Raw genomic sequence first — 90,127 nt, 5'->3', positions numbered from 1 at the left:
TGATTTCCTGTGCGGCGCCGCGGGCGGGGGGCGACGTGGTCGCCCGCGGCCTTCGCCACCGACTGGCTGGGAGTGTCCACAGCCATCAGCCGGCCTGCCTTCCTTCTTACTTCCAGTCCTTCAGGAGCTTGCGGTAGGCGTCGGCGACCGCCTTGGCGCCGGCGTCCGGGGACGTCTGGCCGGTGAGCACCTTGGTGTACTCGACCTTGACGGGCTCGAAGAGGCTGCCGCCCTCGGGGATCCACGGGCGCTCGACGGCCTTGTCGACGACCGGCTTGAAGAAGGTGATCATCTCGTTGGTCGCGACGTCCGGCTTGATGTAGACGGACTGCCGGGTCGGGAGGAGGCTGAGCTCCTTCGCGACACGGGTCTGGGACTCGACGGAGGTCATGTACTCGGCGAACGCGTAGGAGGCGTCCAGGTTCTTGGAGCCCGCGTAGACGGCGAGGTTGTGGCCGCCCTGCGGGGCGCCCTGACCGGCCGAGCCGGCCGGGACCGGGGCGATGCCCAGGTTGGCCTTGTCGGCGAACTCCTTGCCGGTGAAGGTGTCGGCGACGGCCCACGGGCCGTTGATCATCATCGCGACCTTGCCGTCCTTGAAGGCGGCCTGCATGTTGTCCCAGCCGTTGGTCGCGTCGGTGATCGCGGCCTTCGAGTCGACCAGGTCCTTGACGGTCTTGAACGCCTTCACGCCGGACGCGTCGCCGATGGTGATCTTCTTCTGCTCGGCGTCGACGAGGTCGCCGCCCTCGCCGTACAGGAAGGAGAGGAACCAGTACGGGTCGTCGCCGCGCAGGTACAGGCCGGTCTTGCCGGTCTTCTGCTTGATCTTGGCGGAGACGGACTTGAGCTCGTCGATGGTCTTGGGGACCTCGACGCCGGCGTCCTTGAAGATCTTCTTGTTGTAGAAGATGCCCATGGAGTCGATGACCTGCGGCACGGCGTAGGTCTTGCCGTTGTACTGCGTGGAGGCGGCGGCCTGCGCGAGGAAGTCGTCCTGCCCCTTCAGCGCCGGGGTGCCGTCGAGCGGGGCGAGGTAGCCGAGGTCGGCGAACTCGGGGGTCCAGGCGACCTCGGAGCGGATGACGTCGGGGGCGCCGGAGCCGGACTGCGCGGCGTTCTTGAACTTGTTCTGCGCCTCGCCGAAGGGCACGTTCACGTACTTGACCGTGACCTTCGGGTGCTTCTTGGTGAAGTCCTCGGCCAGCTTCTTGAAGACCTTGTCCTCGGAGCCGACCGTGGAGGTGTCCCACCAGGTCACGGTGCCGGAGAGCTCGCCCGAGCTCTTCGAGCCGCCGCCGTTGGAACCGCTGTCGCTTCCGCCGCACGCCGCCAGGGTCACGCCCAGGGCGGCGACCAGCGCGGTGGCCGCTATGCCACGCCGCATGTGAACTCCTTCAGTGATCCCGGTGGGACGAGGGGCTGACACCTTCCTCATGCGACCGCTCCCTCGCGGCGCTCCGGGTTGCCAGGAACGTAACAGGGATGAAAACGAGCCGAAAGACCTTGCGAGAAATTTCTGCAAGGCCCGGCGATCGTTACATCCGCGTGTCCCGAAGGTTGCCGAAGGATCGCTTGACAGCGGCCGGAAGGCCTCCCTTCCAGGGGATGCGTCGCTCTCCTGTCCGAAAAGCATCGTCTCGTGCGGGCCCCGCACGCACGGAAGAGCTGCAAGACCTTGCGGGGGTCCTTGCGGAAGGCCGAGGGCGCCGGGCCGGTGGGCAATACGCCCCGTGACCGGTACAGTCCACTGTCATGACCGCGCGGCTTGCCGACATCGCAACCCAGGCGGGGGTCAGTGAAGCCACAGTCAGCCGCGTGCTCAACGGCAAGCCCGGCGTGGCCCAGGCCACCCGCGAATCCGTCCTTGCCGCGCTCGACGTCCTCGGCTACGAACGGCCCGTGCGGCTGCGGCAGCGCAGCGCCGGCCTCGTCGGACTCATCACCCCCGAGCTGGACAACCCGATCTTCCCCGCGCTCGCGCAGGTCATCGGGCAGGCCCTGACCCGTCAGGGATACACCCCGGTGCTCGCCACCCAGACCCCCGGCGGGTCCACCGAGGACGAGCTCACCGACATGCTCGTCGAGCGCGGTGTCGCCGGCATCATCTTCGTCTCCGGTCTGCACGCCGACACCACGGCCGACATGACCCGGTACGACCAGCTCCGCGGCAAGGGCGTCCCCTACGTCCTGCTCAACGGCTTCTCCCCCAAGGTCCAGGCGCCCTTCGTCTCGCCCGACGACCGGGCGGCGATGCAGCTGGCCGTGACGCACCTGGCCGCGCTCGGCCACACCCGGATCGGCCTCGCCGTCGGCCCGAAGCGGTTCGTGCCGGTGCTGCGCAAGATCGAGGGCTTCCGCAAGGGCATGCAGGAGCGGCTCGGCCTCTCCCCGGAGGAGTCCGAGGAGCTGATCCAGCACTCCCTCTACACCCTGGAGGGCGGCCAGGCCGCGGCCGGGGCGCTGATCTCCCGGGGCTGCACGGCCGTCGTCTGCGCCAGCGACATGATGGCGCTCGGCGCGATCCGGGCGGCCCGGCAGCAGGGGCTCAGCGTGCCGAGGGACGTCTCCGTCGTCGGCTTCGACGACTCCCCGCTCATAGCCTTCACCGATCCGCCGCTGACCACCATCCGGCAGCCGGTGCAGGCGATGGGGCAGGCCGCGGTCCGCGCGCTGCTCGAGGAGGTGGGCGGCACCCCCGCCCCGCACTCCGAGTTCGTCTTCATGCCCGAGCTGGTCGTTCGCGGTTCCACGGCCTCGGCGCCGGCTCGTCCCTGAGTCATGGCCGGGCTCGTCCCTGAGGTCCGCGCCGGCTCGTCCCTGAGGTCGTGCCCGGGCTCGTCCCTGAGGGGGAGCGGGTGCGCCCCGAACCCGTCGGAGGGATGATCGGTCGGGGGAGGCGAATCTGGCACACTCTCTGCCTATGGGTGAAACGACCGTGAAGAGTTTGGACGACCGGACGACCCCGTCGTCACCCATCGTGGCCGACGGCCGGTGGGCGTGGCTGCGTGCGCGCACGCCCCGGCGCCCCCGCATCTGGTTCGAGCTGCTGCTGATCGCGGTGAGCTACTGGACGTACTCGCTCATCCGCAACGCCGTGCCGGAGCAGAAGGCGCAGGCGCTCAGGAACGCCGACTGGATCTGGCGGACCGAGGAGTCCCTCGGCCTCGCCTTCGAGCACGCCGTCAACCACGCCGTGAACTCGGTGACCTGGCTCATCGTGTCGATGAACTACTACTACGCGACGCTGCACTTCATCGTCACCATCGGTGTGCTCGTGTGGCTGTACCGGTGGCATCCGGGCCGTTACGCCGCGTTCCGCACGGTCCTCTTCGCCACCACCGGTGTGGCACTGGTCGGTTACTACCTGTACCCGCTCGCGCCGCCGCGGCTGATGGAGAGCCAGGACTTCATCGACACGGTCCTCGTCCACCACACCTGGGGCTCGATGGCCTCGGGCGACCTCAAGCACATGTCGAACCAGTACGCGGCGATGCCGTCGATGCACATCGGCTGGTCGCTGTGGTGCGGGCTGACCCTCTTCTTCCTGGCGCGGGCGCCGTGGGCGAGGATTCTGGGCCTGCTGTACCCGGCGGCGACGCTCGTGGTGATCGTCGCGACCGCCAACCACTTCTGGCTGGACGCGGTGGGCGGCATGATCTGCCTGGCCTTCGGCTTCCTCGTCTCCTGCCTCTGGTACGGATCGTGGCCGCACCGCCTCTCGAAGCAGGTGGCGTCGCCGGTCGCCCCGAAGGCCTCGGAGCCGCGGGCGCGGACCGGGCCCGCGGAGGCGGACGGGGAACCCGCGGCGGGGGCCGGTGCCACGGCGGGGGCCGAGGATCCGGAGCGCATCGGCTCCGGCAGGTAACGTGCCCGTACCGCGGAGCGGCCGGGGCCCGATCGAAGGATCGGGCCCCGGCCGCTCCGCATGGCCCCCCGGCACCACGGCGCCAGGAGGCACCTCCTACGCCGCCCCGTAGAACAGCTCCTCGACGATCGCGCGGGCCCTGCGGGTGATCCGCCGGTAGTCCTCGACGGCCTCCCCCACGTGGCCCGGGGCGTAGCCCAGGTACCGGCCGACCGCCGCAAGCTCGCGCGGGTCGGAGGGGAAGGTGTCGCCGGGGCGGCCGCGGACCAGCATCACCGCGTTGCGCACCCGGGTGGCGAGGACCCAGGCCTCGTCGAGGATCTGCGCCTCCTCCGCCCCCACGAGCCCGGCCGCGTGGGCGGCGGCCAGCGCCGCGCGGGTGCGGGTCGTGCGCAGGCGCGGCTCGGCCCAGCCGTGCCGCATCTGCAGCAGCTGGACGGTCCACTCGACGTCGCTGAGGCCGCCGCGCCCCAGCTTGGTGTGGAGCGTCGGGTCGGCGCCGCGCGGCAGCCGCTCGGACTCCATCCGGGCCTTGAGGCGGCGGATCTCGCGTACGGCGTCCTCGCCGAGGCCCTCGGCGGGGTAGCGGAGCGGGTCGACGAGCTCGATGAACCGCCGGCCGAGGTCCGGATCGCCGGCGATGGGCTCGGCGCGCAGCAGGGCCTGGCTCTCCCACACCAGCGACCAGCGGCGGTAGTAGGCGTCGTACGAGCCGAGCGTGCGGACCAGCGGGCCGCTCCTGCCCTCGGGCCTGAGGTCCGCGTCGATGAGGAGCGGCGGGTCGGTGGTGGGCAGCTGGAGCAGCCGGCGCATCTCGGAGACGACCCGGTTCGCGGCCCGGGCGGCCTCCTGCTCGGCCACGCCCTCGCGCGGCTCGTGGACGAAGAGGACGTCGGCGTCTGAGCCGTAGCCCAGCTCGTGGCCGCCGAAGCGGCCCATGCCGATGACGGCGAACCGGGTGGGCAGCTCCTCGCCCCACTCCGCCCGCACGGCGGCCCGCAGGGCGCCCGCGATCGTCGCCGCGTTGAGGTCGGTGACGGCCGCCCCGACCTGGTCGACGAGCGCGCCGGGGTCGGACTCGCGGGGGTTGTCCTCGGTGCCGTACGAGCCGATGAGGTCGGCGGCGGCGGTACGGAACAGCTCGCGGCGGCGCACCCCGCGCGCGGCGGCGACGGCCTGCTCGGGGCCGTCCGCCCGGCCCACGGCGGCGAGGACCTCCTGCTCCAGGTGGTCCCGGCCGCGCGGCTTCAGGCCCTCCGGGTCGCCGAGGAGCGCGACCGCCTCGGGGGCGCGGAGCAGCAGGTCGGGGGCGAGCTTGCCGGCGGAGAGCACACGGGCCAGGTTCTCGGCGGCGGCGCCCTCGTCGCGCAGGAGCCGCAGGTACCAGGGGGTCTTGCCGAGGGCGTCCGAGACGCGGCGGAAGCCGAGGAGGCCGGCGTCCGGGTCGGCGGAGTCCGCGAACCAGCCGAGCAGCACGGGCAGCAGGGTGCGCTGGATGGCGGCCTTGCGGGTCACGCCGGAGGCGAGCGCCTCCAGGTGCCGCAGGGCGGCGGCCGGGTCGGCGTACCCGAGGGCTTCGAGGCGCTGGCCCGCGGCCTTCGGGCTGAGCCGGATCTCGCCGGGGGCGAGCTGGGCGACGGCGTCGAGCAGCGGCCGGTAGAAGAGCTTCTCGTGCAGGCGGCGGACCACGGCCGCGTGGCGCTTCCACTCCTTGGTGAGCGCGGCGACCGGGTCGGTGCGCAGGCCCAGGGAGCGGCCGAGGCGGCGCAGGTCGGCCTCGTCCTCGGGGACGAGGTGGGTGCGGCGCAGCCGGTACAGCTGGATGCGGTGCTCCATGGCCCGCAGGAAGCGGTAGGCCTCGTCGAGCTGGGCGGCGTCGGCCCGGCCGACGTAACCGCCGGCGGCGAGGGCGGCGAGCGCGTCGAGGGTGGTGCCGCTGTGCAGGGTGGCGTCGCTGCGGCCGTGCACCAGCTGGAGGAGCTGGACGGCGAACTCGACGTCCCGCAGCCCACCGGGGCCGAGCTTGAGCTCGCGCTCCACCTGGGCGGCGGGGATGGTGGCGACGACCCGGCGGCGCATGGCCTGGACGTCGGTGACGAAGTTCTCGCGCTCGGCGGCCTGCCAGACCATCGGGGAGACGGCGTCGATGTACTGGGCGCCGAGTTCGGCGTCGCCCGCCACCGCGCGGGCCTTCAGCAGCGCCTGGAACTCCCAGGTCTTCGCCCAGCGCTGGTAGTAGGCGAGGTGGGAGGAGAGGGTGCGGACGAGCGGCCCGTTGCGGCCCTCGGGGCGGAGGTTGGCGTCGACCGGCCAGATGGTGCCCTCGACGGTGGTCTCGGAGCAGATCCGCATGAGGTGGGAGGCGAGGCGGGTCGCGGCCTGGACGGCCTTGGACTCGTCGGCGCCCTCGGCCGGCTCCCCCACGAAGATCACGTCCACGTCGGAGACGTAGTTGAGCTCGTTGCCGCCGCACTTGCCCATCGCGATCACGGCGAGCCTGCACTGGGCCGCGTCGGCGGGCGCGGCGGCCCGGGCGATGGCGAGGGCGGCGCGGAGGGTCGCGGTCGCCAGGTCGGCCAGCTCGGCCGCCGTCTGGGCCACGTCGGTGGTGCCGCACACGTCACGGGCGGCGATGGCGAGGAGGCAGCGGCGGTAGGCGACCCGCAGCGAGACGGCGTCGGTGGCCGCGGCGAGCCCGCGCTCGAACTCGGCGACCCCCGGGTGCAGGTCGGCCGCCTCGTACGTGACGAGGGACTCCCAGTCGCGGGGGTGCCGGGCGAGGTGGTCGGCGAGCGCCTCGGAGGCGCCGAGGACGCCGAGGAGCCGGTCCCGGAAGGGCTTGGCGGAGAGCAGCGTGGTGGTGAGGGTCTGCCGCTCGGTCTCGGGCTGCGCCTCGACGAGGCGGACGAGGCCGCGCAGGGCGAGGTCGGGGTCGGCGGTGGCGCCGAGGGCTTCGAGGAGGACGGCGTCGCCGCGGAGGGCGGCGAGCTCGGGCAGGTCGAGGAGGCGCTCGGCGTCGGAGGGGTGGGTGAACCCGTGCCGCAGCAGCCGTGAGAACGTGCTGCTCCTGCGCCCCGGCACCGTCATTCCGCAGCTCCCTCCAGGCGGGTCGGGCCGGTGGTGCGGCCCCGGCGTCGAGCCTATCCGCAGGTGGGCGGCCGGGCGTCCACGCCTTCGTATCGAAGCGGATCACACGTGAGATCTCGCACAATGATCGCTTTTTCGGGTCGATGAACCGTATTTCTTGTAAGTCAGTCTTGTTTGACTGTCTGCGTCTTGTCCGACCGCCTGCCCCTCCCACCTCGTCCGTCCGTCCCGCACCGTCCCGCACCGTTCCGAAAGCGCGCCACACCGATGCCCGTCCGCCTCCGCCGTCCCGCTCTCCCCTCCCGTCGCAGGGTCGTCCAGGCGACGACGGCGACCGTCCTGGTGGGCGGCACGTTCGCCGGGCTGCTGTCGGTGACGACCGCGCCCGCGCGGAAGGTGACGGTGCCGACGCCCCGGGCCTCGCACGCGCCGTCGTCGGCGTCGGCTTCGTCGCCGACGGGTCCGGAGCGGTCGCCGGCGGGTCCGGAGCACGGGGCGTCGGCGGGTCCGGAGCACGGGGCGTCGGCGCGGCCGGCCGGCCCGGCCACCGCCTCCGTCGTGCAGATCGTGGCCCACCCGGACGACGACCTGTTCTTCATGAACCCGGACATAGGCCAGTCCCTGCGCTCCGCGCACCCCCTGACCTCGGTCTACCTCACGGCGGGCGAGTCCGACGGCGTCAACGCGCGCCCCGCCGACGCGCCCGCCACCGAGCCCGACAAGGCGCGCTACGCGGAGGCCCGCCAGAACGGCATACGCGCCGCCTACGCCGAGATGGTCACCGGGGACCGGACCAGCGCCTGGGAGCGCACCTCCCTTCCCACGGCCGGCGGCGGCGCGGCCGAACTGGACACGCTCCGGGCGAAGCCGCAGGTCAAGCTGGTCTGGCTGCAGCTCCGCGAGGCCGGTTCCATCAGCGACGACCGTCCGCACAGCCTCAACGGCCTCTGGCACGGCCGGATCGACGCGCTGGAGTCCCAGCGCTCCTCCGGCACCCCGGTCGGCGCCGACTTCACGTACACGAAGGAGCAGGTCGTCGCCACGATCGCCGGGCTGCTCGACCACTTCCGGCCGACGTTCGTGCGGATGCAGGACCCGACGCCCGGCACGTACGAGAAGGACGGGCGGCTCCGGGACCACCAGGACCACCTGTACGGGGCGCGGTTCGTCCAGGCGGCGCTCGCACGGTACGCGGACGCCCCCGGGCACCCCCGCGTCGGCGTGCAGAACTACCTCGGCTACCCGACGAGCACCCTGCCGCACACCCTGGACCCGGACACCGCCGACGCCAAGCTGCGCACCCTGAAGACGTACTCCTGGCTGGACGGCGTCAACGACTGCGCCGACCTCGCGGGCTGCGGCGACCTCAAGGTGGCGGCGCGGCCCGGCGGCCGGGGCTGGACGCAGACCGTGCGGTACGCCCGGGGCACGTCCACCTCCTGGGTGCAGCGGGGCCCCGACGGCTCGCTGTACGCCTTCGCCGTCCTCGACGGGCGGCTCGCGACCTGGCGGAAGCCGGTCGGCGGCGGCGCCTGGCGCGGTCCCGCACTGCTGCCCGGCGACGGCCTGGACACCGGCGTCACCTCCGTACGGCTCCCGGACGGCCGGATCGCGGTCTTCGGGACCCGTACGACCCTGGGCGGCAGCGCCTCGGCGTACGGGCGTGAGGTGGTGACGACGGCGCAGACGGCGCCCGGCGGCGCCTTCGGCCCGTGGCGCTCGCTCGGCACGCCCGAGCCGGACGACGCGCGGGGCACCTCGGACATCAGCGCGCCCGCCGTGGCGGTGGGCCCGGACGGGCGGGCCACGGTCGTGCTGCGGGACAGCGCGCACCGGCTGACCGCCCGCGAGGAGCGCGCCGACGGCGGCTGGGAGCCGTGGCGGACGCTGGGCGGGGCGGACGTGTACGGCGACCCGGTGGCGGCGACGGACGCGCGCGGGCGCGGCTACGTCTTCGCCAGCACCCCGACCACGGTCCTCGCCTGGTCGCGGGAGCGGGTCGGCGGGCCGCTGGCGGGCCCGCTGCGGACCGGGCTCCCGGCCACGACCCTGGCCCTGAGCGCGGTCCCGGCGCCGGACGGGGACGGGGTGCGGCTCTGGTTCCGCAAGCCGGCCTCCGGTGACCTGCGGACCGCGGACTTCTCCGGGACCGGTCTCGTCTCCCCCGTCACCGAGCTGGCGGGCGGCGTCGCGGGCTTCGGCCCGGTGAGCGGCGTCCCCGCGGCCGGGGGGCTGCTCGCGGTGCGGTCCCGCACCGGTTTCCTGGCGACGGCGCCGCTGGGCAGGGCCGGGACGCGGCCCGTCTGGACGCAGGAACGGTTCCTCTTGGCGGGGGCGCCGGACGCGGGCGCGGAGGGCGTGGCGGCGATCGGACTCGACGGCCGCCTGCACTGGACGCCCGCGGTCCGCTGACCCGGTCGGGCTCGGGCGACTGCGGACCCAGCCGGTCCGGCGGTGCGGTCGGGCGGTTCGGCGTGCGCGAGGGGGGCCTCATGGGGGACGGTGGTACGGCCCCGGCGACGCGCCCGTCCGGACCGGCCGGACCCCTCGGCGCCGCCGACCGACACCGCAGGAGACGAACCTCATGAACTGGACGCTGGAAGTCGTCCCCGTCCCCGTCACCGACATGGACCGGGCCAAGGAGTTCTACGGCGACACGTGCGGCTTCAAGATCGACCTGGACGACGAGGTCGCGCCCGGCATGCGCATCATCCAGGCGACCCCGCCGGGCTCGCGCTGTTCCATCGCGATGCTCAGCGGCATGCCGACGATGCCGGGCGCGAAGGAGATGCCCCCGGGGACGCTCCACGGCCTCCAGCTCTGCGTGACGGACATCGAGGCGGCCCGCAGGGAACTCGTCGACCGCGGCGTCGAGGTCTCCCCCGTCATGCACGTCGGCGCGACGGGCTGGGAGGACGGCAAGGGCGAGACCTGGAACTCCTTCATGACCTTCGAGGACCCGGACGGCAACGGCTGGGTCGTCCAGGAGGCCCCGTCGGAACTCTCGGAACGCTGACCTCTCACGGCCGTCGGCGGGCCCCGCGCAGCCGCTCCCCGAGGGCCGCACGGGCCGCGGCCGTGCGCGCGCCCCGGTAGGCGAGCCGCGTCCGCCGGTGGTAGCGCCAGGGCACCGCGTCCACCCAGCCGTCCACCGCGTGGAAGTACCGCAGGGCCTCCCGGTGCCGCCCCTGCTGGTGCAGGCAGTGGGCCACCATGTGCTGGACGCGGGGCAGCGCCGGGTGCCCGTCGGCCCGCTCCGCGTCCCGCATCGCCGCGTCGAGCGCGTCCCGCATCTGCGGCGAGGTGAGCAGGGGGTACGTGTACGAGTCGTCGAGGGACGACTCGTACCAGGCGAACAGCGGCAGCGCGGCCAGCAGCGAGCCGGGGGGCGCGTCGGCGGCGGCCCGCTCCGCGAAGTCACGCGCCAGCTTGTGCGTCCCCCGCCACTTCGCGCTCCAGTACTGCAGGGCGGTGTAGTGGGCCTCGAAGTGGTGCGGATCGCGGGCGGCCAGCTCGTCCCAGAGCCTTCGCATGTCGTCCCGGGGGTACCCGAGGCCGAAGGCGATCCAGATCTCGACGACGTACGGGTTCGGGTCGTCGGGCGCGAGATGGGCCGCCCGCCGCACGTCGCCCCGCGCGGTGAAGAGCGCGCGGTGGAACCAGGTGAACCGGAAGGCGGGCGTCATGTCCGCCGTGAGGGCCCCGCGCAGCCGCCAGGCGTGACGCACCTGCGCCTGCGCGCGGACCAGCGCGGCGTCCGGGTCGCCCGGGCGGGCCCGCTCCCAGGCGCGTATCCACAGCGGCCACCACCATCCGCCCGCCCGCCCAAGCCGATGGCTGTAGTGGGCGCGCCGGGCGGCGTCGCCCTCCGCCTCGGCCATGAGCCGGGCCGCAGGCCGCCAGACACCGATCCCGGCCCACAGGACGGCCCGCAGCAGGGCGGGATCGGGGCCGATGAGCAGCTTGCTCTGCGGGCGCAGGGGGAACATCCCGAACCACAGCAGGGGGCCTGCCACGAGCAGGGCGAGGAGGGTCTGGCCGAAGGTCACGCTGGAGTATGCCGGAGGCAAGATCGTGCCAACAAGGGCGGGTCAGTCTCCTGCGCGCGCGGTCGCGCTCGCATCCCCGTGGTCGAACTCCAGGCGGAAGCGGCGGACCGCCTCGTCGTCCGACACGTGGCGCATGCCGGCGGCCAGCATCACCCGGTGCGAGGCGGTGTTGTCGAGGTCGGCGTCGCCCTTCACCCCGGCGGCCCCGGCCCGGCGGGCCAGGTCGACCAGGGCGCGCAGGGCCTCCGTCGCGTAACCGTTACCCCGGGCGCCGGGGGCGAGGCCGTAGCCGACGGTCGCGAAGCCGTCCTCGGCGGGCGGCCCGTGGAAGCCGATCCCGCCGACGGTGCGCCCGCCGTCCCGGAGCAGCACGGCGTACGGCCCGAACACCCCCGGGTCCCCGGTCTCCTCGGACACCTTCAGGAACCGCCGCATCGCGCCGAGGTCCCCCACGGAGGGATACCCCTCCTCCCACCGGTCGCCCGGCGCGGGCTCCCCCGCGAGGACGCGGTCGGCGTCGGCGACGGTCAGGGGGCGCAGCAGCAGTCGCTCGGTGGCGACGTCTCGTATGTCCACCGCGGCAGTCTGAGCGCCCGCGCCCCCGCCCGCCAGCGATTAACGCCCGCCGCCGCACCGGACAGTGGGGGCGCCACCGACGGTGGCGCCCCCACGGGGTCCGGCTCGGGAACCGCGGAACTACCGCTTCTTCACGGCGTCCTTGACGTTGCCCTTGACCTGCTGCGCTTCTCCCTTGAGCTCCTGCTGCTCGCCCTCGGCCCGCAGCCGCTCGTTGCCCGCGGCCTTGCCGACGCCCTGCTTGACGTTGCCGACCGTCTCGTTCGCGAGGCCCTCGGCCTTGTCCTTCTTGCCGGACATAACTTTCCTCCAGTTCGAAAGGGACACATCTCCGGCCAGGACGCCCGGGGCGCCCCTGGCCGCCTTCTCAGGTAGCCCGTTGGAGGACCGGCTACCCCGAAGGAAACGCCTCACTCCGCCCCGTTCGCCCCGCCGCACACCCAAGAAGGGCACCGCCTCGGGGAGACGGTGCCCTTCTTGCCGTGCCCGAGCCGACCCGCGGCTACAGCACCGGCAGGTTCTTCCGCAGCTCGAAGGCCGTGACCTCGGAGCGGTACTCCTCCCACTCCTGCTTCTTGTTGCGCAGGAAGAAGTCGAAGACGTGCTCGCCCAGCGTCTCGGCGACCAGTTCGCTCTTCTCCATCAGGGCGATCGCCTCGCCGAGGTTCTGCGGGAGGGGCTCGATGCCCATCGCGCGGCGCTCCGCGTCGGAGAGGGCCCACACGTCGTCGTCGGCGCCGGCCGGGAGTTCGTAGCCCTCCTCGATGCCCTTGAGGCCCGCGGCGAGGAGGACCGCGTAGGTGAGGTAGGGGTTGGCGCCCGAGTCGATGGAGCGGACCTCGACGCGGGAGGAGCCCGTCTTGCCCGGCTTGTACATGGGGACGCGGATCAGCGCGGAGCGGTTGTTGTGGCCCCAGCAGATGTACGAGGGGGCCTCGCCGCCCGAGCCGGCCGTGCGGGAGGAGCCGCCCCAGATGCGCTTGTAGGAGTTGACCCACTGGTTGGTGACGGCGGAGGTCTCGCCGGCGTGGCGCAGGAGGCCCGCGATGAAGGAGCGGCCGACCTTGGAGAGCTGGTACTCGGCGCCGGACTCGTAGAAGGCGTTCCGGTCGCCCTCGAAGAGCGAGAGGTGGGTGTGCATGCCGGAGCCGGGGTAGTCCGAGAACGGCTTCGGCATGAAGGTCGCCTGCACGCCCTGCTCCAGCGCCACCTGCTTCATGACGAGACGGAAGGTCATGATGTTGTCGGCCGTGGACAGCGCGTCCGCGTAGCGGAGGTCGATCTCCTGCTGACCCGGGGCGCCCTCGTGGTGCGAGAACTCGACCGAGATGCCCATCGATTCGAGCATGGTGATGGCCTGGCGGCGGAAGTCCATGCCCACGTTCTGCGGGGTGTGGTCGAAGTAGCCCGAGTTGTCGGCGGGGGTCGGCCGGGTGCCGTCGAGGGGCTTGTCCTTCAGCAGGAAGAACTCGATCTCGGGGTGGGTGTAGAAGGTGAAGCCGAGGTCGGACGCCTTGGCGAGGGCCCGCTTCAGGACGTACCGCGGGTCGGCGAAGGACGGGGAGCCGTCGGGCATGAGGATGTCGCAGAACATCCGGGCCGTGCCGGGGGCCTCCGCGCGCCAGGGCAGGATCTGGAAGGTGCCCGGGTCCGGCTTGGCGATCATGTCGGACTCGTAGACGCGGGCGAAGCCCTCGATCGCGGAGCCGTCGAAGCCGATGCCCTCGTCGAAGGCCTGCTCCAGCTCGGCCGGAGCCACGGCCACCGACTTCAGGAAGCCCAGGACGTCGGTGAACCACAGGCGCACGAAGCGGATGTCACGCTCTTCGAGCGTCCGGAGCACGAATTCCTGCTGCTTGTCCATTTCCACACCCATCCTCGCTGGTCAGGCCGCCTGCTCCCACCGCCTCGGGCATGTCGGGGGGCACCTGAGCATCCCACCACATGGTTTCGTGCACGTTGCAGACCCATCTTGCCCGTTCGACCGGGACACGGGTAACGGGGGAACGGCCGGATCCGACCGTGTGTGCGCGGTTCCGGTGTCCACCGGTCTCCGTCGAGTGGTACCCCGTTCGGCCCACGGAAGCCCTTCTCCCACTACGATCTCCGCCCATGGGGGCCCCACGGCTCGAACGCCCGTCCCGGCACGCGCGTCCCATGGCACTGGCGAGTGCCGTGGCGACGCTCCTCGCCGCGCTCTTCGTCTGTCTGGGTACGGGCGCGGTGACGGGACCGGGCGGCGCGCACGCCGGGCACGGCGGGACCGCAGCCGCCGTCGGTCAGGCAGAGGCGCAGGTCGCGCCGACCGTGGCCGGCGCCGGTTCCGGGGCCGCGTACGTCTGCCCGTACGACCGCGGAGACTGCTCCCTCTTCCCCTCCCTCGGCCCCGCGGTGCTGAGCGCTCCCCCGCTCGACCCGCCGCTGCACGTCGAGGACCGGCTCCCGCGCGTCGACGCGCTGACGGGCGACGGCCCCGCCCGCCGCTCGGGCGTCCTCCCGCGCGCACCCGACCTGCACGTCCTTCAGGTTCTCCGGACCTAGAGCTCCTCTCCGGACCTCCGGGCCCCGGACGCACCCCCTCGAACCGACACTCTCACCCCCCAAGAAGGACGACACACCATGGCCGCCAACCGCTCCTCCACCGCCGACCGTCGCGCCCGAATAGAGGAGATGCGCCGCGCCGAGCAGTCCCGCGAGCGCCGCAACCGCTTCCTCACCATCGGCATCTCCTCCGTCGTGGTGCTCGGCCTCGTCGGCTTCGGCTCGATCGTGCTGATGAAGAAGGCCGACGAGGAGGAGAAGAAGGAAGCCGCCGCGAAGGCCCCGATCGCGGCGGAGAAGAGCTGGGACCCGGCGAAGCTCGGCCGCAACCACGTCGAGACCGCCGTGAAGTACGAGATGAAGCCGCCGGTCGGCGGCGACCACCACCCCGTGTGGACGAACTGCGACGGCGACGTCTACGACAAGCCGATCTCCGAGGTGAACGCCGTGCACTCGCTGGAGCACGGTGCCGTCTGGGTGACGTACAACAAGAAGGCCGCCGAGGCCGACGTGAAGAAGCTGGCGGAGAAGGTCGGCAAGACGTCGTACTCGCTGATGAGCCCGGTCGACGACCAGGCCGGGGCGATCATGCTGTCCGCCTGGGGCAAGCAGGTGACCGTCGACGGCGCCGACGACCCGCGCGTGGACGCCTTCTTCACCAAGTACGTGAACGGCCCGCAGACCCCCGAGCCCGGCGCCGCCTGCACGGGCGGCGTGGGCGCCGACGGCCGGACCGGCACCGGGATGGGGCAGTGAGCCCGAAGCGGACGCGGTACGCGGCGGTCACCGCCGTCGCGCTCGCGGCGCTCTTCGCCGCGGGCGCGGTGACGGTCGCCTCCGCGGACCGCGACGGGGCTCCCCGTACACCGGACACGGCTTCGGCGGACGCCGGGTTCGCCCGGGACATGTCCGTCCACCACCAGCAGGCCGTCGAGATGTCGTTCATCGTCCGGGACCGCACCCAGGACGAGGCCGTGCGTCGGCTGGCGTACGACATCGCCAACACCCAGGCCAACCAGCGGGGCATGATGCTCGGCTGGCTGGACCTGTGGGGGCTGCCCAAGATCCGGGCGGGCGTCGAGCCGATGGCCTGGATGGGCATGGGCGGCACGGGCGACACGACCGGACACGGCGGTGCGCACGGCGGCACGGACGGGCACGGTGGCACGGCCGGGCACGGCGGCGGCGGGCCGCAGGACGGGGCCGTGATGCCGGGCATGGCGACGAAGACGCAGCTGGCGGAGTTGCGGAAGGCGTCGGGCCGGGACGCCGAGATCCTCTACCTGCGGCTGATGACCGCCCACCACAAGGGCGGGGTGCACATGGCCCAGGGCTGCGTCGACAGGTGCTCGGTGGACGTCGAGCGGAAGCTCGCGCAGGGCATGGTCGACGCCCAGGAGTCGGAGATCCTGCTCATGGCGGACATGCTGAGGCAGCGCGGCGCCTCCTGACGCCGCCGGCCCGGCGTGTCCACGGCACGGCCCCCGCGACCCGCTGCGGTCGCGGGGGCCGTGCCGTACGCCGAGAATGAGGGGGCTCGGGGACGTTCGTACGACGAGGTTCGACGAAAGGTACGCAGCCCATGACCACGGCGAAGGACATCATGCACCCCGGGGCCCGGTGGATCCCCGCCCACGAGACGCTCGACCGCGCCGCGCAGATGATGCGCGACCTGAACGTGGGCGCGCTGCCCATCGCCGACCAGGACGAACGGCTCTGCGGCATCCTCACGGACCGCGACATCGTCGTCGGCTGTGTGGCGATGGGCCACGACCCGGCCAAGGTCACCTGTGGCGAGATGGCCAAGGGCACCCCGCGCTGGATCGACGCGGGCGCGGACGTGGAGGAGGTCCTCGACGAGATGCAGGGCCACCAGATCCGGCGGCTGCCCGTCATCGAGGACAAGCGGCTGGTCGGCATGATCAGCGAGGCCGATCTGGCCCGGCAGCTCTCGGACGACCAGCTGAAGGCGTTCTGCGCGAGCGTCTACGCCGCTTCCTGACGCCGGCGCCCCGGCGTCTCCAGGACGACTCCGGCCACCGTGCCGGGGGCGTCCCGCATCACCAGATGGCCCGACGGTCCGGCCGCCTCGTAGCGGGCGCCGAGCCGCCGGGCCAGCGCGCGTTGGCGCCGCTCCCAGCGGGTGGAGCCGTCGGGGGCGGCGAGCACGGTCACGGGCAGGTCCGGCGGGAGCGGGTGCCGGGCGCGCAGGTCGAGGAGCTCGGCGGCGACCGCGCCGTACCAGGCGTTCTCCAGGAGGGCGCCGCGCAGGACCCGCGAGGTGCCGTAGACGCGGCGGAGGAGGGCGGGCGGCGTCGGGTCGTGCCGTACGGCCGCGCGGCGCAGCGCCGGGCCGAGCGCGGTGGGCAGTCCGGCGGCGGCCAGTGCGGCGCCGAGGAGGCGGGAGGCGCGGCCGGAGGCGGGGCGGGGCCGGTCCTCGACGGAGGAGTCGAGGAGGACGAGTCCGGCGGTACGGGTGGGGTGGAGCCGGGCGAAGGCCTCGACGTGGAACCCGGCGATCGAGTGCCCGACGATCGTCGCGGGGCCGTGGTGGCCGAGGGCGTCGAGGACGGCGGCGATCCGGTCGGCCTCGCCGGCGGCGGTGGGCGGCGCGGCGGCGGCCTCGGAGAGGCCGTGGCCGGGGCGGTCGAAGCGGACGACGGTACGGTGCGGGGCGAGGAGCGGGACGACGGGGTCCCAGTCGAACCAGCTCAGCGCGAGCCCGGCGCTCAGGACGCAGACCGGTCCCGAGCCCTCGACGAGGACGTGGTGGGCGGTGCCCCCGATCCGTACGAACCGACCCGTCCGGGCGGGCTCCAGGGGTCGGGCGGGCTCCCCGGGCCCTCCCGGTCGTGCGGGGGTCATCGCGCTTCCCGGGCGAGCGAGCGGGCGAGCGAGCGGGCGAGGACGGCGAGCCAGACCGCCACGAGGAGGACCTGGAGCCGCTGGCCCGCTCCCAGGGACCAGGTGCCCTTCCCGGCCTCGAAGGCGGCGACGGCGGCCAGGGTCCAGGCGGTGGCGGCGAGTTCCAGGGCGACGAGGACGGGGCCGGTACGGGCGAGGGGGTGCCAGAGGCGGTGGCGGCGGGCGGCGAGGGTGAGGAGGACCATCGCGGCCAGGGCGCCGGTCATGGCGAGCCCGGAGCTGACGGCGTGGGCCGTGTGGGTGGCGGGCACGAGCCCGGCGGTCTCGCGGGCCGCGCACTCGGGGTCGGCGGTGGGCGCGCAGCTGAGCGGGAGGCGCGAGTCGACGGCGGTGGCGGCACCGAAGAGCGCGAGGGCGAGCCAGCCGGCGGTGAGCAGCCGACCGCCGGTGGGGGGTTGTTCCGCCCCGGAGGTGCGGGGGCGGCGGCGGGTCGCGAGGAGGCCGGCCGTGGCGCCCGCGAGGACGAGGAGTCCGGCGACGAGGTCCGTGGCGCGGAAGAGGCCGCCGAGGGGCTGGTCGACGGCGGCGAGTTCGGAGACGTACGTCCGGACGGGGTCGAGGCCGGTCCGCACGACGACCTCCAGGACCCAGGCGGTGTACGCGAGGGCGCCGAGTGCCAGCAGGACGGCGGCGGCGCGCGTGACGTTCCCGGGCATGGTGGGTCAGACGTCGGAGCGCGCCGGAAGGTTCCCGGTGGCCGCCGGGACGGGGACGGCCGGGCTCGGCGTACGGGAGGGGAGCGCCGGGGGGAGGCGTCGTGCGGTGCCGTCGTCCGGCGGGCCCGCGACGGCGCTCCCCGCGGGCCGTGGCCGCTCCGCCGGACCGTCCGTGGTCGTCATGGGTTCATGATCACGGGGGCGCGGGTTCCCCGCACGTCGAGCCCGTGGCGAGCCGCACCTCCGTCCGCGGGCCCGGCCACCCGTCCGGCCGCGGGGCGTGCGGCGGCCGGCCGCGCGGGGCCTCCGCGGAGCTTCGGGCCACGTTTCGCAGGACATAGCGTCGGTTTGACGATTACACTGGGGCGCGTGCCTCAACTACGCCTCGCCCTCAATCAGATCGACTCGACCGTCGGAGACGTCGCCGGAAACGCCGAGGCGATCGTGCACTGGACCCGGCACGCCGCCGGGCAGGGCGCGCACCTCGTCGCGTTCCCCGAGATGGCGCTGACCGGCTATCCCGTCGAGGACCTCGCGCTGCGCGCCTCCTTCGTCGAGGCCTCCCGGGCCGCCCTGGAGGGGCTGGCCCGGCGCCTCGCCGACGAGGGGTTCGGCGAGCTGCCGGTCGTCGTCGGCTACCTCGACCGCTCCGAGCGGGCCGAGCCCCGGCTCGGGCGGCCCGCCGGGTCGCCGGAGAACGCCGCGGCCGTGCTGCACCGGGGCGAGGTGGTGCTGCGCTTCGCCAAGCACCACCTGCCCAACTACGGCGTCTTCGACGAGTACCGCTACTTCGTGCAGGGCGACACCCTGCCGGTCGTCCGGGTCCACGGGATCGACGTGGCCCTCGCGATCTGCGAGGACCTGTGGCAGGAGGGCGGCCGGGTGCCGGCGGCGCGGGCCGCGCGCGCCGGGCTGCTGCTGTCCGTCAACGCCTCGCCGTACGAGCGGAACAAGGACGACACCCGGCTCGAACTGGTCCGCAAGCGGGCCCAGGAGGCGGGCTGCACGACCGCCTACCTGGCGACGACGGGCGGCCAGGACGAGCTGGTCTTCGACGGCGACTCGATCGTCGTGGACGCGGCGGGCGAGGTCGTCGCCCGGGCCCCGCAGTTCGTCGAGGGCAGCGTGATCCTCGACCTGGAGCTGCCGGCGGCGGACCCCGGCGCCCCGGCGCCGGGGACGGTCGTGGACGACGGGCTGCGGATCGACCGGGCGGTGCTCGCCGGGCCCGCCGGCGAGGTGCTGCCCGCGTACGAACCGGAGCTGACGGGTGGTTACGCGCACCGGCTGGACGACGACGAGGAGGTGTACTCGGCGCTCGTGATCGGCCTGCGGGCGTACGTCGCGAAGAACGGTTTCCGCTCGGTGCTCGTCGGGCTGTCCGGCGGCATCGACTCGGCGCTGGTGGCGGCGATCGCCTGCGACGCGGTCGGGGCGGGGAACGTGTACGGGGTCTCGATGCCGTCGAAGTACTCCTCCGACCACTCGCGCGCCGACGCCGCCGAGCTGGCCCGCCGCACCGGCCTGAACTTCCGCACCGTGTCGATCGAGCCGATGTTCGACGCGTACATGGGGGCGCTCGGCCTCACCGGACTCGCGGAGGAGAACCTCCAGTCGCGGCTGCGCGGGACGACCCTGATGGCGATCTCCAACCAGGAGGGCCACCTCGTCCTCGCGCCGGGCAACAAGTCCGAGCTGGCGGTGGGGTACTCGACGCTGTACGGCGACTCCGTCGGCGCCTACGGGCCGATCAAGGACGTCTACAAGTCGGACGTCTTCCGGCTGGCGCGCTGGCGCAACCGGGCGGCCGAGGAGCGCGAGCAGACCCCGCCGATCCCGGAGAACTCGATCGCGAAGCCGCCCAGCGCCGAGCTGCGGCCCGGGCAGGTCGACACGGACTCGCTGCCGGACTACGACGTCCTCGACCGGATCCTCGCCCTGTACGTGGACCGGGACCAGGGCAGGGACGCGATCGTGGCGGCCGGTTTCGACGAGGAGCTGGTGGCGAGGACGCTGCGGATGGTGGACACCGCGGAGTACAAGCGGCGCCAGTACCCGCCGGGCACCAAGATCTCGGCGAAGGGCTTCGGCAAGGACCGGCGGCTGCCGATCACGAACCGGTGGCGCGAGACGACACCGTCCTGATCCGCGAGTCGGCGGAGACGGCGTCGGCTCGGGCATCCCCGTCGGAGTCGGCACCGGCACCGGGCTCGGCGGCGAGGGGGCTTCCCGCGACCAGGCGGGAGGCCCCCTCGCCCGTACGGTCGAGCAGACCCGCGACGGCGGCGACGGCCAGGCCGACCACGGCGAGGCCCGCGCCGACGAGCGCCGGGGAGGTCCAGCCCCAGCCCGCGGCGACGGCGGCGCCGCCCGCCCACGCGCCGCCCGCGTTGGCCAGGTTGAAGGCCGAGTGGTTGGAGGCGGAGGCGAGGGTCGGCGCGTCCTTGGCCTTGTTCATGACCAGCATCTGGAGCGGGGTGGTGGTCAGGAAGCCGACCGCGCCGAGCACGACGACCGTGACGAGGGCCAGCCACGGCACGTGGACGGTGAACCGGAAGGCGACCAGGGTCAGGGCGAGCGCGGCGAGCGAACCGTACAGGGTCGGGCGCAGCGCCCGGTCGGTGAGCGGCCCCGCGGCGAGCGCGCCGCCCGTCATGCCGAGGCCGAAGAGGGCGAGGACGACCGTGACGGTGGACTCGCCGAAGCCCATCACCTCGGTGGTCATCGAGGCGAGGTACGCGTAGACGGCGAAGACCCCGGCGAAGCCGAAGACCGCGGTGAGCAGGCCGAGCAGCACCTGCGGGCGGCCGAGGGCGCGCAGCTCGCGGCCGAGGCCCTGCCGCGCGTCGACGGGGACGTGCGGGACGAGACGGGCGAGCGCTGCCATGGCGACCAGGCCGATGACGGAGACCACGAGGAAGGTGGCCCGCCAGCCGAGGTGCTGGCCGAGGAGGGTCGCGGCCGGTACGCCGAGGATGTTGGCGACGGTCAGGCCGAGGAACATCGTGGCCACCGCCCGCGCCTGCCGGTCCTCGCTCACGAGGCGGGCGGCGACGACGGCGCCGACGCCGAAGAACGCGCCGTGCGGGAGCCCGGCGAGGACCCGGCCCGCGAGGAGCCAGCCGTAGCCGGGCGCGAGGGCGGAGGCGAGGTTGCCGACGGTGAAGAGGGCCATCAGGAGCAGCAGCATCCGCTTGCGCGGGACGCGGGAGCCGAGGGCGGTGAGCAGCGGGGCCCCGAGGACGACTCCGACGGCGTACGCGGAGACGAGGTGCCCGGCGGTGGGGACGGAGGTGCCGAGGTCGTCGGCGACGTTGGGCAGCAGGCCCATCATCACGAACTCGGTGGTGCCGATGCCGAAGGCGGAGACGGCGAGGGCGAGCAACGCCAGGGGCATGAGGGGGAGGCCTTTCCGGAAGTTAGTTCTTCGACTGAACAAATCATCTCAGCCGATTTCTTCCGGAGGGTGGACGGGGACGTGAAGGGGAGGTTTCAGAGCTGCACGCGGGCGGCGACCGGCAGGTGGTCGCTGTCCGTCGCCGGGAGCGCCCAGGACGACACGGGCTCGACGCCGCGCACCATGATCTGGTCGATCCGGGCCATCGGGAAGCCGGCCGGCCAGCTGAAGCCGAAGCCGTCGCCCGCGGCGCCCTGGGTGGAGCGCAGCTGCGAGGTGACGGCGTTGAGGGCGCGGTCGTTCATCGTGCCGTTGAGGTCGCCGAGGAGGACGATCCGCTCGGTCGGGTCGGCGGCGATGGCCTCGCCGAGGGCGTCGGCGCTGGTGTCGCGCTGGTTGGCGGTGAAGCCGGCGTCGAGCCGCACCCGCACGGACGGCAGGTGGGCGACGTACACCCGCATGTCGCCCTTCGGGGTCACGACGGTGGCCCGCATGGCGCGGGTCCAGCCCATGTGGATGTCGACGGGCTGCGCGGAGCGGAGCGGCAGTTTGCTCCAGAGGCCGACCGTGCCCTGGACGGAGTGGTACGGGTAGGTCGCGGCGAGGCCCTGTTCGTAGACCGGGACCATGTCGCCCTTCAGCTCCTCCAGGGCCAGCACGTCGGCGCCGGAGGCGGCCAGCTCGGCCGCCGTGCCCTCGGGGTCCGGGTTGTCGGCGTTCACGTTGTGCGTGGCGACGGTGAGGTCGCCGCCCGCGGAGGACTTGTCGGCGACCAGGCCACCGAAGAGGTTGAGCCAGACGACGGCGGGCAGCAGCAGCGCGATCAGGGCGGTGGCGGAGCGGCGCAGCAGCGCGAGGACGAGGAGGAGGGGGAGGAGGAGGCCCAGCCAGGGGAGGAAGGTCTCGGTGAGGCTGCCGAGGTTGCCGACCCGGTTGGGGATCTCCGCGTGGAACACCATGAGGAGCGTGAGCACCACGCAGAACAGGGCGAGGAGGACGCCGCGGCGCCAGATGCCGGGGTCTCGGCGGAGCCGGTCGGCCGCGGCCCTGAACCGGGAGCCGGAGCCGGGGGCGGGGGCCGAGCCGGAGCCGGGGGCGGTCGGGGGTGCGGAGTGGGGGGCGGGGGCCGGTCCTGGCCGGGAGCCGGGGTGCTCGTTTCCCGCGCCGCCGTCGGTTCCCGTCATGTCCACCCGCGCCATCGCCCGTCCTCACTGCCTTGCTGCCTTGCGGCCCTGCTGCGTGACCCGGCATCGACCCTAGGCGATGACGGGACCGTCGTACTCCCCCAGGGACGACTCGCGTGTACGGCGGGGTTCCTGCTGGTGGCGCGGGCGGCCCGGCTGTGACAGAACGCGCACATTCGTGCGCCCGTCACCCGTCCGTACGCCCCACCCTCGCGTGCGTACGTGTCGGGCGTGTGAACAGCGCCACTCCGGCCCACTTCCCCGTCCCGCCGCCGAAGTGCCACCATGGATGTGGTCCGGGGACGCCGTCAGGGCGCCTCGAGATGACTCTAGGAGCCGTTCACCATGACGCTTCAGGCTGCCCAGAAACCGCCCGCCGACAGCGGCAAGGCGCTGTACGGCGGCAAGGGCACGCGCCGCCTCACCGTCCACGACATCGCCGCCGCCAAGACCCGCGGCGAGAAGTGGCCCATGCTCACCGCCTACGACGCGATGACCGCCTCCGTCTTCGACGAGGCCGGCATCCCGGTGATCCTCGTCGGCGACTCCATGGGCAACTGTCACCTCGGCTACGACACCACCGTGCCCGTCACGATGGACGAGATGACCCTGCTCTCCGCCGCCGTCGTACGGGGCACGAAGCGCGCCCTCGTCGTCGGCGACCTGCCCTTCGGCTCGTACCAGGAGGGGGCCGTCCAGGCCCTGCGCAACGCCACCCGGCTGGTCAAGGACGCCGGCGTGGGCGCGATCAAGCTGGAGGGCGGCGAGCGCTCCCTGCCGCAGACCGAACTGCTCGTCCAGGCGGGCATCCCGGTCATGTCCCACCTGGGCCTGACCCCGCAGTCCGTGAACACCATGGGCTACCGGGTCCAGGGCCGTTCCGACGAGGCCGCGCACAAGCTGCTGCGCGACGCCAAGGCGGCGCAGGACGCGGGCGCCTTCGCGGTCGTCCTGGAGCTCGTGCCGGCCGAACTGGCCGCCGAGGTCACCCGTTCGCTGCACATCCCGACCATCGGCATCGGCGCGGGTCCCGACACGGACGCGCAGGTCCTCGTCTGGACCGACATGGCCGGGCTGACCGGCGGCAAGGTCCCGCGCTTCACCAAGCAGTACGCCAACCTCCGCGAGACGCTCGGCGACGCCGCCCGCGCCTTCGCCGAGGACGTGGCCGGCGGGGCGTTCCCCGCCGAGGAGCACACCTTCCACTAGCCGTCGCGGCACCACGGGAAAAGGGCCGACAGCCCGCCGACGTCCCCCGTCGGCGGGCTGTCGGCCGTCTGTCGGGGGATTGTCGGTGGCGGCTGGTCCACTGGGGACCATGACGCGATCACACACCAACGCCGTCGAGGTCAGGGGCCTCGTGAAGCACTTCGGCGCGACGAAGGCCCTGGACGGGGTCGACCTGGACGTCCGGGAGGGCACCGTCCTCGGTGTCCTCGGGCCGAACGGCGCCGGCAAGACCACCCTCGTCCGCTGTCTTTCCACCCTCCTCGTCCCCGACGCCGGGACCGCCACCGTCGCCGGGTACGACGTGGTGAAGCACCCCCGCCAGCTGCGCCGCACGATCGGCCTCACCGGCCAGTACGCCTCGGTCGACGAGAAGCTGTCCGGCTGGGAGAACCTGTACATGATCGGGCGGCTGCTCGACCTCTCCCGCCCGGACGCCCGCCGCCGCGCGGACGAGATGCTGGAGCGGTTCTCCCTGACGGAGGCCGCGAAGCGCCCCGCGATGACGTACTCCGGCGGCATGCGGCGCCGCCTCGACCTCGCCGCCTCGATGATCGGGCAGCCGGCCGTCCTCTACCTGGACGAGCCGACCACCGGCCTCGACCCGCGCACCCGCAACGAGGTGTGGGACGAGGTGCAGCGCATGGTCGCCGAGGGCGTGACCGTGCTGCTCACCACCCAGTACATGGAGGAGGCGGAGCAGCTCGCCAGCGAGCTGACCGTCGTCGACCGCGGGAAGGTCATCGCCAAGGGCGGTGTCGACGAGCTGAAGGCCAAGGTCGGCGGGCGCACCCTCAAGGTCCGCCCGGTGGACCCGGGGCAGCTCTCCGCGATGGCGGCCGCGCTTCACGAGACCGGCCTCGACGGCGTCGCGGGCGCCACCGTCGTACCGGACGAGGGTGCGCTGTACGTGCCGATCCTGACCGACCAGCAGCTGACCGCGGTCGTCGCCCTGCTGGGCGCGCGCGGCTTCGGCATCGCCCACATCGGCACCCACCTGCCGAGCCTGGACGAGGTGTTCCTGGCCATCACCGGCCAGAAGACCACGCCGTCCGACCTGTCCGACGCGATCAGCGAGGAGGTCGCCGCATGAGCACGACCACCACCGTCACCAAGTCCCCCGTCGACTCGCCGGGCCCGGCCGCGGCACGCCCCGCGCCCCGCGCGGAGGGCCGGATCGGCCTGCGGGCGAACCTCCGGCACATCACGGCCCTGGCCCGCCGCAACGCCCTCCAGATCAAGCAGGACCCGGAGTCGATGTTCGACGCCGTCCTGATGCCGATCATCTTCATCCTGCTGTTCGTGTACGTCTTCGGCGGCGCCATCGCCGGCAAGGGCAACAACGACGTGTACGTGAACTACGTGACCCCCGGCCTGATGGCGATGATGGGCATGAACATCGCCATGGCCGTCGGGGTCGGCATCAACGACGACTTCAAGAAGGGGGTCATGGACCGGTTCCGGACGATGCCGATCGCCCGGTCCTCCGTCCTGATCGCGAAGATCGTCGTCGAGGTCGGCCGGATGCTGATCGCCACCGCGATCCTGCTCGGCATGGGCTTCCTGCTCGGCCTGGAGATCCACACGTCCTTCCTGCACCTGCTGGCGGCGATCGGCCTGTCGATGGTCTTCGGCGCCTCGCTGATGTGGATCTTCATCCTGCTCGGGCTGAGCCTGAAGACCGCGCAGGCGGTCCAGGGCATGGCGATGCTGGTCCTGATGCCGCTCCAGTTCGGCTCCTCGATCTTCGCCCCGACGACCTCGATGCCGGGCTGGCTGGAGACCTTCACCGACTACAACCCGCTGTCGAACCTCGCCGACGCCGCCCGCAACCTGATCAACGGCGGTCCGGTCGCCCACTCGGTGTGGATGACGCTCGGCTGGGCGCTGGCGATCACCGTCGTCACGGCGCCGCTCGCGGTGACCAAGTTCCGCAAGAAGACCTGAGTCCGGCGGGGGGTCAGGACTCGGCGCGCTCTCTGATCGCGTCGGCGGCGCGACCGAGCAGGGCGGCGGCCTCCTCCAGGGAGAGGCCGCCGCCCTCGGCGTACGCCGCCGCGAACTCCGCCTCCCCGAGGACCTTCCGGCTCAGTTCCGTGGCCCGCGCCAGGTTCTCCCGCTCCATGCCCGGCGACCGGTGCCCCTCGGGGACGAAGCCCTCGCGTGCGCCGAGCAGCACCGCCGCGAGGCGCGCCTCACCGCCGGGAGCGGCGGGGGTCGTGGCGTCCGTCGTGGCGCCGCTCGTGGCGTCGGCCCCGGCGTCCGCGCCCAGGCCGGCGAGTGCCCAGGCGGCGATGACCACGATCACCGACGGCATGTGCGGGGCGATCATCAGCGACAGCGCGCCGAGCGAGCGGTCGTACGCCTCCCTGGCGCGGACGAGGGCGGAGGCGTAGAGCCCCTCGACGTCGTCGAGCCACGCCAGGCTGCCGAGCGTGAAGCCCTCGAAGAGGGACAGGGTCTCGGAGCCGAACTCCTCCAGGAGGCGTTCGAGGTGGTGCCGGGCCTCGGCGGTCCGCCCGCTGCGGCCGAGCGCCGTGGCGAGGAACAGCCGGGCGCCGAGCATCGGCTCGTGCCCGCGGGCGGTCCCGCCGTCCAGGATCTGCCGCAGGATCGCCTCGCCCTCCTCCGGGCGCCCCGTCTCGATGAGGATGTCGGCGTACCGGGCGCGCAGCAGCGCCGTCTGCGACTGGGCGCCGATCTTCTCCGCGTAACCGATCGCCGCCTCGAAGTCCTCGGCCGCGGCCTCGAATTCGAGCCGTCGCTCGCGGGCCTCCGCCCGGGCGGAGAGCGCCTCCGCCGCGCCCCAGGCGTCACCGAGCCGGACGAAGATCTCCAGGCTCTCGTCGGCGTCGGTGATCGCGCTCAGGGCGAGGTCGGACCGGTTGGCGAGCATGTTGGCGCGCATCTGGAGGAGGTTGGCCAGCTCCCAGCGGTAGCCGTGGCGGCGGCAGGTCTCGACGGTCGTGTCGAGGACCTCGCGGAGCCTGTCCGCCTCGCCGATGAGGAGGATCGCGAAGACGCCGAAGGAGCCGGGCAGCCGGCACGTCTGGGGCAGCCCCGGCCGGTAGACGGCGGTGATCTCGCGGAGCCGGTCCACGCCCTCGGGGCTGGTCCAGCGGCCGGTCTCGTGGTCCATGTTGAGCAGTTCCACGAGCCGCACCCCGCGCCGGGCCTCCCAGCGCTGTTCCTCGGCGAGGGGCGGCGGCGCGGCCGTGCACGGCTCGTGCAGGGGTACGACGGGGGCGGCGGGCGGCGCGAACGGATCGGGCCCGAGCGCGGCGGCCGCCCGGGACCAGTACAGGGCGTCGGACCGCAGGTCGCGCATCTGCCAGTACCAGAGCAGGGAGTGCACGAGGACCAGCGCCTCGTCCTCGTCCCGGGCGTCGACGGCCCGGCGCAGGGCGGTGCGCAGGTTGCCGTACTCGACCTCGAAGCGGGCCATGGCGGCGACCTGTCCGGGTCCGCGCAGGAGCGGGTCGCCGGTGCGGGCGAGTTCGCGGTAGTACGTCAGGTGGCGCCGCTCGACCTCCGCCCGCTCCCCCACCTCGTCCAGCCGCTCCCCCGCGTACTCCGCCACCGTCTCAAGGAGCCGGTACCGCATGCCGCCCTCACCGGGCGCGGCCACCACCAGCGACTTGTCGACCAGCGCCGCCACCACGTCGAACACGCCCGCCGCCCCCGGCCCCGCCGGCAGCGGCCCGCAGACCGCCTCCGCCGCCTCCAGGTCGCACCCGCCCGTACACACCGACAACCGCCGCAGCACCGCCCGCTCCGGCCCGTCCAGCAACTCCCACGACCAGTCCACGACCGCCCGCAACGTCTGCTGACGCGGCAGCACCGTCCGCGCCCCCGACGTCAGCAGCCGGAACCGGTCGTCCAGCCGCTCCGCCACCTGCCGCACCGTCAGCATCCGCAACCGCGCCGCCGCCAGCTCGATCGCCAGCGGCAGCCCGTCGAGCCGCCGGCACACCTCCTCCACCGCCCCCGGATCCTCCTCCACCCGGAACCCCGGGCGCGCCGCCGCACCCCGCTCCCCCAGCAACCGCACCGCCGCCTCCACCGGCAACGGCCCCAACGGCCGCACCACCTCACCCGGCACCCCCAACGGCTCCCGGCTCGTCGCCAGAACCCGCACCTCCGGGCAACGGGCCAGCAGCGTCTCGGCGAGCACCGCCGCCGCACCGACCACGTGCTCACAGTTGTCGAGGAGGAGCAGCATCCGCCGCCCCGCGCAGTGCTCCACAAGCCGGTCGACGGGGTCGCCGCCGCCGCGCAGCTCCTCGGCGCCCGCACCGCGCAGCACGGTCTCCCGCGCCCCGACGGCGGCGAGTACGGTCTCGGCGACGGCCTCCGGGTCGCGTACGGGGGCGAGTTCGGCCACCCACGCCCCGTCGGGCCAGTCCTCGGCGCCGCGCTCGGCCGCCTCCTGCGACAGGCGCGTCTTCCCCGCCCCGCCGGGGCCGAGGAGGGTCACGAGCCGGGCGCCGCGCAGGTCCTCGCGGACGGCGGCGATCTCCTCGTCCCGCCCGACGAAGCTGGTCAGACGGGCCCGCAGATTGCCGGGGGTGCGGGGTGGGGGCGCGGGCGCGGTCGTCTTCGGGGCGGGGGCGGGGGCCGGGGCCGGGGCCGGGGCGGGGGCCGGGGCCGGGGCGGGGGCCGGGGCCGGGGCGGGGGCGAGCAGCTCCGCGTGGAGGGCGCGCAGGGCCGGTGACGGGTCCGTGCCGAGGCGGGTGGAGAGGGCGCGGCGCACCGTCTCGTAGGCGGCGAGGGCCTCGGCGGGGCGGCCGGTGGCGCGCAGGGCCCGGATGCGGAGGGCCTGGAGCGGCTCGTCCAGGGGGTGGGCGGCGCACAGGGCGGTGAGTTCGGGGAGGGCGTCGGCCGCGGCGCCGAGCGCCAGGGTGGCGCCGAGCCGGGCGCGGCGGGCGTCGAGTCGGCGGGCCTCCCGGCGGGCGGCCTCGGCGTCCCGGTCGGGGAGGTCGGCGAGGGCGGGCCCCCGCCAGAGGCCGAGGGCCTCGTCGAGGAGCCGGGCCGCCGTCTCCGGGTCCCCGGCGTCGAGGGCGGCGGTCCCGTCGGCGGTGAGGCGTTCGAAGCGGTGGAGGTCCACGTCCTCGGGTGCGGCGTCGAGCCGGTAGCCGCCCTCGGCGGAGACGATCCGGTCGCGGCCGAGCGCCCTGCGGAGCCGGCCGACGAGGGCCTGGAGCGCGGCGACCGCGTCGGCGGGCGGTTCGTCGCCGTGCCAGACCTCGTCGACGAGGACGCCGACGGGCACGGTCCGCCCCGGGCGCAGGGCGAGCACGGTGAGGAGCGCACGGACCCGGGGCCCTCCGACGGCCCGGTCCGTGCCGTCGGTCGCGTGGGCCCGCGTGGGGCCGAGGAGGGAGTAGCGCACGGCCCCATTCTCCGCGAGCCCCCGCACGGGGGCCCGTAGGGGGCGCCGGCCGCTGCCCGTACGGGGGCGGGGCCCGGTACCCGGAGAGGTCCCGGATGAGTACCGATGCGGGCTCCGGGCAGGAACTCGGGGCGGCGGGCGGTACGTTTCCCGCACACCGGCCGTCCTTGCGGCCACCGACCGCGCAGTGCCCCTTCCCCGTCCCCTGGAGTTCCGCGATGACCACGGCCACCACCCGGCGCCACGAACGGCGGATCAGCCCCGTCTTCCTGGCGATCCTCGCCGTCATGGCCGTCACCGGCTGGGCGGTGTGGACGGACTTCGCCGCCTCCCCCGGGCTCGCGGTGTTCCTCTTCGTCACCTCGGCGTGGGTGGTGTCGCTCTGTCTCCACGAGTACGCGCACGCCCGCACCGCGCTGCACGGCGGGGACATCACCGTGGGCGCCAAGGGCTACCTGACGCTGAACCCGCTCGCGTACACCCACGCCGTGCTCAGCGTCGTGCTGCCGGTCCTGTTCGTGATCATGGGCGGGATCGGTCTGCCGGGCGGCGCCGTCTTCATCGAGCAGGGCCGGATCAGGGGCCGCTGGAAGCACAGCCTCGTCTCGGCGGCCGGCCCGCTCGCCAACGTCCTCTTCGCGCTCGTCTGCACGGCGCCGTTCTGGCTGGACGCGCTCGACGGCGTGCCGCCCGCCTTCCGGTACGCGCTCGCCTTCCTGGCGTTCCTCCAGGTGACGGCGGCGCTCCTGAACCTGCTGCCGGTGCCGGGCCTGGACGGCTACGGAATCCTGGAGCCCTGGCTGTCGTACAAGGTGAAGCGACAGGTCGAGCCGTACGCGCCGTACGGCTTCTTCGTCGTGATAGCCCTGCTGTTCGTGCCGGCGGTCAACGACGCCTTCTTCGACGCGATCGACGCGCTGATGCGCTCGCTCGGCGTGCCGGAGCTCAGCCGGTACTGCGGCTCGCAGCTGTTCCGCTTCTGGCAGGAGACCCCGGAGTTCTGCGCGGTCTAGACCCGGCGGTGAGGGGCCCGCGGGGTCATCCCTGCGGCTGGGCGGCGGCCTTCTCGGCCTTGGCGCGGCGGAGGTAGTACCAGGCCATGTTGGAGGAGAGACCGGCGAGGAGGATCCACACGATGCCGAGGAAGCTGCCCTGGACGAAGGAGACGACGGCCGCGGCGACGGCCAGGGCGCAGACCACGAGGGCGTAGAGGGCGAGGCGGGGCATGGGGGTCGGCTCCTGTCCGGGTACGGCTGACGGTGCCCGTCCAGTGTCCCCCATGCCCCGAAGCGTCCCGTCTCCGGCTCCGCCCCCGGCCGCTCCGGGGCCGGCGGCAGCCGACGGGTCGCCCGGGGCGACGGGCGGCCGGGGGCTCAGACGTCGGTGATCCGCAGGCCCGCGTGGGCCTTGTAGCGGCGGTTGACCGAGATCAGGTTGGCGACGAGCGACTCGACCTGGTGGGCGTTGCGGAGGCGGCCCGCGAAGACGCCGCGCATGCCGGGGATGCGGCCGGCCAGGGCCTGGACGGTCTCGACGTCGGCGCGCTCCTCGCCGAGCACCATGACGTCCGTGTCGATCTCGTCGATCGAGGCGTCCTGGAGGAGGACGGCGGAGAGGTGGTGGAAGGCGGCCGTGACCCGGGAGTCCGGCAGCAGCGCGGCGGCCTGCTCGGCGGCGGAGCCCTCCTCGGGCTTGAGGGCGTAGGCGCCCTTCTTGTCGAAGCCGAGCGGGTTGACGCAGTCGACGACGAGCTTGCCGGCGAGTTCCTCGCGCAGGGACTCCAGGGTCTTGGCGTGCCCGTCCCACGGGACGGCGACGATGACGATGTCGCTGCGGCGCGCGCACTCGGCGTTGTCGGCGCCCTCGACGCCGTGGCCGACCTGCGCGGCGGCCTCGCGCGCCCGGTCGGCGGCGCGGGACCCGATGATCACCCGCTGCCCGGCCTTGGCGAGGCGGAAGGCGAGGCCGCGGCCCTGGTCCCCGGTGCCGCCGAGGACGCCGACGACGAGGCCGGAGACGTCGGGGAGGTCCCACGGATCCTTCGGGGCGGGCTTGCTGTCAGTCGTAGTCATGGCCCCGACATTACCGACCGGTCGGGGTGCCGGGGCCGCTCCCGTACGGGTGGAACTCCACCGATCCGCCACCCGGCGGCCCCGGCCGGGTGCAGGATGCGGGCCCATGGATGCCGTACGGGTCGCGTTGCTGCGGGAAGTGCTGGCCGGGACCGAGTGGCCGGGCGCGGCGCGCCGGTTCGCGGGCGCGCTGCGGTCCTCGTTGGTGCCGCACCGGAGCGGGCTGCTCCTGGTCGGCACGCGCGCGTACGAGCCCTGGCACCTGGCGGCGCACCTCGTCGACGAGGCGGCGTGGTCCGGGCTGCCCCAGCTGGCGCCGACGCTGGTGCGCCACCGGGTGCGGGCGGACGCCCCGGCGCACCTGTCGGTGGGGCTCGGCCGTCTCGCGGCGGCGGGGCGGGGGGCGACGCTGCTGATGGTGGCGCCCCGGCGGCCGGACGACGAGCTGCTCCAGCGGGTGCACGACGCCCGCCGGGCGGGGGCGACGGTGCTGGCCCTGGACGCCGGGGACACGGAGGTGCGGGGCCTCGCGCACGAGGCGCTGTCGGTGACGGAGGGCTCGGCCGTGGACCTGGACACCGTGCAGCACCTGGTCAGCGCGGCGGCGGGCGAGAACAGCCTGCCGTCGCCGCACGGCCGCCGCCGGTTCGCCGACCGGCTCGCCCGGCTCGCCGACCGGCTGACGGCACCGCCGCCGCCCCGCTGGTGACACGACGACCGCCGGGCGCGGCCCGCGACCGGGCTCGGCCCGCGACCGGGCTCGGGCCAGCGACCGGGCCCGGGATCGGGTGCGGCCCGGGGTCGGGGTCGGGTGCGGCCCGGGGTCGGGGTCGGGTGCGGCCCGCGACAAGGTGGCGCGGGCGGGACCGCGACGGGGTGCGCGGGCGGGGCCGCGGCGAGGTGCGCGGGCGGGACCGCGGGCGGGACGGCGAGCGGGGCTGCGGGCGGGCCGGTAATCCGGTTGCCCTCGGCACCGAACCCCCGGACGATGAGCCCTCGTGTCGTCGATGTCGTCGAAGCTCTCCGCCCTGCTGCCCGATCCGGCGCCGTGGCGCGCCTCCCGTGACTTCCGGCTGCTGTGGGTCCAGGGTCTGGTGACCTTCTTCAGCAGCGCCATGGCCATGGTCGCCCTGCCGCTGCAGATCAAGGAACTGACCGGCTCGCCGCTCGCCGTCGGCGCGATGGGCGCCGTCGAACTGGTGCCGCTGGTGGTCTTCGGGCTGTACGGCGGGGCGCTGGCCGACGCCGTCGACCGGCGGAGGGTGATCCTCGGCACGGAGGCGGGGCTCGGGCTGCTCGCGCTGCTGCTGTTCCTGAACGCGCTGCTGCCGGACCCGATGCTGTGGCCGCTGTACGTCGTCGCGGCCGGGGTCTCCGCGCTCGCGGGGCTCCAGCGGCCCGCCCTGGACTCGCTGCTGGCGCGGATCGTGGCGCACGAGCACCAGACGGCGGCGGCCGCGCTGAACTCGCTGCGCTGGCAGACCGGCGCCATCGCGGGCCCGGCCGTCGCCGGGCTCGTCGTGGCGTACGCGGGTCACGCCCCGGCGTACGGGGTGACGATCGCCGGGTTCGCGCTCTCGGTGCTGCTCTGCCGCCGGCTCTCCCCGGCGCCGCCCGCGCACGACGCCGAGAAGCCCTCGCTGCGGGGCATCGCGGAGGGCGCGCGGTACGCGTGGTCGCGGCCGGTGCTCCTGGGGACGTACGCGGTCGATCTGGCCGCGATGCTCTTCGCCTTCCCGAACGCGATCTTCCCGTTCCTCGCGGACGAGCTGGACGCGGACTGGTCACTGGGCCTGATGTACGCGGCGGGCTCGGTGGGCTCGCTGGTCCTCGGGCTCACCAGCGGCTGGACGTCGAAGGTGCGGCGGCACGGACTGCTCGTGGTCGGCGGGGCGGCCGGCTGGGGGCTGGCGATCGCTGCGGCCGGCTGGTTCGGGAACGTCTGGCTGGTGCTGCTCTGCCTGGCCTTCGCGGGGGCGGGCGACATGCTGAGCGGGCTCGGCCGCTCCACGATCTGGAACCAGACGATCCCCGAGGAGCTGCGCGGCCGCCTCGCGGGCATCGAGGTGCTCTCGTACAGCGTCGGCCCGCAGCTGGGTCAGGTGCGGGCGGGTGCGATGGCGGGCTGGACCGGGACGAGGGCGGCGGTCTGGAGCGGCGGCGTGGCGTGCGTCGCCTCGGTGGGCCTGCTCTGTCTGGCGCTGCCGAAGCTGCTGACGTACGACTCCGACACCGACGAGGACTCCCTCGCCCGCAAGGCCCGGCAAGCGCAGGAGGCCGAGCAGGCCCGCCAGGCCCAGCAGGCCCAGCAGACCCAGCATGGGGAACAGGCCGAGCAGCGGGAGGCGCCCGCCACCGGCTGATCGGCCGGTCGCGGGCGGGCGCCCCCCGCACCCGGACGCTAGTCAGGGGTCCCGTCGGAGCGGGGCGCGTCCCCCGGGGCGTCGTGCCACTTCGGGTCGGTCTCCCACTCCAGGTTCCGCTCGCGGGCGGTCTCCATGGCGTGGGCGGCCTCCTCCCGGCTGCCGTAGGGGCCGAACCGGTTCTTCGCGGGGCAGTCGGGGCCCTCCTCGACCTTCTTGTGCTCCAGGCAGTAGAACCACTCGCCCGCTTTTCCTGCGGTGCGCTTCTTGAACAGGGCCATCGTCGTCGGCTCCTTCCTCCGAGACCCATGCTGCCCCACCCGCTGTCGTTAAACTCGCTGACATGTCTGGCCAGTCGCTTCTCGTACCGGGGGAGCTCTCCCCCCCTCGCTCCGTTCCCGGCTCCATCCGCCGCCCCGAGTACGTCGGGAAGCCCGCTCCCGCCCCGTACACCGGGCCCGAGGTGCAGGATTCCGACACCATCGAGCGGATGCGGATCGCCGGCCGCATCGCCGCGCGGGCGATGGAGGAGGCCGCCAAGCACATCGCCCCGGGTGTCACCACCGACGAGCTCGACCGGGTCGCGCACGAGTTCATGTGCGACCACGGCGCCTACCCGTCCACGCTGGGCTACCGCGGCTTCCCCAAGTCGCTGTGCGCCTCGGTCAACGAGGTCATCTGCCACGGCATCCCCGACTCCACGGTGCTGCGGGACGGCGACATCGTGAACCTCGACGTCACGGCGTACATCAACGGCGTGCACGGCGACAACAACGCCACCTACCTCTGCGGCGACGTCGACGAGGAGTCGCGGCTGCTCGTGGAGCGCACCCGGGAGTCCCTCAACCGGGCCGTCAAGGCCGTGAAGCCGGGCCGCCAGATCAACATCATCGGCCGGGTCATCGAGTCGTACGCGAAGCGCTTCGGCTACGGCGTCGTGCGCGACTTCACCGGGCACGGCATCAACTCGTCCTTCCACTCCGGCCTGATCGTGCCGCACTACGACTCGCCCCACCACACCACCGTCATCAAGACCGGCATGACCTTCACGATCGAGCCGATGCTCACCCTCGGCACCCACGACTACGACATGTGGGACGACGGCTGGACCGTGGTGACGAAGGACCGCAAGCGGACGGCGCAGTTCGAGCACACCCTCGTGGTGACGGAGGACGGGGCGGAAATCCTGACGTTGCCCTGACCCCTCGGAGGGGTACGTCTCTTACCGACAGGACGTCGGGAACCGTTGACTTAGGCATGCCTAACTTGGCAGGATCGTCATCGGTTCCCGTCCCATCGGTCCCGGAGGCACGCATTGGACACGCCCTTCTCCACGCTCATCCGTACGGCCTCGCACGAGCAGCACACGGAGGCGGAGACGTCGTCCTTCATGAGCGACCTCCTCGGCGGACGGCTGGCCGTGGACGCGTACGCGCGCTACACCGAGCAGCTCTGGTTCGTCTACCAGGCCCTGGAGGAGGGCGCGGAGGCCCTGCGGGACGACCCGGTCGCCGGGCCGTTCATACGGCCGGAGCTGTACCGCACGGCCGCCCTGGAGCAGGACCTCGCCCATCTGCGCGGGCCGGACTGGCGCGCCGCAGTCTCCCCGCTGCCCGCCACCGAGGCGTACGCGGAGCGGGTCGCCGAGTGCGCCCGCGACTGGCCCGCCGGCTACGTCGCCCACCACTACACCCGCTACCTCGGGGACCTGTCGGGCGGTCAGATCATCCGCGACAAGGCCGAGCGGACCTGGGGCTTCACGCGCAAGGGCGACGGCGTCCGCTTCTACGTCTTCGACGCGATCTCCAACCCGGCCGCGTTCAAGCGGACCTACCGCGAGCTGCTCGACGGCGTGAACGCCGACGACCTGGAGAAGCAGCGGATCGTCGACGAGTGCAAGCGGGCGTTCGCCTTCAACAGCGCCGTCTTCCGCGAGCTGGGCGGGGAGTTCCCGCTCAGCGCGTGAGCGTGTGATCCAGGCGGACCCGGCCGCCCAGCTCCACGATCCCGTCGGGGCCGGGGGCCGTGAGCAACTGCGACCCCCGGCCCTGTGTGATGTTCAGGGCACGTCCCAGCTCCGCCGTGAGCAGCAGCGCCGCCGCGCCGGTCGCCTCGTCCTCGTCGATGCCGTCCCCGCGCCCGGGGAAGGCCCGCGCCCTGACGCGGCCGGCAGCCTCCTCCTCCCACGCCCAGGCGTAGATCCACTCCCCGGGCTCCGGTACGTCGAGGGCGTCCACCTCGGCCGCGGAGCCGTACCGGCGCAGGGTGCGCGGCGGCGCCCACTCGGCGCGCGCCTCGATCCAGGTGAACTCGCCGTCCCCGCGCACCCACACCTCGCCGGCCGGCGGCTGGACGACCTCCAGGTCGAGGAGCCAGGCGGCGCCGACGAGCGGGTGACCGGCGAAGGGGAGGCGCAGGCCCGGGGTGTAGATGTCGACGATCCCCCGCTCGGGGTCGTCCACGAAAACCGTCTCGCTGAAGCCGAGTTCCTTGGCGAGCGCCTGCCGGGAGGACTCGTCCGGGACGATGCGCCCGTCGCGTACGACTCCGAGGGCGTTGCCGTGCCGGCCGTCGCCCGCACAGAAGACCCGGAGGACGTCGATGTCGATGTCGAGGTCGGCTGCGGAGCCGTGCGCGGTCGTGTTCATGTCGGAATTGAAGCACCCGGGGCACGGCCCTGTCCGGGTGCGCGGGCCTCAGGTCACGGTGTGGGCGCTGTATCCGGTCCCGGCGCCCGGGGCGTTCCGGGCCCCGATAGGGTCGGGGGCGTCCGTGCCGGTGGAGAGCAGAAGGCGACCGATGAGAAGGCTGAGGCGACCGCGGGTGCAGTCGCGGGCGCGGCTGGCGGCGAGGGGGATCGCGGCGACCGCGGCGACGCTCGTCCTGACGCTGGCGGCGAGCGGCTGCGTGACGGTGCACGGCGAGCTGGCCCTGCTGCCGGCGGCGACGGAGGCCGAGGCCGCGCAGGCGCTCGCCGAGTTCACGGCCGCCTACAACCGGGCCGACAAGGCGCACGACCCGGCCCTCGACGCGGACCGGGTGACCGGCCCCTTCGGTGCCACGAACCAGGCCGGGCTGCGGTCGCGTGCGGTCACGAGCCCCGGCGGCAACCCGAACCACCAGCCGCTCGAACTGACCGACGCCCGTTTCCTGCTGCCCCGCAAGGCGGGCTGGCCGCGCTGGTTCGTGGCCGACACCGACTCGAACCGGGACGTCGACGAGGGCCGCGAGGACAACCGCTGGCTCCTCGCCTTCCTGCGCAACGGGCCGGACCAGCCGTGGGAGGTCGCCCACCTGGCGATCCTGAGCACCGCCGCCGTGCCGGAGTTCGCGGCGGAGGAGGGGTACGCGGTGCCGGTCGCCGCGGACTCGGACGCCGTCGCCGTGGCGCCGAAGGACCTCGGAGCGCGGTACGCGGCGTTCCTGAGGGACGGCGAGCGGGGGCCGCTCGCCGCCGGGCCGCACACCACGGGCTGGCGCGATGACCGGCTGAAGGGCGAGAACCGGCCGGGGCTCGTGACCCAGTACGTCGACCAGGTCGCGGACCAGGGGGACTTCGCGCCCCTGGGGCTGCGCACCCGGGACGGCGGCGCGCTCGTCTTCTTCGCCACGCGGTACTTCGAGCGCCAGACGGCGGCGAAGGGGTACCGGCCGAAGGTGGCGCCCGAGGTGAAGGCGCTGATGACCGGGGAGGTCACGGACACGGTCACCCGGGAGTGGGTGTCGGACCAGGCGGCGCTGGTGCGCCCGGCGGGCACGGCCGAGGACGCGGTCGTCGTCGCGGGCCGGCTCCAGGGCGTGGTGGCGGCGGTCGGCTCGTAACCGGCGGTTCCGCACGCCGTCGGGCCGTCGGGCCGGCGGGACCCGGTCTCGGCGGCTCGGGACGTCAGCGGGCCAAGCGGCTCGGGACGTCAGCGGGCCAAGCGCCTCCGGACGTCAGCGGGTCAGCGGCCAGGCGACCTGGTGGGCCGCGTCCCCCTCGCCCGCGGCGGCGTACCGGGCGCACGCGTCGGTGAGGGTCTCCAGGAGGTTCAGCGGGTCGGGCAGGGGCTGCTCGGGCCCGCGGACCCAGGTGAGGACGGGGTGGTCCTCCCCGTCGCCGGGCAGCCGGGCGGGCGGTACGAGGACGTAGCTGCCGCGGCAGTGCCAGCGGAGCCCCGGGTGCTCGTCCATCGTCTCGGGGTGGCAGTCCAGCTCACAGGGCCACCACTCGTCCTCGTCCTCGGGGGTGCCGCGGGTGGCGGTGAAGAAGAGCATCCGGCCGCCGTCGCCGCTGTCCGGGGACTCGACGACGGGTCCGACCTCGACGCCCTCGATCAGGAGCCGCTCCAGGGCGGCCCGGCCGGCGGCCAGCGGCACGTCGAGGACGTCGTGGACCATGCCGGTGGCGGTGATGAAGTTGGCCTCGGGCTCGTTCCGGGCCCAGCGCTCGACCTGCGCCCGGTCGGTGGTCGACTGGGTCTGCCAGGCGAACGAGACGGGGTGGCGGGCGGGGGTGGGACAGCCGATGCGCTCACAGGAGCAGCTGTAGCCCACGGGGTACGCGGCGGGGGCCAGGGGCAGCCCGGCGGCGGCGACGGCCAGGAGCAGCGTCTCGCGGTCGTTCTCCTCGTCGGCCGCGGTGCGTTTCGGGCGCCTGCGCAGCCACTGTGCGAGTTTGCTCTCCGTGCCGCGGTAGCGGCCGATGCCGTCGCCCATCTATCCCCTCACACCTCATGCTCGCCCGTTCGGCTCTGCCCATGGTCCCACCATCCTGCGCTCCGGGTGACCGGACGGCGGAACCGGGGTGGGGAACGGGGGCACCGAGGGGGCGCGGGCGGCGGTCAGGGGCGGGGGGCGAGGCCGCGCAGGACCTGGTCGACGAGGGCGTCGGCGTAGGCGTGGGTGAGCGGCAGGGTGCGGTGGATCCAGCGGTGGTGGAGCGGCCCGACGAGCAGCTCGACGGCGAGGCGGGGGTCGACGTCCGGGTCGACGTCCCCGGCCGCGCGGGCGGCCTCGATGCGGCGGGTGTAGTACGCGAGCTGGGGTTCGAGCAGCGCGCTGGTGAAGCGGGCACCGAGTTCGGGGTCGACGATCCCCTCGGCGGCGAGCGCCCGCGTGGGGGCGTCGAAGGCGGGGTCGTTCATCTCGTCGACGGTGGAGCGCAGGACGTACCGGAGGTCGGCGGCGAGGTCTCCGGTGTCGGGGATCTCACTGTCGGCGTCGCCGCCGAGGGCCTCGTTGGCGCGGGCGGCGAGGTCGAGGAAGGCGTCGAGGAGGACGGCGGCCTTGGAGGGCCACCAGCGGTAGATGGTCTGCTTGCCGACCCCCGCGCGGGCGGCGATGCCCTCGATGGTGGTCCGGGCGTACCCGGCCTCGGAGACGAGGGCGAGGGCGGCGTCGAAGATGGCGCGGCGGGAGCGTTCGCTGCGGCGGGAGGCGTCGGGGGCCTTGGGCTCGGGCATGGCGCCAATCTAGCAGCCCGCGAGACGTGGCGTCTCGCGACAGGGTGGGGGACGGACGTTTCCCGTGGGGTTCGGTGCGGCTCGCGGTCCGGGAGGGAGGCGGAACCACCCGAACGGTCCACAGCGCGCGGGCCGTCGAGAGCGGACCATGGGGTCCACCGATCTTCGGTTCTTACCTCCGTCCGTTCGTTCGTGATCCGTGAGGAGCCCTCATTGCGCCCCACTCCGCGCACGCCCTCGCCCCGCCGTTACCTGATGTGCCCACCCACGCACTTCACGGTGACGTACTCCATCAACCCCTGGATGGACCCCACGAAACCGGTCGACCTGCCGCTCGCCCTCGCCCAGTGGGAGGACCTGCGCGACCGCTACCGCTCGCTCGGCCACACCGTGGAGCTGCTGGAGCCCCACCCCGCCCTGCCCGACATGGTCTTCGCCGCCAACGGCGCCACCGTCGTCGACGGCCGGGTGCTCGGCGCGAAGTTCGCCTACCCGGAGCGCACGGACGAGGCCGCCGCCCATCTGGCCTGGTACCGCAGAAACGGTTGGGCGCCGGAGGACGTCCGGGCGCCGGAGCACGTCAACGAGGGCGAGGGCGACTTCGCCGTCACCGCCTCCTGGGTCCTGGCGGGCCACGGCTTCCGCTCCAGTCCGCTCGCCCAGCTGGAGGCGCAGGAGTTCTTCGGGCGCCCGGTGATCGGCCTGGAGCTGGTGGACCCGCGCTACTACCACCTGGACACGGCGCTGTGCGTCCTGGACGACGCCCGGGACGAGGTCATGTACCACCCGGAGGCCTTCTCGCCCGGGAGCAGGGCCGTCCTCGCCCGGCTCTTCCCTGACGCGCTGCTCGCCACCGGGGCCGACGCGGCGGCGCTCGGCCTGAACGCGGTCAGCGACGGCCGCCACGTCCTGCTGCCGCAGACCGCCGTGGGCCTCTTCGAGCCGCTGCGGCAGCGTGGCTTCGAGCCGATCGGCATGGACCTGGGCGAGCTCCTCAAGGGCGGCGGCAGCGTGAAGTGCTGCACGCAGGAGCTGCGGGCCTGACCGTCAGTCCTCGTCGGCGGGCGGCCAGGGGTCGCCCCACTCGGCGTCGCGGGCCTGCTTGTACAGGGGCCCGTGGCGCTTCGTCACGGTGTCGCGGGCCAGGCCGTCGGGCCCGCAGAGCTCCAGGAGCACCTGGCCCTTGCGGATCTGCGGGCGGCGGGTGACGCGGGAGGGCGCGGGGGTCGCAGGGAACCGGACGGCCGCCACGTACGCGTACTTCTCGTCCTCGTAGGGCAGCGAGCCGCCCTTCACCCGCCGGTGCAGGGAGGAGCGGCTGACCCGTGCCGCGAAGTGGCACCAGTCCGTGCCCGGCACGATCGGGCAGGCGCCGCTGTGCGGGCAGGGCGCAGCGACCGTGAACCCGGCCCCGACGAGCGCGGTGCGGGCGGCGATGATCCGCTCGTAACCGTCCGGGGTGCCGGGCTCGACGATCACGACGGCGCCCCGGGCGGCCCGGGCGGCCTCGGCGACGAGCGCGGCGCGGTCCGCCTCGGTCAGCTCCTTCAGCACGTACGAGACGGTGACCAGGTCGGTCTCGTCGAGGCGCAGGGCGGCGCCGATGCGCTCGCGGCGCCACTCGGCGTCGAGGACCCCGCCGGCCAGCTCGCGGCCGAGGGCCAGGGCGGGTTCCGCCCAGTCGAGGACGGTCGTGCGGGGCGGGGCCACGTCCCAGGCCTCGGCGACGGCCCAGCTCGCAGCGCCGGTGCCGCCGCCGACGTCGGTGTGCGAGCGCGGCTCCCACGCGGGCGCGGCCGTCCGCAGGGCGTCGAGGGCGCCCCGTACCGCCTCGAAGGTCGCCGGCATCCGGTACGCGGCGTACGCGGCGACGTCGGAGCGGTCGCGGAGCACCGGGGCGTCCGTGGGGGTGGTCCCCCGGTAGTTGGCGATCAGCCGCTCGACGGCCTGCGCGGCCTGCCGGGGCGGGAGCCCGTCGAGCAGCGCGGCGAGGGCCGCGCGCAGGGAGTCGGCGGAGGGAGACGAGGCGTTCACCGAGACAGTCTAGGCGCCGCCGACGCACCGCCGATCACCGCCGACGCCCCGCCGACGCGCCGGCCGACGCCGTGACCGTACCGGGCTCAGACGGACCGCTGTCGCTGCTGCCAGGGGCGGCAGAGGCCCAGGAAGCAGCCGAGGGCGAGGACGGCGCAGCCGAGCTGGACGGCGGCCATGGGGACGGCCGTGTGCTCGCCGGCGAGGCCGACGAGGGGGGAGGCGAGCGCGGCGACGAGGAAGGAGGAGGTGCCGAGGAGCGCGGAGGCGGAGCCGGCGGCGTGCGGGGTGCGCATGAGGGCGAGGGCGTTGGTGTTGGGCGTGGTCAGGCCCATCGCGGACATGAGGACGAAGAGCCCGGCGGCGACGGGGACGAGCCCGACGTCGCCGAAGGCGCCGCTGGTCATGAGGAGGAGGGCGACGGCGGCCAGGAGGGTCGTGCCGAGGCCCCAGCCGAGGACCTTGTCGAGGCTGACGCGTCCGACGAGCAGCTTGCCGTTGATCTGGCCGAAGGCGACGAGGCCGACGGAGTTGATGCCGAAGAGCAGGCTGAAGGTCTGCGGGGAGGCCCCGTAGATCTCCTGGATCACGAACGGCGAGGCCGTGATGTACGCGAAGAGGGCGGCGAACGCGAGGCCCCCGGTGAGCATGTATCCGGTGAAGACGCGGTCGGCGAGGAGGCCGCGCATGGTCTGCAGGGCCGCGCCGACGCCGCCCTGCTGGCGGTGTTCGGGGGGCAGGGTCTCGCCCAGGAAGCGCCAGACGACCAGGGTGAGGAGCGCGCCGATCGCGGCGAGGACGTAGAAGACGCCCCGCCAGTCGGTGACGCGGAGGATCTGGCCGCCGATGAGGGGGGCGGCGATGGGGGCGGCGCCGGAGATCAGCATGAGGGTGGAGAAGAAGCGGGCCATCTCGACGCCGTCGTACAGGTCGCGCACCACGGCGCGGGCGATGACGATGGCCGCCGCGCCCGCGAGGCCCTGGAGGAGCCGGAAGCCGACGAGGAGTCCGGCGGTGGGGGCGAGGGCGCAGACGACGCTGGCGACGACGTAGACGGCCATGCCGGTGAGCAGCGGCCGCAGGCGGCCCCACTTGTCGCTCATGGGTCCGACGACGAGCTGGCCGAGCGCCATGCCGCCGATGCAGGCGGTGAGGGTGAGCTGGACGGTGCCGGCGGGGGCGTGCAGGGCCCGGCTGATCTCCGGGAGCGCCGGGAGGTACATGTCCATGGAGAGCGGGGGGAGGGCGCTGAGGCCGCCCAGGACGAGGGTGACGAGGAGACCCGTCCGCCGTCGCGCCGCGACGGGGGCGGGTTCGGTTATGTTCCCCTGTGTTGTTTTCTGGCCGCTCTCCGGCATCGACAGCTCCGTTTCGTTGAATCCGCGCCTATGCTCTCAGCTCGATCGACACGACCGACACGGGTTCGCCGCGTCGGACCGACGGGTCGGCATCGCAGGGTCGGATGTCCGGGCGCGGTCCCGGGCCGGAATCTCAGGGTCGGAGTTTCAGGGTGGGGATGGACATGGACAGGACAGTGCGCTGGGGGATCCTGGCGACGGGCGGGATCGCGGAGCGGTTCGCCACGGACCTGCGGACGCTCGACGGCGCCGAGGTCGTCGCGGTGGCGTCCCGCACGGAGGCCTCGGCGAAGGCCTTCGCCGACCGGCACGGCATCGCGCGGGCGTACGGCGAGTGGGCCGGGCTCTTCGCCGACGAGGACGTGGACGTGGTGTACGTCGCGACGCCGCACCACGCCCACCGGGAGGCGGCGGGCCTCGCCCTGGAGGCCGGCAAGGCGGTGCTGTGCGAGAAGGCGTTCACGCTCAACGCCCCCGAGGCGGCCGAGCTGGTCGGCCTCGCCCGGGACCGGGGCCTCTTCCTGATGGAGGCCATGTGGATGTACTGCAACCCGCTCGTCCGGCGCCTGGTGGAGCTGGTGCGCGACGGCGCCGTCGGCGAGGTCCGCACGATCCAGGCGGACTTCGGGCTCGCGGGCCCCTTCGCGGCCGACCACCGGCTGCGGGACCCGGCCGTGGGCGGCGGGGCGCTGCTCGACCTGGGCGTGTACCCGGTGTCGTTCGCGCACCTGCTGCTGGGCGAGCCGTCCGTGGTGCAGGCGCACGCGCGGATCTCCCCGGAGGGCGTCGACCTGAACACGGGGATGCTGCTGGGCTGGGAGTCGGGGGCGTCGGCGCTGCTGTCCTGCTCCCTGGAGGCGGACACCCCGCTGACGGCGTCCGTGACCGGCACCGAGGGCCGCATCGACGTGCCGCGCGGCTTCTTCTTCCCCGAGCGGTTCACGCTGGTGCGGGAGGGGCGGGAGCCCGTGGAGTACGTGAACGAGGACGACCCGCACTCGATGCGGCACGAGGCGGCCGAGGTGATGCGCTGCCTGCGAGCAGGCGAGACGGAGTCGCCGCTCGTCCCCCTCGACGGCACGCTCGCGGTGATGCGGACGCTCGACGCGGTACGGGACCGCGTCGGCGTCCGCTATCCGCGGGAGGTGCTGGTCAGGCAGGGGTGAGGCCCGGGTTGCCCGCCTCCGTGACGTAGGAGGCCGCGGTGGTGACGGGGGCGCCCGGGGTCGTCACGTACGGGACCGTACGGAAGTCGGCGCGGGCGCTCTCCTCGCCGAGCGCCACCGTGACGTAGCCCCGGCGCCCGTTGAAGAACCGCAGGTGCGGGTTGGCCTGCGTGAGCCGGTCGTAGTTCGACGGGCGGTCGGCGCCGTCCTTTCCGCTGGCGATCGAGGTGGCGACGATCTCGGTGCCCAGGGTCCGGGAGGACGGGTCGCGGAAGTCGGCCTTGATGTCGAGGCCGTAGCCGACGTGGACGTCCCCGGTGAGCACCATCAGGTTCTCCACGCCGGCGGCCTCGGCGCCCGCGAGGATCCGCCGCCGGGAGGCCGGGTAGCCGTCCCAGGAGTCCATGGAGAGCTTGAAGTCGGCGGTGGGGCGGTCGCGGCGCTCGGCGAACACGACCTGCTGCGGCAGGACGTTCCAGCGGGCCCGCGAGGCGCTCCAGCCGTCGAGCAGCCAGCGCTCCTGCGCGGCGCCGGTCATGGTGCGCGCCGGGTCCTCGGAGAGCGGGCCCGGGACCTGCCAGCCGTCGCCGTACGCCTGGTCGGAGCGGTACTGGCGGGTGTCGAGGATGTCGAACTGGGCGAGGCGGCCGAAGCGCAGGCGCCGGTAGAGCCGCATGTCGGGGCCCTCGGGCCGCTGCGGGAGGCGCAGCGGCTGGTGCTCCCAGTAGGCGCGGTAGGCGGCGGCCCTGCGGAGCAGGAACTCCTCGGGCGGGACGCCGTTCTCGGGCGTGCCGCCCGCGTAGTTGTTCTCGGTCTCGTGGTCGTCCCAGGTGACGACGAAGGGGTGGGCGGCGTGCGCGGCGCGCAGGTCGGGGTCCGACTTGTAGAGGCCGTAGCGCAGCCGGTAGTCCTCCAGGGTGACGGTCTCGCGGTTGAAGACGGCGGGGAGGGTGCGGTCCGTGTAGGCGCGGGCGCCGCCGGTGGCGTTGACCGCGTACTCGTACAGGTAGTCGCCGAGGTGGAAGACGACGTCGACGTCCTCGTCGGCGAGGTGGCGGTAGGCCGTGAAGTAGCCGTCGTGGTACGCCTGGCAGGAGACGGCGGCGAGCTTCAGGCCGGTGGTGCGGGCGCCGGGGGCCGGGGCGGTGCGGGTCCGTCCCACCGGGCTGGTCCAGTCGCCGACCCGGAAGCGGTAGTAGAACACCCGGTCGGCGTCGAGGTGGTCGACCTCGACGTGCACGGCGTGCCGGAACTCCGGGTGGGCGGTGACCCGGCCGCGCCGCACGGTCCGGGTGAACCGCTCGTCGCGGGCCAGCTCCCAGTGGACGCCGACGCGGGCGGCGGGCAGTCCGCCCCCGGGCTCGAAGGGGCGCGGCGCGAGCCGGGTCCAGAGCAGGACGGAGCCGGGCAGCGGGTCGCCGGAGGCCACGCCCAGGGTGAACGGGTCCTCGGTGACGCGCCGCCCGTCGAGCTCGGCGGCGGCCGCGGCGCCGGCGACGGGCAGCTGGGTGGCGAAGGCGAGCGCGGCGGCGGCGCCGGTGGCGGTGAGGAACCGGCGGCGGCCGAAGTGCCGTGCTGCGGCGCGGAGTTCCTCGGAGTGCTCGTGCGTGCGGTTCATGTGCCCCTCCCCGGACGGATGCTGTGCGTCCGTCATTCGAAGGGCCCGGGGCGACCTCCCCTTGTCGAGTACAGAACATCCACGTGTCGGACGGATGAGTTCATGGCGCACGCGTCTCGCGTACGCTGCGCGGCCATGAGCATCGCAGTGGTGACGGGAGCGGGATCGGGCATCGGCCGGAGCGTGGCCCTCGCCCTCGCGGCGGCCGGCTGGTCGGTGGCCCTGGCGGGCCGCAGGGCCGGCGCCCTGGAGGAGACGGCCGCGGCCCTGCCGGACGGCGACTTCCTGTGCGTCCCGACGGACGTGACCTCGGCGGAGGAGGTGGCGGCCCTGTTCGCGGCGGTGCGGGACCGCTACGGCCGCGTCGACCTGCTCTTCAACAACGCCGGTACGTTCGCGGGCGGCGGCGTCCCCGTCGAGGAGCTGGACCCGGAGACCTGGCGGGCGGTGGTCGACGTCAACCTGACGGGCGCGTTCCTCTGCGCCCAGGCCGCCTTCCGGGCGATGAAGGAGCAGGACCCGCGGGGCGGCCGGATCATCAACAACGGCTCCGTCGCGGCGCACGTGCCGCGCCCGCACTCGATCGCGTACACGGCGACGAAGCACGCGATGACGGGCCTGACGAAGTCCCTGTCGCTGGACGGGCGGGCGTACCGGATCGCCTGCGGGCAGATCGACATCGGCAACGCGGCGACCGAGATGACGGCCCGCATGCAGACCGGGATCCTCCAGGCCAACGGCGAACTGGCGGCGGAGCCCGTGATGGACGCGGCGGACGTGGCGGCGACGGTGGTGCACATGGCGGCGCTGCCACTGGAGGCGAACGTGCAGTTCGCGACGGTGATGGCGACGGCGATGCCGTACATCGGGCGGGGCTGAGGTCCCCCGCGGCGCACGGGGCCCGCGGTGGGGGGCGCCGGGGGCGGGGGTGTCGGGGGCGGGGGCGTCCGCCGGGCCCCCACCCCGCTCCCGTCCTAGGCCTGGCCGGTCTCGAAGCGGGAGACCTTCCCGCCGTCGACGGTGAACTGCCACCGGGTGCGCATCTCGCCCCAGGTGTCGTTGCGGTAGCGGGCGACGAGCGCGAGCCCGCCGTCCGCCTCCTTCTCGACGTCCATGTGCCCGCGCGAGACGAACACCTCGCGGTCGAGCCAGTCCTTGAGGTCGCGGTCGGAGCCGTCGTCCGACATCGTCGCACCGGGGGCCAGGAGGCCGGTGAGGGCCGTCTCGTCACCGGCGTTGAGGGCCGTGACGAAGGCGCGCACGGTCGGGTCGCTGAGCTGGTTCACGGGGATGGTCATGCCCCACCCGTACACCGCCGCGCCCCCGGGCCGGGCCCCGCGCGCCGACGACACCTGGCAAGCTGCCCCGTATGACCGACACGGACGCCTGGGCCACCGTCACCCGTCTGCACGCCTGGCTGGCCGAGCACCAGCGGCTGCCGAGGGAACAGGAAGTGCTCCTGCGGGTCCTGAAGCTCTCCGAGGAGGTCGGGGAGGTGGCGCAGGCCGTGATCGGTGCGACCGGCCAGAACCCGCGCAAGGGCAGGAGCCACGACTGGCCGGACGTCGAGGCCGAGCTGTGCGACGTCGTCATCACGGCGATGGTGGCGCTGCGGACCCTGACGCCGCGGGCGGACGAGGTCTTCGCCGAGCACCTGAGCCGAGTGGCCGAGCGCGCGCTGCCGCGCCCCCGGTGACGCGAGCGTGTCACTGGCCCCGGCCGGACACTCCCGGGCAGGATCGGCACAACTGCCGCATTCAGCACAGGAGGAGCTTTGTCGGACACCGACAGGATCGTGAAGCTGTACGCGAAGGGGGCCCCGGTCGGCCTCCTCAACGGGGGCCTCGTCGCCCTCCTCGTCGAACGCGAACTGGCCGCCGAGTGGGCGGTGAGCCAGGAGCCCGGCGGCTTCCGCTTCACCGTGAAGGGCACGGAGGACGTGATCGCCGCCGACGGCACCGAGCGCGCCCCCGTGGCGGTCCGCCCCGACGACTCCCCCGCCTCCGTGTGGCGCCTCCAGCGCGTCGACGGCACGGGCGCCCCCGCGCTCGCCACGGTCGACTCGCTGGCCGACCTGCGGACGGGCACGTACGTGATCGACCAGCACGGCCTGCCGCTCGGCCGCGACCTCTTCGAGGACCGCTCGCTCACCCCGAAGCCCGTCCTCGTCCGCACGGACGACCGGGACCCGCTCTGGGAGGTGGAGGTGCTGGCCTGAGGGCGGCCCGCAAGACGACCGGGCGGGCGGGGCGCAAGCCGTGGAGCGGCAGACGAGTCGGGCTGTACGCCGGGTTCTGTGCCCCGGGACCTCGCGGTCGTCGGGGTGACGGCCATCCATCTAGGACCGGCGTTGCCGCCGGTCTCGTGCGGTCTACCCGCGGACTCGGGCGAGCAGCCCTCGGACATCCGCGCAGGGACACCGGGGTGTCCCCTCTTGACCTTGCTCCGGGTGGGGTTTACCGAGCCGCCTGAGTCACCTCAGGCGCTGGTGGTCTCTTACACCACCGTTTCACCCTTACCGAGGGCCGAGGCCCCCGGCGGTCTGTTTTCTGTGGCACTGTCCCGCGGGTCACCCCGGGTGGCCGTTAGCCACCACCCTGCTCTGTGGAGCCCGGACGTTCCTCGGGAGGATCCTGGGATCCCCACGCGGCCGCCCGCCCGGCTCGTCTGCCGTGCCGACCATGCTACCCGCAGGACCGGGGCCCGCTCGACCGCGTCGGACCGGCTTGACCCTGCCGCGACGTCAGGGTTTCTACTGGGGCCATGCGCATCGGCGAGATCGCCGCGCTGGTCGGGGTCACCCCTCGTGCCGTGCGGCACTACCACCACCTGGGGCTGCTGCCCGAGCCCGGACGACGGCCCAACGGTTACCGGGCGTACGGCGTCCGCGACGCCGTCCTGCTCGCCCGCATCCGGCGGCTGACCGAGCTGGGGCTCGGCCTCGACGAGGTGCGGGACGTGCTCGCCGACGAGGCGGGGCGCGACCTCGTGGAGGTCCTGGAGGAGCTGGACGAGGACCTCGCGCGGCAGGAGGCGCTCGTGCGGGAGCGGCGGCTCAGGCTCGCCGGGCTCCTCGCGGAGGCCCGGGAGGGCCGGCTCGTCGCCGAGGGCCCGGTCTCTCCCGAGCTGGCCGCGCTGCTCGCCGGGCTCGGCGAGCTGCCGGACTCCCCCATGGCGGCGAAGGACCGGGAGCTCCTGGCCCTGCTCGACACGGTGGTGCCGGAGGCGGAGCGGGGCGAGCTGATGCGCCTGATGCACGAGGCGGCGGGCGCGGCCGAGGTGAACGCCCACGAGCTGTACGGCTCCTCGACGCCCTCGTCGACGTGGCGCCGGACGACCCGCGGGTGGACGAGGCGGCCCGCGCCCTGGCCGCCGTCCTGCCCGTCGGCCTCGCCGTGGAGCTGCCCCCGGAGGGCTCCGGCGGCCTCGCCGACGTCTTCTTCGCCGACCTCGCCCCCGCGCAGGCGGCGGCGGTACGGCGCGGGGTGGCGCTGGCGGTGGCCCGCCGCCACGGTACGGAGACGGGGACGGGTACGGAGACGCGTACGGGTACGGGCCCGGAGCCGTCGGAGAGCGGGGAGGGACACCGATGAGCGGCACGGACGCGGTACGGATACCGGGAGGTCCACCGGCCGAAGCCCCGCGCCGGGGGCGGGCGCTGCGGGTCCTGCGCGGGGTCGCGTACGCCGCGCTCCCCGCCGAGCTGGTGCTCTTCGTCTGTCTGCTCGCCGGCGTACGGGTTCCCGGTGGCGTGCTGCTCGCCGCGGAGCTGCTCGTCCTGACGCTCCTCGCCGCGGAGGCGGCGCTGTGGGTACGGCTGTGGCGGCGCGGCCTGACGGGCCGGGAGGCGCTGGGCGAGCTGGTGCCCGAGCCGGTGCTGCGGCTCGTCGGCCACGAGCTGCGGCTGATGACGAGCCTGGTCCGCTGGGCGGCCCGCAGGCCCCACGGGATCGCGGGCGCCGACGGGGTCTTCCCGTACGCGCGTGACCAGGCCGCCCTGATGTACGGCTTCGCGTTCGTGTGCCTGGTCGAGACGGCCGGGATGTCCTGGCTCCTGGCGGACCTGCCGGTCGTCCACGCGATCGTGCTCGTCCTCGACGTCTACACGGTGCTGTTCGTGCTCGGGCTGCACGCCGCGTCGGTCACCCGCCCGCACCTCATCGCCGGCGACGCCCTGCGGGTCCGGCAGGCGGCCCACGTCGACGTGCGGGTGCCGCTCGGCCTGATCGCGGCCGTCCGCCAGGAGTCGCTGTTCACCCACGAGAAGGCGGAGGGCGCACTGAACCTCGCCGTCGGCTCGCACACCAGCGTGACCATCGAGCTGACCGAGCCGGTCGACGCGCCGCGGCTGCTCGGCGCGCCCCGGCCCGTACGCCTGATCCGCTGCCACGCGGACGATCCGCGGGCCTTCGGACAGGCCCTCGCGCAGGCCCTCAGGCGGGCGCGAACAGCACCTTCGCCCGACCGGGGTCGGCCTCCGCGAGCCTGACCCGCAGCCATTCCCCGAGCGGCAGTCGGGAGGTCCCGCCCGCGATCCGGGCGACGACGGCCGGGTCGTCGAGGTGCACGGTGCCGACCGCCGGGTCGGGGTCCTTCACGTCGACCACGTACGCGTCGAAGACCTCGCCGACCCGCCCGCTCAGGAGCGCCGCCTCGACGATGTCGACGCTCTCCCGTTCGACGGCGCCCGCCCGGCGCGAGCCCGCGGCCATCGTGTCAGGGAGGGCGGGCAGCGCGGCCCGCACCCACTCGGGCGGTTCGTCCCCGGCCACCGCGGCCACGCACAGCTCGCTCGCGTACCGGTCGACGAGCCGCCGCAGCGGCGCCGTGCAGTGCGTGTACTCGTCGGCGACGGCCGCGTGCACGGCGGGGACGGGCACGTGCCCGTCGGTGAAGACGGTGTACCCGGCGCCGCGCAGGAGCGTCGTGCACTCCTGGAGGAAGGCCGCGTGGCGGGGGTCGGCCGGGTTCGCGGAGCGGACGACCTCCGCGTACGGGACGTGGTGCGGCCACTCCACGCCGAGGGCCTCGGCGCAGCGGCGCAGCCGGGCGACGGCGCCGTCCGGCGCGGTGGGCAGGGTGCGCAGGATGCCGGTGCCCGCGGCGGTCATGAGGTCGGCGGCGGCCATGCCGGTGAGGAGGGAGATCTGGGCGTTCCAGCCGTCGGCGGGCAGCGGGGCCCGGTAGGCCAGCGAGTAGGTGTGGTCGCGCTCGACGATCTCCTGCTCGGGCACGCTGAGCGAGATGCCGCCGCGTTCGACCTCCAGGGCCTCGCGGAGGAGCCCGATCTCCTTGAGCAGGGCGAGCGGTTCCTCGGCGGTGCCGGAGTCGATGCGGGCCTGTACGCCCGCGTAGTCGAGCTTGGCGCGGCTGAGGACGAGCGCGCGGCGGACGTCGGTGGCGACCCGGCGGCCCTCGGCGTCGAGGTCGATCCGCCACAGGACGGCGGGGCGCGGCTCGCCGGGCAGCAGGCTTGCGGCGCCCTCGGAGAGGACGGGCGGGTGGAGGGGCACCTTGCCGTCGGGGAAGTAGAGGGTGAGGACCCGTCGGTGGGCCTCGGCGTCGATCGCGCCGCCGGGAGCGACGAAGGCGGCGACGTCGGCGATGGCGTAGTGGACGCGGTAGCCGCCGTCGGCGCGCCGGGCCAGGTGCATGGCCTGGTCGAGATCGGTGGAGGTGGGCGGGTCGATGGTGAGGAAGGGGAGGTCCGTGGCGTCGTACGAGGGCAGCCGCGGGCTCTTGGCGGCGGCCTCGGCCTCGGCGAGGACGGCGGGCGGGAAGGCCTCGGGCACGGCGAGTTCGGTCCGGAGTGCGCGCAGGGCGGCCCGCAGGGGAGCCTCGGCTGCGCCGGTCACGTGGATGGGGCGGCGGGGCATGGGCCGAGCCTAGGGGGCGGGGCGGGGCCCGTCACCTCGTACGCTGGACGGCCGGGGCCGCACCCCCATCCCCGTACGGACGAAGGAGAACCACCGTGCTCGTGCTGTTGCCGCCCTCCGAGGGCAAGGCCTCCTCGGGGCGCGGGGCGCCGCTCAAGCCCGAGTCGCTGTCGCTGCCGGGCCTCGCCGGGGCGCGGGAGGCGGTCCTGGACGAGCTGGTCGAGCTGTGCGCCGCCGACGAGGAGAAGGCGCGCGAGGTGCTCGGTCTGAGCGAGGGACTGCGCGGGGAGGTAGCGAAGAACGTGGAGCTGCGGACGGCGGGCGCGCGGCCCGCGGGCGAGATCTACACGGGCGTGCTGTACGACGCGCTGGGCCTCGCGACGCTCGGCGCGGCGGCGCGGCGGCGGGCCGGGCGGTCGCTGCTCGTCTTCTCGGGGCTCTGGGGGGCGGTGCGGGTCACGGACCGGATCCCGTCGTACCGCTGCTCGATGGGCGTCAAGCTGCCGGGGCTCGGCGCGCTGGGCGCGCACTGGCGGGGCGCGATGGCGTCGGTGCTGCCGGAGGCGGCGGGCGACGGCCTGGTCCTGGACCTGAGGTCGGCGGCGTACGCGGCGGCGTGGAAGCCGAAGGGCGAGGTGGCGGCGCGGACGGCGACGGTGCGGGTGCTGCACGCGCCGACCCGGAAGGTCGTCAGCCACTTCAACAAGGCGACGAAGGGCCGGATCGTGCGGAGCCTCCTGGAGGCGGGCGCGGAGCCGGGGTCGCCCGTGGAGCTGGTGGAGGCGCTGCGGGACCTCGGGTACGTGGTGGAGGACGGCGGCAGGGCGGGGGCGCTGGACGTCCTGGTGGACGAGATCCACTAGTCGCAGCCCCCTTGTTGCGCCCTGCGCAACGGTCGTTGCGGGGAGTGCGGGCCCTGGGCAGGATGAGCCCATGACGAGCGTGTTCGACCTTGCCCCGGAAGCCCCCGTCGTCCCCGTCGTGGTCGTCGAGGACGCAGCCGACGCGGTGCCGCTGGCCCGGGCCCTGGTGGCCGGCGGGTTGCGACTGGTCGAGATCACGTTGCGCACCCCGGCGGCGCTCGACGCGGTGCGCGCGGTCGCGGCGGAGGTGCCGGAGGCGGTCGTCGGCGCGGGCACCGTCGTCTCGGCCGCCGGGGCGGAGGCGGCGGTGGCCGCCGGGGCCCGCTTCCTGGTCAGCCCCGGCTGGACGGAGCGGCTGCTGGGCGCGATGCGGGACGCGGGCGTGCCGTTCCTGCCGGGCGTCTCGACGGCGTCGGAGGCGCTGGCCCTGCTGGAGCGCGGGGTCACCGCCCTGAAGTTCTTCCCGGCGGAGGCGGCCGGCGGCGTCCCGTATCTGCGGTCCCTCGCGGGCCCGCTCCCCGGGGCGCGGTTCTGCCCCACGGGCGGCATCTCCGCCGCCTCCGCCCCCGCCTACCTCGCCCTGCCGAACGTCGGCTGCGTCGGCGGTACGTGGATGCTGCCGCCCGACGCCCTCGCGGCCCGCGACTGGGCGCGGGTGGAGGCGCTGGCGCGGGAGGCGGCGGCCCTGCGGGGGCGTGCGGCGCACGCCGGAGGCGCGGCGAGCGCGGACGGGGTGGCGAACGCGGACGGCGCGGCGAACGTGGACGGGGCTCCGAGCGCGGGCGGCGCAGCGCAGGCTCAGGCGGTCAGCACGGGCGCCCCGGACGGCGCTCCGAGCGCGGTCAGCGAAGGTGCGAGGTGTCGTTGAGGAGGCGGACGGAGGCGTTGCCGTCCGCGTAGTAGGCGACCGCCGAGAGGGAGGCCGCCGACAGCTCCATCTTGAACAGCGACTCCGGCGGGGCGCCGAGGGCGAGCCGCACCAGGGTCTTGATCGGGGTCACGTGGGTGACGAGCAGGACCGTGCGGCCCGCGTACGCGGCGGCGAGCCGGTCCCGGGTCGCGGCGACCCGGCGCGCCACGGCCGCGAAGCTCTCGCCGCCACCGGTCGGCTCGGCCTTCGGGGAGGCCAGCCAGGCGTCGAGGTCCTCAGGGTGGCGCTCCCGCACCTCGGCGAAGGTCAGCCCCTCCCAGGCGCCGAAGTCCGTCTCGCGCAGCCCCCGCTCGACGCGGACGTCGAGGCCGAGGCGGGCGGCGACGGCCGCGGCGGTCTGGCGGCAGCGGGTCAGCGGCGAGCTGACGATCTCCTGGATGGTGCCGCGCGCGGCGAGCGCGGCGGCGACGGCCTCGGCCTGCCGCAACCCGGCCGCCGACAGCTCGGGATCGGTCCCGCCGCTCCCGGAGAACCGCTTCTCGGGCGTCAGCGCGGTCTCCCCGTGACGCAGCAGCACGAACGTCGCCGGCGCCCCCATGTCGGGCCGCGCCCACCCCTGCGCGGGCGCGGGCGCGACGGCGACGGCAGGCACGGCGGCGACGGGTGCGGCCTGCGCCCCCCGCGCCTCGTGCCCGACGACGGCGGCGGCGCCGGCCTCCGCCTCGAAGTCGCCCTCTGCCTCGACGTACGCGGCGGCCCGCTCCCCGGCACCGGGGGCTCCCGCGGTCCCCGCCCTGAGGGCCTGGCGGGCGCGGGCCGCGCCCGCGGTCGCGTCGCCGGGCGGGGCCGAGGGAGGCGGCGGGGTGGCGGCGTTGCGGGCGGCCGAGGCGTCCAGGGCGGCCGTCGACGCGGACGGCTCCCAGGCGCGGCCGAGCTTGCCCGCGTCCATCGCCTCGTTGGCGAGGCGGTCGGCGTGCTTGTTGCGCTCGCGCGGGATCCACTCGTAGCGGACGCGGCCCGCGGGGAAGACCCGGCCCGCCTCCGCCGCCAGCGGCTTCATGTCGGGGTGCTTGATCTTCCAGCGGCCGGACATCTGCTCGACGACCAGCTTGGAGTCCATCCGGACCCGCACGCACGCGTCGGGGTCGAGGGCGAGGGCCGCGCGGAGGCCCGCGATGAGGCCCTTGTACTCGGCGACGTTGTTCGTCGCCACGCCGATGTACTCGGCGGCCTCCGCGAGGGGCTCCCCCGACTCGGGGTCGAGGACGACCGCGCCGTATCCGGCGGGGCCCGGGTTGCCCCGGGAGCCGCCGTCCGCCTCGACCACGAGCTCCCGCATTACAGGCCGGACTCCGCCGTGCGCACCAGGATCCGGCGGCAGTTCTCGCAGCGCACGACCGCGTCCTTGGCGGCGGCCCGCACCTCGTTGAGCTCGGTGATGTTGAGCTCGATGCGGCAGCCCTCGCACGTGCGCTGGTAGAGGCGGGCCGCGCCGACGCCGCCCTGCTGCTCGCGCAGCTTCTCGTACAGCTTCAGCAGGTCGGCCGGGACGGACCCGGCGACGAGTTCGCGCTCCTTGACGACGGAGGCGGACTCCGTGTCGAGCTCGGCCTGGGCGGCGTCGCGGCGCGCGGTGGCGTCGTCGACCTTGGCCTGGACGGCCTCCACGCGGCCGGTCAGCTCGGTGACCCGCTCCTGCGCGGACTCGCGGCGCTCCATGACCTCCAGGACGATCTCCTCCAGGTCGCCCTGGCGCTTGGCGAGCGAGGTGATCTCGCGCTGGAGGCTCTCCAGGTCCTTGGGGGAGGCCACGGCTCCGGAGTCGAGCCGCTGCTGGTCGCGGGCGGCGCGCTGGCGGACCTGGTCGACGTCCTGCTCGGCCTTGGTCTGCTCGCGGGCGCAGTCGCTCTCCTCGGTCTGCGCGGCGACGAGCAGGTCGCGCAGCTGGGTGAGGTCCTTGGTCAGCGCCTCGATCTCGGCGTGCTCGGGCAGCGCCCTGCGCTTGTGGGCGAGCTGCTGGAGTCGTACGTCCAGGGCCTGGACGTCGAGGAGTCGGATCTGGTCGGCGGGCGCGGCGTTCAGTTGGGGGCTCCAGGAGAGGTGTGGTGGGAGGACCAGGGGTCGGTGACCGTCTTCGAGACGTGGACGCGGAGGTCCCAGCCGTGGCGGTCGGAGATCTCGTCGAGCTGGGCGGCGGCCTGCTCGCACCAGGGCCATTCGGTGGCCCAGTGGGCGGCGTCGACGAGCCCGAGCGGGGAGTGCTGGGTGGCCTCGGAGACGGGGTGGTGGCGCAGGTCGGCGGTGAGGAAGGCGTCCACACCGGCCGCGCGGACGGCGTCGAAGAGGCTGTCGCCGGAGCCGCCGCTGACGGCGACGCGGCGGACGGTCGCGTCCGGGTCGCCGGCGACCCGGACGCCCTGCGCGGTGGCGGGGAGCCGGGCGGCGGCGCGGGCGGCGAAGTCGGCGAGGGTCTCGGGGTGGTCGAGCTCGCAGATCCGGCCGAGGTTGTTCTCGGGGACGAGGGGGCCGGTGACCCGCAGGCCGAGCGCTCCGGCGAGGGCGTCGGAGACGCCGGGGTCGGCCGTGTCGGCGTTGGTGTGCGCGACGTGCAGGGCGATGTCGTGCTTGATGAGCGTGTGCACGACCCGGCCCTTGAAGTGGCCGGCCGCGACCGTCGTCGTACCGCGCAGGTAGAGCGGGTGGTGGGTGACGATCAGGTCGGCGCCGAGGGCGATCGCCTCGTCGGCGATCTCCTGGACGGGGTCGACGGCGAAGAGGACGCGGCCGACCTCGGCGTCGGGGTCGCCGCAGACGGTGCCGACGGCGTCCCACGACTCGGCCCGCTCCGGCGGCCAGAGGGCGTCGAGCGCGGCGATGACTTCAGACAGACGGGGCACGGAGGAAAGGCTACCTGTCCTGCGCGCCCCGCCGTCCTGGCCTGTGGACAACCCCCGGCGGCCGGCCGTCCTGGCCTGTGGACGATCGCGCCTTACTTGACCAGGTCGGCGCGCAGGTCGTCGAGGACGCTGTTGGCGGCGGTCACGCCGAGGCCGAGGTACCAGGTCTCGTCCGGGACGTCCTTGGCCTGGCCGGCCTTGACGGCCTTGAGGTTCTTCCAGAGCGGGTTGCCCTGGGCGGCGTCCTTCTTGGTGGCCTTGGCGTCGCCGTAGACGCCGGTGAAGATCCAGTCGGCGTCGGCCTCGTCGATCTTCTCGGGGCTGATCTCGGCGGCCAGCTCGTTGATCTGCTGGTTCTTCGGCCGGGGCAGGCCGGCGTCCTCCAGAATCGTGCCGATGAAGGAGGCCCGCGCGTAGAGGCGGATCTTGCCGGGGAGGTAGCGGACCATGGAGACGGTCGGCTTGTCCGGGCCGATGTCCGTGCCGAGCTGCTTCGCCTTGGTCTCGTACGCGGCGAGTTTCGCCTTCGCCTCGGGGGTCCTGTCGAGCGCGGCGGCGTTGAGGAGGTAGTTCTCCTTCCAGGTGAAGCCCGGGCGGATGGAGAAGACGGTCGGCGCGATCTTCGACAGCTCGTCGTACTTGTCGGCGGCGCGCAGCTGGCTGCCGAGGATGAGGTCGGGCTGGAGGTTGGCGATGGCCTCCAGGTTGAGGTTGTTGATGGTGCCGACGGACTTCGGCGCGCCCGCGTCCTTCTTCAGGTAGCCGGGGATGCCGTCGTCGCCCTCGGAGGGGGCGTAGCCGACGGGCTGGACGCCGAGGGAGACGACGTTGTCGAGCTCGCCGACGTCGAGGACGACGACCCGCTTGGGGGCGGCCTTCAGCTCGGTGGTGCCGAGGGCGTGGGTGAGGGTGCGGGGGAACTGTCCGGGCTCGGCGTCCGTGCCCATGGCCGCCGTCTTCGCGGCCGCGTCACCGAAGTCCTTGCCGCCGGTGGCGACGTCCTTCTTCTTCGAGGTGTCGTCCTTCGGGGAGGACGCGGCCTCGTCGCCGCCTCCGCAGGCCGCGAGGGAGAGCGCGGCGGCGAGGGCGACGGCGGCGGAGGGACATGGAGGACTCCTCTGGGCGTACGACGGGTGCCGGGTGACGGCGGGTCAGGGCGACGTGCCCGGCGGGGCCGGACAACGCGCCCGGCGGTGCGGGACAGCACGTCCGGCGGTGCCGGACAACGCGTCCGACGGTGCCGGACGGGCGCGTCCGACGGGCCGGGCGGCGGAGCCACAGGATCCGCTTAGGCTCGCCTTACCTTACTTACCTCGATCACCTTCAGCACAACCGGCCCCTTCCCCTCAGTCGAATCACCGGACGGCCACCCTTATGTGTGAAGTGACCCTGCTCGTGTTGTTCGGCAGGAAGTGCGAAAACTAGCTTCGTGGCCGGAGGTGACGAGTCGATGACAGCGTGTGCCATCGAGACCACGGCCGAGGACGACGACCGCGCCGGAGACCGCGGCGGCGACGTCGGGCGGCCGGGCGGCGCGTTCACGATCACGGCCAACGGCGCGTACGCGGCCAGGCTCGCGGGCGTCGGGGACGCCCTGTACGTGGAGCGGTGGACCCTCGACGGTCCCGAGCCGTACGCCGTGCCGCTCCCCCTCGGCCAGCCCGAGGAGCGCGGCACCCAGCTGCTGCCCCTCGCCGACGGCCGGGTCCTCGTCGCCCGTCGGGTGGACGGGCGGCGCCACACGTTCTCGCTGCTGTACCCCACCGGGCCCGCCACCGGCGAGCTCCGGCTCGGCGCCGTGGACGCGCCCGGCTCCGAGGCCCTGGTGCTGCTGCCGCCCTCGCCCGACGGCATCTGCGCGTACGCGATGTGCGTCGGCCCCGAGACGACGACGCTGTGGCTCGTGGCGGGCGGCGCCTTCGGGCCCGAGCAGGTCGCGGAGGTCAGGGGCCGCTGTTCCGGCGGGGTGTGGCTGGACCGCACCGGCCGGATGCTCGCCCTGGACCGGCGGCTCGGCGACGGGCCGGTGAAGGCCGTGGCGATCGACCTGGAGCGCGGCGGCGAGGTCACGCCCCTGCTGCAGATCACCGAGGAGAGCGACGACCGGCTGCTGCTCGCGGACCCGGACAGCGGGCTGCTCCTGATCCGCTCGGACGCGCCGTCGCCGGGGCACGACCGGCTCGGCTGGGGCGTCCTCGGGAGCCTGCTGCCGGTGCGGTTCCCGGAGTGCCTGCGGCTCGACGACGCGGCGGTGACGCCCTTCGCCGTCCAGCCGGGGCAGGTGCTGATGCCGGAGAGCTGCGGGGTGGCGCTGCGGATCGACGCGGCGGGCGGCAGCTGGGTGGGCACCTGGCAGCCGTCGTCGCGCCGGATGGGCCAGGTGGCCGCGCCCACGGGCTGGCTCGCCGGTACGGGTCTGTGGACGGCGGACGGGGTGCTGCGGCTGCCGTACGCGACCGCGGAGGCGCCGTGCGGGCTCGCCGCGGTCGAGCCGCCCCCGGAGCCCGAGCCCGCGCCGGTGGTCGTCGTCGAGGAGCCCCGGGTGTGCCGGCCCGTGCCGTTGCAGCAGGCACCTCTGACGGACCGTAAGCCCGCTGGTTAGACTCTCGGGCCGCAGTACCGACCAGAGAGATCAACGGGGAGAGTTCCACCATGTCGGACAGCAGGACGGACACGCAGCAGTCGAACGGCTCCGGCAAGCACCGCGGGAAGGCCGCGTCGGCCGAGGAGTCGTGCTCCTCGGCGTCGCCGCACGGCCGCCACCGCCGCGAGCCCGAGGCGCAGTCGCGCTGAGGCGTTGCCGGACGAAGGGCCCTGGGGTCTCCCCGGGGCCCTTCGTCTTCCTCCTCCCTCCTCCTCCCCCCGCTCCGGTGCCGCGTACGCCGGACGCGCGGGCCGCGGCCGCGGGCGGCACCCTGGACTCGGGACCGGCCGCGCGGGGCGGGTCCCGGGCCGCCGCGGACCTCACCCCGGCGGCCCCGGCCCGCACGAGGTGGGAGCCGACGTCATGATCAGAGTCCTGCTGGCCGAGGACCGGGGCACGACGCGCGGCGCGCTGGCGCTGCTCCTCGGGATGGAGCACGACCTGCGGGTGGTGGCGCAGGTCGGGCGCGGCGACGAGGTGGTGGACGCGGCGCTGCTCGCGCGCCCCGACGTGGCCCTGCTCGACGTGGTGCTGCCGGGCCGTTCGGGCCTGGACGCGGCGGCCGACCTCCGCACGGAGGTCCCGGAGTGCCGGGTCCTGGTGCTTGCGACCTCCGGGCGCCCCGCGTACCTGCGGCGGGCGACGGAGGCGGGGGCGGCGGGGTTCCTGGTGAAGGACGGCCCGGTGGAGGAGCTGGCCGAGGCGATCCGGCGGGTGCTGCGCGGCGAGACGGTCGTCGACCCGGCCCTCGCCGCCGCGGCCCGGGAGCAGGGCTGGCCCTGACCTGCCCGGACCCCCGGCCCAGCCCGGACCCCCGGCCCAGCCCGGACCCCCGGCCGGCTCGGACCCGGCCCCGCGCGGACCCCCGGCCCAGCCCGGACCCCCGGCCGGCTCGGACCCTGCCCCGCGCGGACCCCCGGCCCAGCCCGGCCCCCCGGCCCGACGGCCCCGCGCCCCCCGCCCCCGCGGCCGTCGCTCGGACTTCCGTACGGGCTGTTGGATCCTCGCCGGATGCCGTGGCGGGCCCGGGGGCGCGGCGGTGATCATGGCGGCATGCCGAACGACCTCCCCCTCGCCCTGGACTGGGTGACCGCGCCCGAGTCGTGGTCCGTGGACGGTGACGTCCTGACCGTCACCGCCGGGCCCCGCACCGACACCTTCACCGACCCGCTGGACGGCACGCGGCGGCGGGACGCCGCGCTGGCCCTGACCGCCCCGCCGGACGGCGACTGGCAGCTGACGGCCCGGCTCCGGGTCGGGTTCCGTTCCGCCTGGGACGCCGGTGGGCTCGCCGTCCTGGCGGACGACGACCACTGGGCCAAACTCACCTTCGAGCGGGCGCCCGACGGGACCCCGAGCGTCTACTCGGTGGTGACGCGCGGCCGCTCCGACGACGCCCCCGCGGGCCCGGTCACGGCGGACGCCCTGTGGCTGCGCGTCAGCCGCACGGGCGAGCGGTACGCCTTCCACGCCTCCGACGACGGCCGGTTCTGGCGCCTGGTCCGGCAGTTCGCCCTGGCTGCCACCGGCCCCGTGCGCGTCGGCGTCGTCGCCCAGTCCCCCGTCGGGCCCGGCTGCCGGGTCGACTTCGACTCCCTCGGCCTCGAACCCACCACGCTGGCCCACCTCTTCGACGGCCGCTGACACCGCCCGAGGTCCGTTGTCAGTGGCGGGTGCGAGGCTGACGTCAGGCACCCGGTCACGTCAGAGAGCGAGCACACCATGGGCACCTGGGACATCGGCCCCTTCGACAGCGACACCGCCGCCGACTTCTCGTACACGGTGGACGCGGCCCCGGCCGAGAAGAAGGCGGACGTGCTGCGCAGGGCCTTCCACGAGGTGACCGCGACCGGCGGGGACTACCTGGACGCGGACGTGGCCGTGGAGGCCGTCGCGTCGGCGGCGCTGGTCGCGGCGCAGTGCCCGGGCGGCGAGCCGGTCACCCCCTCGTACGGCCCGAAGGAGCCGCTGCCGCCCCTCCCGGCGGAGCTGCGCCCGGCAGCCGTCGAGGCCCTGGACCGGGTGCTCACCGAGCCGTCCGAACTCCTCGAACTGTGGGAGGAGTCGGACGGCGAGAGGTGGAAGGCGGGCATACGGCGCCTGCGGGCGGTCCTGGCGGGGGCGTAGGCGCCGGGCGCGGGCAGGAGGCGCAGGCGGGGGGTGTGACCGGCCCCTGACGCACGGAAGCCCCGCCGGTTCGGCCGGCGGGGCTCCCGTCTCATCGGTGCGTCACAGTGACGGGTCGTACGGGACGTCCGCGCCCCGCGGGCCGTCCCGGCCCACCGAGTTGCCCGTGCCGTCCGCGCCGTCCGCGCCGTCCGTGCCGTACAGCGCGGCGCGCACGTGCGCGGTCAGGGCGTCGCCCGGCACCTCGGTCCACTCCTCCGCGCCGGGCACCCCGACGCGCAGGACCTCGGGGCGTCCCGTCTCCTCCTCCCGCACCATCACCTGGCGGCTCGCCCAGTCCATCGGGTCGACCCGCAGCCGGACGGCGCGGTGCGTCATCGTCGGGTACGCCCGCCGGAGCGCCCCGTCCGCGTGGAGGCGGCGCAGGAGGTCGCGCTGCCCCGCGTAGTACGCGGACGACAGGAGCCCGCTCCACTGCGAGGCGGTCGGTTCCCCGGCGTCGAGCGCCCCGGCGTACCCGGCGAGGTCCAGGAACCCGAACCGCACCTCCAGTTCACCGAGCGGCACGCCTTCCCGCCACGCGGCGAGCGCCTCCACGAGCGCACCGAGGTCCTCCGTGCCGCCGATGTCCCAGCCGTGGTCGGGGATGTGGACGCGCAGCCGGAACAGCCGCTCCCCGGCCGCGGCGAAGACCGACAGGTAGCCCCTCGTCGTCTCGATGCCCGTGGCCTCCTCGGCCCAGGGCGCGAGACCGATGTCGAGGCCGCGCTGCTCGGCCGCCCGCCGCAGGGCGGACGCGAGCCCGCCCGCGCCGGTCACGTCCGGGTACGGGTCTCCCTCGTGCGCGTTCATCTCGGCCTCCTCACCACGGTCACCTCGGCCCGCCTCCCCCCTCGCCTCAACAATTGCACTGGTCGAGGATCGAGGGCTTCACCGGCGGCATGTCTCCCTGGAGCTTGGAGAAGTCCGGCACGTCCGTCGGGGGCCTCAGCTCCATGGCGCCGTTCGGTCCGGTCGGGGCGTAGAAGTGGACCGTGCTCCACGGCCGCTGGCCGTTGAAGACCGCCCTCGCGATCATGGACATCTCGTAGTCCGTGGCGGCTCCGTGCTCACCGGCCCGCAGCCCGCGCTGGGCGGCCGCCATGAAGCCGCCGAGGCCGTCGAGACCGGTCATGTTGACATGCAGCGCGACCTTCGGGTCGGCGATGGCCATCTCCGCCATCCGGGCGAAGGTCTTCGCCGTCGCGAGGGAGAGCGTCGTGAAGCCGTTGGCCCGCGCCCACTCGTCGAGCTTGCCGTTGTTCTGCCAGCCAAGCGCCAGCTTGCAGTTGTGGACGAGGACCGGGGTGACGCCCGCGACCACGAAGAACGTGTGCAGGTCGTCGACCGTCAGGTCGTGGACCGTGCGCGGGGCGATGCCCGAGCGGTCCAGGAGGGCGGTCACCGGACGCAGGGAGCCGTCCGGGGTGCGCAGCCGGTCGCCGACGCGCAGCTCGGAGACGAGCGTCCAGCCCTGGTCCGCGACGTAGAACTTGTGGCCCGCGGTGCTGGAGAGCGTGCCCCCGCCGCCGACGGTGATGTCGACCAGGCGCCGGGTGTCGTGCGCGAAGGTGTCGGTGACCCGCCGGTTCTCCAGCCGTCCGGTCGCCACGTCCGTGGCCCGCACCAGGTCGCCGGGGCGCACCTGGCTGATGGGCCGCTGCGAGCCGTCCGCCATCAGGACCCGGGTGGTGCCGGGGAAGCTGTTCACCTTGCAGGCGGTGTACAGGTCCTCGTGGGCGTTGACGACGGCGTTGAGCTTGGCGAGGGTCGCCGGGTCCAGGTCGAGGGCGCTGAGCGCCCGGAACGCCTCACGGACGCCGACGCCGGTCTTCATGGCGGCGTCCAGGGCCCGCAGGCCCTCGAAGACCTTCCCGAACGCCTTGCCGGGGACGAAGTTGCTCAGGGCCCAGGCGCAGCCGCTGGCGCTGCCGTGCCAGCAGTCGACGAAGTCCTGCACCAGGACGGCCTTGATGAGCTTGTAGGTGAGGGTCTGCTGGATCAGTTCCAGCTTGGAGAAGTAGCGGGTGACGTCCTTCTTCAGGCCCGGGATGCGCTTGCTCTCGATGAGCAGCGTGTCCCGTGCCGCGCAGCCGCCCGCGTCGGCGACCACGTTGGGGTTGGTGCAGAGGAAGAAGTCGACGACCGCGCTGAACGTGACGGTGAAGGTGGTGGTGCAGCCCTCGAAGCCGATCGTGATCACGCACGGCTCGTGCTGCTTGGCGTCGGTGATCTCGATGCTGTCCTCGTCGACGACGTACCACGTGCCGCCCACGCCGGTGCCCGCGCCGCTCGACGCCTGCTGGTTCGCCCCCTTGCGTGCCGCCTCCTCGGCGGCCCGCTGGGCCTCCTGGGCGTACGCCAGGGCGTCCTTGGCGGCCTCCTCGGCCTCGGTGGCGGCGGTGGCGGCCCGGTCGGCCGCGGCGCGCGCGTCCTTCGCGGACTGCTCGGCCGCCGCGGCGGCCGCCCGGGCGGCCTGCGCGTCGAGCGCGGCCTGGTCGGCGGAGTCGCGGGCATGCCGGGCGTATCCCTCGGCGCGCCCGGCCGCCCGGTCGGCGGCGGCCGCGTCCTCGCCGGCCTTGCGGTCGTACTCGACCGTCCGGGCCAGCGACTGCGAGGCCTTGGCGGCGGCTGCGGCGGCTTCGGCCGCGTAGCCGAGGGCCTCCTTCGAGTAGGTACGGGCGGTGGCCGCGTGTCCGGCGGCGTTGGCCGCGTGCTGGTAGGCGATCTTCACGTCGCCGGTCGCCTGGTCGGCGAGGCTCTTGGCGGCGGCCGCCTCGGCCTGCGCGTTCTTGGCGTGGGCGTCGGCGACGGCCTTCTGCTGGTCGGCGATCGTCTTGGACGCCTGCCCGGTCAGGACGACCAGGCCGGCGGCCGCGTCGGTGGTGACGTACGGCGAGCCGAGCTGGACGGCGTCGTTGGCGGGCTTGGCGACCTGTACGGCGGCCTTGCCCGCGTCGACGGCGGCCTGCGCGGTGACGTGGGCGAAGCCCGCCGCCTTGGCGGCGGCGGCGAGGGCCTTGGCCGCCTCCTTGTTCGCCGCGTCCGCCTCGTTCCTGGCGGTGGTGGCGTGCTTCTGCGCTTCGTCCGCGAGCCGGACGGAGGCCTTGGCCTCCTCGGCGGCGTGCGCGGAGGCCGCGATGGCGTCGGCGGCGGCGCTGGTCGCGGTCCGCACGGCGGCCTCGGACCGCAGCTTGGCGGCCTGGGCGGCGTCGGAGTGCGCGCGGGAGCGCTTGGCGGCGGCCTCGGCGCGGGTGGCGGCGGCGTCGGCCTCTGCGGCCGCCTGGGTGGCGGCGTCCGCTGCGGTACGGGACCGGCCCGCGGCGGCTTCGGCGTCGTTGGCGTACGCGTGGGCCGCGTCCGCCGCCGCACGGGACTCCTGGGCGCTGCCGTCGGCCTCGTGGGCCTGGGCGTACGCCTCCTTGGCGTCGGCCTTGGCGCGGGCGGCGTTGGCCTTCTGCGCGGCGTCCCAGGCGTCGTCCCGCAGGTCGCGGGCGTGGTCGCGCGCCTTGACCGCGTCGTTCTTCCGCGCGACGGCGGTCGCCTCGGCGGCCTCGGCGCTCTCCTTGGCGGTCCTGGCCGTCTCGGCCTCGGCCTGGGCGGTCTGCTTGTGCCGGGCGGCCTCGCCCTGCTTGACGGCGGCGGTGTCCTTCTCCGCCTTGGCCGTCGCCTCCTCGGCCTCGGCCGCGAGCCGCTTGGCGTGGGCGTCGGCGGCCGCCGCCTTGGCGTCGCCCTCGGCCTTCAGCGCGGCGGCGAGCTTCGCCTCCGCGGTCTCCTTGTCCTTCTTGGCGTTGTCGCGGTGCAGCTTGGCGCCGTCGGCCGCCGCCTTCGCCTGGAGTTCGGCGATGCGCGCCGCCTCCTTGCGGAACGCTGCGTTGACCTGCGCGGTCTGGGCGACCGCGCGTTCGGTGATGGTCGCGCTGTCGGCGGCCGCGGCCCGGGTGGCGGCCTCTGCGGTCTCGCCGGCCTTGACCATCGCGGTCAGCGCGGCGACGGCGCCCTTGGTGACCTGCGCCTTCTGCTGGCCGACCAGGAGGCCCCGGCCGCGCGGCGCGCCCGCGGCGTCCGCGACGCCGTACGCGGCCTGCACGGCCGTGTCGGAGGAGGCGGCGGCCTTCGTGGCCTTGTCCAGCTGGGCCCTGACGGTGGCGAGGTGCGTCTTCGCGGCGGTCTGCGCGGCGGCGAGGCCCTTCTTGGCCGTCTCGAACTGCGCCTTGTCCGGCTGCGAGGTGCTGCCCGCGCCGGTCTCGCCGGTCGGCTTGACCAGGAACTTCTGCGCGCTGGTGCCCTTGCAGTCCCACAGCCGCGCGTCCGTGCCCTTGGTGAAGGCGCTCAGGTCCAGGCACTTGCCCGTGCTGAGGCTCTTCAGCGGCGAGGCGGCGCGGACGTCCGCCTTGAACGACTGGCCCTTGGTGCTGTAGCAGTCGGTGATCTGGATCTTCGTGCCGTTGGCCGAGGCGTTCCCGGCCACGTCCAGGCACTTGAACGAGTTGACGTTGCGGAGGTGGAGGTCCTCCTCGCCGCCCTCCAGGGTCCACTTCTGCGCGGCGGTGTTGTTGCAGGTGTGGACCTGGACCGGCGTGCCGTTGGTCTTCCCGCCGCCCTGGACGTCCAGGCACATGCCGGGCGCCCCGGGCACCTGGATCACGGTGTAGCCGTTGCCGATCCAGCCGACGCCGCCGGGCGACCAGTGGTCCTGCCAGCGGGTGTAGTAGTCGGCGAGCCAGGACTGGCCGAGGAGCATGCTGAGGGCGTACGTGCCGTCCTGGAGCGCCTTCGTGGCGTCCTTGCCGGCGGTGAGGATCTGCTGCCGCTGCGCGGCCTGTCCGGCGATCTCCTGCTGCCACTCGGCGGAGGCCTGCGCCACCTGCTTGCCGAGGACCTTGTTCGGGTCGATCGGGTCGTGCCAGCCGCAGGCCCCGAAACGGGCCTTCAGGTCCTCGACCGCGATCCGGAACTCCGCCGTGTCCGGCGCGGGCGCCGTGCGCGGGAAGCCGCCGGAGGCGAGGAAGATCCGGGCGTCATCGGCGAAGACGCGGGGCACGAAGTACTGGTTGGGCTCGATCTTCCCGGAGTTCTTCTTCCACAGCGCCCACGCCTCCTTCTCCTGCGCGGTCCCGCCGTTGGTGTAGAGCGGGTCCCCGATGGCGAGGGCGGCGGCCTTCGTCTTGTCGTCGGCCGTCGGCGAGGAGTCGTAGAAGGGGTTGAAGAGGTTGAGCGGGTCGGAGTAGCCCTGGTAGAGCCACGGCAGCAGCCCGGTCCGGTCGAAGATCTTGCCGGGATCCCTCGGCTGGCCGGGGTACGAGTCCAGGCCCGCGACGGCGCCGGACCACGCGTTCCCCTGCTTCTGGACCTTGTCGAGCCACTGGTCGGTCAGCGCCCGGTCCGCGTTCCACGCCGCGTGCAGCGGCGTCTTGTCGTCGAACATGTCCCGCTTGAGCTTCGCGTGGAGCTGGTCCGGCGGCAGCACGAGCGCGCCCTGCGCGAGCGCGTAGATGGTGGGACCACCCATGCGCAGGCCCTCGGTGGCCATGCACTGGTCCTCGCGCAGCTGTTGGGCCGCTTTGGCGTCGTAGCCGTCGTACGAGTCGGCCGCGGGCGCCGGGTCCGGCCCGGCGCCCGGCACGGCCAGGGCGGGCTGGACGGCCACCCCGCCGAGGAGCGCGAGCGCGGCGATCGACGTGACGGCGGTGGTGAGGGTGGTGGACAGTCGTGATCTGGAGGTGAAAAGCCCCGGTTTGAACCGCAAGGAGAGCATCCTTCACAGCGAACGAGGGCAGGCCGGGGCGACCGGGCGCTTTCACTGTGAGCGGCGTCGCGGCATGGCGAGGCCGGCTTCCCCCGGTAGGCGGCAAGTCCCCCCGGCCGCCCGTTGACGTGCGCGCGTGGTCACGGGATGGTCAGTCCCGAAGCGCGCGACGCTACTTAACCGCAGGTAAACAAGGCTCGGCAAGGGCCATTCGCCCGTCAGCGCCCGATACGCCCCTCGGCGGCGGCCCGCACGAAGGCGGTGAAGGCCCCGGGACGGGCGACGAGGACGGGCCCTGCGGGGTTCTTGGAGTCCCGGACGGCGACGTGTGCGTCGAGGGGGGCGACCTCGACGCAGTCGCCGCCGTTGGGGCCGCTGTAGGACGACTTACGCCAGGCGGCGGCGCCGAGCGGGGCGCACTCGACGCAGTCGCCGCCGTTGGAGCCGCTGTAGGACGACTTACGCCACCGCAGATCCTGGCCGTTGTCCATACCGTTCCTCCATCACGCGTGCGATCAGGGCCGCCGACTCCTCCCGGGAGAGGGCCGAGGCCTGCAGTCGAGCGTAGCCCACGGAACATTCCCTGATCACTTGCGGATTGGCGGTCATATGAGCGGAGTCGTAGGTCTCCGAGTAGAAGAGATCCGGGTCGTCGTCGAAGCGCAGAACGTTGAACGACCCCAGCAGGCCGGGGTGCTGGCCCACCGAGAACGGCAGCAGCTGCACCTGGACCCACGGATGGTCGCGGAAGCCCAACAGGTGGGCGAGTTGCTTCCGCATGACCGCGGCGCCGCCGATCTCCCGGTGCAGTACAGCCTCGTCCAGGACCACGCACATCACCGGCGGGTTCTCCCGCTCCAGGATGCGCTGGCGGTCCATCCGCGCCGCCACCACCTCGTCCAGCCGCCCCGCGTTCTCGACGCTGAGCACGGCCCTGGCGTACTCCTCCGTCTGGAGCAGGCCGTAGACCAGCTGCGACTGGTACGTCGAGAGGTACGTCGCCCGCGCCTCCATCTCCGCGTACGCCTGGAACCAGGCCGGGAGCTGGCTCCTCAGCACCAGCCCCACCAGCCGCGAGAACGCCCCGTCCGTCATCAGCGCCGCGTCCAGGCGTTCCGAGAACTGGCGGGTGGGGACCTTCTTCGCCGTCTCTATCTGGCCCACGAGGGACGCCGTGCAGAAGAGGATCGAACCCAACTGCGCCTGGTTGAGGTTCGCCTCCTCCCTCAGGCGCCGGAGTTCCGAACCGTAGTAGTCGAGCGGCGAAGCGCTCGGATCCAGGTCACGGATGTTGACCACGACGAGGTCACCCCCAAGCTCACGGACCGAGGCGTTGTGTTCGGCCCGTAGCCGAGCGTAACGAACCGGGGCCACTCTGGAGGCATGAATCAGGCAACAGACCTCTATCCCGCAGAACTTGGGACGGCCTACCGCATGGGCTTCACGGTGGGTGAGCACTCCGCAGGTCACATGCGTCACATCCTGCGCGTGTTCCTCACGCGGTGGGGGCTCGACCACCTCGCCGACGCGTCGACGCTCGCCCTCACCGAGCTCGTCGCGAACGTCGTCCGGCACGTGCCCGACCGTCGCTGCCGCGTCCTGATGCTGCGGGAGCCGGAGGGACTGCGGGTGGAGGTGTCCGACGGCGTGCCCGGGGCTCTGGTCGCGAAGGCGGGCGGGCCGCTGGACGACGGCGGGCGGGGGTTGGTGCTGGTGGAGGCGGTCACGGACCGGTGGGGCGTGGAGGAGCGGGCCGACGGGAAGACGGTGTGGTTCGCCTGCGACGCATAGGGCACGATGGGCGCCCGTACCCGCGTACCCGCCAGTAGGAGAGCACCATGTCCGAGCCCTCGCCCGAGATCCTTGCCGCCTTCGAGGCCGCGAAGGGCTTCATGCCCGTCGGGGAGGGGCTCGCCCTGTACGGGGCGGCCGTCGAGGCGGCGAAGCTCGGGCTTCCGCTGCTGGAGGTCGGCACGTACTGCGGGCGGTCCACGATCCTGCTCGCTGACGCGGCCCGGCAGGCGGGGACGGTGGCCGTCACGGTCGACCACCACCGGGGCAGCGAGGAGCAGCAGCCGGGGTGGGAGTACCACGACCCGACGGTCGTGGACCCTGAGGTCGGCGCGATGGACACGCTGCCGACGTTCCGCAGGACCCTGCGCAAGGCGGGCCTTGAGGAGCACGTGATCGCGGTCGTCGGCCGCTCCCCGCAGGTGGCGCGGGTGTGGGCGGGGCAGCTCGGCCTGGTGTTCGTGGACGGCGGGCACACGGACGAGCACGCCACGAACGACTACGAGGGCTGGGCCCCCAAGGTCGCCCCCGGGGGCCTGCTCGTCATCCACGACGTCTTCCCGGACCCGGCGGACGGCGGCCAGGCGCCGTACCGGATCTACCTCCGCGCGCTGGAGTCGGGCGACTTCGAGGAGGTCTCGGTCACCGACTCGCTGCGGGTCCTGCGCCGCCGCTGACGGTGTCGCCGGTGGCCCCGCCGCCGGGAACGGTCTCGGCGGGGTCGATCCGCCCGGCGATCAGGTGGTACGGGTCCACGCGGACGCCCAGGTCGAGGACCAGGTCAAGGGAGGCGTCGTGGGGTCGCGGTCGAGGACCGCCGTGGTGTTCATCCGTCTTCCGTCGGGAGATCGAGAACGCACAAGATCAACGAGGACTCCCACGGCCGCCCCCTCGAAAGGTGACGGCCGTCCGGACGAACGGGTCGGGGCCGGGGCCCGTGACGTCAGGGCTGGAGCAGGGACGAGCCCTCGGTCACGTACAGGCAGTTGGTGTAGCTGTAGCCGGGCTCGATCTTCGCCTTGCTGGTCTTGGTGTCACCGGCCGAGGACAGATCGGTGTCGGTCCGCTTCTGGAGCAGGTGGTAGTTCCCGGCGGGGAGCGTGATCGTCGCCTTCGGGTACTTCGACGACGGTCCGGCGCACGGCTTGAAGCCGCGGCGCAGCAGCTCGAAGCGGTCGTAGTTCCGGCAGCCCGCGCAGGGCTTGAGGGTGATCTTGCCGGTGACCGGGCCGGTGTAGAGCAGCTCCACCTCGTCGGGGGCGTCGTTGCTCACCACCATGACCATCCGCGCGCCGCCCGGTTCGTCGGCGCGCGGCAGGGTCTTGCCCGCCGCGGGCTCCTCCTGGGCGATCTCGGCGGCGATGGCGATCGCACGGGCGTGGTCGGCGCGGGCGCTCTTCGGGTAGTCCTTGACGAAGTCCGTCATGGTCGCGGCGGACTCCTCGAACTCCTCCTCCTTGAACTGGTCGGTGCCGCAGGCGAAGACGCCCTTCTCCAGGGCCCGGTCCGCGCTCCGCACGGCCTTGTCGACGGGCGCCTCCGTCATGGCCGCGGCGGAGGCGCGGACCGTGCGCAGGTCGTCGGTGGTCGCGCAGGGCTCGGCGCCGTCGAGCTCGGCGGCGCGGGCGTCCACGGCGCCCTGGACGGCGGGGCCGACCCGGGCGATGTACGGCGACCGCGGGAAGGTCCTGGTGAGTTCGTTGATGCTGTCCTCGGCGGACGGGGTGGCCGAGGTGCCGAGCGCGGCGACCCCGCACTCGTAGAGCGAGTGGGCCAGCGGCTCGTCGGCCGTGGCGGGCCGGCTGCCGAGGAGGGCCTTGTCGACGGTGGCGGGGAGTTCGCGCAGGTGCGTGAGCGCGGGGACCGCCTGGCAGTAGTCCTTCCGGTCGTACGGCGTGGCGACGCTCTTGTAGTACGCGTCGAGGCGGCTCGGCACGAGCTTCCCGGCGCGCGAGTCGGCGTGGTCCCTTGCGAGCAGCTGGTACGCGGCGAGCGCGGCGCGGTAGTCGGTCTCGGAGGAGGCGAACCGCTGGCCCTCGTGGCCCCGCACCAGCGCGTCGGCGGCGGCGAGCCGGTCCAGGAGCGACTGCTCGATCGCCTCGTCGCGGGCCGCGCCGTACGCGAGCGAGCCGCCCGCGGGCACCGCGAGCAGCACGACGGCCAGCGGCAGGGCCAGGCGCCGGAAGGCGGCGCCGATCCGCAGCTCGGCGCGCAGCCCGCGGCGGGCGCCGTCGGCGGCGGCGAGGAGCAGGACGATGCCGTAGCCGACGAGGAGCCCGCCGGGGACGCCGTCGACGTCGGCGGGGAGCGCGAGCAGGAGCAGGGCGGCGGTGGCGGCCCAGCAGAGCGCGGCGCCGAGCCAGTGGCGCAGCAGCACGTAGCCGAGGCCCAGGCAGGAGAGGTTGAGCAGGCCGACGAGCACCGCCTGGGCGGGCTTCGGCTCGCCGCGCGGCGGCTGCCCGGGCGGCGGTCCGTAGCCGGGCGGCGCGGCGGGCGGCGGCGGGATCGTCCCGGCCCCGGCCCAGCCGGGCGCGGTCGCGGGCGGGGGCCCGTAGCCGGGCGCCGGTGCCTCCCAGGGCGCCGCGGGGGGCACGGGCGGGCCGAAGCCCCCGCCCGTACCGCCGGGCTCCCTGCCGCCGCTGTCGTCAGCGTTCTCGGGACGTTCGGGACGTGCGTCGTTCGGTTCTTCCCCCACCACGGTTCCCCCTCGTGGTCCATGCGCGGTGACACCCCACCGTCGCCCTCGGTACCTACCCTTCACGGTCCGCGCACACGCGTCCACCGAATGGCGACAGCGGTGACCGAGCTGGGACCCGAGGGGTACGGGATTTCGCCACCCGGAGGCCCTAGAGTCACGGGGTGCCGTACGACCGCCGCCGCAGCAGCCACCAGAACGCCCGCCGCTCCCCCGCCCCCCGCGCGCTCGCCCTCGCGCTCGCCGCCCTGGGGGTGGGCACCGCGCTCGCCGGGTGCGGGAGCGGGCAGGACCCGCGGGCCGGGCAGGCGCCGGGCAAGGGGGGCGACGCGCCCCGGCAGGAGACCGCGGCGCCGTCCGACCCGCCCACCGCGGCCCCGCCCTCCTCCGCGCAGCCGTCGTCCGCGCCGCCGTCGGCGCGGACGCTCGCCGGGCGGACCGTCGTCATCGACCCGGGTCACAATCCGGGCAATTTCCGCCACTCATCGGAAATCAACCAGAAGGTGAACATCGGCACGGGCCGCAAGGAGTGCGACACCACCGGCACCTCCACGAACGACGGCTACACCGAGGCCTCGTTCACCCTCGACGTCTCGCACCGGCTGCGCGACCTGCTCACGGCGCGCGGCGCCACGGTGGTCCTCACCCACGACGCCGACCGCCCCTGGGGCCCGTGCATCGACGAGCGGGCCCGGATCGGCAACGAGGCCCGCGCCGACGCCGTCGTCTCCGTCCACGCGGACGGCTCGGCCGTCGGCAACCGCGGCTTCCACGTGATCCTGCCCGCCCGCGTCCGGGGAGGCGCGGCCGACACCGGCCCGATCGTCGCCCCCTCGCGCGACCTCGGGGAGCGGATCGCCGCCGCGTTCGGCGCCGCCACCGGGATGCCGCCCGCCAACTACCTCGGCGGCGGTACCGGGTTGGACGTCCGGGACGACCTCGGCGGACTGAATCTCTCGACCGCCCCCAAGGTCTTCGTCGAATGCGGCAATATGCGTGACCCGAAGGACGCCGGACTGCTCGCGTCGACGGCCTGGCGGCAGAAGGCGGCGCGCGGCCTCGCCGACGGCATCGAGACCTACCTCAAGGGGTAGGACCGGCGGACGATAGATTCGCTCCGTACGATGGGGCCGCCCCCGTGCCACGACTCCGGCGCCAGCCCGACACGACGACGACCCGACGAAGGACTCTTACGTGAATATCCGCTCCCTCACCCGAGGCGATGGCGTGCTGATCGGTGCAGCGGTCGTGCTGTTCATCGCCTCGTTCCTGGGCACTTCCAGCTGTGACGGCCCCGAGGCGCTCTGCGAGCAGGTCGACATCCCGAACTCCTGGGAGGCCTCCCCGCTGGGCTGGGGCTCCTTCTTCCTGGGCATCGTCGGTGTCGCGCTCGTCGTCCTCTCCCACGGGCTGCCGCAGCAGCGCAAGGTGGCCGGTCTGGAGCTCGGCCAGGTCGGCGCCGCCTTCACCATCGCCTCCGCCTGGACCCTGCTCATGTGGGTCTTCGAGGCCCACAACGCGGGCGCGGGCCTGATCCTCGGCCTGATCGCCGCCCTCGTGGCCGCCGGTGCGGCCGTCGCCGCCCCGCTGGTGCCCGCGCTCAAGGCGCCGCTGATGGGCGCGCCCAAGCCGCAGACGCCGCAGCCGTACGGGATGCAGCCGGGCCAGCAGGGCCACCCGGGCCAGCCGGGCGTCCCCGGCGGCTACGGCTACCCGGGCGCGCAGCAGCCGTACGGCGTCGGCGGCCCGCAGGACGCCTCGCAGGGTGCCGGCCAGCCGTACGGCGCGCAGGCCCACGCCCAGCAGCAGCAGCACGCGTCGCAGCAGCAGGCCCAGCAGCCGGAGCCGCAGGCACAGCAGCCGCAGGGCCAGTCCGCGACGCAGGCGCAGCAGCCGGCCGGGGACTTCGCGCCGTTCTGGTTCGCCGTGCCGGTGGCCCGCCCGCTGTACGCGGAGGACGGCTCGCCGTCGCCGGTCGCCGAACTGGCGCCGGGCACCTGGTACCTGGCGGTCGAGCAGCGTGGCCAGGCGCTCGTGGCGCAGACGCAGGACGGCCGTCGCGGCGTCCTCCAGGACACGACGGGCATCCAGCGCGGCTGACACCCCTGCGTCCACTCGCGCGCGACGACGGCGGCCCCTCCCCCGGAATCCCTTCCGGGCGAGGGGCCGCTGCCGTACGCACGATCCGACCTGCCGTCACAAAGGCGCGGGCGGGCGCGCTCAGCCGCCGAGCTGCGAGGTGCTCGGCACCTTGTCGACGACCTCGGCGCCCGCGCTCTTCCCGGCGTCCTTGACGCCGTTGATGACGTTCTCGAAGGCGCCGACGTCCGCCGCGCCCGCCTCGCCCTTGCGGAGCTTGGTCCCGAGGTCCTTGAGCGACTCGATGCCGGCCGAGAGCGGCGCGACCGCCTTCGAGAGCAGCGGGTCGCCCTTGGCGTTGTTCACGGCCGCCTTCAGCCGGTTGTAGGCGAACGCCCCGGCCAGGCCCGCCTTCACCAGCGCGAAGGTGCGGCCGTCGGCGCCCTTCTGGAACTTGCCGGCGCGGTACGGCTTCACGATCCACTGGTACGTCGCGCCCGCAGCGAGCCCCGCGTTGGCGACGAACCGGGTCTTGGCGAGCTTCTGCTGCTCGAAGGTGCCCGACGCCGACGGGGAGGCCGCGCTGCCCGTGTTCTGGGTGTCGTCGCCGCCGCAGGCGGCGGTGGTGAACAGCAGGGTGCAGGACAGCAGCAGCGCCACGACGCCACGGGACACGGTTCTGGGCACGGCGGGACCTCCCTGGGGACTGTGGGCCCAGCCTCGCCCCGCCCCCCGCCCACCGCCACCGGGGCGGCTCCGAACGGGGCGGCTCCGAACGGGGCGGCTCCGAACGGGGCCCGGTCAGCCGCCGCAGCAGTCCGGTTCGAGGCCCCTCGGCAGGCGCTCGCCGCCGAAGACGGCGACCGTGGCCTCCTCGCCGCCCAGGGCCGCGACCGCGAGCAGCAGCGACCCGGCGGTCCAGGTGGTGAGCTCCTCGGGCCACACGGCCCTGTCGGCGTCCGTGTCGCCCTCGAAGACGTATCCCGTCCAGTACAGACCGCCGGGGCCGCGCAGGTGCTGGATGTCCTGGAGGATCGTCAGGGCCCGGTCGGACTCGCCCATCGCCCAGAGGGTGAGCGCGAGTTCGCAGCTCTCGCCGCCGGTGACCCAGGGATTGGGCACGACGCAGCGGACGCCGAGGCCGGGGACGACGAACGCGTCCCAGGAGGCCTCGATGCGGGCCGTGGCCTCGGGCCCGGTGACCGCGCCCCCGAGGACGGGGTAGTACCAGTCCATCGAGTAGCGGGACTTGTCGAGGAAGCGCTCGGGGTGGCGGCGGATCGCGTGGCCCAACGCACCGGCCGCCAGCTCCCAGTCCGGCTGCGGCTCCTCGCGGGCCTCGGCGATCGCGAGGGCGCAGCGCAGGGCCTGGTGGACGGAGGAGCTGCCGGTGAGGAGGGCGTCGTCGACGGGGGTGCCGTCGGCCTCCCGCTTCCAGCCGATCTGGCCGCCGGGGAGCTGGAGTCCGAGGACGAACTCGACGGCCGCGTAGACGACGGGCCACATGCGGTCCAGGAAGGCGTCGTCGCCGGTCGACAGGTAGTGGTGCCAGACGCCGACGGCGACGTACGCGACGAAGTTGGACTCCCGGCTCCGGTCGGTGACGTCGTCGGCGTCGCCGTCGTGGTAGGCGGCGTACCAGGAGCCGTCGGCGTTCTGGTGGCGGGCGAGCCACGCGTAGGCGCGGGCGGCGGCCTCGTGTTCGCCGGCGGCGTCGAGGGCCATGGCGGCCTCGGTGTGGTCCCAGGGGTCGAGGTGGTGGCCGCGGAACCAGGGGATGGCGCCGTCCTCGCGCTGGGCGGCGCGTATGCCGGCGACGGTCTCGGCGGCCTGTTCGGCGGTGAGGACCCCGGGCAGGACGAGGTGTTCCGCGATCCGCTCGGGCGAGGTCACTGGGCCCCGTCCACGGCGTGGGCGTCGGCGTCGGCCTTCGGGAGGTGGGGCTTGGTCGCGTAGGCGACGAAGCTCTTGCCGACGACCGGGTTGAGCAGCTGCTCGGCGACGCGGGTCAGGGCGGGCTTCTTCATGATGTCCCAGACCAGCAGCTTGTGGTAGGCGCGGACCGGCAGGGCCTTGTCGTTGTCGACGCCGAAGGCGCACTTCAGCCACCAGTACGGCGAGTGCAGGGCGTGCGCGTGGTGGGTGCCGTACGGCTTGAGGCCGGCCTGCCGGATCTTGGCGAGGAGCTCGTCCGCCTTGTAGATGCGGATGTGGCCGCCCTCGACCTCGTGGTACGCGTCGGAGAGCGTCCAGCAGATCTTCTCCGGGCCGTAGCGGGGGACGGTGATCGCGATGCGGCCGCCGGGCTTGAGGACGCGGACCATCTCGGCGAGGACGCCCTTGTCGTCCGGGATGTGCTCCATGACCTCGGAGATGATGACGACGTCGAAGGACTCGTCGGGGAAGGGCAGGTTGAGGGCGTCGCCCTCCATGGCGGTGGCGGTGGCGCCGGCCGGGGCCTCGCCGGCCTCCTTCATGGCGGCGAACCACGTGGCGACCTCCCGGATCTCCTCGCCGTTCTGGTCGAGGGCCACCACCTGGGCGCCGCGCCGGTAGCACTCGAAGGCGTGCCTGCCCGCACCGCAGCCCAGGTCGAGCACACGGTCGCCGGGGGCGAGCGGGAAGCGGGTGAAGTCGACGGTCAGCACGGAGTCTGCCTTTCAGTGGCTGCGCGGAGGGTGTGGTGGCCGCGGTGTCAGGGGCGGGGGGCGGCGGCGCGGCCGCGGGCCGCGCCGTGGATCGCCTCGCGGTACAGGTCGGCGGTGCCCTGCGCGGCCCTGGCCCAGGTGAACCGGTCCAGGACCCTGGCGCGGCCGGCGGCGCCGAGGCGGGCGCGCAGCTCGGGGTCGGCGAGCACCCGGGCGAGGGCGGCGGCCAGCGCGCCGGCGTCGCCGGGCGGGACGGCGAGGCAGGTCTCGCCGTCGGGACCCGCGACCTCGGGGATGGCGCCGCCGGTGGTGGCGACCAGCGGGGTGCCGGTGGCCATGCCCTCGGCGGCGGGCAGCGAGAAGCCCTCGTAGAGGGAGGGGACGCAGGCGACCTGGGCGGAGCGGTAGAGGTCGACGAGCTCGGCGTCGGTGACGCCCTTGACGAACCGGACGGCGCCGTCGAGCCCGTACCGCTCGATGGCCCGGGCGACCGGGCCGTCCTCGGCGCGCTTGCCGACGACGACGAGGTGGGCGTCGGGGTTCTCGGTGCGGAGCTTGGCGAGCGCCTCGACGAGGTGGACGAGGCCCTTGAGGGGGACGTCGGCGCTGGAGGTGGTGACGATCCGGCCGGGGACCTCGGCGACGGACGGGTCCGGGGACCACAGGTCGGTGTCGGCGCCGATGTGGACGACCCGGACGCGGTCCTCGCGGACGCCGAGGTGGTCGACGATCTCCTGGCGGGAGGTGCCGGAGACGGTGAGGACGGACGGCACGCGGCGGGCGACCCGCTTCTGCATGCGGGTGAAGGCGTACCAGCGGCGGACGGAGGCGCGGCGCTTCCAGTCGGTGGCGGCGTCGAGTTCGAGCTGCCGGTCGACGGTGATGGGGTGGTGGATCGTGGTGACCAGCGGGGCGCCGAGCGCGCGGGGGCCGCCGAGGAGCCCGTACCCGAGGGTCTGGTTGTCGTGGACGACGTCGAAGTCGCCGCGGCGGGCGGCGAGCATGCGGCGGGCGCGCAGGGAGAAGGTGAGCGGCTCGGGGAAGCCACCGGTCCACATCGTGGCGACCTCGAGGGCGTCGATCCAGTCCCGGTACTCCGCGCGCCCGGGGGTGCGGAAGGGGTCGGGCTGGCGGTAGAGGTCGAGGCTGGCGATCTCGGTGAGGGGCACGCCCTCGTCGAGCGTGGGGTACGGCTGGGAGCCGATGACCTCGACGCTGTGTCCGAGGCGGGCGAGCTCGCGGGAGAGGTGGCGGACGTAGACGCCCTGGCCGCCGCAGAAGGGGTTGCCCTTGTACGTGAGGAGAGCGATCCGCAACGGACGGTCACCGGTCGCGGTGACGCCCTGGCGGGGGCCTGCCTCTATGGCCTCAGCGGTCATGCGCGACCCCCTTCGAGCGTGCGTTTCGCCGGAGCGTAACCGCTCGCGATAATCTAGAACAAGTTACAGACTTGAGCGTCGGCCCGATCGTTCGCCCGATCGTTCGCTTGATCGTTCAAGGAGGACAGAATCTACCGGCAGGTAGCTCGGCGGTGAGAGCCGGAACAGGTGATTCGCACCACGGCGGGCGGGCCGCCATACTGTCGCTCCCCACCGCACGGAACGGGAACCCATGACCGCAGACAGCACGGCGGGCCACAGACCCGCGACGCCTCCCCGCACGGAGCGCCAGGAGGCCCGGCGGCGGCGCATCCTCGACGCCAGCGCCCGGCTCGCGGCGCGCGGCGGCTTCGACGCCGTCCAGATGCGGGAGGTCGCGGAGGCGGCCGGAGTGGCCCTCGGCACGCTGTACCGCTACTTCCCCTCCAAGATCCACCTGCTCGTCGCCACGATGCAGGACCAGCTCCAGCACCTGCACACCACCCTCAGGAAGCGGCCACCGGCGGCCGCCGACCCGGCCGAGCGGGTCGCGGAGACCCTGATGCGGGCCTTCCGGGCGCTCCAGCGCGAGCCGCAGCTCGCCGACGCCATGGTGCGGGCGCTGACCTTCGCGGACCGGAGCGTGAGCCCGGAGGTCGACACGGTCTCGCGCCTGACGACGGCGATCATCCTGGACGCGATGGGTACGGAGCACCCGACGCCCGGGCAGCTCTCCGCGGTGCGGGTGATCGAGCACACCTGGCACTCGGCGCTGATCACCTGGCTCTCCGGGCGCGCCTCGATCGCACAGGTGAAGGTCGACATCGAGACGGTCTGCCGCCTGATCGACCTGACGGCGCCCGCCGCGCCGGAGCCGGCGCGGCGCTGAGGCCGGGCGTCCGGGGGCGGGCATACGGGGGCGGGCATCCGGGGACCCGCTGGGGGGCGCCGGGGGGCCGCCGGGGGGCCGCCGCCCGCGGGCCCGGGGTCCGCGGCCGACGGACCCGGACCGGCGGTCCAGCGGGGGCGGCGGGGGCGGCGCGGGGTCAGGAACCCTGCGGCTTGGCGTTGCTCGCCGCGATGGCGGCCGCGCAGTCCGGACCGCCGTCGACGGCCACGAACATCACGAGCTTCAGCGGGCCCGCCGAGTGGTTGCTCGCCTGGAGCTGCCAGTCGCTCTTCTTCAGCGACGTGATCACCGAGCCACCCGCGCCGGAGCGGCGCTCCTCGCTCCAGCCGCCCTTGGTCAGGGTCGCGACCGTGGCGTCGTACGACTTCGCCGGGGCGGCCGCCTTCTCGGCGTCGGCGGTCCAGCTGACCATGCACTCCTTGGCCTCGGCCGGAACCTGCTCGCCGGAGGCGTCCTGCGTGAAGCCGGCCCCGGTCGCAGCGTCCGTCAACTCCTTGGTGACGGCGGCCGCGTCGAGCTTCCCGCCCTCGGCGGATCCGCCCGCGCCCGAACCGCCCGACGCGGACGACCCGGCGGAAGACGAACCGGCGGAAGACGAACCGGCGGAGGACGAACCGGCGGAGGACGAACCGCCCTTGTCCGCACCGCCCTCGCTGCCGCACCCCGCCACGAGCAACACCACACCGGCGGCCGCGGCCACCCACTTCGCCTTGCGCACAGTTCTCCCAAGTCGGCACGCACGAAGGCCTCTTGCCCCCGTTGAACAAGGGCCCAGTTTTGCACGCGGGAACGACGAAGCGGGGCACACGTCGTCCCCGTGCGGGCGTCAGCCCAGCGGGTTCACGGCCGGGCCGACCTTCTTCGCACACGCGGTGTCGAACGCCGTGAGGGTGATCACCCCGCCGCTCCCGGCGGGGCGGTGCTCCGCGACCAGCGTCCAGCCGCGCTGCGTGAGCGTGTGCTGGGCGACGTGGACCACCCCGTCCTTCTCCTCGTGCCCTCGCCCCTTCCCGAGGTTCAGCCAGCTGCGCTCGGCCAGTTCACCGAGCACCTTCTCGTACCGGTCGAGGTCCACCGCGACGTCCTCGGTGGCGAACCCCTTGAACGCGACGGCACCGCACGTCGGGCGCGCGCTGTCGGCCGGCGCCCTGTCGAGCATCTCGCCGTACTCCGGCGCGTTCGCGGGAACGCCCGCGTCGGCCGCGGCACCTTCGACGTCCGCCTTCACCACGTCCCTGGTGAGCGGCCCGGTCCCCCCCGGCCGGGGCGCCACGGACGACGGCGCCTCCGCCCCCGCCCTGACGGACCCGCAGCCCGTGATGCCCAGCCCCACGGCCAGGGCGACGGCCGCGGCCCCGGCCCGCTTCTTCCCGTACACAGTCGTCCCCTCCCACGTCACGGAGTCGGACGTCCCGCGATCGAGGGAGCAGTGTGGCACGGGGCCACGGCCGGCCGAGGGGGTGGCGGAGCGGTGCCCGGCCCCGGGGGGCGTTCGTACGGGCCGGTAGAGTGAGCAGGTCGTCATCATGCCCGTACGGGGGAAGGCCGCTGCGAATCCGAGGCGCTCCGTCCCTCGGCGCGCCCCCCGGGTAGACCCTGTCCCCCGCCCGGGAGCCGGGGCGTGACCGCCGGCACCGTCGAGGATGACGGCGCCGGAGCCCGGTGCCCCGTGCGCCGGTGTCCGGTGCCCGCAGGAGAGGCCACCATGAACACCGTCCGCCGCGGCGCCGCCGCGCTCGCCGCCGCCGCAGTCCTGCTCGGCCCCGCCGCCACCGGCGCGGCCGTCGCCGCGCCGTCGCCCGCGCCCTCCGCCGCGACGCTCCCGGCCGGCCTGTACGGCAAGGGCGACCCGACGTACGACGGCGTGTGGCGCCAGTCGCTCGCCTTCCTCGCCCAGCGCTCCACCGGCTACCAGCCCGCCGATCAGGCCGTGACCTGGCTGGTCGGCCAGCAGTGCGCGGACGGCTCCTTCACCTCCTACCGCGCGGACACCTCCAAGCCCTGCGACGCCAAGTCCCTGCGCGACAGCAACGCCACCGCCGTCGCCGTCCAGGCGCTCGCCGCCGTCCGCCGCCAGGCCGCCGACCCGGCGCCGCTCGACAAGGCCGTGAAGTCCGGCACCGCCTGGCTGCGGAGCGTCCAGAACAAGGACGGCGGCTGGAGCTACAGCCCCGGCGGCGCCAGCGACGCCAACTCCACCTCCGTCGTCGTCAGCGCGCTCGCCGCGACCGGGGTGCGGCCCGGCTCCTTCACCTCCGCCGAGGGCCGCACGCCGTACGACGCGCTGCTCGCCCTCGCCCTTCCCTGCACGGACGAGAAGGGCCCGGGCGCCTTCGCGTACCAGCCGGACAAGGACGGGACGCTGCCGGCCAACGCCGACGCGACCGCCGCCGCGGTCCTCGCCGGGCTCGGCAAGGGCATCACCGCCACCAAGGCCTCCCCCGCCCAGGCGCCGACCTGCGTCGACCTGACGAAGCCGACCGTCGAGCGGGCCGCCCTCAACGGCGCCTCCTACCTGTCGAAGGCGCTCGTCAAGAACGGCCACCTCAGCACCCCGCCCCTGCCGGGCGCCACCGACACCACCGAGAAGCCGGACTACGGCAACACCGCCGACGCCGTCGTCGCCCTCGCCGCCGCCGGGACCGGCCGCATGGCCGAGCCCGCCCTGCAGTGGCTGGAGCAGAACTCCGCCGCCTGGGCGAAGGAGAACGGCCCCGCCGCGTACGCGCAGCTCATCCTCGCCGCCCGGGCGATGGACGTCGACCCGCGCGAGTTCGGCGAGTCCGACCTCGTCGAGCTGCTGAACGCCACCGGCCCGGCCCCGAAGGCCCCGGACACCTCGGCCTCCACCACGGACGACGAGGAGTCGGGCTTCGACATCTGGTGGATCATCGGCATCGGCACGGTCGTCGGCGTGGGCGTCGGCTTCCTCCTGAGCGGCCGCAAGAAGTGACGCCCCGGGGCCGGACCCGACCGCTTCTCCCCGGCCTCGCCCGGCGCCGCGCCGCCGGGCGCCCGGTGACCGCCCCGCGCCCGGTGGCCGCCCGGGTCACCGCCGTCGCCGCGGGCGCGCTGCTCGCCGTCGGCGCGGCGGCCCCCGCGCAGGCCGCCGGGTACCGCTACTGGTCGTTCTGGGAGAGCGACGGCGCCGGGACGGCGTGGGCGTACGCCACGGAGGGGCCCGCGACCGCGCGGCCCGCCGACGGCGAGTCGATCGGCTTCCGCTTCGCGGTCAGCGAGGACACCTCGGACGCCACCCGCCCCGCCACCGGCCCCGACTTCGCGGAGATCTGCGGCGGTGTGCCGCGACGGGACGGTACGAAGCGGGTCGCGGTCGTCGTCGACTTCGGCGGCCCCCGCGACGCCCCGCCCGGCGAGGCCCCGCCCGCCGAGCCCCTCAGGACCGGCTGCGCCGAGGTCCGCGAGGACGCCACGAGCGCCGAGGCGCTGGCGGCGGTGGTCAAGCCGCTGCGGTACGACAGCGCGGCGCTGCTGTGCGGGATCGGCGGCTACCCGCGGCAGGGCTGCGGCGAGCAGGTCGCGGCCGAACCCCCGGCGGCGGACGTCCCCGCGTCCACGACCTCCGGCGGCGGCGCGGGCGCCGGCGGTTCCGGCGGCGGCCCGTCGTTCGGCGTGCTCGCGGGCGGCGCGGCGGTGCTCGCCCTCGGCGGGGCCGCGGTCTGGAAGGCCCGCCGCCGCGGATGAGCCCCACCCGCCGCACGACCGACCGCGGTCCCTCCGGCGACCGCGCCCCGTCGACCGACCGCCGTCCCACGAGCGCCTCCACCCCGTCGACCGACCGCCGCCCCTCCGGCTCCCGAGCCCCCGGCCCGTTCGAGCGGCTCAGGGCGCCCGAGGCCGGGCGCGGGAACGCGGTGCACGCCGGCGCCTGGTGGATCTGGGCGCTCGGCCTCGCCGTGGCCGCGTCGCGGACGACCAACCCGCTGCTCCTCGGCCTGGTCGTCGGCGTCGCGGGGTACGTGGTGGCGGCCCGCCGCACCGACGCGCCCTGGGCCCGCTCGTACGGCGCGTTCGTGAAGCTCGGTCTGTTCGTCGTCTTCCTGCGGGTCGTGTTCTCGCTGCTGCTCGGCTCGCCCGTCCCGGGCACCCACCCGCTGTTCGACCTCCCCGAGGTCCCGCTGCCCGAGTGGGCCCGTGGCGTACGGATCGGGGGCAGGGTCACGGCCGAGCAGCTGGTCTTCGCGCTGTACGACGGGCTGAAGCTCGCCACCCTGCTGATCTGCGTCGGCGCGGCGAACGCCCTGGCCAACCCGGCGCGGCTGCTGAAGTCGCTGCCGGGTGCGCTGTACGAGGCCGGGGTCGCCGTCGTCGTCGCGATGACGTTCGCGCCGAACCTGGTCGCCGACGTGGTGCGGCTGCGCACCGCCCGGCGGCTGCGGGGCCGCAGCACGGGCGGGGTGCGGGCGGTGCTGCGGATCGGGCTGCCGGTCCTGGAGGGCGCCCTGGAGCGGTCGATCGCGGTCGCGGCCTCGATGGACGCGCGCGGCTACGGGCGCACGGCCCGGGTCCCCGCCTCCGTACGCCGCACGACGAACGTCCTGACGCTCGGCGGGCTCCTCGGGGTCTGTGCCGGTTCGTACGGGCTGCTCGCCGCCGAGGGCGCGGGCTACGGCCTGCCGCTGATGGCCGGCGGGCTGCTGGCGGCGGTGGCCGGGCTGCGGCTCGGCGGGCGCCGGACCGTCCGCACCCGCTACCGGCCCGACCGGTGGGGCGCCCGGTCCTGGCTGGTCGCCGGGTCGGGCATCGCGGTGGCCGCGCTGATGATCACGGCGAGCGCGTACGCGCCGGACGTCCTGCGCACCGGCGTCGTCCCCCTGGAGGCGCCCGCGCTGCCGCTCTGGCCGGCCGCCTCCGTCCTGCTGGGCCTGCTGCCCGCGTTCGTGGCCCCGGTGCCGAAGGAGTCCTCGCGTTGATCCGCTTCGAGAACGTCTCCGTCCGTTACGACGGCGAGGCCGGGCCCACCCTGAGGAACGTCGACCTCACCGTGCCCGAGGGCGAGCTGGTGCTGCTCGTCGGGCCCTCGGGCGTCGGCAAGTCGACCCTGCTGGGCGCGGTCTCCGGGCTCGTCCCCCACTTCACGGGCGGCACCCTCGCCGGCCGGGTGACCGTCGACGGCCGTGACACCCGCACCCACAAGCCGCGCGAGCTGGCCGACCTGGTGGGCACGGTCGGCCAGGACCCCTCGGCGCACTTCGTCACGGACACCGTCGAGGACGAGCTGGCGTACGGCATGGAGTCCCTGGGGCTCGCGCCGGGCGTGATGCGCCGCCGGGTGGAGGAGACCCTCGACCTGCTGGGCCTCGCCGAGCTGCGCGACCGGCCGATCGCCACCCTCTCCGGCGGGCAGCAGCAGCGCGTCGCGATCGGTTCCGTCCTGACCACGCACCCCAAGGTCCTCGTCCTCGACGAGCCGACCTCCGCCCTCGACCCGTCGGCGGCCGAGGACGTCCTCGCGGTCCTCCAGCGCCTGGTGCACGACCTGGGCACGACGGTCCTCATGGCGGAGCACCGCCTGGAGCGGGTCGTCCAGTACGCGGACCGGGTGCTGCTCCTGCCGGAGGCGCGCCTCGGCACCCCGGCCGAGATCATGGCGGTCTCCCCCGTCCACCCCCCGGTGGTGGGCCTCGGCCGCCTCGCGGGCTGGGAGCCACTGCCCCTGACGGTGCGGGACGCGCGGCGCCGGGCGGGCGACCTGAAGGAACGGCTGGCGGGGCGCGAGCCCCGTCGTACCGCGCACGCGACCGCGGATCGGCCCCTCTCAGGGCCGCCCCCGGCCGAGGGCCGGCCCGCACCCGGGAGCCGCTGGGGGCTCCCCTTCCCGCGGCGGCGGGCACGCGGGAACGGACCGGAGCCCGTCAGCCCCGCAGCCTCCTCCCCCTCCGCTCCCTCCGCTCCCGACGTCCTCGTGCGCGTCGAGTCGCTCGCCGTGCGCCGCGGTCGCGTGGAGGCGCTCCGGCGGGTCGACCTCACGGTCGCCCCCGGCGAGACGGTCGCCCTGATGGGCCGCAACGGCGCGGGCAAGTCCACCCTCCTGAACACCCTGGTCGGCACGGTCGCCCCCACCTCCGGCACCGTCCTCGTCGCCGGCCGCGCCCCTGGCGCCACCGACCCGCGCGAGCTGATCCGGCACGTGGGTCTGGTGCCGCAGGAGCCGCGGGACCTGCTGTACGCGGAGACGGTCGCCGCCGAGTGCGCGGCGGCCGACGCCGACGCGGGCGCCGCGCCCGGCACCTGCCGGGCCCTGGTGGCGGAGCTGCTGCCGGGGGTCGCGGACGCCACGCACCCGCGGGACCTGTCCGAGGGCCAGCGGCTGGCGCTCGCGCTCGCCGTGGTGCTGACGGGCCGCCCCCCGCTGCTGCTCCTCGACGAGCCGACCCGCGGCCTCGACTACGCGGCGAAGGCCCGGCTGGTGGCCCACCTCCGTACCCTCGCGGCGGACGGGCACGGGATCGTCCTCGCCACGCACGACGTGGAGCTGGCGGCGGAGCTGGCGCACCGGGTGGTGATCGTGGCGGACGGCGAGGTGGTGGCGGACGGCCCGACGGCGGAGGTCGTGGTCTCCTCGCCGGCCTTCTCCCCGCAGGTCGCGAAGATCCTGGCGCCCGGGGCCTGGCTCACGGTCGAGCAGGTGGAGGAGGCGCTGCGCGCATGACCCCCCGCCCGACCCCGACGTCCCCCGGCCCGACCGCGGACTCCTCCCGCCCGACCGCGGACCCCTCCCACCCGGCCACGACCTCCTCCCGCCCGATCCGGCTCGGCCCGCGCTCGGTCGCCGCGCTGCTCCTGGTCTCCCTCACGGGCGTGGCCGCCTTCTGCTGGCCGCTCCTCGCCGCCGCCGACGCGGCCGTGACCTCGCACGCCGGGGACGCGCCCTGGCTCTTCGCCGCCCTGCTGCCGCTGCTGATCGCGGTCGTCGTCGCGACGATCGCGGACTGCGGGATGGACGCGAAGGCGGTGGCGATGCTGGGCGTCCTCGCGGCGGTCGGGGCCGCGCTGCGCCCGCTGGGCGCGGGGACGGCCGGTCTGGAGCCGATGTTCTTCCTGATGGTGCTGAGCGGCCGGGTCCTCGGTCCGGGCTTCGGCTTCGTGCTCGGCGCGGTGACGATGTTCGCGTCGGCGCTGCTCACGGGCGGGGTGGGCCCGTGGATGCCGTTCCAGATGCTGTCGATGGGCTGGTTCACGATGGGCGCCGGGCTGCTGCCGGGCCCGGAGCGGCTGCGGGGCCGGGGCGAGCTGCTGATGCTGGCGGCGTACGGGTTCGCGGCGGCGTTCGCGTACGGCACGGTCATGAACCTTCAGGGCTGGGTGCTGCTCCAGGGCCTGGACGGCGGGGTCTCGTTCGTGCCGGGGGCGCCGGTCGCGGAGAACCTGGTCCGTTTCCTCGCGTACGTCCTGGCCACCTCGCTCGGCTGGGACCTCGGCCGGGCCGCGCTCACCGTCGTCCTGACCCTCACCGTCGGCGGGCCGCTCCTGAGGGCGCTGCGGCGGGCCACGCGGCGGGCGAACTTCGAGGCCCAGGTCACATTCGAGGGGCCCGGAAAGGGCGCTCCGGGTGAGGCGCCTCATAGGACCCAGGTCACGTACGAATCGGAATAGTAGCCGCACAACCCGGGCAAATCGCCCCAGATGCGGCGGTGACCTGCGCAAACGTCGGCACCGGCGGCGCCGGGTCCCCCCTGCCGGGTCCGAACCTGCCTCGTACAGGGGGTCGTTGCGCCGCCGCCGCGGAGTTGCTTCTCTGGTGGACGTCGCCAGGCAGCCGGTGCTTCACCGAAGCGCCTCGGACGGCCGGTTCCCCCCAGTTCCCGGGTCCCCCGGGCTCTGGTTCCGGCTTGCCGAAAACGCCCGGCGCGATCCAAGTCCCCGACGTTAGGTATGACGTTTTGTTCCGCTCGCTCGCCACTCGTGTCTCCGCCCGCAAGAAGACCTTCGCCGCCTCCGCAGCCGTGCTGCTCGGCGCGTCCGGTGCGGTGCTCGGCACGACGGGCTCGGCCTCGGCCGCCAGCCCGCAGGAGATCGCCCGGCAGATCGTGCCCGCCTCGCAGTACGCGGCGTTCAGCAAGATCGTCGAGCACGAGTCCCACTGGAACCACACGGCGACCAACTCCTCCAGCGGCGCCTACGGCCTCGTGCAGGCCCTCCCGGCCTCGAAGATGTCCTCGGCCGGCTCCGACTGGAAGACCAACCCGGCCACGCAGATCAAGTGGGGCCTGAACTACATGAACGAGCGCTACGGCTCCCCGAACGCCGCCTGGGCGTTCTGGCAGGCCAACGGCTGGTACTAAGAGCCACCCCGGCCGCCGCTGCCGCCGCTCGCGCACCCGCAAGGCCCCGCCCTCCGCTCGGAGGGGCGGGGCCTGCGGCGTTCCCGGGCCCGGAGCCGCGCGCCCGGCGCCCGCTGCCCGTCGCGCGCCGCGCGGCACGGCGCCTCCGCGGGCCCGCCACGACCGGCACGGGTGTACGTTCGACCGCATGACGAGCCATCAGCCCGACCCGCGCTGGACGGAAGTCGACCACTACGTCACCGGCACGATCGCCCCCTCCGACGACGTCCTGACGGCCGCACTCGCCGACTCCGCGGCGGCCGGCCTGCCGGAGATCGCCGTCGCCCCCAACCAGGGCAAACTGCTCCACCTGCTCGCCCTCGCCCAGGGCGCGCGCAGCATCCTGGAGATCGGCACCCTCGGCGGCTACAGCACGATCTGGCTGGCCCGCGCCCTGCCCGCCGACGGCCGTCTGATCACCCTGGAGTACGACCCGAAGCACGCGGACGTCGCCCGCGCCAACCTCGCCCGCGCCGGTCTCGACGGCATCGTCGAGGTCCGCACGGGCGCGGCCCTGGACAGCCTGCCCCGCCTCGAAGCGGAGGGCGCGGGCCCCTTCGACCTCGTCTTCGTCGACGCCGACAAGGCCAACAACCCGCACTACGTCGACTGGGCGCTCCGGCTGTCCCGGCCGGGCACGCTGATCCTCGTCGACAACGTGGTGCGGGGCGGCGCGGTCGCCTCCCCGCACCCCGACGACGCGGCGATCACCGGCACCCGCGCGATGTTCGACCTGATCGCCCGGGAGCCCCGCCTCGACGCGACGGCGGTCCAGACCGTCGGCACGAAGGGGTACGACGGCCTGCTCCTCGCCCGCGTGACCGACGCGCCCAGGTGAGAGCCCGCGAGGCGATCGAGATCGCCTCGGCTCGGTCGTGAAGTTCGCGGCCGGCCAGGCGCTCAAGGACGCGCTCAACTCGAAGCGCGCGGCCCGACGGGCCTCCGGGGCGCGGGGAGAGCGCCTCACGCCGCTTTGACGGTCGGATGTACGACACTGCCCGTACGTGATCAAGGCTCGGCACAGTGCCGGCCCGCGCTTTCCGAGAGGTGTCATGTGCCCAGTGTGGTGAAGATCAACGTCCTGACCGTCCCCGCCGAGCAGCGCGAGGTCCTGGAGCAGCGCTTCGCGTCGCGCGCCGGGGCCGTCGAGGGCTCCGACGGCTTCGAGTGGTTCGAACTGCTGCGGCCGCTGGAAGGCACCGACCAGTACCTCGTGTACACGCGGTGGCGCAGCGAGGAGGACTTCCAGAACTGGATGGACGGTTCCATGAAGGCCGCCCACCAGGGCACGGCCGGCGGAGAGGGCGGGGGCGAGGGCGGCGGCGAGCGGCCGAGGCCGGCCGCGACCGGTTCGACCCTGTGGTCCTTCGAGGTCGTGCAGCAGGCGTCCCCCAAGGGCTGACCCGCTCCGCCCAGGCGGACGAGCCGAGCCGCACCCCCGAAGAACTCGGCTGCGCACCGGGGCGTGCGCGCCGCACAATGGCGCGCATGACCTGGACCTTCTCCTCCGAGCGCGTCGACACCCCGGACGCCACCGCCCTGCGCCGCGACTACTTCGGCGACGTCGCGGGCAGCTACTACCAGCGCGTCGTGCCCGAGGACGAGTACGACGAGGAGATGATCGCCGAGGGGCTGGGTCAACTCGTGCCGCCTGTCGGGCAGTTCCTCGTCGGGCGGTACGACGGAAGGGCGGCCGCCTGCGGCGGGGTCGTCCTGCTCGACGCCGAACGGGCCGAGCTGACCCGCGTGTTCATCCGCCCCGAGTTCCGCGGCAAGGGCGGCGCCGACCTCCTCGTACGCGGCCTGGAGGACGCGGCCCGCGGCCTCGGCGCCCGCCGGGTGGTCCTCAACACGCGCCTGGACCTGGTCGAGGCGCGGTCCGTCTACGTACGGAACGGGTACGCGGAGATCCCGGCGTACTGCACGGGCCCGTACATGGAGATCTGGTACGGCAAGGAGCTGTAGAACCCCACCCCCGTGGCGTATGTCCGCATATGGGCCGCCGAAGGGGGCGGAAGGGGACGTGTGTTCACCTGCCCGGTCGGGACGGACTGCATAATCACTCGCAGTTGCATCGGGGAGGGGAACCCATCATGACCGGACACGCATGTCCTGAATGCGGTGGAGAGAGACCTGGCTGCGCCTGCGCGAGGGCGGAGAGGGCGGCGGCCGAGGACTTCGACCCGTTGCGGATCCGGCCGTACGTGACGCTGGACAGCCCGGAGGAGCCGGGCGGTCCCGGCCTGCCCCACGCCACCGGGGCGCCCGACCACCACCGGGACCCGCCGACGGCCCGGCTGACGGCGATCCGGGTGGAGGACGCGGCCGCCGCCACCCCGCCCCCGGGGCCCGACTCGTACGCGGAGACGTACCCCGACAATGACCACGGGTACGGGTACGGGTACGGGGGCGGGGGCGGGGGCGGCGCGCCGGGCAGCTGCCCGGACGGGTACGCGGCCGGGCACGACGGCCACGAGGCCGGGCACGAGGCCGGCCACGAGGCCGGGCACGAGGCCGGGCACGATCAGACCGTGCCGCTGCTCCTGCGCAGGGTGGGCGGCGTGGAGCCGGAGCCCGGCGCCGGGCGGCGGAGGAACCGGAGGCGCGGCGGCGCGGTCGCGCTGGTCGCCGCCGCGGCCGTGGTGGGTACGGCGGCGTTCGCCGCGGCCGTCCTCGGCGGCGGGGACGAGGGCGAGGACCGGGCTGCCGTGCCCGAGGTGACGACGAGCGCGTCGCTGAACCTCGCGGTGTCGGAGGCGCCGCCCTCCCCCACGCCCTCCGCCTCCTCGGCGAGCCCCGAGCCCCGTTCCTCGTCGCCGTCGGCGGCGGAGACCTCCGCTTCTCCCTCCCCGACGCCGACGCCGACCGGGGCCACCGCGAGCCCGAGCGCCCCGACCGCTCCGGCCGCCCCGCCGGCCGACCCGACATCGGCTCCCCCGACCACGGCCGCGCCGACGAGCGCGACGCCGACGGCGACGCCCTCCGCCGAGGAGACGGAGAAGGTCCTCACCCTGAGCCTCGGCTCCAGCGGGCCCGACGTGCGCGACCTCCAGCGCAGGCTGACCGCCGCGTGGGTCTACCACGGCCGGATCAACGGCAAGTACGACGAGGACACGCGGGACGCGGTCGCGCTCTACCAGGTGTGGATGCACATCCTGGGTGACCCGGAGGGCGTGTACGGCCCCCGCACCCGCGAGGTCCTGGAGCGGAACACGGGCGGCTGAGACGCGGCCCGGAACCCCGAGGAGGGTGGCCGCGTCGCGGTCGGGCGGTCACGGGCGGGGGCCGGCGGTACCGGCATGCGGACCGGGTTGGCCAAGACGGCCCCCGGTTTTGTATCGTGGAAAAACAAAGTGGCCCCGCCCGCACTCCCTGACCGGTGGGCGGGACCGCTTCGTTCTCCGTACCACCCCTCTGGAGACCCCGATGCCTGCCAGCACCCCGGCACAGCTCACCGCCCGCGCCCTCCTTCTCGACATGGACGGCACCCTCGTCAACTCGGACGCCGTCGTCGAGCGCTGCTGGCGCCGCTGGGCGGAGCGGCAGGGCCTGGACGGGGACGAGGTGCTCAAGGTCGTCCACGGCCGCCAGGGGTACGCGACGATGGCGGTCCTCCTCCCCGACCGTCCCATGGAGCAGAACCACGCGGACAACCGCCTCATGCTCGCCGAGGAGACCGCCGACCTCGACGGAGTCGTGCCCGTCGGCGGCGCCCACGCCTTCATGGCCGCGATCGCGGAGCTGCCGCACGCCCTGGTGACCTCGGCGGACGAGGCCCTCGCCCAGGCCCGGATGGGCGCGGCGGGGCTGCCGATGCCGGAGACCCGGGTGACCGCCGAGCGCGTCGGGGCGAGCAAGCCGGACCCGGAGGGCTTCCTCAAGGGGGCGGCGGAGCTGGGCTTCGGCCCGGCGGACTGTGTCGTCTTCGAGGACTCCGAGGCCGGGATCCGGGCGGGCCGGGCGGCCGGCATGCGCATCGTGGGCGTCGGCCCGCGCGCGGCGGCCCTCGAGCCCGACCTGTACGTCACGGACCTGACCGAGCTGCGGATCGGGACGGCACCCGACGGCACGATCACCCTGGCGACCACGTCGGCCTGAGGGCCTCGCACCACCGCGCTCCCGCCCGCATTCCCGGCCGCCGCCGCACCGACCGGCGACCAACCGACAACAGTTCCCCCTTGGATCACCGCCCCTGCCCCCCGGCCGTGACCTGCGCGCGGTGACCCCGTGCGCCGTGCGCGCCCGGCACCGGCCCCGGTCCCGGTCTCGAAGGCCCCG

At 74.4% G+C, this 90,127-nt stretch carries 82 protein-coding genes, 1 other RNA gene and 4 pseudogenes; 48 read left to right on the top strand and 39 right to left on the bottom strand.

Annotated elements, in window-relative coordinates; translation table 11 throughout:
• Positions 1–106: 106 nt before the first annotated feature.
• Positions 107–1,387: an extracellular solute-binding protein gene (locus ACWDVG_RS19635; protein WP_451700537.1), complete on the bottom strand. Its 1,281-nt coding sequence runs from the start codon at positions 1,385–1,387 to the stop codon at positions 107–109.
• 368 nt (positions 1,388–1,755) lie between these two features.
• Between ACWDVG_RS19635 and ACWDVG_RS19630 the strand changes: the two genes are divergently transcribed.
• On the top strand, positions 1,756–2,778 hold the full coding sequence (locus ACWDVG_RS19630; RefSeq protein WP_451700536.1) for a LacI family DNA-binding transcriptional regulator: 1,023 nt from the start codon (positions 1,756–1,758) through the stop codon (positions 2,776–2,778).
• A gap of 145 nt (positions 2,779–2,923) precedes the next feature.
• Positions 2,924–3,868, top strand: coding sequence for a phosphatase PAP2 family protein (locus ACWDVG_RS19625; protein ID WP_451700535.1), 945 nt, complete (start codon positions 2,924–2,926; stop codon positions 3,866–3,868).
• Positions 3,869–3,964: 96 nt separating this feature from the next.
• On the opposite strand, the gene ACWDVG_RS19620 is transcribed toward ACWDVG_RS19625, so the two are convergent.
• Entirely contained in the window at positions 3,965–6,955 is a 2,991-nt protein-coding gene (locus tag ACWDVG_RS19620; RefSeq protein ID WP_451700534.1) for a bifunctional [glutamine synthetase] adenylyltransferase/[glutamine synthetase]-adenylyl-L-tyrosine phosphorylase, read from the bottom strand.
• Positions 6,956–7,222: 267 nt separating this feature from the next.
• Between ACWDVG_RS19620 and ACWDVG_RS19615 the strand changes: the two genes are divergently transcribed.
• Positions 7,223–9,367, top strand: a complete 2,145-nt coding sequence (locus ACWDVG_RS19615) for a PIG-L family deacetylase (protein WP_451700533.1) — start codon at positions 7,223–7,225, stop codon at positions 9,365–9,367.
• Between the two features lie 172 nt (positions 9,368–9,539).
• A complete protein-coding gene (locus ACWDVG_RS19610) occupies positions 9,540–9,971 on the top strand; it encodes a VOC family protein (protein WP_451700532.1) in 432 nt (143 codons plus the stop codon).
• 4 nt (positions 9,972–9,975) lie between these two features.
• On the opposite strand, the gene ACWDVG_RS19605 is transcribed toward ACWDVG_RS19610, so the two are convergent.
• The 4 genes from ACWDVG_RS19605 to ACWDVG_RS19590 all read right to left on the bottom strand — a co-directional run bounded on the left by ACWDVG_RS19605 (position 9,976) and on the right by ACWDVG_RS19590 (position 13,444).
• Positions 9,976–11,004, bottom strand: a complete 1,029-nt coding sequence (locus ACWDVG_RS19605; protein ID WP_451700531.1) for a hypothetical protein — start codon at positions 11,002–11,004, stop codon at positions 9,976–9,978.
• Positions 11,005–11,046: 42 nt separating this feature from the next.
• The gene (locus ACWDVG_RS19600) at positions 11,047–11,580 is read right to left on the bottom strand and encodes a GNAT family N-acetyltransferase (RefSeq protein WP_451700530.1); all 534 of its coding nucleotides are present in this window, start codon (positions 11,578–11,580) and stop codon (positions 11,047–11,049) included.
• A 120-nt stretch (positions 11,581–11,700) separates the two neighbouring features.
• Positions 11,701–11,880: a CsbD family protein gene (locus tag ACWDVG_RS19595; RefSeq protein WP_451700529.1), complete on the bottom strand. Its 180-nt coding sequence runs from the start codon at positions 11,878–11,880 to the stop codon at positions 11,701–11,703.
• A 202-nt stretch (positions 11,881–12,082) separates the two neighbouring features.
• Positions 12,083–13,444 (bottom strand): glutamine synthetase family protein, encoded by a 1,362-nt coding sequence (locus tag ACWDVG_RS19590; protein WP_451700527.1) that lies wholly within the window; start codon positions 13,442–13,444, stop codon positions 12,083–12,085.
• Positions 13,445–13,737: 293 nt separating this feature from the next.
• Here ACWDVG_RS19590 and ACWDVG_RS19585 point away from each other — a divergent pair, with 293 nt between their 5' ends.
• The 4 genes from ACWDVG_RS19585 (at position 13,738) to ACWDVG_RS19570 (ending at position 16,123) form a co-directional block, all read left to right on the top strand.
• Positions 13,738–14,121: a hypothetical protein gene (locus tag ACWDVG_RS19585; protein ID WP_451700526.1), complete on the top strand. Its 384-nt coding sequence runs from the start codon at positions 13,738–13,740 to the stop codon at positions 14,119–14,121.
• A 78-nt stretch (positions 14,122–14,199) separates the two neighbouring features.
• Positions 14,200–14,877 (top strand): DUF3105 domain-containing protein, encoded by a 678-nt coding sequence (locus tag ACWDVG_RS19580; RefSeq protein ID WP_451700525.1) that lies wholly within the window; start codon positions 14,200–14,202, stop codon positions 14,875–14,877.
• Positions 14,874–15,572, top strand: coding sequence for a DUF305 domain-containing protein (locus tag ACWDVG_RS19575; protein WP_451700524.1), 699 nt, complete (start codon positions 14,874–14,876; stop codon positions 15,570–15,572). The genes ACWDVG_RS19580 and ACWDVG_RS19575 overlap by 4 nt, the downstream gene beginning before the upstream one ends.
• A gap of 131 nt (positions 15,573–15,703) precedes the next feature.
• Entirely contained in the window at positions 15,704–16,123 is a 420-nt protein-coding gene (locus ACWDVG_RS19570) for a CBS domain-containing protein (protein WP_451700523.1), read from the top strand.
• Here the strand turns inward: ACWDVG_RS19570 and ACWDVG_RS19565 are convergent.
• From ACWDVG_RS19565 to ACWDVG_RS19555, 3 genes are read right to left on the bottom strand one after another with little or no spacing between them, the layout of a single operon-like run.
• The gene (locus tag ACWDVG_RS19565; protein WP_451700522.1) at positions 16,108–16,986 is read right to left on the bottom strand and encodes an alpha/beta fold hydrolase; all 879 of its coding nucleotides are present in this window, start codon (positions 16,984–16,986) and stop codon (positions 16,108–16,110) included. The genes ACWDVG_RS19570 and ACWDVG_RS19565 overlap by 16 nt on opposite strands.
• A complete protein-coding gene (locus tag ACWDVG_RS19560) occupies positions 16,983–17,702 on the bottom strand; it encodes a DUF998 domain-containing protein (RefSeq protein ID WP_451700521.1) in 720 nt (239 codons plus the stop codon). The genes ACWDVG_RS19565 and ACWDVG_RS19560 overlap by 4 nt, the downstream gene beginning before the upstream one ends.
• A 6-nt stretch (positions 17,703–17,708) precedes the next feature.
• Complete coding sequence (locus ACWDVG_RS19555) at positions 17,709–17,885, bottom strand: hypothetical protein (RefSeq protein WP_451700520.1); 177 nt, start codon at positions 17,883–17,885, stop codon at positions 17,709–17,711.
• A gap of 186 nt (positions 17,886–18,071) precedes the next feature.
• Here ACWDVG_RS19555 and ACWDVG_RS19550 point away from each other — a divergent pair, with 186 nt between their 5' ends.
• Entirely contained in the window at positions 18,072–19,847 is a 1,776-nt protein-coding gene (locus ACWDVG_RS19550; RefSeq protein WP_451700519.1) for an NAD+ synthase, read from the top strand.
• Here ACWDVG_RS19550 and ACWDVG_RS19545 read toward each other — a convergent pair.
• Together ACWDVG_RS19545 and ACWDVG_RS19540 are read right to left on the bottom strand one after the other, a co-directional pair.
• Positions 19,813–21,099 (bottom strand): MFS transporter, encoded by a 1,287-nt coding sequence (locus ACWDVG_RS19545; RefSeq protein ID WP_451700518.1) that lies wholly within the window; start codon positions 21,097–21,099, stop codon positions 19,813–19,815. The genes ACWDVG_RS19550 and ACWDVG_RS19545 overlap by 35 nt on opposite strands.
• 95 nt (positions 21,100–21,194) lie before the next feature.
• Positions 21,195–22,283, bottom strand: a complete 1,089-nt coding sequence (locus tag ACWDVG_RS19540; RefSeq protein ID WP_451700517.1) for an endonuclease/exonuclease/phosphatase family protein — start codon at positions 22,281–22,283, stop codon at positions 21,195–21,197.
• 345 nt (positions 22,284–22,628) lie between these two features.
• Here ACWDVG_RS19540 and panB point away from each other — a divergent pair, with 345 nt between their 5' ends.
• The 3 genes from panB (at position 22,629) to ACWDVG_RS19525 (ending at position 25,457) form a co-directional block, all read left to right on the top strand.
• The gene (gene panB, locus ACWDVG_RS19535) at positions 22,629–23,492 is read left to right on the top strand and encodes a 3-methyl-2-oxobutanoate hydroxymethyltransferase (RefSeq protein ID WP_451700516.1); all 864 of its coding nucleotides are present in this window, start codon (positions 22,629–22,631) and stop codon (positions 23,490–23,492) included.
• Between the two features lie 109 nt (positions 23,493–23,601).
• On the top strand, positions 23,602–24,603 hold the full coding sequence (locus ACWDVG_RS19530; protein WP_451700515.1) for an ATP-binding cassette domain-containing protein: 1,002 nt from the start codon (positions 23,602–23,604) through the stop codon (positions 24,601–24,603).
• Entirely contained in the window at positions 24,600–25,457 is an 858-nt protein-coding gene (locus tag ACWDVG_RS19525) for an ABC transporter permease (protein WP_451700513.1), read from the top strand. Before ACWDVG_RS19530 ends, ACWDVG_RS19525 begins: the two co-directional genes overlap by 4 nt.
• A gap of 13 nt (positions 25,458–25,470) precedes the next feature.
• On the opposite strand, the gene ACWDVG_RS19520 is transcribed toward ACWDVG_RS19525, so the two are convergent.
• Entirely contained in the window at positions 25,471–28,902 is a 3,432-nt protein-coding gene (locus ACWDVG_RS19520) for an AfsR/SARP family transcriptional regulator (protein ID WP_451700512.1), read from the bottom strand.
• Positions 28,903–29,120: 218 nt separating this feature from the next.
• Between ACWDVG_RS19520 and ACWDVG_RS19515 the strand changes: the two genes are divergently transcribed.
• Positions 29,121–29,915: a site-2 protease family protein gene (locus tag ACWDVG_RS19515; protein ID WP_451700511.1), complete on the top strand. Its 795-nt coding sequence runs from the start codon at positions 29,121–29,123 to the stop codon at positions 29,913–29,915.
• Between the two features lie 25 nt (positions 29,916–29,940).
• Here ACWDVG_RS19515 and ACWDVG_RS19510 read toward each other — a convergent pair whose 3' ends face one another.
• Positions 29,941–30,183, bottom strand: coding sequence for a hypothetical protein (locus ACWDVG_RS19510; RefSeq protein WP_451700510.1), 243 nt, complete (start codon positions 30,181–30,183; stop codon positions 29,941–29,943).
• A 92-nt stretch (positions 30,184–30,275) separates the two neighbouring features.
• The gene (npdG, locus tag ACWDVG_RS19505) at positions 30,276–30,974 is read right to left on the bottom strand and encodes an NADPH-dependent F420 reductase (RefSeq protein WP_451700509.1); all 699 of its coding nucleotides are present in this window, start codon (positions 30,972–30,974) and stop codon (positions 30,276–30,278) included.
• A gap of 106 nt (positions 30,975–31,080) precedes the next feature.
• On the opposite strand from npdG, the gene ACWDVG_RS19500 reads away from it, so the two are divergent.
• Complete coding sequence (locus ACWDVG_RS19500; RefSeq protein ID WP_451700508.1) at positions 31,081–31,683, top strand: hypothetical protein; 603 nt, start codon at positions 31,081–31,083, stop codon at positions 31,681–31,683.
• 298 nt (positions 31,684–31,981) lie between these two features.
• Positions 31,982–33,337 (top strand): MFS transporter, encoded by a 1,356-nt coding sequence (locus ACWDVG_RS19495; protein ID WP_451700539.1) that lies wholly within the window; start codon positions 31,982–31,984, stop codon positions 33,335–33,337.
• Positions 33,338–33,375: 38 nt separating this feature from the next.
• Here ACWDVG_RS19495 and ACWDVG_RS19490 read toward each other — a convergent pair whose 3' ends face one another.
• The gene (locus tag ACWDVG_RS19490) at positions 33,376–33,618 is read right to left on the bottom strand and encodes a hypothetical protein (RefSeq protein ID WP_451700507.1); all 243 of its coding nucleotides are present in this window, start codon (positions 33,616–33,618) and stop codon (positions 33,376–33,378) included.
• Between the two features lie 62 nt (positions 33,619–33,680).
• Between ACWDVG_RS19490 and map the strand changes: the two genes are divergently transcribed.
• On the top strand, positions 33,681–34,538 hold the full coding sequence (map, locus tag ACWDVG_RS19485; RefSeq protein ID WP_451700506.1) for a type I methionyl aminopeptidase: 858 nt from the start codon (positions 33,681–33,683) through the stop codon (positions 34,536–34,538).
• Between the two features lie 114 nt (positions 34,539–34,652).
• A complete protein-coding gene (locus ACWDVG_RS19480) occupies positions 34,653–35,303 on the top strand; it encodes a biliverdin-producing heme oxygenase (protein ID WP_451700505.1) in 651 nt (216 codons plus the stop codon).
• On the opposite strand, the gene ACWDVG_RS19475 is transcribed toward ACWDVG_RS19480, so the two are convergent.
• On the bottom strand, positions 35,293–35,985 hold the full coding sequence (locus ACWDVG_RS19475) for a PhzF family phenazine biosynthesis protein (protein WP_451700504.1): 693 nt from the start codon (positions 35,983–35,985) through the stop codon (positions 35,293–35,295). The genes ACWDVG_RS19480 and ACWDVG_RS19475 overlap by 11 nt on opposite strands.
• Positions 35,986–36,136: 151 nt before the next feature.
• Here ACWDVG_RS19475 and ACWDVG_RS19470 point away from each other — a divergent pair, with 151 nt between their 5' ends.
• A complete protein-coding gene (locus tag ACWDVG_RS19470) occupies positions 36,137–37,159 on the top strand; it encodes a hypothetical protein (protein ID WP_451700503.1) in 1,023 nt (340 codons plus the stop codon).
• Between the two features lie 114 nt (positions 37,160–37,273).
• Here ACWDVG_RS19470 and ACWDVG_RS19465 read toward each other — a convergent pair whose 3' ends face one another.
• Together ACWDVG_RS19465 and ACWDVG_RS19460 are read right to left on the bottom strand one after the other, a co-directional pair.
• Positions 37,274–38,035, bottom strand: a complete 762-nt coding sequence (locus ACWDVG_RS19465) for a bifunctional DNA primase/polymerase (RefSeq protein WP_451700502.1) — start codon at positions 38,033–38,035, stop codon at positions 37,274–37,276.
• A 125-nt stretch (positions 38,036–38,160) separates the two neighbouring features.
• A complete protein-coding gene (locus ACWDVG_RS19460; protein ID WP_451700501.1) occupies positions 38,161–38,781 on the bottom strand; it encodes a TetR/AcrR family transcriptional regulator in 621 nt (206 codons plus the stop codon).
• 213 nt (positions 38,782–38,994) lie between these two features.
• On the opposite strand from ACWDVG_RS19460, the gene ddaH reads away from it, so the two are divergent.
• Positions 38,995–39,825 (top strand): dimethylargininase, encoded by an 831-nt coding sequence (gene ddaH, locus ACWDVG_RS19455; RefSeq protein WP_451700500.1) that lies wholly within the window; start codon positions 38,995–38,997, stop codon positions 39,823–39,825.
• A 3-nt stretch (positions 39,826–39,828) separates the two neighbouring features.
• Here the strand turns inward: ddaH and ACWDVG_RS19450 are convergent, their stop codons facing one another.
• Both ACWDVG_RS19450 and ACWDVG_RS19445 read right to left on the bottom strand, forming a co-directional pair.
• A complete protein-coding gene (locus ACWDVG_RS19450) occupies positions 39,829–40,815 on the bottom strand; it encodes a small ribosomal subunit Rsm22 family protein (RefSeq protein WP_451700499.1) in 987 nt (328 codons plus the stop codon).
• Positions 40,816–40,901: 86 nt separating this feature from the next.
• Positions 40,902–42,173 carry a Bcr/CflA family multidrug efflux MFS transporter gene (locus tag ACWDVG_RS19445; RefSeq protein WP_451700498.1) on the bottom strand — a complete coding sequence of 424 codons (1,272 nt, stop codon included), beginning with the start codon at positions 42,171–42,173 and terminating at the stop codon, positions 40,902–40,904.
• A gap of 164 nt (positions 42,174–42,337) precedes the next feature.
• Between ACWDVG_RS19445 and ACWDVG_RS19440 the strand changes: the two genes are divergently transcribed.
• A complete protein-coding gene (locus tag ACWDVG_RS19440; RefSeq protein WP_451700496.1) occupies positions 42,338–43,339 on the top strand; it encodes a Gfo/Idh/MocA family protein in 1,002 nt (333 codons plus the stop codon).
• Here ACWDVG_RS19440 and ACWDVG_RS19435 read toward each other — a convergent pair.
• The gene (locus ACWDVG_RS19435; RefSeq protein WP_451700495.1) at positions 43,326–44,957 is read right to left on the bottom strand and encodes an alkaline phosphatase D family protein; all 1,632 of its coding nucleotides are present in this window, start codon (positions 44,955–44,957) and stop codon (positions 43,326–43,328) included. The genes ACWDVG_RS19440 and ACWDVG_RS19435 overlap by 14 nt on opposite strands.
• 102 nt (positions 44,958–45,059) lie before the next feature.
• On the opposite strand from ACWDVG_RS19435, the gene ACWDVG_RS19430 reads away from it, so the two are divergent.
• Positions 45,060–45,836: an SDR family oxidoreductase gene (locus ACWDVG_RS19430; protein ID WP_451700494.1), complete on the top strand. Its 777-nt coding sequence runs from the start codon at positions 45,060–45,062 to the stop codon at positions 45,834–45,836.
• Between the two features lie 95 nt (positions 45,837–45,931).
• On the opposite strand, the gene ACWDVG_RS19425 is transcribed toward ACWDVG_RS19430, so the two are convergent.
• Positions 45,932–46,255, bottom strand: coding sequence for a nuclear transport factor 2 family protein (locus ACWDVG_RS19425; RefSeq protein ID WP_451700493.1), 324 nt, complete (start codon positions 46,253–46,255; stop codon positions 45,932–45,934).
• A gap of 71 nt (positions 46,256–46,326) precedes the next feature.
• On the opposite strand from ACWDVG_RS19425, the gene ACWDVG_RS19420 reads away from it, so the two are divergent.
• Both ACWDVG_RS19420 and ACWDVG_RS19415 read left to right on the top strand, forming a co-directional pair.
• On the top strand, positions 46,327–46,653 hold the full coding sequence (locus tag ACWDVG_RS19420; RefSeq protein ID WP_451700492.1) for a MazG-like family protein: 327 nt from the start codon (positions 46,327–46,329) through the stop codon (positions 46,651–46,653).
• Positions 46,654–46,731: 78 nt separating this feature from the next.
• Complete coding sequence (locus ACWDVG_RS19415; RefSeq protein ID WP_451700491.1) at positions 46,732–47,175, top strand: hypothetical protein; 444 nt, start codon at positions 46,732–46,734, stop codon at positions 47,173–47,175.
• Positions 47,176–47,224: 49 nt separating this feature from the next.
• On the opposite strand, the gene rnpB is transcribed toward ACWDVG_RS19415, so the two are convergent.
• An RNA gene (gene rnpB, locus ACWDVG_RS19410) (RNase P RNA component class A) lies at positions 47,225–47,623 on the bottom strand.
• A 97-nt stretch (positions 47,624–47,720) separates the two neighbouring features.
• Here rnpB and ACWDVG_RS19405 point away from each other — a divergent pair.
• Together ACWDVG_RS19405 and ACWDVG_RS19400 are read left to right on the top strand one after the other, a co-directional pair.
• A pseudogene (locus ACWDVG_RS19405) lies at positions 47,721–48,550 on the top strand (MerR family transcriptional regulator).
• Complete coding sequence (locus ACWDVG_RS19400; RefSeq protein ID WP_451700490.1) at positions 48,547–49,446, top strand: hypothetical protein; 900 nt, start codon at positions 48,547–48,549, stop codon at positions 49,444–49,446. Before ACWDVG_RS19405 ends, ACWDVG_RS19400 begins: the two are co-directional and overlap by 4 nt.
• Here the strand turns inward: ACWDVG_RS19400 and ACWDVG_RS19395 are convergent.
• Positions 49,391–50,833 carry an RNB domain-containing ribonuclease gene (locus tag ACWDVG_RS19395; protein WP_451700488.1) on the bottom strand — a complete coding sequence of 481 codons (1,443 nt, stop codon included), beginning with the start codon at positions 50,831–50,833 and terminating at the stop codon, positions 49,391–49,393. The genes ACWDVG_RS19400 and ACWDVG_RS19395 overlap by 56 nt on opposite strands.
• 95 nt (positions 50,834–50,928) lie before the next feature.
• Here ACWDVG_RS19395 and yaaA point away from each other — a divergent pair, with 95 nt between their 5' ends.
• Together yaaA and eda are read left to right on the top strand one after the other, a co-directional pair.
• Complete coding sequence (gene yaaA, locus ACWDVG_RS19390) at positions 50,929–51,696, top strand: peroxide stress protein YaaA (protein WP_451700487.1); 768 nt, start codon at positions 50,929–50,931, stop codon at positions 51,694–51,696.
• Positions 51,697–51,766: 70 nt separating this feature from the next.
• Positions 51,767–52,390: pseudogene (gene eda, locus ACWDVG_RS19385) on the top strand (bifunctional 4-hydroxy-2-oxoglutarate aldolase/2-dehydro-3-deoxy-phosphogluconate aldolase); the annotation flags it as partial.
• Positions 52,391–52,538: 148 nt separating this feature from the next.
• Here the strand turns inward: eda and ACWDVG_RS19380 are convergent.
• From ACWDVG_RS19380 to ACWDVG_RS19365, 4 genes and pseudogenes are all read right to left on the bottom strand, one after another.
• Complete coding sequence (locus ACWDVG_RS19380) at positions 52,539–53,906, bottom strand: bifunctional RNase H/acid phosphatase (protein WP_451700486.1); 1,368 nt, start codon at positions 53,904–53,906, stop codon at positions 52,539–52,541.
• Positions 53,906–54,649 (bottom strand): zinc ribbon domain-containing protein, encoded by a 744-nt coding sequence (locus ACWDVG_RS19375; protein ID WP_451700538.1) that lies wholly within the window; start codon positions 54,647–54,649, stop codon positions 53,906–53,908. Before ACWDVG_RS19375 ends, ACWDVG_RS19380 begins: the two co-directional genes overlap by 1 nt.
• Complete coding sequence (locus tag ACWDVG_RS19370; protein ID WP_451700485.1) at positions 54,646–55,464, bottom strand: Nif3-like dinuclear metal center hexameric protein; 819 nt, start codon at positions 55,462–55,464, stop codon at positions 54,646–54,648. Before ACWDVG_RS19370 ends, ACWDVG_RS19375 begins: the two co-directional genes overlap by 4 nt.
• Before the next feature lie 92 nt (positions 55,465–55,556).
• Positions 55,557–56,558, bottom strand: a pseudogene (locus ACWDVG_RS19365) (ABC transporter substrate-binding protein); the annotation flags it as partial.
• Positions 56,559–56,914: 356 nt separating this feature from the next.
• Here ACWDVG_RS19365 and ACWDVG_RS19360 point away from each other — a divergent pair.
• The 5 genes and pseudogenes from ACWDVG_RS19360 to ACWDVG_RS19340 all read left to right on the top strand — a co-directional run bounded on the left by ACWDVG_RS19360 (position 56,915) and on the right by ACWDVG_RS19340 (position 60,235).
• Positions 56,915–58,066, top strand: coding sequence for a hypothetical protein (locus ACWDVG_RS19360; protein ID WP_451700484.1), 1,152 nt, complete (start codon positions 56,915–56,917; stop codon positions 58,064–58,066).
• A gap of 50 nt (positions 58,067–58,116) precedes the next feature.
• Positions 58,117–58,257, top strand: coding sequence for a hypothetical protein (locus ACWDVG_RS19355; protein ID WP_451700483.1), 141 nt, complete (start codon positions 58,117–58,119; stop codon positions 58,255–58,257).
• A gap of 214 nt (positions 58,258–58,471) precedes the next feature.
• Positions 58,472–58,882 (top strand): annotated as a pseudogene (locus ACWDVG_RS19350) (response regulator); the annotation flags it as partial.
• Between the two features lie 279 nt (positions 58,883–59,161).
• Positions 59,162–59,752, top strand: coding sequence for a DUF1349 domain-containing protein (locus tag ACWDVG_RS19345; protein ID WP_451700482.1), 591 nt, complete (start codon positions 59,162–59,164; stop codon positions 59,750–59,752).
• A 78-nt stretch (positions 59,753–59,830) separates the two neighbouring features.
• A complete protein-coding gene (locus tag ACWDVG_RS19340; protein ID WP_451700481.1) occupies positions 59,831–60,235 on the top strand; it encodes a DUF4259 domain-containing protein in 405 nt (134 codons plus the stop codon).
• Between the two features lie 102 nt (positions 60,236–60,337).
• Here the strand turns inward: ACWDVG_RS19340 and ACWDVG_RS19335 are convergent, their stop codons facing one another.
• From ACWDVG_RS19335 to ACWDVG_RS19320, 4 genes are all read right to left on the bottom strand, one after another.
• Entirely contained in the window at positions 60,338–61,087 is a 750-nt protein-coding gene (locus ACWDVG_RS19335; protein WP_451700480.1) for a hypothetical protein, read from the bottom strand.
• 46 nt (positions 61,088–61,133) lie between these two features.
• Positions 61,134–66,023, bottom strand: coding sequence for a ricin-type beta-trefoil lectin domain protein (locus ACWDVG_RS19330; RefSeq protein ID WP_451700479.1), 4,890 nt, complete (start codon positions 66,021–66,023; stop codon positions 61,134–61,136).
• Between the two features lie 218 nt (positions 66,024–66,241).
• Positions 66,242–66,514, bottom strand: coding sequence for a DUF397 domain-containing protein (locus ACWDVG_RS19325; protein ID WP_451700478.1), 273 nt, complete (start codon positions 66,512–66,514; stop codon positions 66,242–66,244).
• Complete coding sequence (locus ACWDVG_RS19320; protein WP_451700477.1) at positions 66,483–67,322, bottom strand: helix-turn-helix domain-containing protein; 840 nt, start codon at positions 67,320–67,322, stop codon at positions 66,483–66,485. The genes ACWDVG_RS19325 and ACWDVG_RS19320 overlap by 32 nt, the downstream gene beginning before the upstream one ends.
• A gap of 84 nt (positions 67,323–67,406) precedes the next feature.
• Between ACWDVG_RS19320 and ACWDVG_RS19315 the strand changes: the two genes are divergently transcribed.
• Both ACWDVG_RS19315 and ACWDVG_RS19310 read left to right on the top strand, forming a co-directional pair.
• Positions 67,407–67,814, top strand: coding sequence for an ATP-binding protein (locus tag ACWDVG_RS19315; protein ID WP_451700476.1), 408 nt, complete (start codon positions 67,407–67,409; stop codon positions 67,812–67,814).
• A gap of 47 nt (positions 67,815–67,861) precedes the next feature.
• A complete protein-coding gene (locus ACWDVG_RS19310; protein ID WP_451700475.1) occupies positions 67,862–68,491 on the top strand; it encodes a class I SAM-dependent methyltransferase in 630 nt (209 codons plus the stop codon).
• 266 nt (positions 68,492–68,757) lie between these two features.
• Here ACWDVG_RS19310 and ACWDVG_RS19305 read toward each other — a convergent pair whose 3' ends face one another.
• Positions 68,758–70,512, bottom strand: coding sequence for a hypothetical protein (locus ACWDVG_RS19305; RefSeq protein WP_451700474.1), 1,755 nt, complete (start codon positions 70,510–70,512; stop codon positions 68,758–68,760).
• Positions 70,513–70,673: 161 nt separating this feature from the next.
• On the opposite strand from ACWDVG_RS19305, the gene ACWDVG_RS19300 reads away from it, so the two are divergent.
• Both ACWDVG_RS19300 and ACWDVG_RS19295 read left to right on the top strand, forming a co-directional pair.
• Positions 70,674–71,603 carry an N-acetylmuramoyl-L-alanine amidase gene (locus ACWDVG_RS19300; RefSeq protein ID WP_451700473.1) on the top strand — a complete coding sequence of 310 codons (930 nt, stop codon included), beginning with the start codon at positions 70,674–70,676 and terminating at the stop codon, positions 71,601–71,603.
• 100 nt (positions 71,604–71,703) lie between these two features.
• Positions 71,704–72,609, top strand: coding sequence for a DUF5336 domain-containing protein (locus ACWDVG_RS19295; protein ID WP_451700472.1), 906 nt, complete (start codon positions 71,704–71,706; stop codon positions 72,607–72,609).
• A gap of 120 nt (positions 72,610–72,729) precedes the next feature.
• Here ACWDVG_RS19295 and ACWDVG_RS19290 read toward each other — a convergent pair whose 3' ends face one another.
• The 4 genes from ACWDVG_RS19290 to ACWDVG_RS19275 form a co-directional block, all read right to left on the bottom strand.
• Positions 72,730–73,275, bottom strand: coding sequence for a hypothetical protein (locus ACWDVG_RS19290; RefSeq protein WP_451700471.1), 546 nt, complete (start codon positions 73,273–73,275; stop codon positions 72,730–72,732).
• A 114-nt stretch (positions 73,276–73,389) separates the two neighbouring features.
• Positions 73,390–74,481: a prenyltransferase gene (locus ACWDVG_RS19285; RefSeq protein ID WP_451700470.1), complete on the bottom strand. Its 1,092-nt coding sequence runs from the start codon at positions 74,479–74,481 to the stop codon at positions 73,390–73,392.
• Complete coding sequence (locus ACWDVG_RS19280; RefSeq protein ID WP_451700468.1) at positions 74,478–75,236, bottom strand: class I SAM-dependent methyltransferase; 759 nt, start codon at positions 75,234–75,236, stop codon at positions 74,478–74,480. Before ACWDVG_RS19280 ends, ACWDVG_RS19285 begins: the two co-directional genes overlap by 4 nt.
• A gap of 47 nt (positions 75,237–75,283) precedes the next feature.
• A complete protein-coding gene (locus ACWDVG_RS19275; protein ID WP_451700467.1) occupies positions 75,284–76,615 on the bottom strand; it encodes a glycosyltransferase family 4 protein in 1,332 nt (443 codons plus the stop codon).
• A gap of 232 nt (positions 76,616–76,847) precedes the next feature.
• Between ACWDVG_RS19275 and ACWDVG_RS19270 the strand changes: the two genes are divergently transcribed.
• Positions 76,848–77,483 (top strand): TetR family transcriptional regulator, encoded by a 636-nt coding sequence (locus tag ACWDVG_RS19270; protein WP_451700465.1) that lies wholly within the window; start codon positions 76,848–76,850, stop codon positions 77,481–77,483.
• Positions 77,484–77,640: 157 nt separating this feature from the next.
• Here the strand turns inward: ACWDVG_RS19270 and ACWDVG_RS19265 are convergent, their stop codons facing one another.
• Positions 77,641–78,222, bottom strand: a complete 582-nt coding sequence (locus tag ACWDVG_RS19265; RefSeq protein ID WP_451700463.1) for a hypothetical protein — start codon at positions 78,220–78,222, stop codon at positions 77,641–77,643.
• A gap of 108 nt (positions 78,223–78,330) precedes the next feature.
• The gene (locus ACWDVG_RS19260; RefSeq protein WP_451700462.1) at positions 78,331–78,882 is read right to left on the bottom strand and encodes a hypothetical protein; all 552 of its coding nucleotides are present in this window, start codon (positions 78,880–78,882) and stop codon (positions 78,331–78,333) included.
• 327 nt (positions 78,883–79,209) lie between these two features.
• On the opposite strand from ACWDVG_RS19260, the gene ACWDVG_RS19255 reads away from it, so the two are divergent.
• The 11 genes from ACWDVG_RS19255 (at position 79,210) to ACWDVG_RS19205 (ending at position 89,947) form a co-directional block, all read left to right on the top strand.
• On the top strand, positions 79,210–80,457 hold the full coding sequence (locus ACWDVG_RS19255) for a prenyltransferase/squalene oxidase repeat-containing protein (RefSeq protein WP_451700461.1): 1,248 nt from the start codon (positions 79,210–79,212) through the stop codon (positions 80,455–80,457).
• Positions 80,458–80,522: 65 nt separating this feature from the next.
• Entirely contained in the window at positions 80,523–81,209 is a 687-nt protein-coding gene (locus ACWDVG_RS19250) for an SCO2322 family protein (RefSeq protein ID WP_451700460.1), read from the top strand.
• Positions 81,206–82,438, top strand: coding sequence for an energy-coupling factor transporter transmembrane protein EcfT (locus tag ACWDVG_RS19245; RefSeq protein WP_451700459.1), 1,233 nt, complete (start codon positions 81,206–81,208; stop codon positions 82,436–82,438). The genes ACWDVG_RS19250 and ACWDVG_RS19245 overlap by 4 nt, the downstream gene beginning before the upstream one ends.
• Complete coding sequence (locus ACWDVG_RS19240) at positions 82,435–84,177, top strand: ABC transporter ATP-binding protein (RefSeq protein ID WP_451700458.1); 1,743 nt, start codon at positions 82,435–82,437, stop codon at positions 84,175–84,177. Before ACWDVG_RS19245 ends, ACWDVG_RS19240 begins: the two co-directional genes overlap by 4 nt.
• On the top strand, positions 84,174–85,121 hold the full coding sequence (locus ACWDVG_RS19235) for an ECF transporter S component (RefSeq protein WP_451700457.1): 948 nt from the start codon (positions 84,174–84,176) through the stop codon (positions 85,119–85,121). The genes ACWDVG_RS19240 and ACWDVG_RS19235 overlap by 4 nt, the downstream gene beginning before the upstream one ends.
• Positions 85,122–85,408: 287 nt before the next feature.
• The gene (locus ACWDVG_RS19230; protein WP_451700456.1) at positions 85,409–85,810 is read left to right on the top strand and encodes an aggregation-promoting factor C-terminal-like domain-containing protein; all 402 of its coding nucleotides are present in this window, start codon (positions 85,409–85,411) and stop codon (positions 85,808–85,810) included.
• A 187-nt stretch (positions 85,811–85,997) separates the two neighbouring features.
• The gene (locus ACWDVG_RS19225; RefSeq protein WP_451700455.1) at positions 85,998–86,687 is read left to right on the top strand and encodes an O-methyltransferase; all 690 of its coding nucleotides are present in this window, start codon (positions 85,998–86,000) and stop codon (positions 86,685–86,687) included.
• Positions 86,688–86,903: 216 nt separating this feature from the next.
• Positions 86,904–87,251 carry an antibiotic biosynthesis monooxygenase family protein gene (locus tag ACWDVG_RS19220; RefSeq protein ID WP_451700454.1) on the top strand — a complete coding sequence of 116 codons (348 nt, stop codon included), beginning with the start codon at positions 86,904–86,906 and terminating at the stop codon, positions 87,249–87,251.
• A 77-nt stretch (positions 87,252–87,328) separates the two neighbouring features.
• Positions 87,329–87,814: a GNAT family N-acetyltransferase gene (locus ACWDVG_RS19215; protein ID WP_451700453.1), complete on the top strand. Its 486-nt coding sequence runs from the start codon at positions 87,329–87,331 to the stop codon at positions 87,812–87,814.
• A gap of 239 nt (positions 87,815–88,053) precedes the next feature.
• Positions 88,054–89,073, top strand: coding sequence for a peptidoglycan-binding protein (locus ACWDVG_RS19210; RefSeq protein WP_451700451.1), 1,020 nt, complete (start codon positions 88,054–88,056; stop codon positions 89,071–89,073).
• A gap of 202 nt (positions 89,074–89,275) precedes the next feature.
• Positions 89,276–89,947, top strand: coding sequence for an HAD-IA family hydrolase (locus ACWDVG_RS19205; RefSeq protein ID WP_451700450.1), 672 nt, complete (start codon positions 89,276–89,278; stop codon positions 89,945–89,947).
• Positions 89,948–90,127 lie beyond the last annotated feature (180 nt).

Source organism: Streptomyces sp. NPDC003327 (genome assembly GCF_053589515.1).
The sequence above is the reverse complement of the archived record's forward strand: the minus strand, read 5'-3'. Positions and strand labels throughout refer to the sequence as shown.

Excerpts from the sequence above, each read along its gene's own strand:
- ACWDVG_RS19635 (WP_451700537.1), bottom strand. The coding sequence starts at position 1,387 with ATGCGGCGTGGCATAGCGGCCACCGCGCTGGTCGCCGCCCTGGGCGTG.
- ACWDVG_RS19630 (WP_451700536.1), top strand. The coding sequence starts at position 1,756 with ATGACCGCGCGGCTTGCCGACATCGCAACCCAGGCGGGGGTCAGTGAA.
- ACWDVG_RS19625 (WP_451700535.1), top strand. The coding sequence starts at position 2,924 with ATGGGTGAAACGACCGTGAAGAGTTTGGACGACCGGACGACCCCGTCG.
- ACWDVG_RS19620 (WP_451700534.1), bottom strand. The coding sequence starts at position 6,955 with ATGACGGTGCCGGGGCGCAGGAGCAGCACGTTCTCACGGCTGCTGCGG.
- ACWDVG_RS19615 (WP_451700533.1), top strand. The coding sequence starts at position 7,223 with ATGCCCGTCCGCCTCCGCCGTCCCGCTCTCCCCTCCCGTCGCAGGGTC.
- ACWDVG_RS19610 (WP_451700532.1), top strand. The coding sequence starts at position 9,540 with ATGAACTGGACGCTGGAAGTCGTCCCCGTCCCCGTCACCGACATGGAC.
- ACWDVG_RS19595 (WP_451700529.1), bottom strand. The coding sequence starts at position 11,880 with ATGTCCGGCAAGAAGGACAAGGCCGAGGGCCTCGCGAACGAGACGGTC.
- ACWDVG_RS19590 (WP_451700527.1), bottom strand. The coding sequence starts at position 13,444 with ATGGACAAGCAGCAGGAATTCGTGCTCCGGACGCTCGAAGAGCGTGAC.
- ACWDVG_RS19585 (WP_451700526.1), top strand. The coding sequence starts at position 13,738 with ATGGCACTGGCGAGTGCCGTGGCGACGCTCCTCGCCGCGCTCTTCGTC.
- ACWDVG_RS19580 (WP_451700525.1), top strand. The coding sequence starts at position 14,200 with ATGGCCGCCAACCGCTCCTCCACCGCCGACCGTCGCGCCCGAATAGAG.
- ACWDVG_RS19570 (WP_451700523.1), top strand. The coding sequence starts at position 15,704 with ATGACCACGGCGAAGGACATCATGCACCCCGGGGCCCGGTGGATCCCC.
- ACWDVG_RS19565 (WP_451700522.1), bottom strand. The coding sequence starts at position 16,986 with ATGACCCCCGCACGACCGGGAGGGCCCGGGGAGCCCGCCCGACCCCTG.
- ACWDVG_RS19560 (WP_451700521.1), bottom strand. The coding sequence starts at position 17,702 with ATGCCCGGGAACGTCACGCGCGCCGCCGCCGTCCTGCTGGCACTCGGC.
- ACWDVG_RS19555 (WP_451700520.1), bottom strand. The coding sequence starts at position 17,885 with ATGACGACCACGGACGGTCCGGCGGAGCGGCCACGGCCCGCGGGGAGC.
- ACWDVG_RS19545 (WP_451700518.1), bottom strand. The coding sequence starts at position 21,099 with ATGCCCCTGGCGTTGCTCGCCCTCGCCGTCTCCGCCTTCGGCATCGGC.
- ACWDVG_RS19540 (WP_451700517.1), bottom strand. The coding sequence starts at position 22,283 with ATGACGGGAACCGACGGCGGCGCGGGAAACGAGCACCCCGGCTCCCGG.
- panB (WP_451700516.1), top strand. The coding sequence starts at position 22,629 with ATGACGCTTCAGGCTGCCCAGAAACCGCCCGCCGACAGCGGCAAGGCG.
- ACWDVG_RS19530 (WP_451700515.1), top strand. The coding sequence starts at position 23,602 with ATGACGCGATCACACACCAACGCCGTCGAGGTCAGGGGCCTCGTGAAG.
- ACWDVG_RS19525 (WP_451700513.1), top strand. The coding sequence starts at position 24,600 with ATGAGCACGACCACCACCGTCACCAAGTCCCCCGTCGACTCGCCGGGC.
- ACWDVG_RS19515 (WP_451700511.1), top strand. The coding sequence starts at position 29,121 with ATGACCACGGCCACCACCCGGCGCCACGAACGGCGGATCAGCCCCGTC.
- ACWDVG_RS19510 (WP_451700510.1), bottom strand. The coding sequence starts at position 30,183 with ATGGGGGACACTGGACGGGCACCGTCAGCCGTACCCGGACAGGAGCCG.
- npdG (WP_451700509.1), bottom strand. The coding sequence starts at position 30,974 with ATGACTACGACTGACAGCAAGCCCGCCCCGAAGGATCCGTGGGACCTC.
- ACWDVG_RS19500 (WP_451700508.1), top strand. The coding sequence starts at position 31,081 with ATGGATGCCGTACGGGTCGCGTTGCTGCGGGAAGTGCTGGCCGGGACC.
- ACWDVG_RS19495 (WP_451700539.1), top strand. The coding sequence starts at position 31,982 with ATGTCGTCGAAGCTCTCCGCCCTGCTGCCCGATCCGGCGCCGTGGCGC.
- ACWDVG_RS19490 (WP_451700507.1), bottom strand. The coding sequence starts at position 33,618 with ATGGCCCTGTTCAAGAAGCGCACCGCAGGAAAAGCGGGCGAGTGGTTC.
- map (WP_451700506.1), top strand. The coding sequence starts at position 33,681 with ATGTCTGGCCAGTCGCTTCTCGTACCGGGGGAGCTCTCCCCCCCTCGC.
- ACWDVG_RS19475 (WP_451700504.1), bottom strand. The coding sequence starts at position 35,985 with ATGAACACGACCGCGCACGGCTCCGCAGCCGACCTCGACATCGACATC.
- ACWDVG_RS19470 (WP_451700503.1), top strand. The coding sequence starts at position 36,137 with ATGAGAAGGCTGAGGCGACCGCGGGTGCAGTCGCGGGCGCGGCTGGCG.
- ACWDVG_RS19465 (WP_451700502.1), bottom strand. The coding sequence starts at position 38,035 with ATGGGCGACGGCATCGGCCGCTACCGCGGCACGGAGAGCAAACTCGCA.
- ACWDVG_RS19460 (WP_451700501.1), bottom strand. The coding sequence starts at position 38,781 with ATGCCCGAGCCCAAGGCCCCCGACGCCTCCCGCCGCAGCGAACGCTCC.
- ACWDVG_RS19445 (WP_451700498.1), bottom strand. The coding sequence starts at position 42,173 with ATGCCGGAGAGCGGCCAGAAAACAACACAGGGGAACATAACCGAACCC.
- ACWDVG_RS19440 (WP_451700496.1), top strand. The coding sequence starts at position 42,338 with ATGGACAGGACAGTGCGCTGGGGGATCCTGGCGACGGGCGGGATCGCG.
- ACWDVG_RS19435 (WP_451700495.1), bottom strand. The coding sequence starts at position 44,957 with ATGAACCGCACGCACGAGCACTCCGAGGAACTCCGCGCCGCAGCACGG.
- ACWDVG_RS19430 (WP_451700494.1), top strand. The coding sequence starts at position 45,060 with ATGGCGCACGCGTCTCGCGTACGCTGCGCGGCCATGAGCATCGCAGTG.
- ACWDVG_RS19425 (WP_451700493.1), bottom strand. The coding sequence starts at position 46,255 with ATGACCATCCCCGTGAACCAGCTCAGCGACCCGACCGTGCGCGCCTTC.
- ACWDVG_RS19420 (WP_451700492.1), top strand. The coding sequence starts at position 46,327 with ATGACCGACACGGACGCCTGGGCCACCGTCACCCGTCTGCACGCCTGG.
- ACWDVG_RS19400 (WP_451700490.1), top strand. The coding sequence starts at position 48,547 with ATGAGCGGCACGGACGCGGTACGGATACCGGGAGGTCCACCGGCCGAA.
- ACWDVG_RS19395 (WP_451700488.1), bottom strand. The coding sequence starts at position 50,833 with ATGCCCCGCCGCCCCATCCACGTGACCGGCGCAGCCGAGGCTCCCCTG.
- ACWDVG_RS19380 (WP_451700486.1), bottom strand. The coding sequence starts at position 53,906 with ATGCGGGAGCTCGTGGTCGAGGCGGACGGCGGCTCCCGGGGCAACCCG.
- ACWDVG_RS19360 (WP_451700484.1), top strand. The coding sequence starts at position 56,915 with ATGACAGCGTGTGCCATCGAGACCACGGCCGAGGACGACGACCGCGCC.
- ACWDVG_RS19355 (WP_451700483.1), top strand. The coding sequence starts at position 58,117 with ATGTCGGACAGCAGGACGGACACGCAGCAGTCGAACGGCTCCGGCAAG.
- ACWDVG_RS19345 (WP_451700482.1), top strand. The coding sequence starts at position 59,162 with ATGCCGAACGACCTCCCCCTCGCCCTGGACTGGGTGACCGCGCCCGAG.
- ACWDVG_RS19340 (WP_451700481.1), top strand. The coding sequence starts at position 59,831 with ATGGGCACCTGGGACATCGGCCCCTTCGACAGCGACACCGCCGCCGAC.
- ACWDVG_RS19335 (WP_451700480.1), bottom strand. The coding sequence starts at position 61,087 with ATGAACGCGCACGAGGGAGACCCGTACCCGGACGTGACCGGCGCGGGC.
- ACWDVG_RS19325 (WP_451700478.1), bottom strand. The coding sequence starts at position 66,514 with ATGGACAACGGCCAGGATCTGCGGTGGCGTAAGTCGTCCTACAGCGGC.
- ACWDVG_RS19315 (WP_451700476.1), top strand. The coding sequence starts at position 67,407 with ATGAATCAGGCAACAGACCTCTATCCCGCAGAACTTGGGACGGCCTAC.
- ACWDVG_RS19310 (WP_451700475.1), top strand. The coding sequence starts at position 67,862 with ATGTCCGAGCCCTCGCCCGAGATCCTTGCCGCCTTCGAGGCCGCGAAG.
- ACWDVG_RS19275 (WP_451700467.1), bottom strand. The coding sequence starts at position 76,615 with ATGACCGCTGAGGCCATAGAGGCAGGCCCCCGCCAGGGCGTCACCGCG.
- ACWDVG_RS19270 (WP_451700465.1), top strand. The coding sequence starts at position 76,848 with ATGACCGCAGACAGCACGGCGGGCCACAGACCCGCGACGCCTCCCCGC.
- ACWDVG_RS19255 (WP_451700461.1), top strand. The coding sequence starts at position 79,210 with ATGAACACCGTCCGCCGCGGCGCCGCCGCGCTCGCCGCCGCCGCAGTC.
- ACWDVG_RS19245 (WP_451700459.1), top strand. The coding sequence starts at position 81,206 with ATGAGCCCCACCCGCCGCACGACCGACCGCGGTCCCTCCGGCGACCGC.
- ACWDVG_RS19235 (WP_451700457.1), top strand. The coding sequence starts at position 84,174 with ATGACCCCCCGCCCGACCCCGACGTCCCCCGGCCCGACCGCGGACTCC.
- ACWDVG_RS19225 (WP_451700455.1), top strand. The coding sequence starts at position 85,998 with ATGACGAGCCATCAGCCCGACCCGCGCTGGACGGAAGTCGACCACTAC.
- ACWDVG_RS19215 (WP_451700453.1), top strand. The coding sequence starts at position 87,329 with ATGGCGCGCATGACCTGGACCTTCTCCTCCGAGCGCGTCGACACCCCG.
- ACWDVG_RS19205 (WP_451700450.1), top strand. The coding sequence starts at position 89,276 with ATGCCTGCCAGCACCCCGGCACAGCTCACCGCCCGCGCCCTCCTTCTC.